98 protein-coding genes (2 of these 98 running past the window's edge) are annotated in these 115,343 nt (G+C 56.0%); 60 read left to right on the plus strand and 38 right to left on the minus strand.

The features are described from left to right. A protein-coding gene (locus HUO07_RS04435; RefSeq protein WP_101147391.1) for an META domain-containing protein crosses the window boundary here: on the plus strand, window positions 1-263 show its 3' portion. The gene continues 196 nt to the left of window position 1, outside the view; only the last 263 of its 459 coding nucleotides appear in the window; the start codon falls outside the window, past its left edge; its stop codon occupies window positions 261-263. 152 nt (window positions 264-415) lie between these two features. Here HUO07_RS04435 and HUO07_RS04440 read toward each other — a convergent pair whose 3' ends face one another. The 14 genes from HUO07_RS04440 to HUO07_RS04505 all read right to left on the minus strand — a co-directional run bounded on the left by HUO07_RS04440 (window position 416) and on the right by HUO07_RS04505 (window position 18,123). Beyond that, a complete protein-coding gene (locus tag HUO07_RS04440) occupies window positions 416-1,549 on the minus strand; it encodes an FAD-dependent oxidoreductase (protein WP_176302543.1) in 1,134 nt (377 codons plus the stop codon). Then, entirely contained in the window at window positions 1,546-3,690 is a 2,145-nt protein-coding gene (locus HUO07_RS04445) for an FAD-dependent oxidoreductase (RefSeq protein WP_176302544.1), read from the minus strand. Before HUO07_RS04445 ends, HUO07_RS04440 begins: the two co-directional genes overlap by 4 nt. A gap of 68 nt (window positions 3,691-3,758) precedes the next feature. After that, window positions 3,759-4,385, minus strand: coding sequence for a TIGR04282 family arsenosugar biosynthesis glycosyltransferase (locus HUO07_RS04450; protein ID WP_176302545.1), 627 nt, complete (start codon window positions 4,383-4,385; stop codon window positions 3,759-3,761). Beyond that, a complete protein-coding gene (locus tag HUO07_RS04455) occupies window positions 4,375-5,088 on the minus strand; it encodes a TIGR04283 family arsenosugar biosynthesis glycosyltransferase (protein ID WP_246286461.1) in 714 nt (237 codons plus the stop codon). Before HUO07_RS04455 ends, HUO07_RS04450 begins: the two co-directional genes overlap by 11 nt. Further along, the gene (locus tag HUO07_RS04460; RefSeq protein WP_176302547.1) at window positions 5,075-5,710 is read right to left on the minus strand and encodes an ATP-binding cassette domain-containing protein; all 636 of its coding nucleotides are present in this window, start codon (window positions 5,708-5,710) and stop codon (window positions 5,075-5,077) included. The genes HUO07_RS04455 and HUO07_RS04460 overlap by 14 nt, the downstream gene beginning before the upstream one ends. A gap of 12 nt (window positions 5,711-5,722) precedes the next feature. Continuing rightward, window positions 5,723-7,396, minus strand: a complete 1,674-nt coding sequence (locus HUO07_RS04465; protein ID WP_176302548.1) for an ABC transporter permease — start codon at window positions 7,394-7,396, stop codon at window positions 5,723-5,725. A 3-nt stretch (window positions 7,397-7,399) separates the two neighbouring features. After that, complete coding sequence (locus HUO07_RS04470; RefSeq protein WP_176302549.1) at window positions 7,400-8,644, minus strand: ABC transporter substrate-binding protein; 1,245 nt, start codon at window positions 8,642-8,644, stop codon at window positions 7,400-7,402. Window positions 8,645-8,686: 42 nt separating this feature from the next. Further along, window positions 8,687-9,730, minus strand: coding sequence for an aminoglycoside phosphotransferase family protein (locus HUO07_RS04475; RefSeq protein WP_176302550.1), 1,044 nt, complete (start codon window positions 9,728-9,730; stop codon window positions 8,687-8,689). A 262-nt stretch (window positions 9,731-9,992) separates the two neighbouring features. Continuing rightward, window positions 9,993-10,367, minus strand: a complete 375-nt coding sequence (locus HUO07_RS04480) for an SPW repeat domain-containing protein (RefSeq protein ID WP_176302551.1) — start codon at window positions 10,365-10,367, stop codon at window positions 9,993-9,995. A 212-nt stretch (window positions 10,368-10,579) separates the two neighbouring features. After that, the gene (locus HUO07_RS04485; RefSeq protein ID WP_176302552.1) at window positions 10,580-13,426 is read right to left on the minus strand and encodes a valine--tRNA ligase; all 2,847 of its coding nucleotides are present in this window, start codon (window positions 13,424-13,426) and stop codon (window positions 10,580-10,582) included. A 104-nt stretch (window positions 13,427-13,530) separates the two neighbouring features. Beyond that, a complete protein-coding gene (locus HUO07_RS04490; protein WP_176302553.1) occupies window positions 13,531-14,742 on the minus strand; it encodes an MFS transporter in 1,212 nt (403 codons plus the stop codon). Between the two features lie 41 nt (window positions 14,743-14,783). Next, window positions 14,784-15,215 carry a DNA polymerase III subunit chi gene (locus HUO07_RS04495; protein WP_176302554.1) on the minus strand — a complete coding sequence of 144 codons (432 nt, stop codon included), beginning with the start codon at window positions 15,213-15,215 and terminating at the stop codon, window positions 14,784-14,786. Between the two features lie 100 nt (window positions 15,216-15,315). Then, on the minus strand, window positions 15,316-16,437 hold the full coding sequence (locus HUO07_RS04500; protein WP_101147378.1) for a branched-chain amino acid aminotransferase: 1,122 nt from the start codon (window positions 16,435-16,437) through the stop codon (window positions 15,316-15,318). 165 nt (window positions 16,438-16,602) lie between these two features. Next, entirely contained in the window at window positions 16,603-18,123 is a 1,521-nt protein-coding gene (locus HUO07_RS04505; RefSeq protein ID WP_176302555.1) for a leucyl aminopeptidase, read from the minus strand. 146 nt (window positions 18,124-18,269) lie between these two features. Between HUO07_RS04505 and lptF the strand changes: the two genes are divergently transcribed. From lptF to HUO07_RS04610, 21 genes are all read left to right on the plus strand, one after another. Beyond that, the gene (gene lptF / locus HUO07_RS04510) at window positions 18,270-19,349 is read left to right on the plus strand and encodes an LPS export ABC transporter permease LptF (RefSeq protein ID WP_176302556.1); all 1,080 of its coding nucleotides are present in this window, start codon (window positions 18,270-18,272) and stop codon (window positions 19,347-19,349) included. Then, complete coding sequence (gene lptG / locus HUO07_RS04515; RefSeq protein ID WP_176302557.1) at window positions 19,349-20,413, plus strand: LPS export ABC transporter permease LptG; 1,065 nt, start codon at window positions 19,349-19,351, stop codon at window positions 20,411-20,413. The genes lptF and lptG overlap by 1 nt, the downstream gene beginning before the upstream one ends. Before the next feature lie 68 nt (window positions 20,414-20,481). Next, window positions 20,482-20,955, plus strand: coding sequence for an RDD family protein (locus HUO07_RS04520; RefSeq protein ID WP_035564688.1), 474 nt, complete (start codon window positions 20,482-20,484; stop codon window positions 20,953-20,955). A gap of 157 nt (window positions 20,956-21,112) precedes the next feature. Continuing rightward, window positions 21,113-21,319: a (2Fe-2S)-binding protein gene (locus HUO07_RS04525; RefSeq protein ID WP_008959830.1), complete on the plus strand. Its 207-nt coding sequence runs from the start codon at window positions 21,113-21,115 to the stop codon at window positions 21,317-21,319. 191 nt (window positions 21,320-21,510) lie between these two features. Then, window positions 21,511-21,993, plus strand: coding sequence for a bacterioferritin (bfr, locus tag HUO07_RS04530; protein WP_008959829.1), 483 nt, complete (start codon window positions 21,511-21,513; stop codon window positions 21,991-21,993). A 965-nt stretch (window positions 21,994-22,958) separates the two neighbouring features. Further along, entirely contained in the window at window positions 22,959-23,759 is an 801-nt protein-coding gene (locus HUO07_RS04535; RefSeq protein ID WP_176302558.1) for a prepilin-type N-terminal cleavage/methylation domain-containing protein, read from the plus strand. Between the two features lie 14 nt (window positions 23,760-23,773). Next, window positions 23,774-24,604, plus strand: coding sequence for a prepilin-type N-terminal cleavage/methylation domain-containing protein (locus HUO07_RS04540; protein WP_176302664.1), 831 nt, complete (start codon window positions 23,774-23,776; stop codon window positions 24,602-24,604). After that, window positions 24,601-25,113 (plus strand): hypothetical protein, encoded by a 513-nt coding sequence (locus HUO07_RS04545; protein ID WP_176302559.1) that lies wholly within the window; start codon window positions 24,601-24,603, stop codon window positions 25,111-25,113. Before HUO07_RS04540 ends, HUO07_RS04545 begins: the two co-directional genes overlap by 4 nt. After that, window positions 25,110-26,369, plus strand: a complete 1,260-nt coding sequence (locus tag HUO07_RS04550) for a hypothetical protein (RefSeq protein WP_176302560.1) — start codon at window positions 25,110-25,112, stop codon at window positions 26,367-26,369. Before HUO07_RS04545 ends, HUO07_RS04550 begins: the two co-directional genes overlap by 4 nt. Continuing rightward, on the plus strand, window positions 26,366-26,932 hold the full coding sequence (locus tag HUO07_RS04555; protein WP_176302561.1) for a general secretion pathway protein GspB: 567 nt from the start codon (window positions 26,366-26,368) through the stop codon (window positions 26,930-26,932). The genes HUO07_RS04550 and HUO07_RS04555 overlap by 4 nt, the downstream gene beginning before the upstream one ends. Next, a complete protein-coding gene (locus HUO07_RS04560) occupies window positions 26,932-27,618 on the plus strand; it encodes a hypothetical protein (RefSeq protein ID WP_176302562.1) in 687 nt (228 codons plus the stop codon). Before HUO07_RS04555 ends, HUO07_RS04560 begins: the two co-directional genes overlap by 1 nt. Continuing rightward, a complete protein-coding gene (locus tag HUO07_RS04565) occupies window positions 27,615-28,394 on the plus strand; it encodes a prepilin-type N-terminal cleavage/methylation domain-containing protein (protein WP_176302563.1) in 780 nt (259 codons plus the stop codon). The genes HUO07_RS04560 and HUO07_RS04565 overlap by 4 nt, the downstream gene beginning before the upstream one ends. A 51-nt stretch (window positions 28,395-28,445) precedes the next feature. Next, window positions 28,446-30,143 (plus strand): hypothetical protein, encoded by a 1,698-nt coding sequence (locus HUO07_RS04570; RefSeq protein WP_176302564.1) that lies wholly within the window; start codon window positions 28,446-28,448, stop codon window positions 30,141-30,143. Window positions 30,144-30,154: 11 nt separating this feature from the next. Continuing rightward, a complete protein-coding gene (locus tag HUO07_RS04575; RefSeq protein ID WP_176302565.1) occupies window positions 30,155-31,054 on the plus strand; it encodes a tetratricopeptide repeat protein in 900 nt (299 codons plus the stop codon). Continuing rightward, window positions 31,054-32,676, plus strand: a complete 1,623-nt coding sequence (locus tag HUO07_RS04580) for an ExeA family protein (protein ID WP_176302566.1) — start codon at window positions 31,054-31,056, stop codon at window positions 32,674-32,676. Before HUO07_RS04575 ends, HUO07_RS04580 begins: the two co-directional genes overlap by 1 nt. Then, the gene (locus HUO07_RS04585; RefSeq protein WP_176302567.1) at window positions 32,673-33,929 is read left to right on the plus strand and encodes a type II secretion system F family protein; all 1,257 of its coding nucleotides are present in this window, start codon (window positions 32,673-32,675) and stop codon (window positions 33,927-33,929) included. The genes HUO07_RS04580 and HUO07_RS04585 overlap by 4 nt, the downstream gene beginning before the upstream one ends. 12 nt (window positions 33,930-33,941) lie before the next feature. Further along, window positions 33,942-36,056: a prepilin-type N-terminal cleavage/methylation domain-containing protein gene (locus tag HUO07_RS04590; protein ID WP_176302568.1), complete on the plus strand. Its 2,115-nt coding sequence runs from the start codon at window positions 33,942-33,944 to the stop codon at window positions 36,054-36,056. Continuing rightward, window positions 36,053-37,192: a type II secretion system protein gene (locus HUO07_RS04595; RefSeq protein WP_176302569.1), complete on the plus strand. Its 1,140-nt coding sequence runs from the start codon at window positions 36,053-36,055 to the stop codon at window positions 37,190-37,192. The genes HUO07_RS04590 and HUO07_RS04595 overlap by 4 nt, the downstream gene beginning before the upstream one ends. 101 nt (window positions 37,193-37,293) lie before the next feature. Then, entirely contained in the window at window positions 37,294-38,361 is a 1,068-nt protein-coding gene (locus HUO07_RS04600; protein ID WP_176302570.1) for a hypothetical protein, read from the plus strand. 18 nt (window positions 38,362-38,379) lie between these two features. Beyond that, the gene (locus HUO07_RS04605; protein ID WP_176302571.1) at window positions 38,380-39,072 is read left to right on the plus strand and encodes a type II secretion system protein; all 693 of its coding nucleotides are present in this window, start codon (window positions 38,380-38,382) and stop codon (window positions 39,070-39,072) included. Further along, entirely contained in the window at window positions 39,072-40,766 is a 1,695-nt protein-coding gene (locus HUO07_RS04610; RefSeq protein ID WP_176302572.1) for a GspE/PulE family protein, read from the plus strand. The genes HUO07_RS04605 and HUO07_RS04610 overlap by 1 nt, the downstream gene beginning before the upstream one ends. Window positions 40,767-40,772: 6 nt before the next feature. On the opposite strand, the gene HUO07_RS04615 is transcribed toward HUO07_RS04610, so the two are convergent. From HUO07_RS04615 to sodC, 4 genes are all read right to left on the minus strand, one after another. Then, window positions 40,773-41,483, minus strand: coding sequence for a response regulator transcription factor (locus HUO07_RS04615; protein WP_176302573.1), 711 nt, complete (start codon window positions 41,481-41,483; stop codon window positions 40,773-40,775). Next, on the minus strand, window positions 41,483-43,453 hold the full coding sequence (locus HUO07_RS04620) for a sensor histidine kinase (RefSeq protein WP_176302574.1): 1,971 nt from the start codon (window positions 43,451-43,453) through the stop codon (window positions 41,483-41,485). The genes HUO07_RS04615 and HUO07_RS04620 overlap by 1 nt, the downstream gene beginning before the upstream one ends. Window positions 43,454-43,787: 334 nt before the next feature. Continuing rightward, complete coding sequence (locus HUO07_RS04625; RefSeq protein ID WP_176302575.1) at window positions 43,788-45,263, minus strand: carbon starvation CstA family protein; 1,476 nt, start codon at window positions 45,261-45,263, stop codon at window positions 43,788-43,790. Window positions 45,264-45,447: 184 nt separating this feature from the next. Then, window positions 45,448-45,984, minus strand: a complete 537-nt coding sequence (gene sodC / locus HUO07_RS04630) for a superoxide dismutase family protein (RefSeq protein ID WP_176302576.1) — start codon at window positions 45,982-45,984, stop codon at window positions 45,448-45,450. 177 nt (window positions 45,985-46,161) lie between these two features. Here sodC and HUO07_RS04635 point away from each other — a divergent pair, with 177 nt between their 5' ends. The 8 genes from HUO07_RS04635 to HUO07_RS04670 all read left to right on the plus strand — a co-directional run bounded on the left by HUO07_RS04635 (window position 46,162) and on the right by HUO07_RS04670 (window position 55,149). Continuing rightward, window positions 46,162-46,935 carry a pseudouridine synthase gene (locus HUO07_RS04635; protein WP_176302577.1) on the plus strand — a complete coding sequence of 258 codons (774 nt, stop codon included), beginning with the start codon at window positions 46,162-46,164 and terminating at the stop codon, window positions 46,933-46,935. A 10-nt stretch (window positions 46,936-46,945) separates the two neighbouring features. Next, the gene (gene tcdA, locus HUO07_RS04640) at window positions 46,946-47,827 is read left to right on the plus strand and encodes a tRNA cyclic N6-threonylcarbamoyladenosine(37) synthase TcdA (protein ID WP_176302578.1); all 882 of its coding nucleotides are present in this window, start codon (window positions 46,946-46,948) and stop codon (window positions 47,825-47,827) included. Next, window positions 47,824-48,042, plus strand: a complete 219-nt coding sequence (locus HUO07_RS04645; RefSeq protein WP_176302579.1) for a DUF1653 domain-containing protein — start codon at window positions 47,824-47,826, stop codon at window positions 48,040-48,042. Before tcdA ends, HUO07_RS04645 begins: the two co-directional genes overlap by 4 nt. 166 nt (window positions 48,043-48,208) lie before the next feature. Beyond that, a complete protein-coding gene (locus HUO07_RS04650; protein ID WP_176302580.1) occupies window positions 48,209-49,117 on the plus strand; it encodes an MBL fold metallo-hydrolase in 909 nt (302 codons plus the stop codon). Window positions 49,118-49,146: 29 nt separating this feature from the next. Next, window positions 49,147-49,575: a protein tyrosine phosphatase family protein gene (locus HUO07_RS04655; protein ID WP_176302581.1), complete on the plus strand. Its 429-nt coding sequence runs from the start codon at window positions 49,147-49,149 to the stop codon at window positions 49,573-49,575. Between the two features lie 69 nt (window positions 49,576-49,644). Beyond that, window positions 49,645-51,387, plus strand: coding sequence for a SulP family inorganic anion transporter (locus tag HUO07_RS04660; protein ID WP_176302582.1), 1,743 nt, complete (start codon window positions 49,645-49,647; stop codon window positions 51,385-51,387). Between the two features lie 81 nt (window positions 51,388-51,468). Further along, window positions 51,469-53,496 (plus strand): RecQ family ATP-dependent DNA helicase, encoded by a 2,028-nt coding sequence (locus tag HUO07_RS04665; RefSeq protein ID WP_176302583.1) that lies wholly within the window; start codon window positions 51,469-51,471, stop codon window positions 53,494-53,496. A 123-nt stretch (window positions 53,497-53,619) separates the two neighbouring features. Then, window positions 53,620-55,149, plus strand: coding sequence for a sensor domain-containing diguanylate cyclase (locus HUO07_RS04670; RefSeq protein ID WP_176302584.1), 1,530 nt, complete (start codon window positions 53,620-53,622; stop codon window positions 55,147-55,149). Between the two features lie 112 nt (window positions 55,150-55,261). Here HUO07_RS04670 and zigA read toward each other — a convergent pair whose 3' ends face one another. Beyond that, complete coding sequence (zigA, locus tag HUO07_RS04675) at window positions 55,262-56,488, minus strand: zinc metallochaperone GTPase ZigA (protein WP_176302585.1); 1,227 nt, start codon at window positions 56,486-56,488, stop codon at window positions 55,262-55,264. Window positions 56,489-56,802: 314 nt separating this feature from the next. Between zigA and HUO07_RS04680 the strand changes: the two genes are divergently transcribed. The 6 genes from HUO07_RS04680 to HUO07_RS04705 are packed head-to-tail and all read left to right on the plus strand — an operon-like array spanning window position 56,803 to window position 66,557. Continuing rightward, window positions 56,803-59,547, plus strand: coding sequence for a type I restriction-modification system subunit M (locus tag HUO07_RS04680; protein ID WP_176302586.1), 2,745 nt, complete (start codon window positions 56,803-56,805; stop codon window positions 59,545-59,547). Then, window positions 59,540-60,817: a restriction endonuclease subunit S gene (locus HUO07_RS04685; protein ID WP_176302587.1), complete on the plus strand. Its 1,278-nt coding sequence runs from the start codon at window positions 59,540-59,542 to the stop codon at window positions 60,815-60,817. Before HUO07_RS04680 ends, HUO07_RS04685 begins: the two co-directional genes overlap by 8 nt. Beyond that, a complete protein-coding gene (darT, locus tag HUO07_RS04690; protein WP_176302588.1) occupies window positions 60,810-61,460 on the plus strand; it encodes a type II toxin-antitoxin system toxin DNA ADP-ribosyl transferase DarT in 651 nt (216 codons plus the stop codon). Before HUO07_RS04685 ends, darT begins: the two co-directional genes overlap by 8 nt. 10 nt (window positions 61,461-61,470) lie before the next feature. Further along, entirely contained in the window at window positions 61,471-62,550 is a 1,080-nt protein-coding gene (gene darG, locus HUO07_RS04695; protein ID WP_176302589.1) for a type II toxin-antitoxin system antitoxin DNA ADP-ribosyl glycohydrolase DarG, read from the plus strand. Between the two features lie 18 nt (window positions 62,551-62,568). Then, the gene (locus HUO07_RS04700) at window positions 62,569-65,853 is read left to right on the plus strand and encodes a type I restriction endonuclease subunit R (protein ID WP_176302590.1); all 3,285 of its coding nucleotides are present in this window, start codon (window positions 62,569-62,571) and stop codon (window positions 65,851-65,853) included. Beyond that, window positions 65,850-66,557, plus strand: a complete 708-nt coding sequence (locus HUO07_RS04705) for a M48 family metallopeptidase (protein WP_176302591.1) — start codon at window positions 65,850-65,852, stop codon at window positions 66,555-66,557. Before HUO07_RS04700 ends, HUO07_RS04705 begins: the two co-directional genes overlap by 4 nt. Before the next feature lie 99 nt (window positions 66,558-66,656). Here HUO07_RS04705 and HUO07_RS04710 read toward each other — a convergent pair whose 3' ends face one another. The 4 genes from HUO07_RS04710 to HUO07_RS04725 all read right to left on the minus strand — a co-directional run bounded on the left by HUO07_RS04710 (window position 66,657) and on the right by HUO07_RS04725 (window position 69,712). Further along, on the minus strand, window positions 66,657-66,932 hold the full coding sequence (locus tag HUO07_RS04710) for a TIGR03643 family protein (protein ID WP_176302592.1): 276 nt from the start codon (window positions 66,930-66,932) through the stop codon (window positions 66,657-66,659). A gap of 18 nt (window positions 66,933-66,950) precedes the next feature. Then, a complete protein-coding gene (locus HUO07_RS04715; RefSeq protein ID WP_176302593.1) occupies window positions 66,951-68,327 on the minus strand; it encodes a PepSY-associated TM helix domain-containing protein in 1,377 nt (458 codons plus the stop codon). 97 nt (window positions 68,328-68,424) lie between these two features. Continuing rightward, on the minus strand, window positions 68,425-69,057 hold the full coding sequence (locus tag HUO07_RS04720) for a class I SAM-dependent methyltransferase (protein ID WP_176302594.1): 633 nt from the start codon (window positions 69,055-69,057) through the stop codon (window positions 68,425-68,427). Between the two features lie 307 nt (window positions 69,058-69,364). Further along, window positions 69,365-69,712, minus strand: a complete 348-nt coding sequence (locus tag HUO07_RS04725) for a helix-turn-helix domain-containing protein (protein ID WP_176302595.1) — start codon at window positions 69,710-69,712, stop codon at window positions 69,365-69,367. A 493-nt stretch (window positions 69,713-70,205) separates the two neighbouring features. Between HUO07_RS04725 and HUO07_RS04730 the strand changes: the two genes are divergently transcribed. The 3 genes from HUO07_RS04730 (at window position 70,206) to mdoH (ending at window position 77,008) form a co-directional block, all read left to right on the plus strand. Further along, window positions 70,206-72,551: a putative bifunctional diguanylate cyclase/phosphodiesterase gene (locus tag HUO07_RS04730; protein WP_176302596.1), complete on the plus strand. Its 2,346-nt coding sequence runs from the start codon at window positions 70,206-70,208 to the stop codon at window positions 72,549-72,551. A 358-nt stretch (window positions 72,552-72,909) separates the two neighbouring features. After that, entirely contained in the window at window positions 72,910-74,496 is a 1,587-nt protein-coding gene (locus HUO07_RS04735; RefSeq protein ID WP_176302597.1) for a glucan biosynthesis protein G, read from the plus strand. Beyond that, the gene (mdoH, locus tag HUO07_RS04740; RefSeq protein WP_176302598.1) at window positions 74,489-77,008 is read left to right on the plus strand and encodes a glucans biosynthesis glucosyltransferase MdoH; all 2,520 of its coding nucleotides are present in this window, start codon (window positions 74,489-74,491) and stop codon (window positions 77,006-77,008) included. Before HUO07_RS04735 ends, mdoH begins: the two co-directional genes overlap by 8 nt. Here the strand turns inward: mdoH and HUO07_RS04745 are convergent. Then, entirely contained in the window at window positions 76,991-77,953 is a 963-nt protein-coding gene (locus HUO07_RS04745; RefSeq protein ID WP_176302599.1) for a helix-turn-helix domain-containing protein, read from the minus strand. The two genes, mdoH and HUO07_RS04745, sit on opposite strands and share 18 nt — an antisense overlap. A gap of 209 nt (window positions 77,954-78,162) precedes the next feature. Between HUO07_RS04745 and HUO07_RS04750 the strand changes: the two genes are divergently transcribed. From HUO07_RS04750 to HUO07_RS04775, 6 genes are all read left to right on the plus strand, one after another. After that, window positions 78,163-79,578 carry an ethanolamine ammonia-lyase subunit EutB gene (locus tag HUO07_RS04750; RefSeq protein WP_176302600.1) on the plus strand — a complete coding sequence of 472 codons (1,416 nt, stop codon included), beginning with the start codon at window positions 78,163-78,165 and terminating at the stop codon, window positions 79,576-79,578. Beyond that, window positions 79,568-80,404 (plus strand): ethanolamine ammonia-lyase subunit EutC, encoded by an 837-nt coding sequence (gene eutC / locus HUO07_RS04755; RefSeq protein WP_176302601.1) that lies wholly within the window; start codon window positions 79,568-79,570, stop codon window positions 80,402-80,404. The genes HUO07_RS04750 and eutC overlap by 11 nt, the downstream gene beginning before the upstream one ends. A gap of 114 nt (window positions 80,405-80,518) precedes the next feature. Further along, window positions 80,519-81,958, plus strand: a complete 1,440-nt coding sequence (gene eat, locus HUO07_RS04760; RefSeq protein WP_176302602.1) for an ethanolamine permease — start codon at window positions 80,519-80,521, stop codon at window positions 81,956-81,958. Window positions 81,959-82,042: 84 nt separating this feature from the next. Beyond that, a complete protein-coding gene (locus tag HUO07_RS04765; protein WP_176302603.1) occupies window positions 82,043-82,537 on the plus strand; it encodes a CIA30 family protein in 495 nt (164 codons plus the stop codon). 84 nt (window positions 82,538-82,621) lie between these two features. Then, on the plus strand, window positions 82,622-84,382 hold the full coding sequence (gene aceK / locus HUO07_RS04770; protein ID WP_176302604.1) for a bifunctional isocitrate dehydrogenase kinase/phosphatase: 1,761 nt from the start codon (window positions 82,622-82,624) through the stop codon (window positions 84,380-84,382). A gap of 42 nt (window positions 84,383-84,424) precedes the next feature. Next, window positions 84,425-85,138, plus strand: a complete 714-nt coding sequence (locus HUO07_RS04775; RefSeq protein ID WP_176302605.1) for an SIR2 family NAD-dependent protein deacylase — start codon at window positions 84,425-84,427, stop codon at window positions 85,136-85,138. Between the two features lie 8 nt (window positions 85,139-85,146). On the opposite strand, the gene bioA is transcribed toward HUO07_RS04775, so the two are convergent. From bioA to bioB, 6 genes are read right to left on the minus strand one after another with little or no spacing between them, the layout of a single operon-like run. After that, on the minus strand, window positions 85,147-86,418 hold the full coding sequence (gene bioA, locus HUO07_RS04780; protein ID WP_176302606.1) for an adenosylmethionine--8-amino-7-oxononanoate transaminase: 1,272 nt from the start codon (window positions 86,416-86,418) through the stop codon (window positions 85,147-85,149). After that, complete coding sequence (bioD, locus tag HUO07_RS04785; RefSeq protein WP_176302607.1) at window positions 86,415-87,104, minus strand: dethiobiotin synthase; 690 nt, start codon at window positions 87,102-87,104, stop codon at window positions 86,415-86,417. Before bioD ends, bioA begins: the two co-directional genes overlap by 4 nt. Then, window positions 87,101-87,883: a malonyl-ACP O-methyltransferase gene (locus HUO07_RS04790; protein WP_176302608.1), complete on the minus strand. Its 783-nt coding sequence runs from the start codon at window positions 87,881-87,883 to the stop codon at window positions 87,101-87,103. Before HUO07_RS04790 ends, bioD begins: the two co-directional genes overlap by 4 nt. Beyond that, a complete protein-coding gene (locus tag HUO07_RS04795) occupies window positions 87,880-88,626 on the minus strand; it encodes an alpha/beta fold hydrolase (protein WP_176302609.1) in 747 nt (248 codons plus the stop codon). Before HUO07_RS04795 ends, HUO07_RS04790 begins: the two co-directional genes overlap by 4 nt. Further along, window positions 88,608-89,765 carry an 8-amino-7-oxononanoate synthase gene (gene bioF, locus HUO07_RS04800; RefSeq protein WP_176302610.1) on the minus strand — a complete coding sequence of 386 codons (1,158 nt, stop codon included), beginning with the start codon at window positions 89,763-89,765 and terminating at the stop codon, window positions 88,608-88,610. Before bioF ends, HUO07_RS04795 begins: the two co-directional genes overlap by 19 nt. After that, window positions 89,758-90,852, minus strand: coding sequence for a biotin synthase BioB (gene bioB / locus HUO07_RS04805; RefSeq protein ID WP_176302611.1), 1,095 nt, complete (start codon window positions 90,850-90,852; stop codon window positions 89,758-89,760). Before bioB ends, bioF begins: the two co-directional genes overlap by 8 nt. 178 nt (window positions 90,853-91,030) lie before the next feature. On the opposite strand from bioB, the gene HUO07_RS04810 reads away from it, so the two are divergent. After that, a complete protein-coding gene (locus HUO07_RS04810; protein ID WP_217908776.1) occupies window positions 91,031-91,834 on the plus strand; it encodes a tRNA-uridine aminocarboxypropyltransferase in 804 nt (267 codons plus the stop codon). Window positions 91,835-91,850: 16 nt separating this feature from the next. On the opposite strand, the gene HUO07_RS04815 is transcribed toward HUO07_RS04810, so the two are convergent. The 7 genes from HUO07_RS04815 to def form a co-directional block, all read right to left on the minus strand. Continuing rightward, window positions 91,851-93,128: a TraB/GumN family protein gene (locus HUO07_RS04815; protein WP_422822681.1), complete on the minus strand. Its 1,278-nt coding sequence runs from the start codon at window positions 93,126-93,128 to the stop codon at window positions 91,851-91,853. 54 nt (window positions 93,129-93,182) lie between these two features. Next, complete coding sequence (locus tag HUO07_RS04820) at window positions 93,183-94,631, minus strand: TrkH family potassium uptake protein (RefSeq protein WP_176302612.1); 1,449 nt, start codon at window positions 94,629-94,631, stop codon at window positions 93,183-93,185. Window positions 94,632-94,683: 52 nt separating this feature from the next. Continuing rightward, window positions 94,684-96,057 (minus strand): Trk system potassium transporter TrkA, encoded by a 1,374-nt coding sequence (trkA, locus tag HUO07_RS04825; protein WP_008959784.1) that lies wholly within the window; start codon window positions 96,055-96,057, stop codon window positions 94,684-94,686. Window positions 96,058-96,232: 175 nt separating this feature from the next. Then, on the minus strand, window positions 96,233-96,439 hold the full coding sequence (locus tag HUO07_RS04830; RefSeq protein WP_008959783.1) for a dodecin: 207 nt from the start codon (window positions 96,437-96,439) through the stop codon (window positions 96,233-96,235). Window positions 96,440-96,488: 49 nt separating this feature from the next. After that, on the minus strand, window positions 96,489-97,826 hold the full coding sequence (gene rsmB, locus HUO07_RS04835) for a 16S rRNA (cytosine(967)-C(5))-methyltransferase RsmB (protein WP_176302613.1): 1,338 nt from the start codon (window positions 97,824-97,826) through the stop codon (window positions 96,489-96,491). Then, entirely contained in the window at window positions 97,823-98,827 is a 1,005-nt protein-coding gene (fmt, locus tag HUO07_RS04840) for a methionyl-tRNA formyltransferase (RefSeq protein WP_176302614.1), read from the minus strand. The genes rsmB and fmt overlap by 4 nt, the downstream gene beginning before the upstream one ends. A 62-nt stretch (window positions 98,828-98,889) precedes the next feature. Further along, window positions 98,890-99,402: a peptide deformylase gene (gene def, locus HUO07_RS04845; protein WP_176302615.1), complete on the minus strand. Its 513-nt coding sequence runs from the start codon at window positions 99,400-99,402 to the stop codon at window positions 98,890-98,892. Between the two features lie 192 nt (window positions 99,403-99,594). On the opposite strand from def, the gene HUO07_RS04850 reads away from it, so the two are divergent. Genes HUO07_RS04850 through aroE form a run of 5 tightly spaced genes read left to right on the plus strand, consistent with a single transcriptional unit; the run spans window position 99,595 to window position 104,283 of the window. Continuing rightward, a complete protein-coding gene (locus HUO07_RS04850; protein ID WP_176302616.1) occupies window positions 99,595-100,644 on the plus strand; it encodes a LysM peptidoglycan-binding domain-containing protein in 1,050 nt (349 codons plus the stop codon). 32 nt (window positions 100,645-100,676) lie between these two features. Beyond that, window positions 100,677-101,846: a DNA-processing protein DprA gene (gene dprA, locus HUO07_RS04855; RefSeq protein ID WP_176302617.1), complete on the plus strand. Its 1,170-nt coding sequence runs from the start codon at window positions 100,677-100,679 to the stop codon at window positions 101,844-101,846. 43 nt (window positions 101,847-101,889) lie between these two features. Beyond that, entirely contained in the window at window positions 101,890-102,447 is a 558-nt protein-coding gene (tsaC, locus tag HUO07_RS04860) for an L-threonylcarbamoyladenylate synthase type 1 TsaC (protein ID WP_176302618.1), read from the plus strand. 58 nt (window positions 102,448-102,505) lie between these two features. After that, complete coding sequence (gene hemF, locus HUO07_RS04865) at window positions 102,506-103,459, plus strand: oxygen-dependent coproporphyrinogen oxidase (protein ID WP_176302619.1); 954 nt, start codon at window positions 102,506-102,508, stop codon at window positions 103,457-103,459. Beyond that, the gene (gene aroE, locus HUO07_RS04870) at window positions 103,456-104,283 is read left to right on the plus strand and encodes a shikimate dehydrogenase (protein ID WP_176302620.1); all 828 of its coding nucleotides are present in this window, start codon (window positions 103,456-103,458) and stop codon (window positions 104,281-104,283) included. Before hemF ends, aroE begins: the two co-directional genes overlap by 4 nt. 24 nt (window positions 104,284-104,307) lie before the next feature. Here aroE and HUO07_RS04875 read toward each other — a convergent pair whose 3' ends face one another. Beyond that, window positions 104,308-105,267, minus strand: a complete 960-nt coding sequence (locus tag HUO07_RS04875) for a LysR family transcriptional regulator (RefSeq protein ID WP_176302621.1) — start codon at window positions 105,265-105,267, stop codon at window positions 104,308-104,310. Window positions 105,268-105,383: 116 nt separating this feature from the next. Here HUO07_RS04875 and HUO07_RS04880 point away from each other — a divergent pair, with 116 nt between their 5' ends. The 9 genes from HUO07_RS04880 to dld form a co-directional block, all read left to right on the plus strand. Beyond that, window positions 105,384-106,517: an iron-containing alcohol dehydrogenase gene (locus tag HUO07_RS04880; protein ID WP_176302622.1), complete on the plus strand. Its 1,134-nt coding sequence runs from the start codon at window positions 105,384-105,386 to the stop codon at window positions 106,515-106,517. Window positions 106,518-106,559: 42 nt separating this feature from the next. Continuing rightward, on the plus strand, window positions 106,560-108,146 hold the full coding sequence (locus HUO07_RS04885) for an aldehyde dehydrogenase (NADP(+)) (RefSeq protein WP_176302623.1): 1,587 nt from the start codon (window positions 106,560-106,562) through the stop codon (window positions 108,144-108,146). A 56-nt stretch (window positions 108,147-108,202) separates the two neighbouring features. Next, the gene (locus HUO07_RS04890) at window positions 108,203-109,189 is read left to right on the plus strand and encodes a tripartite tricarboxylate transporter substrate binding protein (RefSeq protein ID WP_340162488.1); all 987 of its coding nucleotides are present in this window, start codon (window positions 108,203-108,205) and stop codon (window positions 109,187-109,189) included. Between the two features lie 12 nt (window positions 109,190-109,201). Next, entirely contained in the window at window positions 109,202-109,690 is a 489-nt protein-coding gene (locus HUO07_RS04895; RefSeq protein ID WP_176302624.1) for a tripartite tricarboxylate transporter TctB family protein, read from the plus strand. Between the two features lie 4 nt (window positions 109,691-109,694). Continuing rightward, window positions 109,695-111,179, plus strand: coding sequence for a tripartite tricarboxylate transporter permease (locus tag HUO07_RS04900; protein ID WP_176302625.1), 1,485 nt, complete (start codon window positions 109,695-109,697; stop codon window positions 111,177-111,179). A gap of 148 nt (window positions 111,180-111,327) precedes the next feature. Further along, on the plus strand, window positions 111,328-112,317 hold the full coding sequence (gene dctP, locus HUO07_RS04905; RefSeq protein WP_176302626.1) for a TRAP transporter substrate-binding protein DctP: 990 nt from the start codon (window positions 111,328-111,330) through the stop codon (window positions 112,315-112,317). Next, window positions 112,314-112,805, plus strand: coding sequence for a TRAP transporter small permease (locus HUO07_RS04910; RefSeq protein WP_176302627.1), 492 nt, complete (start codon window positions 112,314-112,316; stop codon window positions 112,803-112,805). Before dctP ends, HUO07_RS04910 begins: the two co-directional genes overlap by 4 nt. Further along, complete coding sequence (locus HUO07_RS04915; RefSeq protein ID WP_176302628.1) at window positions 112,802-114,079, plus strand: TRAP transporter large permease; 1,278 nt, start codon at window positions 112,802-112,804, stop codon at window positions 114,077-114,079. Before HUO07_RS04910 ends, HUO07_RS04915 begins: the two co-directional genes overlap by 4 nt. 89 nt (window positions 114,080-114,168) lie before the next feature. Then, window positions 114,169-115,343, plus strand: partial view of a D-lactate dehydrogenase gene (gene dld / locus HUO07_RS04920; protein WP_176302629.1) — the 5' portion only. The gene runs 511 nt beyond the window's last position; the window shows 1,175 of its 1,686 coding nt (coding positions 1-1,175); the start codon lies at window positions 114,169-114,171; the stop codon falls past the right edge of the window.

The raw sequence follows: 115,343 nt of genomic DNA on the forward strand, positions 1-115,343 counted from the left end.
CATTTTTCCAGATATCTCGTGATGGTAGCGTTAGTGGCCATGATGGCTGTAACCGCCTTACCGGTAAGGTGACGCTAGGGGAAAATCAGCGCATCGAGTTTAGCGAGTTGGCCACTACACGTATGGCATGCCCGCAAATGGATGATGCCAAACGCGTCACGGATATGATGGAAACCGCTTACCGTTACCTGATCGATCATGACCGCTTAGTCTTTTTTGGCCCGGATAGTCGGGTTTTAGGCGGCTGGCGCGAAGGCAATTAGATTCTACTGAAAACTATCTGCGCTCGACCATGCTGCGTTAAAAATTGACTCAAGGTACTCATTTACAACCTCGTAAATTCCGTCCTTTCGTCAATTTTTGCCTTGCCTGATCATCGCTCGATTAGTTTTTAGCTAGAATCTGATAGCAGTAATTAGTCCTCAAAAGGCGGATTGAAGCGGGCGATAAAGCGCGCATCAATCCGCTTTTTCCATTCCCATACCCACTTTCCTGATACTCCAAAGCTTCCTCGACTGGCAATCGCGTGACCGTCACCGGTGCCAATCAGGGCCAGGACGCGCTTGGGTGGCTGCCAATCAGCCAACGATTCACCGCAGCAGGCCCGGCGAAGATTGTCCGCCAAATGAGGACCCATGCGTACCGCGTATACGCCCGCATTGGGCAGCGGCGGGTCAAAAGCCGAACAATCCCCCGCGGCGAAGATAACCGGCTGGCCCACCACCTGCAGCGATTTTTCTACCTGAATAAAGCCTTGATCATTCAGCGGAAGCGCGGTCTCAGAAAGCCAGCGGTGGCCAACAGCGCCGGTGGCCCACAGCACGATATCGGCACGCATGAGTACGTTGCAGTGTGTTAATACGCCCCCGTCTACCAATGCCGCTCCACGTATCTGCTGGAACACGTTAATGCCCGCGCGTAACAAGGCGTGCCGCATTAACCAGCGTGGCAAGCGACCTGCCCCGGGCAGCAGCTCATTCGAGGCGCTAAGTAAATGTCCCTGCCAGTCAATATCGGGACGCTGGTGGCGCAACTGAGCCAATACGCTCATCAACGTTTCGCAGCTTGCGGCACCGCCACCAACGCTGACTACCCTTAAGTCGCCGCCAGGAGGAAGCGCGTTGACCGTTTCTTGCAGCGCCTGCCAGCGATAATGCAGCGAACTCAGTGGGCGCATGGCCAGCAGGTGGGGAAGCTGTTCGCCATGCTGCTCAGGGAGGGTCAGGGTAGAGCCAATATTGAACGAAGCAACGTCAAAATCGATGCACTCGCCATCTGCCAGCTCCACATAGCGTGATTGAAGGTTAATGGCTTTCGCCGGAGAGAGAATGAGACGCGCGTTGGCCCGCTGGCATAACGCCGCCACATCAATCTGCGTTTCACGTAGCGTGCATTCGCCCGCCAACCAGGCCGGTACACTGCCGGAGTAAGCCGCCAACGCACTATCGCTCACCACCGTAATCGCGATATTCGAGTCTGGCTGCTGGGCAAAGGCTTCGAGCACAAAGGCATGGGCATGGCCTGCACCGACCAATAACAGCTGCTTCATTTACCATCACCGCGCCGCCAAGTGAAATAGCGCTTCAATAGCCTCAGTACCCGTTCAGGCTTGTGAGCGTTTTTCCACACGCCTGCGGTGGCTTTGGCCGCCTCGCCAAGCGTCGGGTAGGGGTGGATGGTACCCAGCAGCTTGTTGAGCCCCAGCCCATGTTTCATGGCAATGGTGAATTCGCCCAGCCATTCGCCGGCGTTCTCGGCAACGATCGTCGCCCCCAGGATTTTATCCTTGCCGGGCACGGTGAGCACTTTGATAAAGCCTGCGGTAGCGCCTTCGGCAATGGCGCGGTCACTCTCATTCATGGCGTAGCGGGTGACTTCAAAGGCGATCCCTTTTGCTTTGGCCTCTTTCTCATTCAATCCCACCCGTGCCACTTCCGGCTGCACGTAGGTGACAGCCGGCATAAAGCGGTAATCTACGGCAAAACTCTTGAGCTCACCAAACAGCGCATTGACCGCAGCGTGCCACGCCTGATGGGCCGCCGCATGCGTCAGTTGGTAAGGCCCCGCTAAATCACCGCAGGCCCAAATATTAGGTAGGCGGGTTTGCAGACGCTCGTTAAGCTCTAACGTCCCCGCTTGGGTCGTCGTAATCCCCAACGCCTCCAGCCCCAAGCCCTCCACATTGGCTTGGCGGCCCGCACTCACCATTAAATAGTCAAAAGGAAGCAGCTTACGCTCGTCGTGATGCATGACCACCAGTTGATAGCCTGTCTCGTCGTTGAGAACCTCCAGCGCTTTGGCGTCGGTCATCACCTTGACACCTTCATCCGCCAAGGTCGTTTCGACCAGTTCGCCGACTTCCTGGTCCTCGCGGCCTAACAACTGAGGAAGTCCTTCGACCAGCGTCACTTGACTGCCCAGGCGGTTAAAACTTTGGCTTAGCTCGCAGCCAATGGCTCCACCACCGAGCACCACTAAACGTTTAGGCAGCTCCGTTAGTGACCAAAGGTTTTCAGAGGTCAAAACGGGCGCACTCTCAATTCCCGGCAGGGGCGGCACTCGAGGACGAGCGCCCGTGGCCAGAACGATATGGCGAGCGGTGAGGATTTGATCGCCCACCTGAATCTCCCATGGCGAGGTAAGCGTGGCGTGATCTTGGTACACCTCAACGCCTAGGCTGCGATAGCGCTCGACACTGTCGTGGGGTTCGATATCGCTAATCGCTTGGTGCACATGGCCCATCACCCTTGCAAAATCAACCTGGGGTTCGCCGGCAGTTACCCCGAAGCGTGAGGCGGTACGAATCTCATGAGCAGCGCGGGCAGCGCGTATTAACGCCTTGGAGGGCACGCAGCCGGTATTCAGGCAGTCGCCGCCCATCTTGTGTTTTTCCACCAGCGCTACTTTGGCTTTCACGGCGCTAGCGATGTAGCTAGTGACCAGCCCCGCCGAACCGCCGCCTATGACCACAATGTCGTAGTCAAAGCGGTCGGGCCGGGTAAAGCCTTTGTAGGCTTTGCGCTTCTGCACCAGCAGCACGATGCGCCGGGCAATCCAGGGGAAAACTGCTAGTAACGCAAAAGAGGCTAATAGCGTTGGCGAGACGATTCCCCCGAGGCTTTCCAAATCTCCCAATTGCCCGCCTGCGTTCACATAAACCGCTGTGCCTGGCAGCATCGCCAGTTGGCTCACCCAGTAGTAAGTAACGGTTTTAATCCGGGTTAGCCCCATGACTAGGTTGATCATAAAGAACGGGAACACCGGCACCAGGCGCAGCATGAACAGATAGAAAGCGCCGTCACGCTCTACGCCGCGATTAACGGCTTCAAACTGGCGCGGAAAGCGCTGCTCAATCGGGTGGCGAAACAGAAAGCGAGAGAGCAAAAAGGCCAAGGTCGCCCCTATTGCGCTGGCGAAGGAGATGATCAACAACCCCCAGCCCAGGCCAAACAGTGCGCCGCCCAGCAGTGTGAGTAGCGTGGCTCCCGGCAAAGAAAGGGCGGTCATCACGACGTAAACGGCAAAAAAGAGGCCAGCCACCTGCCACGGGTTTTGGTTAAACGCCGCTTGAAAGTCGCTTTGGTAAGCTTTTAAAGTCTCTAGCGTGAACCATTGGTGGGCGCCGCTAAGAAAAAACACGCTAATGGCAATGACCAGTAGCGCTGCAATAATCAAACGTTGTCGGGTCACGGTACGCTCCAGCGCCAGGGGGTAAACGAGTGAGTGATGTTAACTAAGTGATAAGAGTGTCAGTTTCCTTACACGGAATTAACTAACGCTTTCCAGCGTTGCCAGTCCTCGGGGCGGTCCACATCCCAGATGGTCGCTGGGTAAGCCGCATGGAGCCCCAACGCCTTTATGCGCTGCTGCGTGGTGGTTAGCACGCTTTGGGTGCCCCAGGGAATGTCTGTAAAGAGCGTTGGATAGTCTTGCTGGGTGCCAACCAAGCCGTAGCCGCCGTCTTCCGCGGGTAAAATGACCACATGGTAGCTGGCTAATTGTTGCGCGCAGGTGGTAATCAGCGCACTGGTAATACTGGGGCAGTCACTGCCCATCAGCATGGCTGGCCCCGGTGTACTGTTAAGGGCGTAGCGAACTCGCGCCCCTAAGTCGCCATCCGGCTGGGCATTTAACGTTAAGTCAAACTGCTCACGAAGCTCGATAAACAGCGGGTGTGCGTGATCAAGCGCCGTCCAAAGCGTGACTCGTTCTGCAGGTAGCGCTTGGCACGCAGTAGCGACGCAGTGGCGCAGCAGCTCGGTATGCGCCTTAGCGGCGCCCTCATTTCCCAGCAGTGGCGCTAGTCGCGTTTTGGCTTGCCCAGGCAGCGGTGCTTTTGCCAGCAGGTGCAGGTGCGGCGGCTCAGTGGGCCTCTCAGCGGGCATTGCGGTACTCCTTAGCGAGCTGGGTTGCGCTAACGCCGCGCCAGTAGCGATAGCGCAGCCGCCACATCAGGCGGATCGTTTTCCAAGCGCCGTATTGATCCCAGCGCCTGCCCGAGCTTATCACTTTCGCCGTCAGGCAGGCGGGTGGCGACACCCGTTTGAGCCGTTTGGATAGCTCAATATCCTCCATCAGCGGCTGCTCGGGAAAGCCACCGACGGCCTTGAACGTTCTTGCGCTCATAAAGATGCCCTGATCGCCGGTCGCAATGCCGGTAAGCCGTGAGCGCTTGTTCATCATCCAACTGACGACCGGGAGCCAGCCACTTCGGCCTGAGAGTTGAATATCAAAGCGCCCCCAGGCATGGGTTTTGATGGCATGGGGCTTCATAGCATGGGTGATCTGCTCAACAGCGCCCTCCGGCAACTGAGTATCCGCATGCAGAAACAGTAACGTTGAAGCGCTAGCGTGTTGCGCTCCCACGTTCATTTGCACGCCACGGCCGGGGGGGCTGCTGAGCACACGGTCAGCCAGCGGTTTGGCAACGCGAATACTGTCATCACCACTTTCGCCATCGACCACCAGTACTTCCACACCCTGGGCACGCAGCGATTGCAGTGCTGTTAAATGCTGAGCCAGTGTTAGCGCTTCATTCAGCACAGGCACCACGATGCTAAGACGCGGAGGTTTTTCAGCCGAGTTCAATAATCGGCCCTCCCGCGGCGTCGGCATCGGCGTGGTCGTGGGTGACCAGTAGTGCCGGCAGGCCAGCTTCCCGCAGTTGGCTAAACACCAGGGAGCGCATCTCTTGGCGCAGCGCTGTGTCCAGCTTGGAAAAAGGCTCGTCCAGCAGCACTGCTCGGGGCTTTGAAAGCAGCAGGCGCATTAACGCCACCCGCGCTTTTTGGCCGCCGGAAAGGGTGGCCGGATCACGCTCTGCAAAGCCTGCCAGCCCAATTTGTTCAAGCGCGTGGGTGACTTGGTGCTTATCATTGCTATGGCGAGGCAGCCCAAAACGTAAGTTGCCACCCACGCTTAGGTGCGGAAACAGCAGCGGATCTTGAAACAGTAGCCCTATGCCACGTTGCTCTGCAGGTAAGTTCAGTAAATTATGTTCGCCCAGCCATACGCCGCCACTGGCGCTAAACTCACGCTCAAGAAAACCGGCAATATACGCCAGCAGGGTCGATTTTCCCGACCCGGAAGGGCCCATTACCGTCAGCACTTCGCCAGGGGCAATCGTGGCGTCTACCGCCAATAGCTCGCGGCCTGCCAGGGCTATTTTTATCTGTTCCAGACGCAGTGTCGCGGGTGATAAAGCGGTCACAGTGGTTCTCTCTTAGCTAGCGTGTTCACGGTGTTGCGCGCCCAGCAAGCGGGGTAGCGTAAGGGCAAGCATAAAGCCAATTAATGGCAAACCCGCTTGCACGAGCGCCCACACGCCGATTAAGCGTCGGTTACTGCCCGCAGCCAGCGCAACGGCCTCCGTCGTTACCGTCGTGACACGCCCGGCCCCGAGTAGTTGAGTGGGCAAGTATTGGCCGATACTGATCGCTAAGCCCACTGCAAAGGCCGTTAACAGCGGGGCTAATAGTAGCGGTAAGCGCACGCGCCAAAATGCAGCGCTGCGTGACACGCCCAATGAACGTGCCACCTGCAGCCAGCGAGGATCCAGTTGGCGGTACGCCTCGGCTAACGAAAGATAGACATAAGGCAGTACAAACAGTAAGTGGCCCGCGATGACGAGGCCTAGCTGAGGACGAATACCAACGCTTTCAGCCGCGACAATCAGCCCAAAAAGAAAGGCAATTTGCGGTACCAGCAGCGGTAAGTAGAGCAGCCATAGAGAGCGTTTTGGCTGAAGGTGCTGGCGGTGCTCGTTCTCAAGCGTCGCGAGTACCAGCGCAGTCGCCAGCGTCGTGGAAATAAGCCCAACTAGCGCTGTCGTGAGCAGCGGTGACGCAAGCATGGAGCCACTGCGCTGCCAGTGATCGAGTGTCAGCATCTGCGGCAGTACTTCCGGAAACCGCCAAAAGCCAGCCACAGAGAACAGCCCCAAGCCGATCAGGGCAGCCAGTGCCATACTGCTTGAAATCAGTAATGCTGAGCGGCCAAACAGCCGCAGTGCGGTTTCGCCACGCTGGCGACTGCCATCGGTCAACCAGCCACGCGTAAGTGTGCGAATAAGTTGTTCCAGCAGCCACCAGCAGAGTAGCGCGGCGAGCGTAATGCCAAGTTGCAGCACCGCCGCCGCCGAAGCCATAAAACGGTGGCTAATATCGGGGTCGTTAAACCAGCCAAGAATCGACACGCTGAGCGTGGGGGGAAGCGTTGGTCCCAGAATCAGCGCCATATCGACGACCGACGTGGCATAGGCGATCACCGCATACACCGGCAGGCGAATCAGCGGATAAAGAGAGGGCAGTACGGTTTTTAGCCAAGCTATTGTAGGTGAGTAACCCAGCGACCGCGCTAGCATTAAGCGCTTCTCAGGCGCTAGCTGCGGTAGTGCTGCTAAGCTCATCAGCAGCAGAAACGGCACCTCTTTCAGCACCAGCCCGGCCATCAGAGAGAGCCCCAAAGGATCATTGACGATCAACGCATCCGGCGGACGCTCCCAGCCCGTTAGTGAGGGCGATATCAGCCGCGCCACGAGGCCTGAAGGGGCAATCAAAAAGGCAAAGCCAAACGCAATAGCGGCATGAGGGATAGCCAGCAGCGGCGAGACCAGCCGCCGAATACTACGATCTAACCAAGTGCCTCGACTGGCCGCTAAAAACAGCACTACCATCATTAGCGCGAGGGCGGTGCTCACTAACCCGCTGGCAAAGCTAATGGCTACTGATCGCTCTAGCCCCGGCTGGGCGAACAGCATTTGCCAGGGGGCTAAGCTAGCGGTATGGCCGCCTAGCGCAGGCAGGTAGCCAAATGCTGGCAGCAGAACCATCAGCAGCCCTGCGCCTACCGGTAGTACGAGCAGGGCAATGATGAGTGCCGGGGCCAGTCGCAGCATGGTCTAGTTAACGCCGTAACGCTCAAGCCATGCGTCTTGCAGGGCGGTCATCCAGCTGGGGTGCGGCTCGGGTAGCGTGTTTGAGAGCGCGTCCGCCGGAAGTTCTGAGGGGTGGCGCTCGCCCTGCTGAAACAGTGCCTGATCAGCGGCGTCCAACTGCGCGATATCCAGCACGCTGCGGTCGCCCCACATTGCCAGCGACTGCTTTTCGGCCTGGGCTTGCGGTGAAAGCAAGAAGTCGGCAAGCACCATGGCACCGGCTTTATGGGGCGAGTTGTAGGGAATGGCCACAAAGTGGACATTACCCAGCGTGCCGCCTGCCAGGACGTAGCTGCGCACGCTTTCCGGCAGTTCATACTCCATGACCGCCACGGCGGCATCGGTGGGGTAGAACGAAAAGGCCAAACTCAGCTCACCGTCGCTCATCAGTGTGCGCAGGTTGGGGCCGGAGTCGGGGAAAGTTCGCCCGCTGCGCCACAAGTGCGGGTGGAGTGCATCCAGATAAGCCCACAATGGTTCAGTCACGGCCTCAAAATCGCTCTCTGACACCGGCTGATAAAGCGCCTCATCTTGCTCAGTAAGCTCAATCAACGCCTGCTTTAAAAAAGTGCTGCCGGTGAAGTCAGGTATGCGCGGATAGCTAAACTGGCCGGGATTCTCTTCGGCCCAATCGAGTAGCGACGGCATATCCTGGGGAGGGGCTTCGGTTTGAGCGCTGTCGTAATAGAAGGTGATCTGGGCTTTACCCCATGGCGACTCATAGCCCTCGGTGGGTAGCGTAAAATCGGTGACAACCTCAGGGTTTTCGGCCGCGTTGGTGAGCGCAAAATGGGGCAGTGCCTCGGCGAAGGGGCCAAACAGCAGGTCGTTTTCGCGCATCGCGGCAAAGTTTTCGCCGTTGATCCAAATGAGGTCGATACTGCCATCGTCACTGTTACCCGCCTGTTTTTCCGCCAGCACCCTCGCCACCGCACTGCCGGTATCGTCCAGCTTTACGTGCTCAACCTCGATGCCGAACTGCGCCTGCATCTGCTCCGCTACCCACTCGATATAACGATTGGTGCGCGTGTCGCCACCCCAGGCATTCCAGTAGACGGTTTGGCCTTCGGCTTCTGCCACAACGTTTTGCCAATCACTAGGGTCAGGATTGGCCATGGCAGGCAGCGCAAGGGCTAGCATCGCGGTGGAAAGGGTAGTGGCGAGCGCTGTTGAGAACGTCCCACGCAGAGGATTAAGGTCAGTCGGCATCGCACACCTCATATTAGTAGGGAAAAACAGTAGGGCAAAACGTTATAGGGAGGCTTGCAAGCACTGAAGCTCGCTATGAACGTGGTCAATGATCGGCAGCGAGAGGTAGTGTTCAACGCGGTCGCGCACGTGGTCAATCACTGTGGGGTCGGTGAGTTCTGCCGACCAATCTTCACCGAGCTGCAGGGCATCCTTGGCGTTTAAGTGCTGGGCGCGCCATTTAGCACACCACGTCAGCGACCAAAGCCAGGTGGCCCGGCGGCAGGCGACCAGTGTGTCGGTATCTGGAGACACGTCCATGGTGGCTTGCCAGCGGCGGTAAAAATGAATCACGTCGCTTAGCGATAGCTCGGCTTGGCTGTTGATATCCCAGGTGGTCGAGGTGTAGAGCGAGGTGTGGGCCAGGTCGATCCCTGGAAGGCCGTAGCGGCACTTCTCTAAATCCACCAATACGGCGCGGCCATCATCACGGATCAAGAAGTTGCCGGGGTGCGTATCAAAGCTAATTAGCGTAGGGGTGGCATCGCTTAGGTGGGGTGGAAGGAGATCAAGCTCCTGCTTAATGCGTTGAGTCACTTTGCTCGAAAGCTGCGCATCCCCTAACCAGTTAGCCTGCTGGCGCACTTCATCGACCATCGCCTGCCACGGGTTTTCAGGGGCGAGCAGTGGCGCTCGTGCCGCGAGAGCGAGCAGTGGCTGACGGTGCAGGCTGGCAAGGGCATCTGCAATGGCGGGAAGGTCTTCCGGCAGGCTGGCCAGACGGCCGCGGATCGCCTCAACCAACAACCCGCCACGGGGCAACGATTCGTTTGGTGGCAGCGTGTCATAAAGCGTTGGCGTGTGCCCGCCAGGGCTAGAGCGGCGATAACAGGCGGCCTGGTAGGCAAGGTTCGCTTCCGGAGGCAGGTTCATCTGGCTCTGTTTCGGTAGCCGCGCCACCCAATCATCGCCATCGGTGCGATGCACCCAGACATGATCATGAGCTAGCCCAGTATCCGCCATTGGAGAAAGCTCGCGGTACGTAATCCCGGCCCGCTCAAGTTCGGTCGCCAGCGCTTCTAATTGCGCCACAGTTGGTGTCGGCATAGAGCAGTCCGTATTGTTGCTGAATCAGCGATGCCACGTCGTGGCTGTTCTTGTACCAACCTTACACGTTTCGTAAGAAAAAGTGATTAAGACTGATTAAAACAGAACAGACGGCGCTATAGATACCAGACAGGGAGCTCACATAGTGCCACATAACGCAAAGCGCCCACCTTATGATGCGGTGGGCGCGTAAGCTAAAGACCGTTATTCACTTGCCTATCCAAGGGCGATAGGGTCGCCGCTGGAAACAAAACAGCAATACTTAGCTTCGGTTCGTTGAAGCTACCACGTTTCGCGGTTGCTTTTCCGTAGTAAGACTGGCGCCAATCTCGATGATACCGAGAATCACATGCGGCAAATAGACCGTATCCGCGAAGCCAAACAGCCACGGAGAAACCAGCAACAGAACACCGCTGATCAGATCCATGGTGAGGTGGAGTGGCATGGGGATCATGTGCATAAGCCCAAGCTCATACTTGGTCATAATGGCTGACGCCAGCATGACCACACCCAAGATGATCGGCACCCACTGAGCAGCACCTCCCGTGGCGAAGCCGAGCAGGAAGGGAGCGACGATAAGCAGCAGGCCCATTAGATAATCGACCATCCCGTGTACCCGAGTTGAAATAAAGCGCATGGCTATCCTCCTTAATATGCCAAGTGGTTTAACTGCCGATTCAATGCAGCATTAACCGACATCACTATTAACATAGTAAAGGAGGTTCGGGTTTCCAGCGGTAAGCATGCTTTTTGGCAGGTAATTGCTTAATTAAAAAGGATTTATAACATTCGTTAATGGGCGGCACCGCTAAGTACCGCCCTTTTTAGCTGCAAGCTATAAAAGCGTTATTACAGCGCCTCGATCTTCGCCCGTTGTTCTTCCAACAACTGTTTGGCAGCTTGGAACTCGGCCAGCTTGCCGCGCTCTTTATCCACCACCGCAACTGGTGCTTTGGCGATAAAGCCATCGTTGCCGAGTTTTTTCTCGATGCCGCCGATCAGCTTGTCCTGCTTGTCGATCTCTTTACTAAGGCGAGCGATTTCGGCGTCTTTGTCGATGAGATCCGCCATCGGCACCAATACTTCCATATCGCCTACCAACTGCGTGGCTGAGAGCGGGGCGTCGTCTGGGTTTTCAAGCCAAGTGACGCTTTCCAACTTGGCGAGTTTGGAAAGGAAGTGGCGGTTGCTTTCCAGACGCTCGGCGTCTTCGGGCTTGCCTTTGGTCAGCAGCACGTCGAGCGGTTTGCCGGGGGCGATGTTCATTTCAGCGCGGATGTTACGCACGGCGATGATGACGCCTTTGAGCCACTCGATATCCAGGCTGGCCTGTTCGTCGATTTTACTCTCATCGGCTTCTGGCCAAGCTTGCAGCATGATCGTTGCGTCATCACCCATAAACACACCTGCCAACGGTGAGACGCGTTGCCAGATCTCTTCGGTGATATAGGGCATCATCGGATGGGCCAAGCGCAGGATAGCTTCTAGTACGCGCACCAACGTGCGGCGAGTGCCGCGTTTGGCTTCGGCCGTCGCATTTTCGTCCCACAGTACGGGTTTGGATAGTTCCAAATACCAGTCGCAGTACTCATTCCAGATGAATTCATACAGCGCTTGGGAGGCGTGGTCAAAGCGGTACTCGTCCAGCGCCTTAGTGACCTGGGCTTCGGTTTTTTGTAGCTGCGAGATGATCCAGCGATCGGCGAGGGAAAGCTCAACCTCGTCACCGTTAGTGCCGCAATCTTCGCCTTCGGCATTCATCAGCACGTAGCGTGAGGCGTTCCACAGCTTGTTGCAGAAGTTGCGGTAGCCGTCCAGGCGGTTCATATCAAACTTGATATCGCGCCCGGTAGTGGCCTGGGAGAGGAACGTAAAGCGCAGCGCATCGGTGCCGTGGGCTTCAATGCCGTCTTTAAACTCATCCTTAGTGGCTTTGGCAATCGCCTTGGCCTGTTTCGGCTGCATCATATTGCCGGTACGCTTTTCGAGCAGCGCCTCCAGGCTGATCCCGTCGATCAAGTCGATAGGATCGAGCACGTTGCCCTTGGATTTGGACATCTTCTGGCCCAGACCATCGCGTACCAAGCCGTGCACATAAACCGTCTTAAATGGCACCTCTTTGGTGAACTTCAGGGTCATCATGATCATCCGGGCTACCCAGAAAAAGATGATGTCAAAGCCAGTGACCAGCACGCTGGAGGGGTGAAAGGTCTCAAGCTCCGGCGTTTTTTCCGGCCAGCCTAAGGTACCAAACGTCCACAGGCCCGAACTAAACCAGGTGTCGAGTACGTCTTCGTCCTGTGTCAGCACGACATCGGGTTCAAGGGCGTGCTTCTCGCGCGCTTCTGCTTCGCTGCGGGCAACGTACACATTGCCTTCGGCGTCGTACCAGGCGGGAATGCGGTGGCCCCACCAAAGCTGACGGGAAATACACCAATCCTGCAGGTCACGCATCCAGGCAAAGTACATGTTTTCGTAGTTTTTAGGCACGAACTGGATGTCGCCGTTCTCCACCGCCTCGATAGCGGGCTTGGCGAGGCTTTCCACCGCCACAAACCACTGGTCGGTAAGCAACGGCTCAATGACATCGCCAGAGCGATCGCCATAGGGCAGGGTGTTGTTAACGGCTTCGACTTGCTCCAGCAGGCCAAGGGCATCCATATCGGCAACGATCTGCTTGCGCGCTTCAAAGCGGTCAAGCCCTGCGTACTTGGCGGGCAGCGTGGCGTCTTCGTCGGGCTGGGGCTGGCCTTTAAGATTAAAAATCTCAGCTTGCTCAAGGATTGTCGCATCTTTGGAGAAGACGTTGATCAGCAGATGGTTCTGACGCTTGCCGACTTCATAGTCATTAAAGTCATGAGCCGGGGTGATCTTGACGCAGCCGGAGCCTTTCTCCATATCGGCATGTTCATCAGCAACGACCGGAATACGGCGGCCTACCAGCGGCAGCTCGATAAATTTGCCGACCAGTGAGGCGTAGCGCTCGTCTTCCGGGTTGACCGCTACACCGGTATCGCCCAGCAGCGTTTCCGGGCGAGTGGTGGCGACCACGACGTAATCCTTACCGTCGGCGGTTTTAACGCCGTCCGCTAGCGGGTAGCGGAAGTGCCAGAAGCTGCCCTGCTGCTCTTTATTTTCCACTTCCAAATCAGAAATGGCGGTGTGCAGAGTAGGATCCCAGTTCACCAGGCGCTTGCCACGGTAGATCAGCTTCTCTTCATGCAGGCGTACGAAGACTTCTTGAACCGCTTTATAGAAGCCGTCGTCCATGGTGAAACGCTCGCGGCTCCAGTCCACGCTGGCGCCCATGCGGCGCAGCTGGCGAGTAATGTGGCCGCCCGACTCCTCTTTCCACTCCCACACCTTGTCGATAAACGCATCGCGACCGAGGTCGTGGCGTGTTTTACCCTCTTCGGCGGCAATTTTACGCTCCACCAGCATCTGCGTGGCGATACCGGCATGGTCGGTGCCTACCTGCCACAGGGTGTTGTTGCCCTGCATCCGCTTCCAGCGCGTCAGGGTATCCATAATGGTGTCCTGAAACGCGTGACCCATGTGCAGGCTGCCGGTCACGTTGGGCGGTGGAATCATGATCGAAAAGGGCTCGCCCTGGCCGGAAGGGGCGAAACGGTTGTCGGCCTCCCAGCGCTCGTACCAGCGGGTTTCGATCTGTTCGGGTTGGTAGGTCTTTTCCATGGAGAGTCGGCTCACGGCTGGCAAGAAATGTGAAATTGTATAGCGCGAGAGTATACAGCGTGAGTGCCGGGGGCGTCAGGTGCTACTCACGCGCGTTGTTAATGTTAACGGTTGTCGCGCACCGTCTTTGCAAGGTGCTGATGCGAAGAAAAACCGCGCATGGCGATGAGCCCCAGGATAGGACCCGGCAATAACCACCAGATCACCGCCAACGACTGGCTCGACCACAGCGCGGTAACCAGCGCAATTGAAGGAATGGTGAGCCCGAAGCCGATAGCGTTCATCATCGCCAGCGCTGCCCCCAGTCGCTCGGCTGGGGCGGTGGCCGATGCCAACGCTGAAAACTGAGCAGAATCGGCAATCACGCTAACGCCCCATACGCCGAGAAGCGCCAGCAGCAGCCAGGGCGATGCGCTGCCCAAAAGCGGATATACCAAACACAGCGCACCAGAGGTTGCTAACGCCACGCAGGCCACGCGGTCGCTGCCAATGTGACGGCTCCACTTGCCCGCAAGTACGCAGCCGGGCAAGCCCAACGCAATCACGGCAAAGCTTAGCCATGGCTGGGCGCCGCTGGCAGCGCCAAGACGTTCCAGCTCCCTAGCGACCAGAAACGGCACCAGCGCCCACAGCGCATACAGCTCCCAACAATGGCCGAAATAACCTAGCGCGGCGGCGCGAAAGCGCGGCTGTTTAAACGCGGCTAGCCCTGCCCAGGGGCGCCCGCTTTTGGCGGTGGCCGGGAGGTGCGGGCCAACACCCAGTTTGAAAATCATTAGCGCGGCGACCAGCGCCAACAATGAGGCCAGCAGCAGCGGCCACTGCCAGGGCAGGTGCAGCGTTAACCCGCGTAGCAGGTGCGGTGAGGCAATGCCCAAGGTCAGCATGCCCACCAGCCAACCCAGCGCTGCCCCGGCGTGGCGGGGGGTCCAGCTCACCACCAATTTCATGCCGAGCGGGTAGATGCCCGCCAGGCAGAGGCCGGTCGCAAAGCGCGCCACGGCTGCCAGCGTGACGCTCTCTGCGACGCCGATAAAGGCGGCGTTGATCAGCGCGCCGAGCACGGCAGAAATCGCAAACAGATGACTGGCGCGCACACGGTCGGCAATGCCGGTGGTGGCAATCAGCAGGGTGCCGGTAATAAACCCCGCCTGCACCGCAATCGTCAACAAGCCCAAATCACTTTCGCTAAGGCCCACGGCCTCCTGCAGCGCCAAGCCAACGCCGTTGACACTAAACCACAGCGAAGTACCGAACAGTTGGGCGATGACGATAACGGCCAGGGGAGTGCGGGCTAAAAAGGTGTGAAACGGCATGGGCGCTCTCGTGTGTTGAGTTATTGTTGTTAATAAATTAGTTAACCGAGCTTATGCGGCACGACCTCATGGCCCATTTCTTTATAACGCTGCCAGCAGGCGCGTTTGGCGACCAGCACTTGTTGGTGCTGATTAATGATCTCGGCGATTCGCGCATAGCGCTCTACACCTTCGGGAATATCGGGGTGCAAATTAAGCAGAGCGGTTTCTTCCGTGGGCACCGGCAACTGCTGCCAGCCTAGCGTGATCGGCACGCTGGCGGCCATTTCGCTATCTTCCAGGGCGTGGGGTAAATAAGCATCCGGGCGAAAATTCCACAGCGCGCTATCGGCCTGCTCGGCGAGGGCTCTGTCTTCGCAGTGCAGATGCAGGCGGTAGCCTTTACGCCAGATGGTTTCGGCCAGTTTGCAGGCAAACTGCAAGCGCGCCTCCAAGGTCGTATCGGGCAGAATATAGAAATCAATACGTGCCATCGGCGGCTCCAGCGATTGCAGATAAATGTACTACTTACAAACAGCGCCGCCGCAAACGTTGCGGCGGCGTTGAACGGTGAAGCGTTGGTTTTAAACCCGCTTAAACCAGCTGGGTTAGCCAGCCGTACTTATCTTCACTGCGGCCGTACTGCAGGTCGAGCAGTTTGGTACGGATGCGCATGGCGATTTCATTGTTGCCGCCCGCGGTGAGCTTGATACGCTCGTTTTCAGTGACCAGTTCACCGACCGGAGTGATGACCGCGGCGGTACCGCAGGCAAACACTTCGGTGATCTCGCCGGACGCCGCGCCTTCGCGCCACTCGTCAATGCTAATCGGGCGCTCTTCCGGCGTTAGACCTTCATCTTTGGCCAACGTGAGAACGGAGTTGCGCGTCACGCCTTCGAGAATGGTGTCGGTCAGGCGCGGGGTCACCAAACGGCCATCTTTGAAGACGAAGAACAGGTTCATGCCGCCCAGCTCTTCCACCCACTTGTTTTCAGCGGCATCAAGAAACGCGACCTGACCACACTGATGCGCTTCGGCCTCTTTCTGCGCGGCTAATGAGGCCGCGTAGTTACCGCCACATTTAGCAAAGCCGGTGCCGCCTGCGGCTGCACGCTTGTAGTTCGAGGAGAGCCAGATCGACACCGGGGCAATGCCGCCTTTGAAGTAGGCCGCCGCCGGGGAGGCGATCACATAGTAGTCGACTTCCTGTGACGGACGTACGCCCAGGAAGGCTTCCGAGGCGATCATGAACGGACGCAGGTAGAGACTACATTCATCAGAGGCGCTGGCAGGCGTAGGTACCCAAGCCTGATCCTGGGCGAGCAGGGCTTTCAGCGAGCCGATGAAATCCTCATCGGACAGTTCCGGCAGCGCTAATCGGCGGGCGCTGCGGCGGAAGCGCTCGGCATTTTTCTCGGGGCGGAACGTCCAAATCGAGCCGTCGGCATGGCGGTAGGCTTTGATGCCCTCAAAAATCTCCTGGCCGTAATGCAGCACTGAGGAGGCGGGATCGAGCGTCAATGGGCCGTAAGGGCGCACCTGATGGCCGTGCCAGTCGGCGTCCACAGTCCAACGAATATGGGCCATGTGGTCGGTAAAGTAGCGACCAAAACCTGGGTTTTTAAGGATGTTTTCACGGATCTCATCGGCCGTCGGCTGGTTGGACGGCAGTATTTCAAAACGCGATTCTGACTGGTTATCTGAAGCTGTGGGCACGGCGTGTTGTCTCCGCTAGAGCCAGACCCCGAAGGGCAAAAGTAAGCAATGTGTGTAGTACAGCGTGTGCTCAAGGACAGTGCGCACGCTCATGTGTTCAGGTTTAACGGTTGCCGCGCTGAAAGGCAACCGTTGAACGAGGGATCGTGGTGCCGAGTGGTGATATTAGCCGTCGCTGTTTTCTACTTGGGCATCGGTTTCACGGTCCAACAGGTACTGGGTTAACAGCCCAACAGGCCGGCCGGTGGCGCCTTTTTGCTTGCCTGAATGCCAAGCAGTGCCCGCGATATCCAGGTGCGCCCAGGGGAAGTGGTCGGCGAAGCGTGATAAAAAGCACGCGGCGGTAATCGTACCTGCGGGGCGGCCGCCAATGTTGGCCAGATCGGCAAAGTTGGAATCCAACTGCTCTTGGTATTCATCCCACAGCGGCAGGTGCCAGGCGCGATCCCATGCCCCTTCTCCTGCATCCAGCAGATCCAGCGCTAGATCGTCGTCGTTGGAGAGCAGGCCGGTGGCGTGATGGCCCAGGCCGACAATCACCGCGCCGGTAAGAGTGGCGATATCGACCACGCTGGCGGGAGTAAAGCGCTCGGCGTAGGTCAGTGCGTCGCACAGCACCAGGCGGCCTTCGGCGTCGGTATTGAGCACTTCGACGGTCAGCCCTTTTAGCGTTTTGATGATGTCGCCGGGCTTGGTGGCGCGGCCGTCGGGCATGTTTTCGGCGGCGGCGACGATAAACACCAGATTGAGCTTCGGCTTGATATCCAACATCGCTTTGACGGTGCCGAATACGCTGGCAGCGCCGCACATGTCGAATTTCATTTCGTCCATGCCTTCGCCGGGCTTGAGTGAAATGCCGCCTGTATCAAAGGTAATGCCTTTGCCGATCAGTACATGGGGGGCTTCATCGACGTTGTCGGCGCCTTGGTACTTCATAACGATCAGGCGTGTCGGTTCCTTACTGCCGCGCCCTACAGAAAGCAGCGAGCCTGCGCCCAGGGCTTCCAGCGCTTCTTCATCGAGAATGTCGACCTCAAGGGCGCCCTTTGAATCGCGGCCCAGCTGCTCTGCCTGCTCGGCTAAGTAGCGAGGCGTGCAGATATTAGCAGGCAGGTTGCCTAAGGTACGCGTGTAGTTGATGCCTTGGCCGATTGCGTTGCCTACTAAGGCGCCCTGCTTAACCTGCGAAACTGTGTCAGCATCGCTGATCATTAACGTCAGCTTGGCCAGGCTGAGGGCCGGGGCGGGCGATGATTTAAACTGATCAAAGCGATAAATGGCCCGCTCAGCCGCTTCCATCACCTTGCGCGCTTTCCAGGCCGGGTCGCGGTCGGCGAGTGGCACATCGCCGAATACCACGCTCGCTTCATCGATAGGCAGTTTCACCAACGCTGCCATGGCCGCATCCAGCGCCTTGATGAACGCGGCTTCCTGGCATTTTTCGCGCTCACCCAAGCCCACTAGCAAGATGCGCTCAGCACCCAGGCCCGGTGCAAAGGGCACCAACTGCACGTTGCCCAGCGTAGCGTCAAAGTCACCACGTTCCAGCAATTGGCCAATCAGGCGCTCGCTGGCGTCGTCCAGTTTGGCAACGGTGGGCAGAAGATCGCTACCTTTGAAAACCGGTACCAAAAGGCATGCTGTTTCGGTTTTGGCCGGGTTCGCAGTCTGAACGGAAAATTCCATGACGGCTCCAACAAGACAAGCAACGAGGGAATCGGGATAATGCCCCGTTGCTTTTGATTGTGAAAAGGGACTGAGAATAATTTGTTTAGTGTACCCAAGCCATTCGCTTATTGCATGGCATCCTGCACGACTAGCCGGAGAGCGCGTTGATTTTATTTCGATATCTAACTCGCGAAGTGTTACTCACCATGTCGGCGGTCGCTGGCATCCTGTTGCTGGTGATCATGGGCAGCCGCTTTATCCGCTATTTTTCGGACGCAGCGGAAGGCGATATTCCGGTCACCATGTTAGGCAGCCTCATGATGTTTCACCTGCCCGGCTTTATGGAACTGATTTTACCGCTGTCGTTTTTTCTGGGCATCCTGCTGGCCTATGGGCAGCTCTACATGAACAGCGAGATCACCGTGATGGTCGCTTGCGGGATGAGCCCTACGCGGCTGTTGAAAGTGACCCTGCTACCCGCCAGCGTGGTAGCAGTGCTGGTCGGTATTTGCAGTCTGTGGCTGACACCCTATGGCGCGCTGCAAACTGAAACCGCGCTGGAAGAGCAGCGTAGCCGCCTGGATGTTTCCGTTCTGGCGCCGGGGCGCTTTCAGGAGTTTGGGGGTGGTCGTACCGCTTACATTGGTGGCTTTTCCAGCGATGGCACGGAAATGCAGGATGTGCTGGTGCACGAGCAGAACCAGTTGGGTGATGAAGGCACCCATGACTACGTGACCCGCGCTGCATCGGGCTTTCAGGAAACGCGGCTTGAAACCGGTAGCCGCTTTCTGGTGCTGGATGACGGCGAGCGTTACGGGGTGACGCCAGGCGATAAGAGCGCCGAGCGGCTCACCTTTGAGCGCTATACGCTGCGCCTGGGGCTGAATCGTGACCGGCAGGAGCTCGATTCTCTGGAGTACGCGACCACGCCCGCGCTATGGAATAATCCAAGCCCCCGCGCCCAGGCTCAATGGCAGTGGCGTGCGGGGCTGCCTTTAATGGTCTTTGTACTGGCCTTAATGGCGCAGCCGCTTTCCCGCGTCAATCCTCGCCAGGGGCGCTTTGGCAAACTGCTGCCCGCGGTCTTTTTATATGTTGCGTATCTCAGCCTGCTGCTGGCGGTGGTCGATGCGATTGGCAGCGGTACTTGGTCCAGTATGCTGGGTGTGTGGCCGGTACACGGGCTGTTCTTGGGATTGGGCCTGCTAATGCTGTGGCGCTCGCAACGTAAGGGGATGCGCTAATGGTGCTTGACCGTCTCGATCGTTATATCGCCCGCAACGTGTTGGCGGCCATTGTCGTCGTCCAGTTCGTGCTGCTGGGCTTGGATATCACCATCGCCTATATCGATGACTTAGGTGATGTACAGGCTGGCTATACCGCTCTGGATGCGTTGGTTTACCTGCTAATGCGCACACCCTGGCGTTTTTATCAGTATGCCCCCGTGGCGGTGTTAATCGGCGCGCTGATTGGTTTGGGCAGCATGGCGTCCAGCAACGAGCTCACCGTTATGCGTGCCGCTGGGCGCTCCCTGGCGCGCATTGTGTGGGGCGTGATGAAGCCGGTGCTGGTGGTGGTCGTCGTGGTGCTGCTGGTCGCCGAGTATGTTAGCCCGCGAACTGAGCAATACGCCGAAGCGTGGCGCCTGGAAAAACTCCAGGGCGAAGGCGCCATGCTGACCAGTCGCAGTGGCTGGCAGATCGAGGGCGACAGTGTTTACCGTTTTGGGGCGATTCGTGCGGATAACGTGGTGCTTGATTTAACCCGCTATCGTTTTGATGACCGCCAGCTAGTCGAAGCCACTTACGCCCAGCGTGCACGCTGGGAAGGCGATGCGTGGCGGTTGGAAAACGTTGCTACCACGCGCATTTTCGACGATCGCACTGAGTCGGACCAATCGGCAAGCATGGGTTGGGACACTGCGTTTACCCCCGCTCAGTTGGAGCGATTGCTGCGCGATATCGAGAGCCAGGCACCCAGCGAGCTATGGGCTTATGCCCAGTTCCTTGAGGAACAGAACCTGCAGAATGACCAAGCGCTGCTGTATTTTTGGCAGAAGATGCTGATGCCACTCACCATGGGCTCACTAGTGCTGATTGCCGCCTCCTTTGTGTTTGGCCCGCTGCGTACCGTGGCCGCAGGTACGCGCGTGTTTTACGGCGTGGTCACCGGGCTGAGCTTCAAGTATGTACAGGATCTGCTGGCGCCCGCCTCGACAATTTTTGGTTTTTCCCCCGTGTGGGCCGTGCTGGTGCCAACATTGGCGTGTGCCGGGGTAGGGATCTACTTTCTACGTCGCAACGGTTAGGCGTAGTTTGCTAAGCCAAAAAATTTCATCACCGCCAAGTGGCAAGCAAGAACTAATAAGAGAGAACTATGCGAATACGACGCTTTGCTCAGTTGGACAGCGTATGGCCAGCGGGTCTTGGACGCCGCCTGGGTGCCATGCTTTATGACGGCTTTCTGGTCACCGCCATCTGGATCGCGGTGACCGTCGCGCACATGGTTTTTTTCCGCTATGTGCTTGGCCAGCAGCCAGAAGAGATTGGCACCACGGCTGGTGATATCTGGAGCCTGCGTCTCTTGCTGCTGTTTTTTGTCACGCTGTTTTTCGTTTTTTCCTGGTCGCGCGGGGGAATGACCTTGGGCATGCAGGCGTGGCGGTTGCGGGTGCAAACACTGGATGGCTATTCGCTGAATTTGAGGCAATGCCTCATTCGCTGCGCAGTGGCGTGGCTCTCACTGCTGGCCTTTGGTTTGGGCTACTTGTGGGTACTGTTCGATAAACAGCGGCGCAGTTGGCCGGATATTGCTTCCAACACGCAAACGGTGGTGCTGCCGAAAAAATAATTTCAACTGGCATCGGCAAAAAGTGCTTTTACACCAGCCCGTTATCTTGCTGTTCCTGCTTATTAAGACGAATGGATATCAAAAAGTATCCATTTCCACTTGATAAGATGTATGCGAATCATTTACATTCATCTCATGACTTTTATGAGGTGTCGCCATGTACGTTTGTGTGTGCAAGGGAGTAACCGACCATCAGATTCGCCAGCACGTTAGCGACGGAGCTCGCAGCTGGCGAGAAGTACGCGAGGCAACCGGCTGCGCAACGCAGTGTGGTAAGTGCGCGTGCTATGCCAAATCTATTACCCGCGACGCCGTACAAGAAGCGCGTCAAGAAGCCGATATGGGCCTTGCTTACGCCGTGTGACGCGAATCACTATTGTTAGGGTTATCTTTAGCAAATATATGATTTGCTTGAACTTTTAAATACCTTATCTATACTCTCAGGAAAGCTGGGAGTATAGCTATGTACGTCTATACTCTTCTTAAAACGTAACTGCTTGATCGCATTATCTAAACCAGATTAAACATCAGCATTACAGTAGAAAAGGTGACGTTATGAAAGGCGATACTAAAGTTCTTGAGCATCTCAATAAGGCACTAGGCAACGAATTGGTTGCGATCAATCAGTATTTTTTGCATGCCAAAATGTATAAAGACTGGGGCCTAAAAGCACTGGCCAAGTGGGAATACGATGAGTCCATCGAAGAGATGCAGCACGCTGACAAGATCATCGAGCGCATTCTGTTTCTAGAGGGCATCCCCAACCTGCAAGACCTTGGCAAGCTGCACATCGGCGAAAACGTCAAAGAGATGCTCGAAAGCGATCTGAAAATTGAGCACGATGGCCGCAACGATTACATCGAAGCCATCACCTACTGCGAGAGCGTTAAAGATTACGTTACCCGCGACATGCTCCGCGATCTGCTCGCCGACGAAGAGGGCCATATTGACCACATCGAAACTGAGCTGAAGCTAATCGAACAGGTTGGTATTCAGAACTACCTGCAGCGCCAAATGCAGATGGCTGGCGAAGAGTAATCTCTCTAGCCAAGTCTGTTTGGTTGGCTTTTTAGTTCAGCTAAACGTGCAGAATAGAAAACGGGCAGCCACTTGGCTGCCCGTTTTGCGTTGTGCAATAGGCATGACACTGATGCCAGCTTTGAATGACTATGGCGTGGTGCTGAGGAGAGTTTTGAGAGGTTTTAGAGACTGACAAAGCAGGGTTTTGCCATGTCAGGATCGCGTAATTAGTTTTTCCAATGATTACTCAGGCTGTTCGGCTTAAATTTCTAGTGCGCTCATGAATGAAATAAAACTTGCGTTGATAGTATTTGGCCTTAAGACAAATACTTATGCGTACATGGCAAAACGCCTAGGAGGAAATGCTGTTTTGCTACGCGGTAATCTCTGATAACCCCAATAACAGATAAGTATATGAGATGAGACCAGAACAGCAGCGTATATATCAAGCAATCCGCCAACTTTGTCGGGAGCATGTTCAGGACTGTCAATCGGCTGCGAGTCGGCATCGGCGCGCGGGCCGTTCCGAGATAGAAATTGCTCGCCACCACCGTACCATTACTAAACGGTATCTGATCAAAATGGCTGTCTATCAGCAGTACTGTGATCATGCGTTCGGCAATTGGCTGCCCGCTAAGTCACAGGACAAGGGGTTAGGTACCCACCAATACGAAGAACGCTTGTGTCGCATTTGTCTGAAGATGGAGGCTCGTCCCAATGACCTTGCCGCTAGCGCAAATGACGGCTGTTACGCCTTAAGTATTAAGAAAATGGTTGTCCGTGATTTACTCAAGCGGTCATATCGCTGGTAGATCAGCATGAAATGCGCCCCTCATAAGCATGATAATAAATGAGAGTTTTGCGAGGTTTAGAGACTGACACGCCTCCCTTTCGCTATGCCAGTATCGTGTGAATTGTTCCGATTTCGCGATTATTCAGGCTGCTTAGCTCGATATCTAAAACACTCATGAATGGAATAACACATGCGTGCATTCACACATGCCTCACCGAACCGCCAGCAGGGTTTTACCCTGGTGGAAGTCTCACTCGTCCTGGTTGTGATCGGACTAATCCTCGGGGCTGTCTCGATTGGTAAGGATGTTCAGCGAAACGCTGAATACACCAAGATTAAACAGAAGTTTGTTGACCAATGGGCCAGTGCCTATAACTCCCATTATCTGCGCGCTGGTGTTGTGATTGGCGATAGCCAAACGCAGCCGCGACTGATGGTTAATGGTGCGACCTACAATACTGCTGTTGCCGACGGCCTCATTTCTGGGCAAGACATGACCGACGCAGATGAGCCCAAAGCCATTTGTGAAGGTGGTCAAGCGCCGAACATGACGCGTGATGAAGATCTCATTCTGCACCGTGAGATGGATCGTCACGGCGTGCGTATGCCACCAGGCCGTGCTGAAGGGTTTGAAGACCGCTATGCCTATCTGGATACCAATGGCAACCCTCAAGAACTTCAGGTGTGCTTCCAGTGGAATAAACCCGGCACCGCTGCCAGTTCTGGCAACGTGATGGTGATTTCCGGGCTTACTCCGGATTTAGCGCGGGCACTGGATCAAATGATTGATGGCAAGGCTGATTCACGTGAGGGGCTCTTCCGTAAATATGATATCGAAGAAGACGGCACTGAAGGAGCGCCTGGTATTGAGTGGGCTGCCAACAACTCCCAAGCCTACGATGCAGATGAAGGCTCTGATGATGATACCAGTGTGAACTTGGATGAAGACCAAGTCATCACGGTAGTCGCCACCTATAAGATGAATCAGTGAGTCGGGGGGTGGCGATGAGGTCGGCAGGGGGAAGTTCCGTGGGGGCTCGCCAGCGCGGGTTCAGCCTGATGGAAATCGTTGTGGTGATGGCGGTTATCGGTCTTATGCTGGGTGGGGTGAGCATTGGTCGTGATGTTCTCCGTGAGGCGGAATACAACCGTATCCAGAATAAGTTTTTAATGCCGTGGAAGCAGAACTACGACCTTTACTATCAGCGTACTGGCGTTGTGCTTGGCGATAACCAAGTGGCGCCGACGTTGATGGTAAACGGCTACGAGGCGGAGTTTGACCACATGGGCAGTGGGGTGGCGGGCATTCCAGCCAACTACCGTAACACGGGCCGCCGGTTGTGCCACGGTGCTGGGTATCCCGCCAATACCGTTGGCGGCGGTGACCGGCCGTTGTCTGACCTGGATTTGCATCAGCTGTTTGATCGCGTCGGTATTCGAATGCCGCCGGGGCGGGCTGAAGGGTCGGAGGACCGCTACGCCTATACAGACACCAATGGTAATCCTGCAGAGCTGCAAATCTGCTTTCAGTGGAACCCGGAAGGGACAATCAGTGGCGCGGGCAACGTGATGGTGATCCGTGGGCTAACCCCTGATCTGGCCCGCAAGCTGGACCATATGGTGGATGGTAAGCCTGATGCCTACGAAGGCCGTTTCCGCCAGCAGAACGCAAATACCAATGTGTTAGAGCGTAGCCGCCATATTCCAGGCTATGAGTGGGAAGCCAATAACAGTTACACCAACGCAGACCCAAACCCTAGTGCCTTTGGTGAAGGGGCGTCCAGTGGAGAAGAGCGCGTCATGTTGGTTACCGCACACTGGGTCATGGATCAATGATGGTGTCACTGCTTTCTGAGGGGGGTAAGGCCGCTCGGGGTTATGTATGTATTGGGGTGCTTCTGGTGGGTAGCCTTGCATTGCCCTATTTAGTGAAAACGGCATTTAGCTATAAAGCGGCGGCAGACGTGGCACAGCGGCAGTTGGCAGATAACCAGCGTCAGGTAGACCAGGAAGCGGGCGCGCGGGCGCAGCTGGTGCGCTGGCAAGCAGTGCGCGACCAGTGGGGAACGCTGGCAGAGCGTGCCGATGGGCTTGGCTGGCGGACGTCTTTGTGGGATGTACGGTCGATTGAAGTAGACAACAAGCGTTTCTCGCGGCGTGAAGCCGACACATTGATGAGTAGCCTTGAGTCCAGCTCCGATAGCTTCATGCTGCCCAAGTCATTCTCAATAAAACTGGTAAGCGATAGCAGCGGTTCGCTGTATATCGACTCACCGGCTCAGGATCAGGCAGGCTCGATCCAGCTATCCCTCTCCGGTGATTATTACTCGCGGAGAGTGCAATGACCCATCTGCAGTGCCTGTTGGATATGTCGGGGCAGGTGTGGCAAACACACACCGATACGCTGCTAGCGCCGGAGCAGTTTGATGCGCTGCCCGGCCCAACAGTGGTCATTACCGATTACCAGGCAGCGCCGTTCGGCGTCGAGGCGTTGCCTGCCCATCATCAAAACCTGGCGCCGCTGTTGGAAAAACGACTGCGCGATGCCGGGGATATCGACAGTTTGGCGCGGGTGATTATCCATACCCGCGAGCGGCAGAGAGACCTAGCCCAGGTGTGCTACACCGCTGTGCCGGTGGCGGTAGCTATGCGTTACCGGCGCTGGGCCAAACAGCAGAGTGACCATGTACTGCTGTTCCCGCTGCTTGAAGCACTGCTTACATTGGCGCAACGGCAGGGTCTTGAGAGTGGCCTTTTGGCATTTGTCCATGACGATAGTGTGGATGTGCTGATGCTGCAGGACGGCCAGGCCATGCAGGCCTCCCGCCAGCGTCTTTATATGCGCGGAGCGGACGACTATATCCGTATCGCTGCGTATATCACCTCATTATTGGACCGTTACGCTGATGCTGGCCGACAACGCGGTTGCTTGCTGGTTGAGCGCCGCACGGACGAAAGCCAGCCGCTAATTGATGCGCTAACGGTGCGTGGTATTCCGGTCACTGAGCCGGTGTTGCCAGCCACCCAGCTGTTTGAGGGCCTGCGCTTAAAACGGGCCGATATCGATGGCATTAGCCGTTTGCACTACCTCTTTCAACAGGCATTGCCCTGGGTGGCGGTGGGCATGGTCGCGCTATGCCTGTCTAGCGCGTTCGGGGCCTTGTACTGGCGGCACGAGGCAGGCGCTCTTGAGGCTGAGCTGTACCAAGCGCAGACCCAGAGCGTTGGCAGCACCATTACCGAGATGGGGAGCGCGCTGCGCAGTGCCGATGAGCTGGTGCTTTCCCAACGTGAACGCGCCGACTTTGTACGCCTTGCTGAGCGTGTTCGCCAAACGCCTGATCCAGCCAGCCTGATTCGGCATTTACGCGAGGCGGTTCCGGCCAGTATTGAGTTGGTTGAGGCGGGCATTGTATCGGATGACACCGGCGTGCTGATCATCGTTGCGGGCCGCAGTGCCAGTGTGGCTGCGCCCTTCGCGGCAGAAGAGCAGTTCGTGATGGCGCTGAAGCGCCTTGGCTATGAAGTGGTGCGGCGTGAAATTACCAGCGGCCTCGGTAATAGCCTGTTCCGTCTAGCGTTAACCTGGAGCGCACCATGAAGAAGAAATACACCGCTGCTGGGCTGCTAGCCGTTGCCTTGGTCTCCTGCACAATGGCCTACCAGTTTGCGATGGCCGAAGAGCGGGCCGCACAGGCGTGGCGCCCTAGCCAGGATTCGCAGCTTCAGAGCCTTGATGCACGGTTGGGCGAAAAAGTGCGCGAGTTCCTGGAGTTGAACGAGCTGCTAAGCAGGCAGCTTGAGGATGTGAGGCTGCAGCAGGCAGGGCAGCAGGATACCCCCTTGCTGACGGGCAACGCTTTTGTGCCCGAGCCACTTGCACCAGAGCCTGCTATGCCAGAGCCGGTGGAGATAACGCCGGAGGTGGTTGCGCCGCCACCCCCGCCACCAGAGCCTCCTGTCAGGCAGGCACCCTGGTGGAGCCGTTATCAGCTCAGCATGGTGGTGTACTCGGATACCTCCCGCTCCGCGGTAATCAATGGGCGCTATGTGCGCCGTGGCGATGCGGTGGCATCCGGCGTGGTGGTTCGTGATATCAGGCCCAACCAGGTGACGTTGGCACGCGGTGGTGAAACAGCACGCTTAACGATTGGAGCTGAATAATGACGTTACGCCGCCTGTTGATATGGAGCATCGCGCTGCTTGGACTGTTGACTGCAGTGCTTTGGTGGGTTGGTCGGCAACCTGCGCCGGTAAGCCCAGCGGCACAAGTGCCCGCTGTGGTAATGCCGCCTTCTTCCTCGCCTGTAGAAGGTGGAGGTGCCTCTACGGATGTTGATGCCCTTTGGCGGCGCTATGAGGCGTTGAACGAAGCCGCTGCAACTGCCTCTGCACCTGTGGAAGGGGAGCAGGGTGGAATGAGTTCATCAGCTGAGCCCCGTTCACCGGAACAGGTGCTATCTGAGGCAGCGCAGCAGCGTCAGGCACTGCGCGAGGGCATCCGACAACGCAGTGAGGCGGTCCGGGCCGCGCGTGATGACGCGTTGGCGCAGATTCGGGACCTTGAACCAGACGATATCGATGGGTTGATGGATGTGATTCAAGGCTTCAACCAGCAGATGCGGGAGAACGGGGTAGAGGAGCAGATCGATATCGGTGGGATACGTCAGCAGCTAGTAAGTAGCCAGAGGCTTGCTGAGGTCAGCCAGGCGATGCTGGATGAAGCGCTGAAAGGTGAGAATGCCAACCCGAAGCGGCTTCAAGAGCTAAGTCGTGAGATGAGTGCATTACAACAAGAGGTGATTGACCTTCATTCGATGCGTTCAAGTGGCGGGCAGGAGCAGCCATGACGGTTGACGCGTACCCCCTCCGCCAGCGGGGGTTCACTCTCTTGGAGCTGGCGCTGGTCTTGGCGCTGCTGGGCGGGATGGCGCTGGTGGCGATGCACTATCGCCCTAATGCGTTGAGCCAGGATGATGCCATTGCCCAGGGTTACCACGACCAGATCGCTGCAGCTCTCTATCGTTATGCTGAGCGCCACTACCGGCTGCCCTGTGCCGATACCAACGGTGATGGTTTTGAAGGTGGCAGCGGAGGCGGCTGCGGGCAGGGGGAGATAACCCACATGGCTGGTGGGGTGCCTTTTCTTACCCTTGGCATGAGTGAGGCGCAAGGGTTAAGCAAAGCGGTTCGCGAGCGCTTTGTCTATGGTGTCTTTCGCGATGACACTGCTGATACCGACCTAGCGGCATTAGCTGAACGAACTGGTGACCCGCCCGGCAGTGCCGGGTATCTCAGCCTGGATGACCTACGTTACGCCCTGCACAGCCTGGGCCAGCAGGATTTTGATAATGAGCACATCTACGTGACCGGTGATGAACAGCAAGCAGGAACGGCTGATTGCAGCGGAAACCCTATCACCAACCTAGCATTTTTCGTTGCCTACGCAGGCACAAGAGATGCTGATAGGAATGAGCAACCCTTTGATGGCGAAAATAGCAGCCTCCGTTGGCCTTCGGGCAGCGGGCTTTGTGTATCCGGCCCGCTGACCGCACAAGGGGAGCAGTATGACGATGCCGTTATTGCGGTGGGCTTTGCCGAACTGCTTGGCTATTTAAGCCAATAACTTGCAAAACAACACATTGAGTACGGAATTAGGCGCATCAGGAGCAGCCACATGAACCTTGACCCTCAACTATCTCTTTACCCTAGACGAGGCCTCTGGATAGGTGCCTTGCTGGCTGCGTCATTAACTGGCTGTGCCGTTGGCCCCTCCAAAATGGATGCCGAAAGGGTTCAAACGGTGGATGACCGTTCGCAGGCGCTATTACAAGAGCGGCTAGTGCAAGAGTCAGAGAAGTTACGCCTTCTGCAAGATGAGCTTAGGCAGAATTTGGAGCAACAGCAGGAAGTGGTGTTGGAGCCAGTGGTTCCCCGTTATAACCCGCTTGATGCTGTGAACGTTACATTACAGGCAGACGATGTTGATGTACGTAACCTGCTCAAGGCGATTGCTGATCAGGCAGGACTGAACTTGGTGCTGCCTGCTTCGCTGTCGCGCCAGCCGCGCACGCTGTCGCTGTCGCTTAGTTCGGTGCCTGCTAGCCAAGCCTTTGAGGAGATCACCAAGGCGCTAGATCTGGCCGGGCATGTCCGCGATAACATGCTGGTGGTGGAGGAGTTTGAAGAGCGGATTTTCGATATGGATTTCCTGCTCACCATGAGTACGGCTGACTTCAACGCGGGGGGCGATGTATTCGGTGCCGGTAATACCGGTGGCGATGGCGGGTCGGCTTCGGGTGGCGGCTCAGGTAGCAGCGGGCTGCGCAGCAGCTTTTCAATCTCGGGACGCAATACCAATGATGTGAACCCTTACGAGCAGATTGACCGGATGTTGGCATCGCTGATCGGCGGGCAGGGTAATGGAGAGGGCGGTATGGAGCAGCAAGGGGTGCCGACCTATATGCTGAACCGCTCCACCGGTACGCTGTTTGTTCGTGGGCGCCCATCTCAGTTGGCGGCGGTCGGGCGTTTGGTTGAGCACTATAAGTCGGTGTTAAACCGACAGGTGCTGATCGAGGCGCAGATTCTTGATGTCGAGCTTAACGACCAGTTCAGCTATGGCGTTGATTGGAGCTTCCTACGTAACCAGGTGGCTTTGTCCTACTCGTCTAACCCGATGGCGCTGGGTGCGATCGACTCATTGGTGCCAGGGGCGGAGAATGCGGGCCGCAGCGTGTTGATTCCGTCTACTGCGCTAGGTACGTCGGGTACGCCATCGCTGGGCCTTGCTCAGTCGGGCAGTAACCACAATATCGGGCTCGACCTGATGAAAACCTTTGGCACGGTGCATATCCTATCTAACCCGTCGATTCGGGTTCGCAATACCCAGCCCGCCGTGGTGAGTGTTGGTAGCAACATGCGTTATATCGCCCAGTCCAGCTCTAATACGCAAAACGGTGGCGGCGGCTTACTGGCGACCACGTCCAATGTGGTGACGTCTAATGTATTCGACGGCGTGATGCTGGGGGTGATTCCGTTTGTGTCCGAGGATGGTGCTATCCATCTCACCATTAACCCGATGCAAACCTCTGTGCAGGCCTCCTCTATGGAGCTGGTGGAGGTAGGCAGCACGCAGAATCCGCTGAAAATCTCGCTCCCCCGGGTGGACTTCAAGGGTATGACCACATCGTTGTCTCTGAACGACGGTGACATGGTCATTATCGGTGGTCTTATCGGTGAAAGTGGTAACCGTTCAAGGGATGGGGTGCCCGGTATTACGGATGTCCCTCTGTTTGGCAGCGTGCTGGGTGGGCAGTCTGAATCGACCACGGCACGCGAGCTGGTTCTCGTGCTGCGCGTTCAGATTTTGTAAGCCGGATTCCCATGAGCTTAGTTTTCGACGCATTGCGCCAGCATGGCACTCATCCTACGCAAGCTCCCACTCAGTTGGGTAGTGTGGTCACCCCTGGCCAACGTCGATGGCGGTGGGGTTTGGTGGCGGGGTTAGTGTGTGTCGCCGTTGCGGGGCTGTTCCTATGGGAACATTTTTATGCGGCAGAGCGTATCGCGCCGCGAAATGTTTCAGCCGCGCTGCCTGTGGAGCCTTCCGCACCTACTGTGTCGTCAGCTCCACAGGAGGTTGTGGTGGTGGATATTGCTTTGCCAACGCCAACGCCAACGCCGCCGCAAGCACAGGCTCAAGCGCCTGCACCGTCGAGTGGTTCACGGCTACCGGGGGATGCCCTGGCACGGCTTGCCGCAACTGCTTCAGTAATAGAAGTAGCAGCCGTTAGCCAGCCAGAGGTGGCGGCAGTTGGCGAGATAGACACGTCAGTGCCCGCTCTTGAGTCTGAGCCCGAGCCTAGGCTTGAGCCTAAACCCGAGGCTGAGCTTTCAGTGGTAGTAGAGACTGCGCCTCCGGCTGAGGTAAATCCGGCAGAACTGTTTGCGGCCTTCAATGCGGCGCTGTCGGCTGGCCAACTGCCCCAGGCGGAAGAGGTTATTGAGCGCGCTCGGTCTGCGCTAGGTGAATCGCATCTGATCGTTGCCCGTATGCAGGGCTATTACTGTATGAGGGCAGATTGCCCGGCACAGGCACGCCAAGCGTACTCCACGATTCTTGCTCGTCTGCCAAGAGATCGCGAAGCGGGCTATAACCTGGCGGTTTTAGACTGGCAGGCTGGGCAACATGCCGAGGCGGCTAAGCGGGTGCGTGCGCTGCTGGCGCAGTACCCAGCGGACGACGCCTTACGCGCACTACAGCGGCAAATGGGAGCGCATTGATGAGTAGCGGATTTCCATTGTCGGCTTACCTGCAGCACTTAGGGTTTACGCGTAACCCGTTTCCGGTAACGCCGGATGAGCACGGCATCTTCTTTTCTTCTCGGCTGGCAGAACAGTTCACTGAGTTGTTGCACTTCATTGAGCAACGCAAGGGGTTCATGCTTGTAACCGGTGATGTTGGCGTTGGTAAAACGACGCTCTCTCGGTCGCTACTAACGCGTTTGGCCGAGCAGGGGGCGTGTACCGCGCTGGTGTTCAATACGTTTCTTCAAGGTGCCGACCTGTTAAGGGCCATCAACCGTGATTTTGGTGTGACGGCCGCTGGCGATAGCCTAGAGGCACAGCTGCAGGCACTGAATACTTGGTTGCTGCAGCAGCATGAAAAGGGTCGTAACTGTGTATTGATTCTGGATGATGCTCAGGGGTTGGATGTGCCCAGCCTTGAGCTGGTACGTCAGTTGAGCAACCTGGAGGCCAGCCAGGCCAAGCTGCTACAAATTGTGATGGTGGCCCAGCCGGAAATTCGCTTGACGCTGGATCGGCATGACATGCGGCAGCTGGCAAGCCGTATTGCACTGCGCCTTGAGCTGACCCCGCTGACGTTGAATGAGTTGGATGTCTATCTGCATCATCGGTTGCAGTGGGCAGGCTGCCCAGAGGTGTTGACCGTTGATCGCAGTGCTTTGCGGCGGTTGCATCGCTATAGCATGGGCTATATTCGCCGGGTACATATCCTGCTTGACCGCTGCCTCTACGGTTTGGTTGCCACGGGCACCACGCGCATTAGCGCTGGGTTAGTGGACACCGCCGCGAAGGAACTGAGCTTAGTGCCTGCCCCTAAGCGTCGCGCTTACCGCTCGCTGGTGATGGGAAGCGTGCTGGTGATGGGTGGCGTTGCGGGGGCTGTGGGGCTGGCGGTGATGGCCGGTTACCCGCTTGACCTGCTCTCGACTCCCTCAACGCCAATAGTGGAAGTACCGCCGCAGCAGGCGGGCATAGACCTGCAAGCGGAGCCTCAAAAAGCTGCTCCTCAGCCTCAGCCTCAGCAACAAGCAACACCTCAAGAGGCGGTGGTGCAAGCAGTGGTGTCTCAAGAGGCTTCTCAAGCAGCAACTCAAAACGTTCATCAAGAGGCTGCCTCAACTACAGAGCAGCAAGAAGCTGTTCAGGTCGTCGACTTTGCATGGCAGGCCTTTACAGCCACCTATACGCCTCTGCCCCCGGTGGAGGCTCCTCCGCAGCATTGGGCGGATGTGGTTGAGTGGCTGCCAGCACGGAGTGAGGAGCAACCCTGGGTACCGGTGCTGCTGCCGAGCGAATGGGAGCAGGGGTGTAATGACCAGCCGCTTTACCCGCTGAGTGATGGGCGGCTAGCACTGTTTCAATCAGTACTACCCGTGGCGCCCCAACCTTTTGGTGAAGAGGGAGAGCCGTTATTTGCCTTGCAGCTGGCGCTGGTCGAGCGCTTGCTGTTAGCGCCTGAGGCGGTGGATGGTGTGATGGGGCCGCGCACGGCGAATGCACTAGCTCAGTTTCAGAAGCAGAGCGGCCTGCTAGCGAGCGGCCAGCTGGATGCGGAAACCTCCTATCTGCTGAGCTGCCTGGGTGAGGGTGGTTTATGAGCGAAGCTGCCTTTCGCTACGTGTTCTATCGGGTGGTGTCGAACCAAGGCCGCGTGCGTGCTGGGTTGTCGAAACTACCGGTGACCGATTACAGCAATGCTCACCCGTTAGTAGAGCGCCGTGAACAAGCCGTGGTGCTGCAGCTCTATGTGCTACCGGCGTTAATGCTGCCGCTGCTGGACGGCTTGGCTCTTTTTATGCGCCGCAGTATCCCTATCGCGTTGCTGGCAGAGTTTCTGCATAGCCTGGGGCTGATGTTGCGCAGTGGCCTGCCGGTCGATATGGCGCTTAAAGATTTGCGTGATGATGCTAAACATCCAGCGCTCAAGGCGCTGACAGCAGACTTGCTGAGTGGCGTTAGGGCCGGTAATACGCTCTCTTCAAGGCTCTCATTTTACCCACACTTGGTACCAGCCACCGTTCGGCACCTTGTCGATATTGGTGAGCGCTCGGGCAACCTCGACCGCGTGCTAATGGATGCATCCGAACATCTAGGACGTATTACCGCCCTGCGCCGGGATGTCTCACGCGCTTTGATCTATCCATTTTTCGTCGTACTCACCATCGTGATAGCGGCACTGTTCTGGGTGTACTACGTACTGCCTGATCTGGCCAATATGTTTCGCCAGATGGGAGCCCATCTGCCCCCGTTAACCCAGAGTGTACTGAGCGCTGTGCACTGGATGCGCGAGCTGCTGGCGTCTTATGGCTACTGGGTGTTAGCAGCTGTTGTGGTGTTACCGATGCTATTGAGCCGGAGCCAGCGGGTTAGGGCAGGGTTTTACTGGCTGGCCTACCACCTCCCGATCAGTCGCACGCTGGTGCGCACGTCCGCCATGGCATTTATCAGCGAATACTTGGCGCTGCTAGTAGCGGCGGGCATCAATCTATTGGATGGACTAGCTATTTTGGAGGCGGCAACCCGGAATGAGGTGTATCGCGATGCGATTCGCCAGGCCCGACAAGGAGTAATGCGCGGTAATACGCTGGCAAGTGGTCTGGAGCGCAGCGGTGTGTTTTCACCGCTGATGATTCGTTTGATCAATGTGGGAGAGCAGAGCGGCAACCTGGATGGCCAGTTGCGTACGTTAGCCGACGAGTACCGGCGGCGGCTTAACCATCTAGTCGCCACCCTTGCCGAGGTCATCAAACCCGCCGTACTGCTTTTGGCTGGCGCGCTGTTCATCTTCGTCGTGGTGGTGTTTTTGCTGCCGGTATACGACCTCATTGCGCAAAGCACACAGCTTCGCTGAATAGGATTCGTGATGCCCCAATTTTCAATGGCTCAAACACGTCATTGCCGCGGCTTTTCGCTGCTGGAGTTACTTGCCGTACTGGCGCTGCTCACAGGGCTGGTGTCGGCACTGCTTTACAAAACCCTTGATGTCAGTGTTCAGGTAACACAGCAAAATACAGAGACAGCGCTGGCAGCAGCCGATGAACAGTTACGCCAGTTCGCCGCTTGGAATGGGCGGTTGCCCTGCCCGGATAATACTGGGAATGGGATTGAAGATTGTAGTGGGGGGGGGCAAAAAGGGAACTTACCCTACCGCACCCTAGGGCTGGCTGCAGTGGGTTATACGGTGGGGGAGCAGGGGAGCCGTGCGATGATTTACGGGGTCTACCGTAATGAGGTCGCAGACGCCGATTTGGCAGTAACTGCCGAGCGTTTCAAACCCACCAATGCCGATGCAACGGCGTATGACTTGGGCAATGAGAATACGCTCGATTTCTGTTCAGCGTTGGAAGACGCCTCAGAGTTGGCGCAGAACGATAACTATCTGCACATCAGTGACACCAACGGCACAGCGGTAGCTATGGCCTACATGCTGGCCAGCCCGGGAGCCTCTAATGCTGATGGCGATATTAATGACGATCGCTACGATGGGCTGAACAGAACGAGCAACACCGGCTTCAATGCCCCACAAACGCCGGTTTCCGCAGACTACGACGATATTACCCAAGGGCGCGGCCTCGCCGAGCTTTACGAACTGCTGCACTGTGAAATAAGCCAGCGCTCGTTAAACCTGTCGGCCAACGCCATTGCGCTGGAAGAGGAGAACATCGCTTTTGCTGAGTCTAACCAGGAGAGTGCAGACCAGGGGGTATTAATGAATGCCGTGGGTAGTGCGTTGACCGCGTGGTCCATGGGGCAGGCGGCGGCTGGGTTGAGTGGTGCTATTGAGGTTCAGACGATTTCGACCGGTTTGTTAGCAACGGCCACGGCCACCTGCGCGGTACCGCCCTTTGCTGGCTGTGCGCTGGTGCCTGTTTATACAGCGGCCGTCTCTGCCGCTGGCAGTGGTGTTACCTTGTCAGGTATTGCGGTTGGTCTTTCTGGCACTGCCTTGGGATTACAGATCGCCTCTACGGCGTTGTATGACACAGTCGCAGACAAGGCGGGCGTGCCCGACACGGTGGAAGGTGGGCTGGGTATTACTCAAGACAACGTCAATGACGCAGAAGATGCGTATCGTCAGGCTGATGTGGCCGCCATGGAGGCTGAAAGTACCTATCAAAATGAATTAGCACAGTACGAATCAGGGCCAAAGGCAGCTGCTGTTGCCAGCAATAATAAGCTAGAAGACGAGATTCTTAAGTTGTCAGGTGATAGCCAAGACAACGCATTTGATGACCTTTACGGGTTCCCGCGTCCAGAAGATCTAGACCCGGAAGATCCACCAGACGAGGCCGATGTCATTATCGGGGTTGAGCCCGCTATTGATGCTTGGCTCAGCACGGCGGCATCGGCAGAGCAAATGGGCAATGTAGATTTAGTGGATGAGGATGGCAACCCATTTACCGATGAAAATGGTAATCCCATTGACCTCGATGCCGACGCAGAGGCTGCAAGAGTGTTTGCCAGCAATCGTATTGCCGAGGTTCGCCAGGGTTTCGAAGCCACTTCCACTTGCATCGATGAGCAAGTTTGCCCCTTGGTGACAGCCTTTGATGCGCATGTCGAGGCCTACACGGCGGAGCGAGAAGCCTGGTATGCAGTAGAGGCTCTACGTGCAAAGGCCGACGCGGCGCGTACTGAGGCCGAAGGTGCTAATGACGCCTACGGTGCGCTCAACTGTGCCTTTAATTTCAATAGTGATTATGACACTAAGACCAATAGCTGTACTGCTGGTGCGCCCGGCAGCAGTGCAGGGAGCGCTGATCAAGATTTCTGTGATGCTTCAAGCGACGCTTACGATGAGGACTCCTGTGCGGCGTGGCAAGATGCTCAAAATTCCAACCCTGTATGTGAAGAAGGCGGTGAGTACTATGACGCTGACGTATGTGCCGCTGTGGGAGAAAGGGCCGAGAAGATAACGATGTTCAGCGGTATGGATAACTTGGTGCAGCAACTGGATAGCAAAGGAACCGTACGATGAGTACGCAGCGCCAGACTGGGTTCAGCCTATTGGAAATGACTCTTTCCTTTGCTGTGTTGGGGTTCTTGTTCGCCATGGCTCCTATGGCTTTAAACGTGTTGGGTAGTGCTCAAAGCGCTGCCCCTGCTCTTGACCGTGTCAAGTTGGCCGTGAATGCGACCGTGGGCTTTGTCGTACAGCATGATCGTTTGCCTTGCCCGGATTCCGACGGTAATGGCTTCGAGGATTGTGGTGTCCGCAGCGGGCATTTTCCCTATCGTACCGTTGGCCTTGGCCAGCCATTGATCAATGAAAGTGGCTTTCCGTTTCACTATGCGGCTTATCAGCACACTAACGCCAACTTGGTAGCGCTGCAGGTCAGCTATGAACCCTTATTGTTGAACGGCGCTAATTCACAGCAGAAAAACGCGTTAGATTTTTGCCAAGGGCTCAGGCTTGGTGTATCCGGTGGTTTACAGGCTACCGAACCCCATGTGCAGTCGCATACGGGTGAGCGTGGCATCAATCCAGCTTTTCTGCTTGTTGATCCTGGCCCGCTTGATGCCGACCGGGACGGGCGACCACTTGATGGCCTAAACGCGACCGGGCTGGAGTATGAGTCGGCGGGGCGCGGCCAAAGCGATGAATACGACGACCGTGTAATTGCTATGAGTTTTGCCGAACTTGCCACCCGGCTCGACTGCCCAGCCATCCTTGCACGTGTAAGCGCGGCGACTCGTGAGGCCAACGCGGCCTACGATACTTGGCGTGCTTATGAGTTCTACTTGACGTTTCGCATATTTGGTGAAGAAGTCCGCGAAACCAATCTGGAAATCGCCGAACTTAAGCGTTTGATTGCGGAATTCAACTCAGCGGGAAGCATCGCAATGGGCCTTAACGACATTGCCACAGGGTTGGCCAGTGCCACCGGGGCAAGTGGGGTGGCGGTTGCAGCCATTAATGCGGCAGCGGCGACATTTATGATAGTAGAAGAGCTAAGTAGCACGGCAGAAGAGGTTGATGAGAAAACAGAGGAATTGGCCACAGCCGTGGAACAACGAGAAGCGGCAGAGGTGGCTCGCGATGATGCCAAGGCGTACCGAGACCAGACAGCTCAACTGGCACTAGACCGAGATGCGAAGGGGTGGTTCCAATGAATGTAGGGCGCAGGCAGCAGGGTATGACTCTGATTGAGCTTTCCTTGATGCTGATAGTTTTGGGGCTCATAACTGCTGTCATGGTGTCGTTGGTGCCCTCAATGACACGTCTAGCCAGTGTGGAATCAGCCATTAATGACGTCAGCGATACACAGAATGCTATCGCTGGCTTTGCTCTTACCACCGGCCGACTGCCCTGTGCCGATGCTAATCAGGACGGTGTGGAAGATTGTCCGGCGGTAGCTGGCGGCTTCCCTTATTTGACCGTAGGGATCGGCGCCCCTCTGCGCAACGCATACGGCTACGACTACCGCTATGTTGTTTATGCTCGCCGCGATAATACGCCAATGAATGATGCTGAGCTGACGAAAGCGAGCGACCGTTGGCAGCCCACGCTGGTTTCAGGATTGCCCCCGGTTGCGGAACTGACTGCTATGGAAAGCATAACACCAACGGACCTCTGTCGCGCGCTTGGTGTGGCGCAGGCGAGTACTGTCAATGACCAATCTTTATCGCTGGAATATCTAGCTGCAAGTGAAGTGGTGGCCTATGTGCTGGTGAACCCTGGGCAGGCGGATCGTAACGGTAATGGATCACTGTTTGACGGAGTGAACACTGACGGACTTAGCGTTGAGCACCCGCTTCGCCGTAGCAGCCGTGATTATGACGATAGTGTTAGCGTGGTGCGCTTTAACCAGCTGTGGGAGCAATTAGGGTGTTCGGCACAACTGGCTACGGCAGGGCACGCGCACCCTAACGTTCAGTCCATGTTGGCGATGTTCCGACAGACCATTCGTGATTATCGCGCTCAGCTAGCGTTGGTCGAAGAGATGGCATTTGCCGATAACTTTCAAACAGGCGCTTCTATTGCTTCGGCATCAGCCTCGGTGGCCGCCGCCGCTGCCACCGCACCTACCGCGACAGCATCAGCCATTAATACTGCAGGTGCTACTGCGGCCGCAGTGGGGGCATCCGTTGGTGCGATTAGCGGCAACACTGCTTTGGTAGGTACGGCGACAGCTGCACAGCTCGTGGCTATCGATAATTTAAATAAAGTGCGCGACCAGTTGGATGAGCTGGACTTACTTATTAAGGACCTGGACGAGTTACATGACAGCGTTGATGACAATGTTGTTGCCGCCGATAACGATGCGCTTTCTGCCCGATAATGGTTGCTAGAGACTTTTATGACGAAAATCACCTTGACTCGCCAACGCGGTTTTACATTGTTGGAAATGTCCATGGCCTTGATTGTGGTGGCGCTGATCATCAGTGCCGTGACCTTGGGCAGTAACTTGCAGCGCAATACCGTCTACCAGCATATGGCGACCAGCTTTGTGCGGGGTTGGCAGTTGGCATTTCTTAGCCATGTAGACCGTGTGGGCGTTGCGCCTGGCGATAATCAAACAACACCGACCGGTAAGGTGAATGGTGCAGATGATAGCGAGTTGTGTAATCTGGATTTGCGCAATGCCATGTACGCAGCAGGTGTGACGATGCCTCAGGGGCGTTCGGAAGGCTACGAGACCCACTACGGCTATTTGGATAGTAATGGCAACCCGCAAGATGTCAGCGCTTGTTTTCTCAATACCGAGTGGAGCGTGCCGGGTAGTAGTGCGGGGAGCTATGTAGTACAACGCAAGAATGTGTTGGTATTAGAGGGTTTGACGCCAGACTTAGCGCGTATGCTCGATAACCTAGTGGACGGCAATGCCGATGCACGGTTCGGCAGCTTTCGTGAAGAGAGCCGGGCAAAGAACACTGATCCCGCAAGTGCCGCATGGAGTAAAGACAACCGAGAGGCACAGGGCGGCGCTGACAACAACCTGGATGAATCCCAGGTGGTGACACTAACGGCTTACTATTTGATGGATCGATGATGGATATGGTCGCTTCTATCTCCCAGAGAACGGATGCCCCAAAGCTAGGCGATACCCTTTTACGCCTGGGCATTCTTGAGCCTATCCAACTGGCTTACGCGCGGCAGAAGCAGGCCGTCACCGGTGAATCGCTCAATCAGATACTGGTTCGCCTGGGCCTGGTGGCCGACAGCGATTTGGCGCGTGTGCTCGCTGAGTATCACGGCTTGCCTTATATCAGCCAGGAGGAGTGGCCTACCCCAGACCCGGAAGTGCTGCAGTTATTTACCCGAGAGGCGTGCTTAGCTCACGGCGTGTTGCCGCTGCGTATTGCGGCAGGGCAGCTAGAAGCCGTGTTGGGTAATGCTGACCCTGAGCGCGCTGCGAGCTTAATTCAGCGCCGTACTGGCTTAACGCCCAACCTGAGGCAGGGCGACTTTGTCGCCGTGGCGCGGCGTATTGAGTCAGCCTATTCACTGCGGCAGCGTTCAGCGCTCTCTGCTTTCGAGCGTGAATATCGCCAGCTGCGCCAGGATACGCAGGGCTCATTTCCCATCGATGAGTTGATCAATCAACTACTGGTGTTGGCGGTAAGCGAGCGGGCAACGGATATTCATTTGCAGCCAGAGCCTCAGTCATTGCATATGGCGTTTCGTATTGATGGCGTACTGGTCCCGATCATGGCGCTTGACCGGGAGCTGATGCGGCTGGTGTCGGCGATTAAGGTTATCTCGGCAATGGATATCTCGGACAACCTAAGGCCTCAGGATGGTCGCTTCTCGGTCACCCTGGATAATCAGGCCTATGATGTCCGTGTTTCCACTAGCATCACGCCCCAGGGGGAGAGCGTTGTTTTGCGCCTGTTACCCAAGGGTGTTTCGGTAGCCGGGCTAGAAGAGTTGGGGTTTGCACCGGAGCATCTTGAGTGTCTCCAAGGCCTTTTTCAGCAGCCTCATGGTATCTTCCTGATGACCGGGCCTACTGGCTCGGGGAAAACGACCACTCTACATGCCGGGCTACGGCCGCTGGGGATGACGGGCAAAAGTATTCTGACCGTGGAAGACCCTATTGAGTATGAACTGCCAGTGGCCTCGCAAACCCAGGTGAACCGTAAAGCTAACTACACGTTTGACACAGCCATTCGCCATTTTTTAAGGCATGACCCGGATATCATGCTGGTAGGCGAGATCCGAGATGGAGAAACGGCGGAAGCGGCCATCCGTGCAGCGGAAACCGGCCACCTGGTGCTTTCTACGTTGCATGTTAATAGTGTGTCTGGGGTCGTTAGCCGTCTCATGGCGCTCGGGGTCGCCTCGCAGGCCTTGGCCGAAACACTGATCGGCTGCATTAACCAGCGCTTGGTTCGCTGTCTTTGTTCGCACTGTAAGGAGCAGGTGGCTGTTCCAACGCATTTTCCGCCCCCGCTGGAACCGCTGCTGGCGGGCGTCCAGCACTTTCGTGCCGTGGGGTGTGAACACTGTCGCCATACAGGCTTCCATGGTCGGGTACCCGTTTACGAAATGTTGGTGATGGATGCGCCTTTGGCGCGGTGGGTCGAAGACGGAGGGCGCCGTGCTCAGTTGGCAGAGCTGCTAACAGCAAACAACCATGTGCCTATCTGGGAAACGGGAGCACGCCTCGTCCGTGAGGGGCGGACAACCGTTGAGGAGCTGATGCGTGTGTTAGGTAGTCGAGAGGTGCTGGTGTCGAATTAGACGCCATCACTCTATTATAAAAGTGATGCCTTTGCCAAAAATCGAACGCAGAGGTAAGGATATGCCCTGTTGTCGGGATTTTTGTCTTAAACGACTAAGTACGACATCAATACGATGAATATCAGGATCTTCTGCATGTTCAAACAGTAGGTCGTGTAACAACCACCGGTCAAATATTTGGTTGGAGGACTCAATCAGTATGTTGAGCAGGTCAAATTCCTTCGGGGTCAACCTTATGCTGGTCTCGTCAGGCGTTACTAACTGCGATTTAGCGGGTTCCAGGTACCAAGAACCCGTCTTACGTGAATTGTTGGTGGACATGTGGCCCCCGTTGGCGTTTGTCAGAAGCCGTTGGCCGAGTTGTGTCAGAGTGTCGCTGAGCTGAACAAAATTAATAGGTTTAACCAGGAAAAGATCCGCACCCAGATCAAGGCAGCGTAACCGCTCCTGTTTACCTCCGCGGGCCGTGATGATAACTAGCCCATAGCCAGATAGTTTTCGCAGGTGCTCAACCACGCTAAAGCCATCCTCTTGTGGCAGCCCTAGATCGACAAGCACAATATCGACCGGATGAAAATGCAGCCTTTTCCAGAATGCCTCGGCGCTGGCCACCCCCCAGGCTGGGAATCCTCGGTGCTGCAGGTAGACCAGTATTTCCTCTCTGAAGTCGTCGTTATCCTCAATGATAGCGATACGTGGAACTGATGGGGTATTCATTAAATATCCTGATTATTATTTGATGTTAGAGGCAGTATAAAGGTAAACCGGCAGCCCGAGGAGGCGTTCTCGGCGAGTTCCAGTTCCCCACCGTGTGCACGGGCAATTTGACGGCTAACGTATAGCCCTAGCCCAACACCGCGTGTGGACTCGTCATCTAGGGATGCCCGGCGGTAGCGTTCAAAAATAATAGCCACGCGATCAGCGGGGATACCTGTTCCCTGGTCGCGGACACTGATCACCCAATGGTTATGTTGGCGCGATAAATCGATATGGATAATGCCGCTGGGAGAATACTTTACTGCGTTATCGATGACGTTGGAGAGGGCGATACGCATTAAGGCCGGGTCGATTTCCAGTATAGCGTCTGCTTTAGGAGGGCTATTCTCTTGAATATGCTGGTTATCTTGCGTCAGTTTCCAACTATGGTGGTCAGAGAGGGGAATCAACGATGCCGCAGAGGTAATCAACTCTACCAGCGAGTGTGGCTGTGTCTCAATGAGAAGCTGGCCTGCCGAAAGCCGGGCATCGGCGAGGCAGTTATCGGTTAATTGCACTAGACGTTCGGTAGCACGTTCGATTTTTTCGTAGCGGAGCGTTTCTTGGCGATTGAGAGATGGAAGGTAGCGTAGATTTGCCAAGCTGGCCGTAATAATAGCCAAAGGAGTGCGGAATTCGTGCGCTACGATACCCATAAACTGGCGTTGATGAGCTCTGGCTTCTTTCTCAAAATGTAACTCTTCAACCATTTTTTTCTTATTAAGTTCTTCTATACGCTGTTTATAGACCTGAAACACAGCTGTGCTAATCACTAAAAGCATATTAAGAATAAGGCCGTATTGCCATATTGTGTAAATCGAAGGGTGATAAGGTAACCAAGTTAGCATCGACATAAGGCCAGAAAGGCTAGCCAGCATGATTAACAGGGGGCTGATTCCCAAAATTAAATTGGTTAGCTGGAATTTTTCTTTCCACCAGATATAGAGACAAGAGACTAAGAAAATAATGCCAGTGAATAGGTAGATAACGGTCTGTATATAAATGGCTTCGTCATAAAGATTTAACGGCACAGAAATTAATAGCATTATGATTAATGCAGCTGTGCCAGTCATCAGCTTGTGTGCCCAGGGTAGTTTTTCCTTAAAGTGCATGACTTCAGAGGACATCCATAGCAGGGCGGCATAAGAGGTGAGCGTGAATATACTGGTTAAATAGTGCTGCAACGTCAGACCAACCCCAGGCAAAAGCCAGCCTATATAACCTTGAACACAGGCGACTAGACCATAGCCTGCGGATACAGCAGTGATGGACCAAAGTTTTTTGCTTTTCAGCAAAATGGCCAGGATTAATGCGAGTAGGCTGGAGATAGCGGCAAGGCCAAAGTAAAAAGCCCAGAAGCTGGTGGTACGTGTAGCATGTTGGAGAAATAGATGTGGTTCCCACAATTTTAGGTCTATCAGCAAAGCGCTAGTTGAGGCAGCCCGTAGAATCACCTCATACCCTTGGGCGTCTTTTGGTGGTGGGAGCCTAAACACCGGAAAGCGATAATCAACATCGCCTCTTTTGCCTTTCCAAGTGTCCCCTGTTCGCCTTTCTACCCAGCCTTGTTGGCTGCCTGCGGGCCGATAAAATAGGCGAATGTCATCAATAAAATTTGGGGCTAGTACAACCCAGCGCTCATCACCCTCAAATAAGCGCGCAGGTAGACTGAAGTGGAGCCAGTACGGTGTACGTGTATAGCCGCGTGAAAAGATCTTTGTATGTGTTTCTTCAGCGCGGCTTAGCTGGGTGTATGCTTGCTCAACCGTATGTTGTTGGGACTTATCTGCCATTGATGTATAGGGGATATCTGGCCCTAAAGCCAGTGGCGAGGCTAAAGCGCCAGTGGGTATTAGTGCAGCAATAAATGCGAGAAACAGCCACAACACTGTCCAGCCTGAAGCCAGTACTTTAGTTTGTTGTTCGGTCAATGGTTTTATCCACGGTCGCGGTTTGGCTCAGTTTACACGAAGAGTAAATAAAACGATGGGGTAGAACTACTGAAAATCGGCCGCAGAGAATGACACTTTTCATTATTAATAAATTCTTAAATTGAGACCAACGTGTATTAGGTCGTGTAGTGTCTACTTCTGGTTACATCGCTAGCCGGTAGCACCCCGTGACAGTCTATTGATTTTTTCGAATGGCTAAAGGGAAACAAGCAAGTGGGCCAGTGGCAGCCAATTAAAGCGCTTTGTCAGCAACGCAAAACGGGCAGCCACTTGGCTGCCCGTTTTCTATTGCCGGTACTCTATCTCAATCGTGCTATGAGCTGGTGGCTAGCGCATCGCCCGCCTTGCCTGTACCAAGTGCCTGTTCTGCAGGTTCATCAACGGTAAAGGTCGTGCGGCTCAAGCGACGTACACGCTTCATAAATAGCGCAATGCAGATCAGCGTACCCAGTGCCGCTACCACATAGCTCAAGTGCAGCGGTAGGCCAAAACCGATAGGAGCATAGGCCAAGTAGGTAAAGGTGGCCATGGTCATAAAGGTGGCTGGGATTGACGTGATCAAGTGAGGTTTACGCGACAAAACCAGATACATGGTACCTACCCATAGCGCGATAACGGCGGTGGTTTGGTTCGCCCATGAGAAGTAACGCCACAGTAGCGTGAAGTCCATATGGGTTAATGCATAGGACACTACAAACAGCGGTAGAGCGACCATCACACGCTTCATGATCGGCTTTTGATCGATCTTAATGTAATCAGCAATGATCATTCGTGCGCTGCGGAAAGCGGTATCGCCAGAGGTGATCGGCAATACGATAACGCCGAGTACGGCCAGGGTGCCACCAACAGCGCCGAGCATGGTGGTAGACACCTCACTCACCACTGCAGCAGGGCCACCCGCTGCCAGCACATCTGAGAGTGACTGGTCGCCGTAGAACAGGCTCATCGCCGCCGCCGCCCAAATCATCGCAATGATGCCTTCGGTGATCATCATGCCGTAAAAGATTTTACGTCCATTGGTTTCATTTTCAGTCGTGCGCGAAATAATCGGCGTTTGAGTGGCGTGGAAGCCGGAAAGCGCACCACAAGAGATGGTTAAAAACAGCAGCGGGAAAATGGGCGCGGCGTCAGGGTGCATGTTCTGGAACGAAAGCTCGGGGATGGGCGCGCCCGTCACAATCAAGCCAATACCGATACCCGCCGCGCTGAACAGTAGTAGCGCCCCAAAGTAGGGATAGATACGGCCGATGACTTTATCAATCGGCAGCAGCGTGGCAATCAGGTAGTAAATAAAGATGGCAACAATAATCAGCGTTAACGACAACGAGGTCATATTGGCCAACAGCGCCGCAGGCGAGGTCACAAAAACCGTACCCACTAATAGCAGCAGCAGAATGGCAAAGCCATTCACCACGTGCTTCATCGCTTTACCGAGGAACTTGCCTGCTAACTGTGGCAGGTGAGCGCCATGGTTGCGAATTGAGATCATCCCCGTCAGATAGTCATGGACAGCCCCGGCAAAGATGCAGCCGACCACGATCCATATAAAGGCCACGGGGCCATAAAGGGCGCCAAGAATAGGACCAAAAATAGGACCGACACCGGCAATATTGAGTAACTGGATAAGCGAGTTACGCGTAGTATTCATCGGCACGTAGTCGATGTTGTCGCGCATGGTGAACGCTGGTGTGCGCCGTTTGCGATCGGTCACAAACACGCGCTCAACGAACTTCCCATAGGTAAAGTAGCCCGCTATTAGCAGCAGGATCGATACGATAAAGGTAATCATCTAAGGTACCTAGAGCAGTGAGGGGGATAGGCGAGCATGCTAAGAGCACACAAGAAAGGGCTTCTTTAGCCACGGCGAATGTACAGATAAGCACTATAAAATCACAGTTAGACTTTAGTTGCCCGCAGGCAAAAACGGGCAGCTCAATGGCTGCCCGTTTTGTTTGTTAACAACGATGGTTAATCTACGACTCAACCACGCCGCAGGCCATGCGGGTGCCGCCACCGCCCAGATGTGGCTCATCTGTGTAGGTGTCACCGCCTTCATGAATCATCAGGCTGCGACCCGGCATATCTTCCATACTCAAGCGGGGCGCCAGTACCGGCAGGTTGGCTTCGCCATCCTCATTCACGGTCAGCACCGGTAGGTCACCTAAATGACCTTCACCATACGGGCCTTGGTGGGTGCCTGTTTCCTCGGGGTCATAGTGACCACCTGCGGACAGTGCAGCGGTCATTTCGCCACTGTCGTTTTCGGCAGGATCGCAGCTGGCGTTCTGGTGGACGTGAAAACCATAAACACCGGGCTCAAGATCGGTTAGTGAAGGGGTTAGCAGTAAGCCATGATCGGTATGCTCAAGAGATACGGTGCCGATCGAGTCTTCAACACCTTCGGCGCTGACCTTGTGCATCTCCACCTCAAGGGTTTCATTGGCTTGCGCCGCCGTGCTGGCGAGCAGCAGCGAAGCGGCAATGGCGGTAAGCGGTGTTGAATAGCGCATAGAGTTTTCTCCTTCCGAATCCATGGAAACGCTGTAGCAGCGTTGCTTATTTAAGGTAGCTGCCGAGCGGTTTCTTCGCCAATTAACCCGACGGATGACATCGGCTCGTCAAGCCGCGACAATAGCCGCCTATTTTTATACTGATATGTTAGTCACCAGCTGTTACCAGGGAGCGTTATGACGCCACTCAACATCCTCTATCAGGATGAGTATCTCGTGGCGGTGCATAAGCCGTCAGGCCTATTAGTGCACCGCTCGACGTTAGCGCGTGGCGAAACTGAATTTCTGCTCCAGCGGCTTCGCGACCAGCTCGGTAAGCGGGTGTATCCCGTTCACCGGTTGGATCGACCGACGTCAGGGGTGATCGTTTTTGCGCTCTCTCCAACGGTGGCTGGCCTGCTCAGCGAAGCCTTTAGCGAGCGTCAGGTAGAAAAGCGCTACCTAGCGGTGGTGCGAGGTAAAGCACCAGAGAGCGAACGTTTGGATTACCCACTGCGGGAGGAGGATGGCACGCGGCCCAAAGCTGAGATGCCCGCCATGCCTGCGATGACCGATATTCGTCGTCTGGATAGCGCTGAATTGCCGGTACAGGTCGACCGTTACCCTGTGGCGCGTTACTCCCTGGTAGAGGCTCGGCCATTGACTGGTCGGCGCCACCAAATTCGTCGTCATCTTTCACGGCGTGGCTATCCGATTATCGGCGATGCGAAACACGGTAAAAGTGTTCACAACCGCTTTTTTGCCGAGCAGTTGGGCGCGCCGCGCTTACTGCTGGCCGCCACCTATTTAGCCTTTGACCATCCGCTGTTGGCCAAGCGTGTACAATTGAGCTGCGCCTTGGACGAGACCATGATCGCGCTGTTTCATCACCTAGGCTGGGCAGGGCATTTGCCGCTGGATAGCGTACGAACGCCGCCTCTTGCAACACCTTCCGCTCTCCAAGCACTGTGAGTCTGTTTCTATGCCTTTGAACGAGCCATCAACCTCCCTTGCTACCGCCTCAGTTTCTAGCGCCTATTATTCTAGCGACTATGACTTCCGCTTTGGCGGTATTCGGCGCCTCTACGGTCAGCGCGCTGCGGAGGCGTTTCGCCATGCCCATGTAGTGGTGGTCGGGGTTGGCGGCGTGGGTAGCTGGACGGTCGAGGCGCTAGCCCGCTCGGGCATCGGCAAGCTGACGCTGATTGATCTGGACGACGTATGTGTCTCCAACGTCAACCGCCAGCTCCACGCGCTGGATGGCACGATTGGCCAGCCCAAAGTAGACGTGCTGGCCGAGCGCTGCCGCCTGATTGCCCCCGAGATCGAGATCATCGCGGATACCGCCTTCGTTACGCCCACCAATCTGGCCGAGCGCATTCCTGAGGATGCCGACCATGTGGTAGATGCCATCGACAGTGTGATCGCCAAAGCGGCGCTAATCGCCTGGTGCAAGCGGCGCAAAATCCCGATTACCGTCACCGGCGCGGCGGGCGGGCAAACCGACCCGACGCGCATTCAAGTGGCGGATTTGACCCGCACCGAGCACGACCCGCTGCTCTCCAAAGTGCGCTCGCGGCTGCGTCGCGATTACGGCTTCTCCCGCAACCCCAAGCGGCGTTTCTCGGTGGAGTGCGTCTACTCCGATGAGCAGTTGATCTACCCCAGTGCCGACGGCGAAGTGTGCCTGCAAAAGCCCGGCAGCAATGAGGCCACACGGCTGGACTGCGCTTCCGGCTTTGGCGCGGCGACCTTTCTGACCGGCACCTTTGGCTTCGTGGCCGCCTCCAAAGTGCTGGAGCGCCTCGCTAAAAAAGCGAATCAGCCCACCGCCACTCAAGCCATCCAAGAGGAAAGCGAATGACCATTCCCGTTCCCGGTATTTACCGCCACTACAAAGGCAACCTTTATGAAGTGATGGGCACCGCCCAGCACAGCGAAAGCGAAGAACCGCTGGTAGTCTACCGCGCGCTATATGGCGACTACGGTCTTTGGGTGCGCCCGCTGGCGATGTTCATGGAGAGCGTGACGAAAGAAGGGAACACCCAGCCGCGCTTTGCGTTGGAGAAAACGTTCTAGCCCGTATTGATTGCTCCATCGTCGCTCTTATTGTCGCCGCCCCCTGTTAGCAGGGAGGCGGCGTTTTTGTGGTTGTTATTGCTTATATTCCATAATCAGCTATCTTTATAACAATTGTTGGCGCTTTGGCGTCAGGCAACACTACTTAAGTAGCCGGGAGATAAGCATGAAGACCTTTGCCCTTTCTCAAAGCCCAGGCATAGGCGCACCTGATGTGGCGGGCTTTTTTGATCCACGCACCTTTAGCATCCAATACATCGTCAGCGACCCTGCCACCAAGCAGTGCGCGATTATTGATCCGGTGCTGGATTTCGACGAAAAGTCTGGCGCAACGGCCACCTTTTGCGCTGACGCGCTGTTGAAATATATCGAGGAAGAGGGACTGACAGTGGTGTGGATTCTGGATACGCACCCCCACGCAGACCACTTTTCAGCAGCCCAGTACCTAAAAGAGAAAACTGGCGCACCGACGGCGATTGGCCAGTACGTCACCCAAGTGCAGGCCCTGTGGAAGGAGATTTATCACTGGCCGGAGATGCCCACCGATGGCCGCCAGTGGGGCACGCTGTTTGTCGAGGGCGACACGTTTGCCATCGGTGAACTCAGCGCTCGCGTGCTGCACTCGCCTGGTCATACGCTGGCTTCTATCACCTACGTAATCGGTGATGCCGCCTTTGTGCATGACACCCTTTTTCAGCCTGATTTTGGGACGGCGCGAGCCGATTTTCCCGGTGGGGATGCCAAATCTCTATGGAACTCCATCCAGCAGATTCTCGCGCTACCGGGCAATACACGGCTGTTCACCGGCCACGACTATATGCCCGACGACCGTGAACCGCAGTGGGAGAGCAGCGTCGATGAGCAGCGAGCCAACAACCCGCACTTGGTAGGCAAAAGCGAGGAGGAGTACATCGCACTGCGCCACAAGCGGGATAGCGAGCTGCCCATGCCCAAGCTGATTTTGCACGCGCTGCAGGTGAATATCCGCGGTGGTCGTCTTCCAGAGCCTGAAGCCAACGGCAAGCGCTATCTGAAAATCCCCCTGGATGCCCTGGAAGGTGCGGCCTGGGATTGATGCTATCCAAACCAATAGGAGGTGTGGTCATGCAAACGAAGCCATTGGAGCCAGGCGTTGAGATCACCTCAGCGCTGACGGTGGATGAGTTGGAGGAGGTAAAAGCCCGTGGTTTTCACGCGGTGGTGTGTAACCGCATCGAAGGTGAGAGCGAGGACTTTCCAGACGAGGCGCGCTACCGCGAAAAAGCCGAGCAGCTTGGCCTTGCCTGGGTGCATATCCCCGTGAAGCCAGGCGAGTACAGCGAAGCTGACATCCGCGCCTTTGCTGAAGCGCTCCAACAGCTGCCGCGCCCGCTATTGGCGTTTTGCCGCTCAGGTAAGCGGGCCACGCACCTGTGGGCCTACGCCAAGCGTCAGTACGAGCAGTGCGAATTGGCGGAGCTGTTTACGGCGGCCCATGCGGCAGGGGTTGACTTGGAAGATCAGCGCCAAGGTCTTGAACGGAGCGCCCAATAAAAATCGAAGATGAGTAAAACCCTAGTACGAAGGCCCTGTATCAGCAGATACCTATTATGAGACTGCATCATGATCATTGAGCGCTGGGTGCCGCTAATCGGCTGGTTGCGAACCTATCACCGGGGCTTGCTCACGCGGGATGTACTTGCCGCGGTGATCGTCACGCTGATGCTGGTGCCGCAAGCGCTGGCCTACGCCATGCTGGCAGGGTTACCGCCGGAAATGGGGCTCTATGCCAGCATGCTGCCGCTGGTGCTGTATGCCATCTTTGGCACCAGCGCGAGTTTAGCGGTAGGGCCGGTGGCGGTGGCAGCACTTATGACGGCCTCGGCGCTGAGCAGTTTTGCCGCGCCGGGCAGCCCGGAATATATCGGTGCGGCACTGGTGCTGGCCGCGCTCTCAGGGCTCATTCTCATCGCCATGGGCGTGCTTCGGCTGGGCTTTTTAGTCAACTTTCTCAGCCATCCGGTGATCTCCGGGTTTGTGACCGCCTCGGGGATTTTGATCGCGATTAGCCAGTTGAAGCACATTTTTGGTGTTGAGGCTTCTGGTCATAACGTGGTGGACCTGCTGCAAGCGCTATTGGGCCAGTGGCAGCAGTTGAATGTGATAACGCTACTGATTGGCCTTGGCGTGTGGGTGTATCTATGGGTGTGTCGCAAGCGCCTGAATGGCTGGCTGACCAAGCTGGGAATGCCTGCCAGTTGGGCAGGGTTAATGGTGAAAGCCGCGCCTATTTCGGCCGTGGTGGTGACCACGCTGCTGGCCTGGGGCTTCCAACTGGAGCAACGCGGGGTCGATGTGGTGGGCTTTGTGCCCAGTGGCCTGCCTGCCATTACGCTGCCGAGCCTGGATCAATCGCTCTGGCTCGGCCTGTTGCCGGCGGCGCTGCTGATTAGCTTGGTGGGGTTTGTGGAGTCGGTGTCCGTGGCGCAGACCCTGGCCGCCAAGCGCCGTCAGCGTATTGACCCTAACCAAGAGCTGATTGCGCTCGGTATGGCGAATCTTGGCGCTGGCGTTAGCAGTGGCTCGCCGGTGTCGGGCGGTTTTTCGCGCTCGGTGGTCAATTTTGAAGCCGGGGCGGCGACGCCGCTGGCGGGGGCTTTTACCGCGCTTGGGATTGTGTTGGCGACGCTGCTACTCACTGACTTACTGGCCTTTTTACCCACCGCCACGCTGGCCGCCACGATTATCGTGGCAGTGGGGACGTTGATTGATTTGCCTGCGGTAAAGCGAACCTGGCAATACTCCCGCAGCGACGGGGTGGCGATGGTCGCTACTTTGCTGCTGACCCTTCTGCACAGCGTGGAAGTGGGCATTATCAGCGGGGTGGTGCTCTCGCTGGGGCTACACCTTTACCGCACCAGCCAGCCCCATAGTGCGGTGGTAGGGCGGGTGCCGGGCACCGAGCATTTTCGTAATGTGAAGCGCCATCAGGTCGAAACCGACGAGCATGTGGCCATGCTGCGCATCGATGAAAGCCTCTATTTTGCCAACACCCGCTATCTCGAAGATACCGTCATGGCGCTGGCCGCCCGCTCGCCGTCGATCAAGCACATTGTGCTCACCTGTCAGGCAGTGAATGTCATCGATGCTTCGGCCCTGGAGAGCCTGGAGGCGATCAACGGTCGGCTGAAAGACGCCGGTGCCATGCTCCACTTGGCCGAGGTGAAAGGGCCGGTGATGGATCGCCTAAAGCACACGGCTTTCTACCACGAGCTCACCGGCCAAGTGTTCTTTACCACCTACGACGCCTGGCAGGCGTTGGCGCATCCGGCCAGTGAGAGTCAGCTACCGGCCACGTTGCCCTAGCGTGCTGTTGATGATTGGAGAAAACAGCGTGAACGCGTTAGGTTAGCCGCTGATGCCTTGACGACTCTCCAAGAAATGGCCATGACCTCAGCTTCGCCGCAGCAGACGCTAAAAACAGTATTCGGTTTTGACGACTTTCGCGGCGGCCAGCAGGCAGTGGTATCGCACGTCTTGAAGGGCCACTCCACGGCAGCCATTTTTGCCACCGGGGCGGGAAAATCGCTCTGCTATCAGCTTCCTGCGCTGCATCTGCCGCACCTTACACTGGTGGTGTCGCCATTGCTTGCTCTCATGCAGGATCAGCTCGCCTTTCTGCAAGCCCGCGGCATTGCCGCCGCAAGTATCGACTCCACCCAAGAGCGCGACGCCACCCGCGATGTCATGGAGCGGGCCAAACGCGGGGAGCTAAACATCCTCATGGTCTCGGTGGAGCGGTTGAAAAACGAGCGCTTCCGGAATTTTCTTCGTCAGGTGCCGATATCACTACTGGTCGTCGATGAAGCCCACTGCCTCTCCGAGTGGGGGCATAACTTCCGACCTGATTATCTCAAGCTGCCGGATTACCAGCGTGAGTTTGCCATCCCCCAGGTATTGCTGCTCACTGCCACCGCTACTCCGGCGGTGATTGACGATATGCGCGATAAGTTTGCCATCGCCCCAGAACATATCGTAACTACCGGCTTTTATCGCCCAAACCTTGAGCTGCTGGTAGCGCCGGCCATGGAAGATCGCCAGCAGCAGCTTGTTGAGTGGCTAAGGCCGCAGATGCATCCGGGCAGCGAAGCGCCGACGATCATTTATGTGACACTCCAACAAACGGCAGAACAGGTCGCCAGCGCCCTGAAGGCTCAGGGCATCGCCGCTCAGGCGTACCACGCGGGGCTGGACTCCCAGCGGCGGGACGAGATTCAACGTCAGTTCATGAGCAGTGAGTCGCCCTGCATCGTGGCCACCATTGCCTTTGGCATGGGCATTGATAAGGGCAATATTCGCAATGTGGTGCATTTTGATCTGCCCAAATCGATCGAAAACTATAGCCAGGAGATTGGCCGGGCAGGGCGCGATGGGCTGCCTTCCACCTGCCTAACCATGGCCGGGCGTGACGGCCTGCGGGTACTGGAGAACTTTGTCTACGGTGACACGCCGGAATACAGCGGCATTGTTCGATTGCTTGAGGAGATCGCATCCGCCGCCAACACGCCAGACCGCCAGTGGGAAGTGCTGCTCAACACGCTTTCCCGCGATACCAATATCCGTCTCCTGCCGCTTAAGACGCTGCTGGTGCGGCTGGAAATGCATGGGGTGATTGCACCGCGTTTTTCGTTTCTGGCCGAGTATCGGCTGCGTTATCACATCGAGCCGGTGGCGTTGGTGAGCCGTTTCGAAGGCGAGCGGGCGGCCTTTGTGCGTCTACTGGTTGACCATATCCCCATGGCTCGCACCTGGGGCACGGTAGATTTCGAGCGCTTGCTTCGCGCGGGGCAAACACAGCAGGTCGACGCCTCCCGCAGCCGGGTGATCACCGCGCTTGAGTATTTTCAGGAAAAGGGCTGGCTGACCCTGGAAGGCAAGCGGATGACCGACGTGTATGAGATCTGCCAGTCGACTGTTCCAGTAGAGGCGTTGGCTCGCCAGCTATACGACGACTGCCTGGGCCGAGAACGCATCGAGATAGAGCGGCTACAGGCGATGTTGGCGCTCTTTGAGTCGGAGAGCTGCCTGACGCGTCGATTAGCGGAGCACTTCGGTGATCGCACGTTTGAGAGCCCATCCGACACCGAGCAGGGCCGTTGCGGGCACTGCTCGGTATGTTACGGCCAACCCGTAACGCTGCCGGATGCGCCGCCGCAGCCTGTACCGAGCAATGCGCAGTTTCAGTGCTATGCTGCTCCGTTCATTCAGCGGCACACTGAGCAGTTCGGCCAGCCTCCCAGCGCGCATCGGTTGGCGCATTTTCTATGTGGTTTAACTATGCCCGTGTTTACCCCGCTTAAAGCCCGTCGCTTTGAGGGCTTCGCCGTGTTCGAGCAGCGCGCCTATCCACAAGTGCTTGAGTGGGTGGCGAGTGGGCAAAAATCAATGGCTAACAAACCTGAATTCAAGCAATAAGTTCAGCAAAACAGGATTTTAGACTAAGCTTTGGAGTTGTCGTACCTTCCTAGCCAGGGAAGAACTATAAGTTAGGCGCCTGGGTGCTAACACTCGGAGCTATACTTTTCCAAGGGAACCGAAATGCTAGCTATTCAACCAACCGACAATAGCCAAAAGCTCAGCTTAACCTCTACCTTGCCCGACTTTATACGCGAAGGGCTTAATAACTGCTTCACTCTACCGACACTACCGTCTGCCGCGATTAAAGTGCTCGACGTTGCCCGCTCTCCAAATGCGAGTGTAAAGGCTTATGCGGAAGCCATTCAAACGGACCCAATACTAACCATACGCTTATTGGCGCTGGCCAACAGCGCTTATTACGCTCGTAGTGCACCGACCATCCATACTTGCCAAGAGGCGGTGGCGCGTGTTGGCTTAGACACTACCTTAGCCACCACGCTAAGTTTTAACTTGTTCAAACATAAAGACCAAGCTGCTTATTTGCAGCAGGTGTGGAGTCGCTCTTTAATTGCTGCTATTGCGGCGCGTTACATGGCAGAGCAATTGTGTCCTGGGGAAGCAGGGTTTGTGTTTACGGCAGCACTTCTGCAAGACATAGGGGTATTGGCGCTAAAAGCACTTTATCCTGACGATGTTGAAGCCATCTATGAGCCGCTACCAACGCACCACTCCGACCTTAGCCATTCAGAGCAACTGCTGTTTGGCTGCGATCACGCTACCGTAGGTGCTTGGCTAGCAGCAAAATGGGGTGTTCCCACTCATCTTGCCGAAGCGATTGGTACCAGTCATGCGGATTATGCTTCCGCCCCAATAGACTTATTCTGTGTGCGCCTTTCTGGGCATATCGCCGATGCTTGGCTTGCCCCTTCTCCTGCCCATTCGTTGGTCAGTGTAATGCGCAAGCTTAAAAGCCACACAAAAGCCCAGCAAATCGAACTTGCTGCACTGCTCTCCACTATTGAAAAGCAGCTTCCCTCATTAGCAGATGTCCTAGAAATTACGGCCCCAAAAAACCAGGATAGCGAAGAATTATTAGCGGAAGCACAGGATCTCTTGTTCCAACAAACATTGGCTTTGAATGCGCGCTTAGAACAGCAGCAGTCAGAGCTAGCAAACCTGCTTGAGCGTCAAAGCGAGTTAGAAGTCCGCAGCCGCATAGACCCGCTCACAGGGCTGGCTAATCGTGGATGGTTGGAAGAACAATTGGGCGAACATTTTGCCCAATGCCGGGAGGAGGGGCGAGCTCTTTCGGTGGCGTTTATTGATTTAGACCATTTTAAAACGATCAATGACCAATATGGGCACTTGGTGGGGGACGTGATACTAGAAAACTTTGGAAAGCTCATCAGGAGGCTTATAAAAGATAGCGACCTAGCCGGACGTTTCGGTGGGGAAGAATTCATGATCATAATGCCTGATGAAGACGCCGATTCCGCCCAACTGTTAGCGAAAAAAGTAGCACATCAACTGGCTGAACAGCCTATCGCCTATGTGGAAAGTCAGCCTATCCATGTCACCGTTTCTATCGGTATTGCTTGCCTCAGCGACGGTGGTTTTGCCAATAGCCGAGAGCTTATGAATGCAGCCGACCAAACCATGTATTTTGTTAAACACATTGGTCGTTGCGGCATTGCGATATATGGCCACTAACTAAAGGCGAGGACTAACGTTATAGGAAGTGTAAAGGCATAGTGAGCTTCATCATTTACTACTTTAGAGAGAGGCTGCGGCCTCTCTCTTTTGTTTTTCATCACTCCAGTGACTACTCCCAGGAAGGGAACGGGTCAGATAATCTCTCCCACGCTTCCGTACCTTCCAGCAGTTCTACCTCGCTTAACAGGCAGTCGTCCAGCGCTTCGCGCATCTGGGCTTGATCCAGGTTCTGGCCGATAAAGACTAGCTCCTGGCGCATATCGCCAAACGGCTCCTGCCATTTTTCCATAATAAATTGGCGCGTTTCTGGATCGGTTGGCCAACGCTCTTCGGGAATGGCTTTCCAAAATACGCCAGCGGGGCCGTGGTGAGCGATACCGCCTGCCTGGCTCCATTGACCAGCGGCCTGAGGGCGGGTAGCAAGCCAGAAGAAACCTTTGGAACGTAACAGGCCTTTGCCGAACCACTCCTGGTTAAGCAGATCGTGGAATTTCTGCGGATGGAACGGACGGCGGGCGTTGTAAGCGAAGCTGCCAATGCCATACTCTTCGGTTTCTGGGACGTGCTCGCCGCGCATTTCCTTTAACCAGCCCGGAGCCAGTTGGGCGCGCTCAAAGTTGAACTTGCTGGTATTGAGCACTTTATCCAACGGCACGCCACCTTGGGTGATCGGCACCAGTTCTGCATCGGGGTTCAGCGAGCGCAAAATCGCCTGCAGGGCTTCCAGTTCTTTTTCGCTGATTAGGTCTGTCTTACTAATGAGCAACACATCGCAAAACTCGATTTGATCGACCAGCAGATCGGCGACATTGCGCTCGTCCTCTTCACCTAAGCTTTCCCCCGCTTCCGCCAAACTTTGCGCTTCACGGTACTGCTCAAGAAAGTTGGCCCCATCGACTACGGTCACCATGGTATCTAACCGGGCGATATGGGATAGGCTCTGGCCGCTTTCATCTTCAAAGGTAAAGGTTTCCGCGACAGGCAGCGGTTCGGAAATCCCGGTGGACTCAATCACCAAGTAATCGAATTTTCCTTCGCGGGCCAGCTGGCTGACCTCGATCAGCAAGTCTTCGCGCAGGGTGCAGCAAATGCAGCCGTTGCTCATCTCCACCATGCGTTCTTCTGAACGGTTAAGTGCCACGTTGCCATCCAGCGTCGATTCGCCAGGGCCACCGCGCACCAGTGCACCATCAATGTTGACCTCACTCATGTCGTTAACGATCACCGCCACCCGACGACCTTCACGATTGGCCAAAATATGATTGAGTACGGTGGTTTTACCAGCACCTAAAAAACCCGAAAGCACGGTGACGGGTAGGGGAGAAAACGCAGTCATTGCTAGCACTCCTCTAAACTCATTTATGTTATGTGATAATATAACAATAAAGAGATGGATTTAAAATAGGCGATTGTTAGTTCATGCGAGGCTACTAAACAGCGAGTAAAATATTGAACAATTTTATGCAGGTTATCGTGCATACGTGATTTATTAGGAATGGAAGAGTTTTAAGTGATTTATTTATAAATAAAACAATAGCTTGAAAGATTTTGGCGAGTTTTTCCGATCTGGCTGAGAGTCCCGTATAATCGTTCCCATATAGCAGGAATGAGTGGTTTCCCATTCTGCGCACACTGAAATTGTAGGGTTCAATGAATCAAAAACTGACGCTTCCCCACCTAGAAAGCTTGCTGATGCGCGCCTGCGACGACTTGCGCGGCAGCATGGATGCCAGCGAATACAAAGAGTACATTTTTGGCATGCTGTTTCTGAAGCGTGCCAGCGACTTGTTTGACGAACGCAGAGAAGAACTGCGCCAGCAATTTACTGCTCAAGGCATGAACGAGGAAGACATTGCCACCGAGCTGGAAGACGCTGACCACTACTCAGGGAAATACTTTTACGTGCCGCAGCGAGCCCGCTGGAATGAACCTTGGCAAGAGGTAGTCATTAAAGATGGGCAAAAGCAGCTTATTCAGCGCCCTGCGCTTAAACACGCAAAAGAAAATGTTGGTTCTGCGCTGAACAAGGCCTTGGGGGCGATTGAAGAGGCCAATCCGGACGCCCTTCAGGATGTGCTGAGCGGCATCAACTTCAACCGTAAAATCGGCCAGCGCACGCTGGATGACGATACGCTTGCCGACTTTGTGCAGAATTTCGAGAAGATCCCGCTGCGCGACGAAGATTTTGAATTCCCCGATTTGCTGGGTGCTGCCTATGAATGGCTGATCAAATACTTTGCCGATTCTGCGGGTAAAAAGGCAGGCGAGTTCTACACCCCATGGGAAGTCGTGCGGCTATGTGCTGAGATTTGTGATCCAGAAGAAGGCATGAGCGTATACGACCCCACGGTGGGGTCTGGCGGCATGCTGATTCAAATGCGCGACTTCTTGCGCGAAAAAGGCGGTGATGCTCGTGAGCTGGCCCTTTACGGCCAAGAAAAGATCGGTACCACTTGGTCTATCTGTAAGATGAATATGCTGCTGCACGGTATTTCCCATGCCGATATTCGCCAGGAAGATACCATTCGTGAACCCCAGCACTTCGATGAGACTAATGAGCTTAAGCGGTTTAATCGGGTGGTTGCTAACCCCCCCTTTAGTCAGAACTATCTCAAAAAAGACCTGAAATCCCCAGGACGCTTCCCGGTAATGATGCCGGAGAAGGGCAAAAAAGCGGATCTGATGTTTGTGCAGCATATGCTGGCTGTGCTGAAGCACGATGGCCGTATGGCCACGGTGATGCCTCATGGCGTGCTATTTCGCGGCGGTGAAGAGCGCGAAGCGCGCAAGTATTTTATCGAGCAAGGGTATTTAGAAGCCATCATTGGCCTGCCAGGCAACCTGTTCTATGGCACGGGTATTCCCGCCTGTATTCTGGTGTTGAACAAGGCGGGAGCCGAACAGCGTCGTAGCGATCAAGGCAGTGTCCTATTTATCAATGCTGACCGGGAGTACCGCGAAGGTAAGGCCCAGAACCATCTGCGCCCGGAAGATATCGACAAAATCATCTACGCCTATCGTCAGGGAACAACGATCCCCGGCTATGCTCGTCCGGTACCCATTACTGAGCTGCATAGCGAAGATTACAACTGCAATATCCGTCGCTACGTGGACAACGCGCCACCACCTGAACCCCATGATGTCCGCGCTCATCTACACGGTGGCGTGCCGGTACGGGAAATCGACAGCCTGGATCACTACTGGCAGAACTACCAAAACCTGAAAGCCGCGCTATTTGTCGCACGTGACGCCAATTATATGGATTTCGCCCCGGCGCTAGCGGATAAGCGCGAGATTGCCGGATTGATTAATCAGCACCACGGTGTTCAGGTTGCCAATCAAACTGTCATGGACGTGCTGGAAACATGGTGGGATGACAACTTACCCGTGGTGGAAGCCTTGGCCCCTGATGCCGATAACCAGCAGGCTCGCCCCCGCAATGTTTACGTGATGCGTAGCCAGTTACTGCAAGGTATCGAAATCGCCCTGGCCGATAACGGCTTGCTTACCCCGTTTCAGGTGCGTGGCGCCTTTGCGACCTATATAGATAGCCTCAAAGCAGACTTTAAATCCATCGCCGCCAGCGGGTGGGGGCCGGAACTGATACCGGATGACGAAATTCTGCAAAGCCAATTCCCCGACGTGTTGGAAGAGCAGGAGCAGGCGCAGGCGCGCCTGGCCGAACTACAGGCGCTGTTTGCCGCTGCTGATGAGGAAGATTTTGAAGATAATGACGATAGCGGCGTGCTGCCCAGCGATGAGGTCAAAACCAAAAAGGACGAGCTCAAAGCGTTCAACGCCGAATGGAAAGCCCAGCTTAAAACCATCAAAAGCCTAGCCAACAACCTGTTCATCGAACTTAAAAATGCTGACCTGCTACCCGCAGGCAGTAAAAAAGCGTTTTACAGCAGCGAGGGCCTGACCACCAAAGCGCCTGAATTTAGCAATGGGCTGCGCATTGTCGAGCTGGCTGAGCAGCAAGGCTACGGCAGTGAGTGGATTATCTCACTGCGTGAAGCAGTGAGCCAAGGCCAACGGGCATGGGAAAGCGCCCAGCGAGCTGAGGCTAGCCTGAGCCGCCACAAAGCATTGGAAGATGAAGCCAAAACGCAGAAAAAAACGCTGAAGACCATCGAGCAAAAACGCGACGAACTGGTTGCTAGTGCGCGCAAGAAAATCTCAGTTAACGAGGCTCGAACGGTCATCATTGAGCGCTTGAGAACCCGCCTACTGGCTATCTACAGCGGCTACCTGCGCAGCGAGCAGCGTGCCTGCATCAAAGCTATCGAAAACCTATGGGCCAAATACGCCGTCACCGCCCGCCAGATCGAATTCGAACGAGATCAAGCATCGCAGCAGTTGCAGGAATTCCTGGTGGAGCTGGGGTATGAGTGAGTGGTTATCTAATTCTTTAGGTGAGTTAGTCACTTTTCAGAAAGGTAGAAAAGTAGCGACTAGTCCTTATCCATTAGAAAATTATGCTGCTTACCTAGGAGCGAGTAGGCTTTCCGGAGCATCAGAAGGCTATGGTTCGAAATTCCTAGCGGTAACAGCCGATGAGCATGACGTGCTTATGCTATGGGATGGAGAGCGTAGCGGTTTGTGCCGAACAGGTTTGTCGGGCGTGGTTTCATCCACCGTGGCAAAATTAACCCCGAGCGACAGTATTAATAGTTTTCTTCTTTATTACTTACTTCTCTATAATTTTCAATGGATCCAGAACCGTAGAACTGGCACTGGTGTGCCCCACGTCCCCAAAGACCTAGGTAAGATCCTGCTTCTTACCTATCCAAAAAGTAAGTACGAACAGCAAAAAATCGCCTGCATTCTGCAAGCTATCGACCAGGCCATTGAAAAAACCGAAGTTCTGATCGACAAATACCAGCAGATCAAAGCAGGATTAATGCATGACCTGTTTACTCGTGGTGTCGGCCCCGACGGAAAGCTGCGCTCGCCACGCGAGCAAGCGCCGGAGCTGTACCAGGAAACTCCAATTGGGTGGATTCCGAAAGAGTGGAAGATATCAGCTATTTCCAGTGTTTTAGAGTCGGTAGTTGATGGGCCCTTCGGCTCCAATTTAAAAACTGAGCATTATGTTGAAGACCCTGGCGTTCGGGTGGTTCGGCTGCAAAATGTTTTGAAGTACGAATATAACGACTCAGATAGAGCATACGTTTCTGACAGGCATGCAGGAACGCTGGTAAGAAATAAAGTGATTGGCGAGGATGTTTTAATTGCCGGGCTAGGGGATGATAAGTTTCCTGTGGGTAGGTCATGTATGTACCCTAATGACTTGCCTGCAGCTATCAATAAGGCCGATTGCTTTCGTGCTCGATGTATCTCGAGTATTGCGATGAATAAGTTTTTCATGCTTTTTTTAAACAGTATGTTGGCCAGGGGGCAAGTTCGTCGATACGAGCAGGGAGTAACTCGACCAAGAATCAATACAGGAAACTTGAAGCAGCTGAAGATAGCTCTTCCTTCTATCAAAGAACAAGCGGCTATTTGTAGCAAATTTAATCGTATTCAAGACCTTGTGGAGATTGAAAAGAGGAGGTTGGCTAAACTTCAAAAACAAAAAACCGGCCTAATGCATGATCTGCTTACTGGCGAAGTGCCAGTGCAAGTTGAGCCTGAAGCCAAGCCTGAGACGATCAATGCCTAATCATTACCCGAATCTTAACGCCGAAAAGGCGCTGATCTGGCGGATTACCCATCGCCAGAATCTGCCGTGGATTCTTGCGAATGGTCTTCATGCAGGGCATGGCGGCAGGCGTGCGCCGGAGTGGGTGGTGATTGGTAATGAAGAGCTAATTAGCCGCCGTGCGCATCGTGATGTGCCGCTGGCACCTGGTGGTGTACTAAACGACTATGTGCCTTTTTACTTCACGCCCTTTTCGCCAATGATGTACAACATCCACACTGGCCGTGGCGGCGTGAGGTCGGTGGCGAACAGAGACATCGTGATTCTGGTATCCAGTCTGCATAAAATTGCGGAGCTAGGTTTGCCGTTTGTTTTCACCGACCGCCATGCTTACCCGGTCACTGCCCATTACTTTAATGACCTAGACAGCCTGAGCGCTATTGATTGGCCACTTCTGCAACAGCGCAACTTTCAGCGTGACCCGGATGACCCTGAGAAAATTGAACGTTATCAGGCAGAAGCGCTGATTCACCAACACGTGCCTATCCAGGCATTGCTAGGGGCAATATGTTACACCCCTCAGGTGCAGCTAGAATTACAGCAGCAGGCCGCTGAGCTGGGCGGTACGTTGGATATTCACTGTCGGCCCAGCTGGTATTTTTAAGGAGTCAGTTATGATCACCTATACAACAGGCAATTTGCTGGATGCCGAGGTTGAGGCCCTGGTCAATACCGTTAATACGGTGGGGGTGATGGGCAAGGGAATCGCGCTGATGTTCAAAGAACGTTTCCCCGCCAATATGGCGGCCTATGCGCAAGCCTGCAAAGCTGGAGCAGTGCAAACGGGTCACATGTTTGTGACTGAAACCGATGAGTTGATGGGGCCTCGCTGGATCGTCAATTTCCCTACCAAACAGCACTGGCGAGCGAAATCCCAACTGCAGTGGATTATTGACGGCTTAGCTGACCTGCGCGGCTTTATTGAGCGCAATCAAGTGCGCTCAATTGCTATTCCACCGTTGGGGGCTGGTAATGGTGGGCTGGATTGGGCTGAGATTAAGCCCCACATTGACCAAGCACTGGGCGATTTGCAGGGTGTCGAGATTATCGTCTTTGAGCCGACGGCCAAATACCAAAATGTTGCAAAACGTCAGGGCGTAGAACAATTAACGCCTGCGCGTGCCTTGATTGCTGAATTGGTACGCCGTTACTGGGTGCTAGGCATGGAATGCAGTTTGTTGGAAATTCAAAAGTTGGCTTGGTTTCTTGAAAGAGCGATTGAAGCAGAAGGCATCGATAATCCGCTGGATCTTCGGTTCGAGGCCAACAGCTACGGCCCCTATGCCGATCGGCTGCGACATTTGCTCAATGGGCTGGACGGTAGCTATCTCAAAAGCGATAAACGCATCAATGATAGCGATCCGCTGGATACTATCTGGTTCAACGATGCCAAGCGGGAGAAAGTGGCCCTATATCTCAAAACCGAGGCGAAAGCTTATCTGCCAGCGCTGGAGAAAACAACCAAATTGATTGATGGCTTTGAGTCGCCTTTTGGTATGGAGCTACTAGCCACGGTGGATTGGTTGTTGTCCCAATCACGAGCAGCGCCAGACCCTGTATCGTTAATGGAAGGTGTGAGCCACTGGCCGGGGGGGCATCACTCGGCACAGCGTAAACTCAAATTGTTTGATCGCTCCAACGTCGAATTAGCGCTCAATAGACTCACTGCCGTACCTTTGCAAGCGGCCAGTTAATAGCCAGGGAGACGGCAGTTGAGTGAATACACTGAAGTTGAACAACCGTTTCTGCAACAGTTGCTGGCGTTGGGTTGGGACGTTATTGACCAAGGCCAGGAAATCCCGTCCGATCCGGCTCGAAGCCATCGCGTCAATTTTCGTCAGTGGCTGCTGCCAGAGGTGTTCAACCGGGCAGTAGCGGCGCTAAATGTTGGTATCGAAAAGGGCACTTGGCTGACTGATAAGCAGCTAGTGGATTTGCACGAGCAGCTGTTGCGCCAACCGAATCGCACGCTGCTAGAAGCCAATGAGGACGTGCACAAGTTGTTGTTAAAAGCTCAGGTGGACGCCAACGAAGAGACCGGTGAACAAGATCCCGTCGTTCGTCTGTTTGACTTTGATTCCCCTGAGAACAATCACTTTCTTGCCATTAATCAATTTCGTATTGATACCCCCGGCTGCGTCAAACAGTTCATCATTCCTGATGTCGTGCTGTTCGTGAACGGTCTTCCGTTGGCTGTGGTGGAGTGCAAAAAGGGTGGCCCCACTTGTGCTAACCCCATGGCTGAAGCTTATAGCCAACTTCAACGCTATATGAACCGGCGTGAAGATACCGCTCGGCAGGGACTGAAAGAGGGTGAGCCCCGGCTTTTTCATAGCAATCTATTGCTAATTCGCAGCAGCGGCGTGGAAGCTGACTATGGAACGATCACCTCCGGCGAAGAGCACTTCTACCCATGGAAAGTAGGTGATTTAAAAAAGAACAGATTTAGTGAGGATGCCGCAGCCGAGAGCATGAATCAGCAACAGCAACTGATTAGCGGCATGCTTAATAAAGCCAACCTACTGCGGATTTTACGGACCTCGTCGGTGTTTATGGATACCGACGAAGGTCCGAGAATTAAAGTAGTGTGCCGCTATCAGCAGTTCCGTGCGGCGAATAAGATTATCGAACGACTGCGCAATGGCCAAACTGTAGAGGATAGGAGTGGGGTGGTTTGGCATACCCAGGGCTCTGGTAAAAGCCTGACGATGGTGTTTGTGGCGCGGATGATTCGTGCCTCGACAGATTTGTACGATTACAAGTTGGTGCTTATTAATGATCGCACTGATCTAGAAGAGCAGCTGGCAGAAACCGCAACCCTGATTGGTGGGCGGGTGAATGTGATTGAGAACCGGCAAGCGTTACGCTCTGACCTGGCCACTGACCAGTCCGACGTTAATATGGTAATGGCGCATAAGTTTCAGGTTGCCGACCAGAGCTTGCCACTATCGGTAGCCGAAGCCTTGGGCACGTATCAAGCGATTCCGAGCAAGAGTACGTTCGGTGTGGTCAATTTATCGAGCCGCATATTGCTGATGATTGACGAGGCCCACCGTACCCAGAGTTCGGAGTTGGGCGAGAACATTTTCGAGGCCTTCCCGAATGCCGCACGCATTGCCTTTACCGGTACGCCGTTGATCACCGAGCGTCATGGCGAGAAACGCACGGTTAAACGCTTCGGTGATTATATTGATAAATACAGGTTGATGGATGCAGTAGAGGATGGCACAACGCTACAGATTCTTTATGAGGGGCGTACTTCGGATGCCGCGCTGAACGAAAAGCATGCTTTCGAAACGAAGTTCGAGAATCTATTTAAGGATCGCTCCGAAGAAGAGCTGCTGGCCATTAAGAAAAAGTACGGCGCTACGGGGGATATATTAGAGGCCGAGCAGCGAATTGAGGCGATAGCGAAAGATATGGTCGCGCATTACCTAGCGCATATTTTTCCGAATGGCTTTAAAGCACAAGTGGTGTGCCACTCCAAACTGGCGGCAGTGCGTTACCAGAAAGCTATTCAACGGGCGCTTGCTGAGGCGGTGGCAAAGCTGCGTGCTGAACCTGTACCCGATGAGGAACGAATTCGCCGCATCCAATTCATCAAAGCGGCCGTCGTAATTTCTAGCGATGGTACTAACGAGGCCGCCTACATTACGGAGTCTCGCAAGCAGGCTAGAGCCTGGAACGCGGTAGAAAATTTCTGTAGACCTTTTGCTTTCGACGACCCGGATAAGCCCTATAGCGGTATCGCCTTTTTGATCGTGTGCGACATGCTGCTGACGGGCTTTGACGCGCCCATCGAACAGGTCATGTATCTGGATAAGAAAATTCGTGAACACACGCTGTTGCAAGCTATCGCCCGAACCAATCGGGTGAAAAAAGGTAAGCAACGCGGCTATGTGGTGGACTATGTAGGGCTAACCCACAGGCTTACCGAAGCATTAACGCTGTATGCTGCCACGGATGAACAGCAGGAACTCGCCAGTAGCTTGAAGAATATCACGTCTGAAATGCCTGTATTGCAAGAGCGCTATCAGCGTCTTTTGCAGATGTTTGCTACTCATCATGTGGTCGGTGTACAGGCTTTCGTAGAGGGCAAGTTGCCGGATGTTGAAGACGATGCCTCAGTCGTACATGCAGCGGTCACACTGCTTAAGGATGAGAAGCTTAGAGCGGATTTCGATGTCTACCTGAAAAAATTCTTGAGCAGCCTGGATATTATTTTGCCTCATCGTGCTGGTCAGGCGTATCGCGTACCTGCCAAACGACTAGGCTATATTCAAAGCGTGGCCAAAGAGCGATACAAGGACGACTCACTGAGTCTGGGGGATGCGGGGCAGAAGGTACGCGATTTAATCAATGAGCACCTTATCAGCCTGGGTATTAATCCTAAGGTGCCTCCGGTGGAGCTGCTGTCTGAAGATTTTCTAGATCAGTTAAACGCACACTCAGGCGATAATACCGAAGCTAAAGCCAGTGAGATGGAACATGCTATTCGCAAGCATTGCACTGTGCATCACGATGAAGATCCAGCGTTTTATAAAAGTCTCGCGGAGAAAGTAGAGCAACTGATCGATCGCCACCAGGGAGAGTGGGATAAGCTTGCTGAAGAACTGGTGAAACTGCGTAAAGTTGCGTCACAAGGCCGTCAAGCTGGCGATGCGGGGATGAGTAAAGAGGCGACCACTTTTTACGAGCACGTTGCTTTAGAGGCTTTTGACGGAGGCAAAATACCTGCCAGTGCACAGCCAAAGATTAAGGCACTCATGGAGGCGATTGTAGAAACCTTACAGCAGAGTATTGGCAGCATCGATTTTTGGCACAATGCCGACAAGCAGAAACGCACTAGAAGCGAGATTAAAACGGCGCTTACGCTCACTGGGATTGACGAGTTGAAAACCAGCCGAGAACGCCTCGCGGTTGAAATTATGAAATTGGCCAAAAACCGGCACGAGGCATTACTCAGTGGCGCTAAGAGCGAAGGGAATCAGCGATGATCGCGAGAAAAGTAAGAGACATTGAGTATCACCTGCTTCCCAGTAGCACCCGAAAGACTACCGATATTGTGATTGAACGAAACGGGCAGGTGGTGGTGCGTCCTCCGGTTAACTACTCGCTGGAGCAGGTAGACGCATTAGTCGTCAGCAAGCGTTTGTGGATTTACCGCAATCTAGCAGAGTGGAAGGATTTAAATGCCACCGCTGTTACTCGGGAGTGGGTCAACGGAGAAACATTTCTCTATTTGGGCGGCGCTTATCGGCTGGCGTTGATATCCCATCAGGATAAGCCGTTAAAGCTCAAAGAGGGCCGCTTTTGTCTGAGCCGTGAACTCATCGAAACGGGTGGCACGGCCGCCGCAAGAGCCGCTTTTGAAAATTTCTATAGCGAAAAAGGCCAGCAGCGCTTCGCTGACAGGGTGGCTTTTTTCGCCCCCAAAGTGGGTGTAGAGAATCCTGCTATTAAAGTGAAGGATATGGGCTACCGCTGGGCCAGTTGCGGCCGCAGTGGCACGCTGAATTTTCATTGGAAATGCATGATGGCCCCGCCAAGAATCATTGACTACATTACCGTCCACGAGCTTTGCCACTTTCACCACCGCAATCATTCAGACGCTTTCTGGAATGAGGTCGATAAAGTCCTACCCGACTGGCGTGGGCGTAAAGAGTGGCTTCGCAAGCGCGGGGCTGGTTTAGATATATGATCGTTGATGTGCTTTAGATATCGAAACCAACCAATTTTCCTCTATTCGGGATGATGGTTAAACTGTGTATTTTCTGAATAGCAGCAAATTTATTAAAGATTAGCGCTTATATTGCGTGGGACAGTAGCCGCGTAGAACATTCGGTGGACGCAGAGCTTGGTGCTTAGTGGTGCGGCCAGTGACGCGTTTACGCCATAGACGAAACGAAGCGGGTTTGAGTTGGTGGCGCATCACCTCAATCACATCCGGTTCGCTCATGCCAAACAGCGTTTCAATTGCTTCAAACGGCGTTCGGTCTTCCCAGGCCATCTCGATAACGCGTGACTGCTCGTCATCGGATAAGCGGCGAAAACGCTTAACGGGGGCTTTGGGCATCGTTCACCTCGATGTATGTCAGTGGTGGGCATTAAGACTACTGGCAGTGTACCGCTTTTTAATAGCCCAGCGCAGCGCATCAATCACGATGAAACAAGCCAAGCTTACACCCAGTACAGGCAGCACCACGCCTAGCGCGATAGCAACTAACAGCACGCTGAGCTTGGCTTTGATCGGGAGCAGTAACCATGGCTCTGAAACCGTGGGAAAACGCTGACCACTCGCCTTGCGCAGCCGCCGCCATGCCATGGCGTACCCCCAGCCCATTAGCGTCACAAGCCCTGCAGCGATCAATGCCAGCATTACTTGATTGACCAAGCCAAAGAGAACCCCCATATGCAGGTCAATCCCCCAGCGGGTGAGCTTGGCGGCTAAGGGGAACGTCTCAAAGTCGGTTTGATCGGTGACCGCCATGCTGTGCGGATGCAGCGCGACCTGGTCTACCTGGGTGGGCCAGCGCCGATCAATTTCTGCTACGCGCCAGGCCTGATTTTCACTGGCCGGAGGGGATAGCTGGAGGCGGCTAGCCGTTAAACCTGCTGCTTGTGCTGCACTCAACGCGCGATCAAAATCTTCTAAAGTGATGGTCGAGGAAACCATTGCCATATGACGGTGATGCTCGGCATGTTCGTCGGGGGCTTGGTCGTCAGTGTCGATTAGCGCCGTTGAGGCGCTAGGTGTGTTCCAACCCCAGACATTGCGCAGCTCGGCAATATTGCCGCCTGCCCATTGGGACCAAGTGAGCCCCGTCGCCGAGAAGAACAGTAGTCCGAGCGACAGTGCTAGCCCCAGCGTAGCGTGGCGCCGACGGGTTGTATGGGCTGCAGAAAGCGTTTTCAGCGCATGGCGTTGCCGCATCCACAATAATATGACGCCACCCAGAGCAGAAAGCCAAAGCCAAGACGCGGCTAATTCGCTGTAAAGGCGCCCTACATCGCCCATCAGCAGTTGGCGGTGAAAGTGATCAATCGATGTGCGTAGCGGCAAGATACCGCTGGTGCCGTAGACCGTTGTGTCGCCGGTTACTTTCAGGGTAATGGGATCGATAAACAGCGCCCGATGTTCAGAAGGCCCCAGTCCTGACTCGCTAAACATCAGTCGGGTGGTGTCGCCTAAAGCCGGTGCAGGGCGCACCGCGCTGGGCAAGGTTGGGGCGCCCAGGTGCCGCTGGGCAGCAGCGATCTGTTCAGCAAGTGACTGAGGCTCACCCTGCGTAACGCCATACAGGGTGTCATGATAGAGCCACTCTTCAAGTGGTGGGCTGAGTAAGTAAGCGATACCAGACAGTGCCGCGATAAGAATAAAAGGGCCGACGAAGAGGCCAATATACAGGTGTAAGCGGCTAAACAGGGCAAAAAGCAGCTTACTGGTTAGGTGAGAGGGGTGGGCTGTCATTGGCTTGAATCCGAGTGGTATCGGTAAATTAGCCAGACAGCTTAGATAGTTTAATTAGCAACCGCTAGCCTGTGCATAGCGGTAAATAGTCACATGTTTAGCGGCTAGAAGGAGCGGGCTTGACGGCCAGGACCGCACGGAACAGACCATTCATTAGCACCGGTTCGTCGTGGCGAATCTGAAACCCAGCTTCGCTGAGCAGTGGCTGTGCTTGGCGCGTAATATCGGTGGCAAGCGCTGAGGTTAGATGGTTCAACAGACGTCGGCCCGTCCCAGCAGGCTGTTCATCCGGCTGGAACTTATCCATCACACACAGCTGGCCGCCGGGTTTAAGCACACGGTGCGCCTCTGCAAGCCCTCGCTTTGGGTTGGGCATGACCGCAATAATAAGATGCATGATGACGGCGTCAAAGTGCTCGTCGGGGTAGTTGAGCGCCTCGGCATCCATCACCCGACACTCCACATCGCGGCGTAGCGTTTCAGCCCGTTTAGCCGTGCGTTTAACCATGGCTGGGGCTAAGTCGGTGGCGTGTAATTCGATATCCTGCGGCAGAAAAGGCAGGTCTAGCCCTGTACCGGCGCCGATCAATAACACCCGCATACCTGGCTCCCAATCCACCTGGTCTAGCGCAATACGCCTTGGCCTGCGGAAAGCACGAGCAGCAACCACATCATAAAAAGGGGCGTAAGCGGTATAGCGCAGGCGGTTCCAAGCAGTCGTGTTGAACATAACGCCTCTTTGCAGCGCAACGCTGCGATGGCTGAATAGCAAAACCTGACTATTTACATCAGGCTTTTCTATAGCATAAAAATGGTTGTGCAACCAATAGGACGCATCAGTGTTTTAAAATTGTTTTATGAAAGAATCCTGGAATAGAAGTGTAATACATTAAACACCAATAAAGTGCATTCAATTTGTTTAATTTGTTGTTGAGATAATGGGAAAAGTCATAATTACCTTTATAGGTTTGTATAGCGATTGCCACGATATAATTTATATTAAGATGACAAGAATATATGCTTGCCATCTTATACAGTTACCCTTGCTGTAGGCGCGCAGTTAAATTCTCCACTATATCCATCACAAGTTGTCGGTCATTTTGGTTTAAAGGTGCTAGAAGCTGCTTCATCCTGCTTGACTGGTCATCAATATGAAAGCTTGCTTGACCGAGTAATTCGGCAGCTTCGCAATTAAAAACCTCCGCAAGTTCTATTAGACGCACAATATTGGGTATCACCCGCCCGCGCTCAATGCGAGAAACGGCTTCATTGCCAACGCCTAAGCTCTCAGCGACTTCTTCTTGAGTCATTTGACAGCGAACCCTCTGTTTGGCAATGGCTCTGCCAATACTGCCTGCGAGCCGATCCTGTTCTGTTTTATTCACAACGTCCTCCATTAGACCTAAATGGTTGAGGAACGACCTATTGACATGAAGGGCTGTTTGGGTTGAATATCAACTTCTAAGGTTGGTTTGGATGATAAAGGTAACTTTTTGTTTCATATGGTTTCTGCTTGAGGTGTTAGTGTTGGTAGAAATAAGTTTAATTGTGCGTTTGAAAAAGAAAAAAACCTAAATGCACAGGGTTAAACCTGGAAGTTTGAAGCGGATAGGTTTATGCCGCAAAGAAACAAAAATTTTATGACAACGTTTAATCATAAAGTATGAGTTAATTTTGGCAGTGCTGAGCTTCTAGCTGGAAGGTTTTAAAAGTGAATAGATGTCAGAGATCTGATTTTTTCATTAACGCTTTTGAAGACTAAGTAGATGCTGGAATATTTTATATGGCGTGTATGAGTGAGGTTTTCAAAAATGCTGTTCAGAAAGAGCTGGCAAGTAGCTTGATTTTGGCACGACTAATCCGAAGGCGTTTAATAACATGTCCCCTACCTCGGCACCAGAAATTTTTCGACAGTTAGCGGATAAGCTGTCTTACGTCAGCGAAGAGGGTTTTTTTCACCACCTTGTGAGGTCCTTAGCGGATATTCTCAAGGTGGACCATGCCGTTGTAGAGCATATCGATAGCCACCATGAAATGGCGACCACGCTGGCCATATGGTCACAGGAAGCGTTCAGCGAGGGGGGGACTTATGCTTTGGAAGCCACGCCATGCCAACAAGTAGCTGATCTCTCAACTTATTTTATTTCCTCTCGAGTTTGCCAGCACTTCCCGAATGATAAGCGGCTAAATTTACTCAACGTTGAAGGTTATTGGGGCATCGCTATCACAGCGCCTGATGGCAGCTTTTTAGGCGTTATTGCGCTAATGCACTCCTCTCCTTTGGTACTACCTATATATGCCGATGACGTATTACGTATTGCTTCTGCGCTGGCAGGGGCTGAGCTGGCACGTCAGTTAGCGGAAAGCCATACCCAAGAGCGGCTACTGTATAAGAAGCGGGCATTGCAGCGTATTGGTCGGCACAATGAAACACTGGTTAATATCATTAATGAACAGCAACGCTTTCAGCAAGCGGTTGTTAGCGTTGCAACAGCGGTCTCAGCAACAAGTGGCGAAGCGTTTTTGCACCAACTAACCGCCCATATGGCGGAGGCGCTGTCTGCCGACGTGGGGTTTATCGCGTTATTAGATGAGCAGGATTCGGATTTTGCGCATACCTTAACGCTATATGTAAATGGTGAACTGCAGGATAATTTTGCCTACTATCTGCCTGGGGTTCCCTGCCATAAGGTGATGGTTGAGCAGGAGTGTATCGTTCATGAGGGTGCCGCCATCATGCTGCCTAAGGAGAGCAACGGGGCGCTAAATTGGGTGAACGGCTATGTAGGGCGTCGGCTTGATAACAGCCACGGTCAACCAGTGGGCCTTATGGGCGTCATGTTTAAAAAGCCGCTAGACGATGTGGATATCGTGCGTAATGTGTTGCAGATATTTGCGGCGCGTGCAGCTTCAGAGCTTGAACGTCAGCGAGACGAAGTACGAATACGCCAATTAGCTTTTTGTGATCCTGGCACTCAATTGCCTAATCGGGCCGCTTTTATGCGCCACTTAGAGCGAGTCTTCGCCGATACGCAGAGCCCTGAACTGGCGCTATTGCTGCTGGATCTGAATCATTTTAAAGAGATCAATGATACTGCAGGGCATGATTTGGGCGATTTAGTCCTAAAGGCCGTTGCTAGTAACTTTGCTGCGTCGCTAACGAAGGATGAGTTTTTGGCCCGATTAGGGGGCGATGAGTTTGTCGTCGTTTGCCCTGGCGTAGGAGCGATTGGTGCGTTAGCTGCCGCTCAGCGGCTGTGCGATAGCATTGCATACCCGATGCTGGTTGAGGAGCACTCCTTTGAACTCTCAATGGGCATCGGTATTTCGCTTTATCCCCAGCATGCGGCAACGCCCTTGGAGCTTTTGAAGCATGCTGACATCGCCATGTACCAGGCTAAACGACAAAAGCTTTCCACCTGTATATTTGAACCCTGGATGGGGCGCGTCGTCGCTGAGCAGTTGAATATCGCCAAGCGTTTAGCGTCCGCTATTGCAGAAAAACAGTTAAGCTTGCACTTTCAACCCCAGGTTGATTTAAACAGTGGCCAATTAATTGGCGCCGAAGCGCTGTGCCGGTGGCACGATGAAGAGCTTGGCGACGTATCGCCGGGTAAATTCATTCCCATCGCCGAGGAGCGTGGGATGATTGTAGCGCTTGGTTATTGGGTGATTGAAGAAGCTTGCCGACAGCTGGCTGAGTGGCGGGCGTTGGGCCATTCAATGCCGGGGCAGCTAGCGATCAATATAGCCGCACAGCAGTTCGAGGAAGAAAGCCTGGTCGCTAACCTGCTTGATAGCTGTGCTAGTTTCAGCATCGAGCCCTCGCAACTTAGCTTGGAAATTACCGAAAGCGGCATCATGGAAAATCCTGAAAAAGCGATCGCCATGACCGAAGTATTAAAGGGAAAGGGGTTGGGGCTATCTATCGATGATTTTGGCACCGGCTACTCATCGCTTGCCTACCTGAAGCGCTTTGCCGCCGATAAAATAAAAATCGATATCTCCTTCGTCCGCGATATGCTCACTAGTGACAATGACCGTGTCATCGTGGCGACGATTATTGCCATGGCGAACACGTTAGGGCTTGAAACCATTGCCGAAGGTATTGAAAGCCAAGATCAAATCGCCGCCTTGCTTTCACTTGGCTGCAACCAAGGTCAAGGTTACTACTTTGACCGGCCACTGGCCGCCGAGCAGTTTGTTCAGCGCTGGCTCTGCTAATCTAACCGGTAGATGTTGGCTAAGTATTGGCGCAGGGTTTTCGCAAAACTACGGCTTGTAATAGACCACCCGCTTAATGTAGCGCCTCTCCACGCGGTTCAACATATTGAGTAAGTTCTAATTTTTTTGCCTCAGTCCTTTCAAAAAGCTCGGCCAATCAGGGTGCCAAGTAGTCTAGACTCATGCTATACCTAAAATGTAATCTAATCGTTACATACGCGCATGGCGTGTGTTTTGGCGATGGCGAGCAATAGCAGAAGGACGCAATTAGCTGATCGAATGGTCTCTCACGTATGTCGATTCGGCAAATAAGCGTATTTGATTTCAGGCAAAGGATTGTACAGGAGGATTACGCTAAATGAGTGGATCGACCCCGCTAAGCAAATTTTCACGCCGCAACGATTTTTTTTCTCTAGCTGTTCTAGGCGGGCTGCTGGTTGGAAGCTTCCCTCTTGAGGCTTTTGCGTTTGGCTTTGAAGATGTCGCTAGAAAAGCAGAAGAGCTAGCCCAGCAGGGCTATCGTGCTCCAGAAACGTCGTTGCCCAATGAGCTGCGAGAACTCAGTTTTGCGGAATATGCGCAAATACAGTACAAGCGAGATCGCGACGTGTGGAGCGGTAGAGGCGCACCTTTCACCCTGAGCTTTATCCATGAAGGGATGCATTACGACAGCGCAATCCAGTTAAACAGTATTGATCAGGAAGGCGAGGTTCATGGCTTTGCTTACAACCCTGATGACTTCACTTACGGTGATTTAGGCATCTCCGACGAAGTGAAGAACAGCGATAGCATTGGTATTGCCGGTGTTAAGATCAACCATGCGCTCAATGAAGGTGGCCGCAATGAGGAGATAATGGTCTTTCTGGGGGCAAGCTATTTCCGCGCTATTGGCAGAGGGCAGGTTTATGGTCTTTCAGGGCGCGGACTGGCTGTTGATACAGGGTTGCCTTCAGGCGAGGAGTTTCCTCGTTTTACAGAAATGTGGATCATCGAACCTAGCCCAGAAAGCCAGTACTTGACGATTTTCGCCCTGCTTGATTCGCCTAGCGTTACTGGCGCCTACCGCTTCGTGCTGCGTCCTGGAGAAGACACCTTAGTCGACGTGCAGTCGCGGCTATATGTGCGCCGGGCGGTCGAGAAATTGGGGATAGCACCGCTCACCAGCATGTACCTTTACGGCCCAGAGCAGCCCTCTTCGACACAACACTATATCCCGGCAATCCATGACTCTAATGGCCTATTAATCAATGATGCGCAAAATGGTTGGACATGGCGCCCGCTAGCCAATCCAGCCAGATTGATGATGAATCGACAGGCAACGCCTCAGTTACGCGGTTATGGCCTGATGCAACGTGGCCACAATTTTAGCGATTATCAGGATATTGCCGCACGCTATGACCTACGCCCAAGCGCCTGGGTTGAGCCACAAAATGAATGGGGGGCAGGCAGTGTTGAGCTGATTCAGATTCCGACAGACAACGAGACCAACGACAACATCGTTTCGATGTGGCTGGCTGATGAAGCACATGACCCTGAAACCCCGCTGGCGTTCGATTACCGTATTACGTTCACAACCGATGAAAGCCGTCACCTTGATCCTCAGCTTGCGTGGGTTGAAGAAACACGTCGCTCACGGGGAGAGGTGATTCGCGATAACCTGGTGCGCGAGCCCGACGGTACGCTCGCTTTCGTTCTCGATTTTATCGGGCCCTCGCTTTCCGGTATCGGCCGCGATGCAAATATGACCGTTGAGGCAAGTGTTGGCGATAATGGCGAATTAGCCAATAGTCGCGTTGTTCATAACCCGGCGACCAACGGCTGGCGTGTATTTGTCAACGTGAAGCGCAGTAATGGCAGTCAGCCTTTGGATATCAGGGCCAAGCTAATGCTCGATGGCAAACAAATGTCCGAAACGTGGTACTACAGGCTGCCCGCTAATGGCTGAAACAATGTCTTCCTCCCAGGCAGCGCCAACGGATCTGTATTTAGAGCGGTTGGCGTTGGAAACCCAGGATCGTAAGGAGCGCTACACGCTATTAGCCGGTGACCTTGATAAACTTGATATGGCTTCACTGCATGCTGCGTTGGGTGGAGATAGCGAGAGCGAAGGTGATTGGCAGAATAAAAATAATGATGACCCAGCGGCATTATCAGTGGGTCGACGCTTAGCGCTTGCCTATGCAGAGCCGCCATTAGCACCACCAGAGGTACTGTCAACGGACACGTCTGGCATTACGCGCCTGCGAACGTCGCCGCCGATGAAACGAACGCCATTGGCGCCCCAGAAGTGGTCGACCAATCCTTTCGTCAATATTGGGCGCCGTTTCAAGCGCTGGGCTAACGGTGATTTTCGAAAGCGCAGAAGAGAGTCACCCTCCGCGTCCTGGAAGTGGGTCGCCAGAAGGCGTCGTTGGATTTTGCTGGTGCTGATTTTCGGTCAAAGTATCATCGCTGCCAATCAGATGCGTACCGTACTCCCCGGCCAGGGCCTGCAGTGGCTTGAAGTCACTATTCTGTCGCTGTTTGTGCTGCTATTCGCCTGGGTGTCCGCGGGATTTTGGACCGCTTTGATGGGGTTTTTCCAACTATTACGAAGCCATGATCGCTACGCCATTGACAGCGAAGTGGGCGACGAGCCGATTGATGATGAGGCGCGCACAGCACTGCTGGTGCCGATCTGTAATGAGGATGTTGCCAGGGTGTTCGCTGGCGTGCGCGCCACCCTGGAGTCCCTGCGCAGCACGGGCAATGACCGTCATTTCGATATCTTCATCCTGAGCGATACATCCGATCCTGATATTGCCATTCAAGAAACCTATGCCTGGCTGGTGTTGTGCCGTGACCTGGATGCTTTCGGCCAAGTTTACTATCGCCGTCGACAGCGCCGTGTCAAACGCAAGAGCGGTAATCTGGACGATTTTTGCCGCCGGTGGGGAGCACTCTATCGTTACATGGTGGTGCTGGATGCCGATAGTGTCATGAGCGGCAAATGCCTGACCCGGCTGGTACAAATGATGGAGGTGCACTCCAGGGTCGGCATTATCCAAACAGCGCCACGCGCTTCGGGGCGCCTCAACCTGTACGCTCGCATGCAGCAGTTTGCGACGCGGGTTTATGGGCCGTTGTTTACCGCCGGGCTCCATTTTTGGCAGCTGGGCGAGTCGCACTACTGGGGCCATAACGCGATCATTCGTCTAGCCCCGTTTATGCAGCACTGCATACTGGCGCCGCTGCCCGGTAAGGGCTCCATGTCCGGTGAGATATTATCCCATGACTTTGTCGAAGCAGCGCTGATGCGGCGCGCGGGTTGGGGGGTATGGATTGCTTACAAGCTGGAAGGCAGCTATGAAGAAATGCCGCCTAACCTGCTTGATGAGCTCAATCGCGACAGGCGCTGGTGCCACGGGAATTTGATGAACTTCCGGCTTTTTTTCTCGCAAGGTATTCATCCCGTTCACCGCGCCGTCTTCCTGACCGGTTTAATGTCTTATCTGTCAGCGCCGCTATGGTGTCTTTTTTTAATTCTTTCCACCGCACTTCTGGCAGTGCATAGCTTTAGCACGCCTGACTACTTTCCTGAGCCGGGGATGTTGTTTCCTGTTTGGCCGCAGTGGAATCCCACCTTGGCGGTGGGCTTGTTCGGCGTGACGGCATTACTGCTGTTTTTACCTAAGTTGCTCAGCGTACTGCTGGTGTGGATAAAGGGCAGCCGTCAATTTGGCGGGCCGTTCAAGGTGCTGGCGAGCATGGTTCTCGAGTCGCTATTTTCGATGCTATTAGCGCCGGTAAGAATGCTGTTTCACACCCGCTTTGTACTGACGTCAGTGATGGGTTGGGCAGTCCAGTGGCGCTCACCGTCCCGGGAAAATAGCGACACGACGTGGGGTGATGCCATCCGCGCGCATTGGACACAGACGCTCATTGGGGCTGTGTGGGCAGCGGGTGTTTACATGATGGAACCCACCTTCCTCTGGTGGCTCTCGCCCATTGTGGTTGCTTTGATGCTATCCATCCCGGTATCGGCATTGTCGAGCCGTGTTTCGCTAGGGCAGCTCAGCTTTCAAAAGCGGCTCTTCCGAATTCCTGAAGAAACCCAGCCACCACGGGTATTGCGGCGCATGGTGAGCTTGCTTGCCCAGATGAACACCGGGATGTCGGCGCCCTCTTTCGCCCGAGTGGTGGTAGAGCCCGTGCCTAATGCGTTGGCGACGGCTTTAGGCACATCACGGCACACCGATGTCTCGCCCATACGCCAGCGCCGAGCCGAGCGGGTTTCTCGCGCCGTATTGATGGGGCCAGCGGGAATGAGTCGATTGGAGCGGCTGGATTTTCTAGATGATCCAGTGATGATGTCTCAATTGCACTATCACCTATGGGTCGATAGCAAGGCGCATCACGGTTGGTTTGAACTGGGTCTGCCAGGGCGTGAATCCACGCATCTACCGACCTTTAGCTAAGCTGACTTTTGCGTTAAGCGTCTGTGACGGACACTCACCAAACTGCTGCTTATAGTCGTGGGCGAATTGCCCCAGATGCCAGAAGCCCCAGTAAGTGGCTATTTCCGTTACCGACTGCTCGGGTGATGCGGCTCGCAGCGCCCGACGCACACGATTGAGCCGCGTTAAACGTAAATACTGCAGTGGGCTAATGCCCAAAATAGCCGTAAAGCTGTACTGCAGCGTGCGCCGACTAACATGGGTCAGCTGGCAAAGTTCATCCATGGTTATCGGGCCATCCATGTGCTCATCCACGTAGCGCTTTACCCGGTCAACCACTTCTTTACGATGCGCGTAGCTGGGCGGCAGCTCTGCACTAGGCTGTTCGGCTTGCAGGAGTTCCAGCAGCGCCATCAGCAGAATGTCTTGATGGATATGGCTAGCAATAGCCATCGTTTGGCTAGTCAGCAGGCGCTCAATAAGAAACGCGACGGCATTGAGCGTTTCGCTTGCTGCTTGTCGACGGGGCATGACGTCCCAGCCTGTATCCAAGCTCATCCCCTGTCGCTTAGCGGCCTCTGCTAACGCTGGTAATTGAATCACTAGCCCATAGATATCGAATCCTTCCGGCGTCACCAATTCAAAATCCCGCCCACCGGGACGGCACATTACGTCGCCCTCTCTAAGCGCTTGGCCATTGATCCGCGTGCCATGTCGAGTCGTGGGGATGCCGATCCATAGCGAGTTTGGCCATACCCGACACTGCTGACGTAGCGCTTGCCCAGTGTGCTCCTTGAACACCTGCATCGTTTCTAACGCCACTTCATCCAGGCGACCATAGAAGCTGCCAGGGCTGAGCTGGTCGTACTCCTGCTGCCAGCGAGTCAGGTTTTGCGCATGCTCATCGGCATCGAACGCTTCCTGGACGCATCTTTTTGGTGCAAATGCGCTTTCGAGCGTGGTCATGGGGCTCTCCTCGGGGCGTTATATGAGCCCAATATTGCAGGGTTAACGCCTTAACTTTCTGTATTTATTTAAATTTATTAAATATTAACGGGTTTGCCAAAACTCGATACTCCCTCTCTAGTGATAGCGCTATGGTGGAAACAAGCAAGTTTTATACCTCTACGCGCAGTCAGCGCGATAAAAAAGCAGTCGTTAAAAAGGAAAGCTCCATGGCGCAGACCTATCACACCACGGTGGGGAGTCGCAGCTATCGCTTTGCAAGCCTGGCAGAGCTAATGGCTAAAGCCACACCGCCCCGTTCCGGCGACCGTTTGGCCGGGGTAATGGCGGAGAGCGCCGAAGAGCGCGTGGTCGCTCAGATGGTATTGGCTGAACTCCCGCTCACCACCTTTTTAAATGAGGCCCTGATTCCTTACGAGGAGGATGAGATCACCCGGCTGATTATGGATGATCATGACGCCGACGCCTTCGCCCCCATTCGTCATCTCACCGTGGGCGATTTTCGTAACTGGCTACTCTCCGATCACGCGACTAGCGATGTATTAACGGAAGTGAAAGCGGGGATTACCCCGGAAATGGCCGCTGCCGTCAGCAAGCTGATGCGTAACCAGGATTTAATTCTGGTCGCTAAAAAGTGTCGGGTCACCACCGCCTTTCGCAACACGATTGGCCTGCCGGGCCGCCTCTCTACTCGACTCCAGCCTAATCACCCGACGGACGATGTGACCGGTATTGCTGCCAGTATCCTGGATGGCCTGCTTTATGGCAGTGGCGATGCGGTGATTGGTATCAACCCCGCGACTGATAACGTCGCCCAGAGCGTCAAGCTGATGCGCCTGATGGACGAGGTGATTCAGAAGTATCAAATCCCCACCCAGTCCTGCGTGTTGACCCACGTAACGAACACCTTGGAGGCGATCGAGCAAGGCGCCCCGGTCGACTTGGTCTTCCAATCGATTGGCGGCACCGAGGCCACTAACCGCAGTTTTGGCTTTGACTTGAGCACCCTCGCCGAAGCCGAAGCAGCCGCGCAGTCGCTCAACCGCGGCACAGTGGGCCGCAACGTGATGTATTTTGAAACCGGCCAGGGCAGCTCGCTCTCCGCCGACGCCCATCACGGGCTTGATCAGCAAACCTGCGAATCGCGCGCCTATGCGGTGGCGCGCAAGTTCAACCCCTTGCTGGTGAACACCGTGGTGGGTTTTATCGGCCCGGAGTATCTCTTTGACGGCAAAGAGATCACCCGTGCAGGGCTTGAGGATCACTTCTGCGGAAAATTGCTGGGTGTGCCTATGGGCTGCGATGTCTGCTACACCAATCACGCCGAAGCCGATCAAAACGACATGGATAACCTGCTTACGCTGCTCGGCGTGGCGGGCTGCAACTTCATCATGGGCATTCCTGGCTCCGACGACATCATGCTCAATTACCAGACGACTTCGTTTCACGATGCGCTCTATGCACGGAGGGTGCTGGGACTGAAGGCCGCGCCGGAATTTGAGCGCTGGCTCGAAGAGATGCAGATTTTCCAGGATGTCAGCACCCACCGGCTCAATGACCAGCTTCCGGCCGCCTTTGCCAATAGCCTGCGCCATCTGCCCAAGGAGCCGCGCCATGGCACATGATCCGTCATCTCCCATCGTGGTGGAGAACCCCTGGGAGAGGCTGAATGCCTTTACCGACGCGCGCATTGGCCTGGGGCGCGCTGGGGTTAGCCTGCCGACCAGCAAGCTCCTGGCATTTCAGTTGGCTCATGCCCAAGCCCAGGATGCGGTTCACTGCCCGCTGGATGTGGAAGCGCTCTCCACCGAGCTGACCCAAGCCCTGGATTTGTCTGAGGCGACGCTTCGCCTGCACAGCCATGCCCAGGATCGTGCCATGTACCTGCAGCGGCCCGACTATGGCCGACGCCTTAACGACGAGAGCCGTGAGCACCTGCAGCAAGCCGCCGCGTCCCAGCAGCGCTATGACCTTGCTGTGGTGGTGGTCGATGGACTTTCTGCGCTGGCCGTGCAGCAGAACAGCGCGCCGTTTCTTGGCTCGCTTTATCAGATGCTGAGCAGCGACACCGCTGATTGGCAGCTAGCGCCGTTAACGATTGTCGAGCAGGGGCGAGTAGCGATTGGCGATGAGATTGGTGGGCTGCTCAACGCGGACGCCGTGCTGGTGATGATCGGTGAACGGCCGGGGCTGAGCTCACCGGATAGCCTGGGATTGTATATGACATGGGCGCCAGAACCGGGGCTCAAGGATGACCGACGCAACTGCATTTCCAATGTGCGCCCGGCGGGTTTGCAAATAGAGGAGGCCGCCCGGCGTTTCTTTCTGCTGTTAAAAGAGGCCCGTCAGCTCAAATTGTCTGGCGTTAAGTTGAAAGATCGCAGCGAGGACGATGTGTTGGAAGGGGACTCAGCATCAGGCTCGACGCGTAACTTCCTGGTGGCGGATTAACGTCACCCAAAAGCGATATCCCATAACAACGATCACATAACAAAACGGAACAACGTTGGTAAACAACAGCACGCCGCTGATGACGATTTCGTTCCACACTGAAAGGGCAAAACGATGACACAACCATCGATTGATCAGGCGTATCTGGCAAAACGCCAACTACGTAAAGGCACTGCTGGCTGGATGCTGTTGGCGGGGCTTGGGGTTTCCTACGTCATTTCCGGTGACTTCGCCGGGTGGAACTTTGGTATCGCCGAAGCGGGCTGGGGTGGCTTTGCGATAGCGGCCTGTTTGATGGCGCTGATGTATCTGGCGCTGGTGCTGTCCCTCGCGGAAATGTCCGCGGCGATTCCCGCAGCGGGCGGTGGCTATAGCTTTGCCCGCCAGGCAATGGGGCCTGCCGGTGGTTATTTAACGGGGCTTGCAGTATTGATCGAGTACGCCTTGGCCCCAGCGGCGATTGTGATCTTTATCGGTGCCGCGGTAGAGGCTTTAATCGGCATTAACGGCCCGCTGGTTTACCTGATTTTCTACGCCGTTTTCATTGGTATCCACTTGGCAGGCGTAGGGGAAGCGCTCAAGGTCATGATGGTGATTAGCGGCCTGGCGGTGTTCGCTATTCTGGCAACTGCTGTCGCGCTAATTGGCAGTTTCGACGCTGCCAACCTGTTTGATATTGCCCCCACCGATTCGGCGGGCGCCAGCACCTTTATGCCGTTTGGCTGGTACGGCGTTTGGGCGGCGCTGCCGTTTGGTATGTGGCTGTTCCTGGCGGTGGAAGGTGTACCGCTGGCCGCGGAAGAAGCCAAAGATCCCGCTCGGGATATGCCCAAAGGGATTATCGCGGCGATGCTGTTTCTGCTCTTCACGGCGCTATTAGTCGTGGTGTTACTGGCCGGTGCGGCAGGCGCTGAGATGATCGGTCAAAGCGGCGTACCGTTGGTGGATGCACTGAACGCGGCGGGCAGCCCGACCCTGGCTACGCTGGTGAATGTGCTGGGCCTGGCGGGTCTGATCGCTTCCTTCTTCTCGATTATTTATGGCTACAGCCGGTTAGTGTTTGCGCTCTCACGGGCGGGGTATTTGCCGAAGCCGCTATCGCTGACCAGCGGCCGTAAAGTGCCTTATTTGGCACTGATCGTGCCCGGCGTGTTTGGTTTTCTGGTGTCGTTGAGCGGGGAAGGCGATTTGATGCTGGGAATGGCCGTGGTCGGTGCGACGATCTCTTATGCGCTCATGGCACTCAGCCATATTCTGCTGCGGGTAAAACAACCCGACCTGCCGCGTCCGTATAAAACGCCTGGCGGTGTCGTCACCTCAGGGGTTGCACTGGTGCTGTCGCTGGTCGCGCTCACCGGGGTATACGCCTTCGACCCACGCGCCTTTAACTACACCATCGTGCTGTTCATTGTTGGCGCAGCCTACTTCTTCCTCTATAGCAAGAATCACCTCGTAGCGAAAACCGCCGAGGAGGAGTTTGCACTGGTGGTCGCGTCACCTGAAGAACTGGATGATAGTGATTCAGATCCAGCGGTCACGACAGCGAAGCTGTAACTTACAAGGCTAATCGCCTAGGCTGAACAAGCCTCTTTGCCCTGCGGCAAAGAGGCTTTTTTTGGCTGATGAGAAGGAGTCGTTATGGCGTTAACATTTGATAGTCCCAATGAACAACAGCGCTGGTATGCCGTGGATGATGGCGTGATGGGGGGCGTTTCAAAAAGTGGTTTTTGCGTTAGCGATGGCGTAGGTCGCTTCCAGGGCGATGTGTCGCTGGAAAACGGCGGTGGTTTTGCCTCCGTTCGCCGCGAGCCCAACGGGTTCGAGCCAACGCTAGCGGATGCCCAGGGGATAGCGTTGACGGTGCGGGGGGATGGACGTACCTATCAACTGCGCCTGAAAACTACCTCTCTTGGCAATGCTTCAGCGTACCGAGTGAAATTTACGCCTTCTCAAGATGCCTGGGAGACACTGCACTTTTCATGGGATGCTTTTGAAGCGGTGCGACGGGGAACGCTATTGAGTGATGCCCCTGCCGTAACCCCAAGCGAGATTCATCAACTTGGCTTTTTAATCGCGGACCGCACCGCGGGGCCTTTCTGCCTTCAGATCAACCTAATCGAGCCCCTGCGCTAAGTTGGCGTTGGCTACCCACCAAGGTCGTCTCGCATGTAGCTTCCAGTTACGCGAAGCTGGTAAAAATGATCAGGAGCACGGCCCTTGAAACACGCACCTGCGTACCGCTTAGCCACGACGATTTTGCACGGTTTTGATGAGTACCGTGCGCGCTTTAAAGAGATCACTGCCGATGCCAGCCGTCGTTTCCGTGATGCGGCGTGGCGTGACACCCAACAGGCGTCGGCGGAGCGCATTAATCTTTATCAGGAAAAGATCGACGTTACGCTTGGGCGCTTAAAGCGCACTTTCGATCCTGACGTGGTGTCCCACTGCGAGAGCTGGCGCGAGGCGCGCAACCACTATGCTGAACTGATCAGCCACCGGCTCGATTACGAACTCGCTGAGACCTTCTTTAACTCGCTGTTCTGCGCCATTTTCCATCATCGCCATATCCGCAATGAGTGGATGTTTGTGTATAGCTCCCGGGAGGATGCTGCCCATCGCTCGGGAATTGATCTCTGCCGTCGCAAACAGGTGAATGGCGACTGGCAGGCTGCCCTCAAATGGGCGCTTATTGATGCGCCTTTCGAAAACCGTTTTGCGGAAATAGACCAGGATACCCATCTCGGCGCCACTTTCTTACAGCAGCACTTACCCTCGGCGATTTTGAACACCGGCGATGCGGAAATCGAATTGCTGAATAGCGTTTTCTACCGCAATAAAGGGGCTTATCTGGTCGGGCGTATTCGTGGCGGTGGAGAGCAAGTACCGCTGGTGCTGCCGGTACTCCACGGCGAGGGATTTGGCGAGCAGCAGGGGGGCGACCCTTGCCTACACCTGGATACGGTGCTGATTGAAACCGATGAAGTGTCGATTATTTTCTCCTTTACCCGCGCTTATTTTCAGGTGGAGGTCGCGGTACCCAGGGAGTTTGTCGATTACCTGCAGCAGCTGATGCCGCACAAACCGGAAGGCGAGCTTTACGCTGCCATCGGGTTCTTCAAACATGGCAAAACCGAGTTTTTCCGAGCCCTGAACCGTCAGGTCGCCAAGCGCGAAGATCAGTTTATTATCGCCCCTGGCGTGCGCGGCATGGTGATGGCAGTGTTTGTGTTACCCAGCTTTCGCACCGTGTTTAAGATCATTAAAGATAAATTCGACCCGGCTAAAGACGTGACCCACGCCGTGGTGCGCGAAAAGTACCGGCTAGTAAAACGCCATGACCGGGTAGGGCGCATGGCCGATACTCAAGAGTTCTCCAATTTTATTGTCCGCCAGGATCATTTTGCGCCGGAGTGCCTGGAGCACTTACTGGAAGTGGCGCCCTCTACCGTTGTGTTGAAAGACGATAAGGTCATTATCAAACACTGCTACACCGAGCGCATGATGACGCCGCTGAATATCTATCTGGAGCAGTGCAGCGAACAAGAGAAGGAGATGGTGCTTAAGGATTACGGCAATGCCATCAAGCAGATGGCTGCGGCGAATATCTTTCCCGGCGATATGCTGCTGAAAAACTTTGGCGTGACGCGCCATGGAAGGGTGATCTTCTACGACTACGATGAGGTCTGCTATCTCACTGAATGCCGTTTCAGACAACTTCCGAAATCCTATGGCAATGACTTCCAGGGGGGCGATACGTTATCCATCGGCCCTAACGATATTTTCCCGGAGGAGTTTGGCCCTTTCATGTTTGCCAACCCTCAATTGCGCCGCCTGTTTATGGAGCAGCATCCAGAGTTATTCGACCCGGATTACTGGCTGGAACTGCAGCAGGCAATTATCGATGGCCGGGTCATCGACGTATACCCCTATCGAAATAAGCAGCGTTTCGTGGGTACGATAGGCCAACTGGTATATTAGGCTTCTATTTTAGGCCCATGAAACACAAGCGACGAGGTAAGCATGGCAGCAAGCCCGCATTTGGTGGTGTTTACCGGCTCTGGGATTAGTGCCGAGAGTGGCATCAAGACCTTCCGTGCCAGCGACGGACTATGGGAGAACCATCCGGTTGAAGATGTCGCCACCCCTCAGGCGTGGCGGCGCAATCCGCAGCAAGTGCTGGATTTTTATAACCAGCGTCGTGAACAGATACGTCGTGCCAAGCCCAACGCGGCCCATAAGGCGCTGGCTGCCCTGGAGCAAGAGGGGTTTAACGTCAGCATTATTACCCAGAATATTGATGACCTTCATGAGCGTGCAGGCTCTCGCCATGTATTACATTTGCATGGCGAGATTTTAAAAGCCCGTTCGTCAATCGATGAACGCATGCGCTACCCGCTGCCGAAAGGGGGCATCGAGCTGGGCAATGTGTGCGACAAGGGCAGCCAACTGCGGCCCGACGTGGTCTGGTTTGGCGAATCGGTGCCGCTGTTTGCGGAGGCCTGCGACCTTGTTAGCCAGGCTGACTTTCTGCTGGTCGTTGGCACGTCGCTGGCCGTCATGCCCGCCGCTTCGCTGCTCTCGTACATTGACTACGACACGCCCTGCGCCCTGGTCGACCCGGAGGCGGATATGCTCAGCCCGCCGGGCGTGCTGGCAATCAATACCACGGCTGGAGAAGGCGTTCCAGCGTTGGTAAACCGCTGGAAGCAGCAGGGTAATCTTGTATTGTCATAGCCCTCGCTTTAGCTGCGGCTAAACCACGCCTTCATTACATCGGTAATCTGGGAGATTTCCGCTTCAGAAGTAATGTAGGCGGGCATGGTATAGAGCCAGCGACCAATGGGACGCAGCCATACGCCGCGCTCGCGGGCGAAGTCACCTACGCCCTTTAACGCTTCAGCGGAGTGCGCTTCGATCACTGCGGTGGCGCCGAGCACGCGAACGTCAGCCACGGCCGGATGTGCATTCAGTGCCTGATCTTCGAGTAGTTCACGCTGCAGTTGCTGACTGAGCTTGGCAATCTTGTCCAGGTAATTCTCTTCCTCGAAGACGCGCAGACTCTCCAACGCCACGCGGCAGGCCAGCGGGTTGCCCATAAAGGTAGGCCCGTGCATAAAAGCGTGCTGGGAAGTGTCGCCGATAAAGGCGTCATGGACACGATCCGTGGCGAGCGTAGCGGCGTGACCCAAATAGCCGCCGGTCAAGCCTTTGGAGAGCACCATGATATCCGGCGTGATGCCCGCGTGGTCGGCGGCAAACAGTTTGCCGGTGCGGCCAAAGCCGGTGGCGACTTCATCAAAAATTAGCAGCACCCCAAACTCATCGCACAGTTCCCTGGCGCCAGTGACATAGTCCGGCGAGGTCATGTTGAGCCCGCCTGCTGCTTGTAAAAGCGGTTCCATCAATAGGGCGGCGATTTCATCATGGTGGCGCTCAAATACGCGACGCAGGGCGCTAAGGTCGTGCTCGACCTGTTCAGCGGTGGCATCAAAAGGGGCCGTGGGCGCCGGGGCGAAATGGTGTTGTGGCAGTAGGCTGGCGAACAGGCTATGCATGCCTTCCTCCGGGTCGCATACCGCCATGCAGCCGGTAGTGTCGCCGTGGTATGCCTTCATCAACGAGAGCATCTTTTGCTTGCCGGGGTTGCCGGTGAGTACCTGGTACTGGAGGGCCATTTTCATCGCCACTTCCATGCCCACCGAGCCGCTATCCGAATAGAACACATGATTCAGCCCGGCGGGGGTAATGCGCACCAGCTCACGCGCTAATTGATCGGCGGGGTCGTGGGTTAAGCCGCCGAGCATCACATGGCACAGCTCGCCTGCCTGCTCGCGAATGGCCGATACAAGGCGCGGGTGGCCATAGCCGTGAATCATGCACCACCAGGAGCAGGTGGCATCCAGCAGACGCTCGCCGCTTTCGAGCACAAAGTGGGCACCGTCACCGCCAACCACCTTGGGCGCGGGCGTTTGGGTTTTTAAGTGGGCATAAGGATGCCAAACCGGCGTGTTCATAACGGCTCCAGGGAGAGGTAGGGGGCGGCAGTTGCGGCGTCGGGGTCATCTAGATGAGGAACAATGCCTAAACAGGGGGCTGCCAGCTTAGCGTTCAAATGGGCAATATTGGCCTCAAAACGGGCTGTATTAGCCGCAAAAGCGGGGTCAACTACGCTGCCCGCCCACCCTGCTAATACCAAGCCGTCTGCGCGAATAGCTTCCGCCGTTAAGCGAGCATGATTCAAGCAGCCCAGCTTTAGGCCAACCACCAGAATCACCGGCAGCTCAAGCGCCATCGCCAGGTCGGCAAAATCTTCCTGCGCGTTTAACGGCACGCGCCAGCCACCGGCGCCTTCAATCAGGGTGAAGTCTCTGGGTGTTTGGCTAAGCGTTTCACGCAGCAAGTGAGTAATAGCGCTCACCTCAAGCAGCTGGCCCGCCTCTAACGCGGCAAGATGAGGCGCAATGGCGGGGGCAAAGGCGATGGGGTTCACCGTGGCGTAGTGGATCGGCGGCACGCTTTGATGCTGAAGGGCGAGGGCATCACTATTCCGCAAGCCTTCAGGCGTGGCTTGGCTGCCCGAGGCGATAGGTTTTAAGCCCAGCGTACTCAACTGCTGTTGGCGGGCGGCATATAACAATCCGCTGGTGACCAATGTTTTACCCGCATCGGTATCGGTGCCAGTCACAAACCAAACGTTCATAGCGATTTTTCCAATTGCAGCGTTAAGCAGTGGTAGCTCACGGGTAGGCCTTCCGGCTGGCGGCGTTGTTCAAAGCGCGCTTGTGCGGCGGTTACATCAGAACGGGTAAGAGCTGCTTGCGACCCGGGAAGCTGCGCGCCCACGCCTTTGATAGACGCCATCACCGCCTTCAAGTCAGTGTAATAGAAGCGTTCAACGGTGATCGTCTGCCGAGTGATGGTTAAGCCGTGATCAAGAATGGCTCTCTCGACGCTGGCGCGATCAGGTGTTTGCAGCAGCGCCTCGGGGCGCTGCCAGGCAAAGGCGATCTCCTCCAGGGTGCCGGGCAGCAGCGTCGTCATATGCGCCTGCCCACCGGGTGTGAGAACCCGGTAAAGCTCAGCCATCACCGCGCCAATGTCAGGGCACCATTGCACCGCCAAGTTGGAAAACACTAGGTCAAATGAATGCTCATCAAATGGCTGGGCAGCAGCATCACCCGGTTGCCAGTGGATACTTTCACCGTGGCGCTGGCGGGCCTGTTCCAGCATGCCAGGGGCTAAATCTAACCCCGTTATACGAGCATTCGGGTAACGTTCAGCCAACCGCTGTGTCCAGACACCGGTGCCGCACCCCATATCCAACACGTTATAAGCGTGTGGAGGTAACGTCCCCCAAAGCATCTCACCTATATGGCGTTGTGCAGTGGCTAGCGTATCGTAGCGGGGAGCAGCTCGTGAGAAAGCGTGGGCGACCCGTGCCTGCCAGTTTGCCTCAGTCTTCAGCGTTAGATCGTTCATAAAGCCGCCGTGCTAATGTTAGTCATCTGATTAGCATGACGGACAATCTCGGCGGCGAGCACCTGGGGCTGCGAGAGCATCGGGCAGTGGCCGACATTGCTTAAGGGTTTGCTGATGCGGCGCTGGGCGGGGCTGATAAATGGATCATGGTCGCCAATAAGACGTACCACCGGGCAAGGGGGCGCCGCTAGACATGGGCGATTATCAATCGATGCCAGCCAGTGCAGTCCGGTAGCCAGGGTGGTGCTGTCGGCGGGGGGCGTATCACCCAGCAAATCATGCAGTTGCCGGTAAGCCTGCCGAGGGCTGGGCTCCCCTTGGGTTTGCCAGCGCAAAAAGTGTTGCCACGTCGCGGTGGGAGCGCGTTGAAAGGCGCGCTGAAAGGCGCTCAGTTCGGCGCTAGTGACGCCACCTTTAGCCTTCACATCGTCTTTGACACAGAATGCATCCCCCGCACCGAGCAGAATCAGGCCCCGAGGTGGTGGGATATATGCCAGTAGCGCCGTCGCCAGTAGCCCACCCAATGACCAGCCGACCCAGACCGCATCGCTGTCTAACGGCTCGGCCATCGCGTCTGCCAGCTCTTGCAGCGTCGCGTTGGCCGTAAGCGGAGGCTTATCGCCGTAGCCGGGCCACTCTATTGCCTGGGCAGCTAGGTCGCTTGGCCAGTGCGCCTCGAGCGGCTGCCAAATGCGCTGGTCGATTCCCCAGCCGGAGAGCAGAATTAAACGCAGGGGCTGCATAACGCCTCTTGTTGCTGGCAGTGGTGGAGCGCGGCTAACAGTTGATCAATGTCGTCGTGCTGATGGTGCGCACTTAAAGTCACACGTAGACGGGACTCACCCTTGGGCACCGTTGGCGGCCTAATCGCCCCCACCTGTATGCTCTTTTGCTGTAGCTGCAACGTCCAGCTTAAGGTACGCGTTTCATCGCCCAGGATCAGTGGCTGAATGGGGGTGGCCGACTCGCTGAGCGGTAGCCCCAGTTGCAGCGCCTCATGGCGAAAGTAAGCGATATTGGCGTTTAGTTGGTCACGACGTTCCGGCTCACTCTGAACGATCTCCAGCGCTTTTAACGTCGCGGCGGCGATGGCCGGGGGCTGGGCGGTGGTATAGATATAGCTACGTGAAAACTGAATCAAGTGCTCGATTAGCTCGGCATCCCCGGCTACAAAAGCCCCAGCGGTGCCCAACGCTTTGCCCAGGGTGCCGACCAAAATCGGTACGTCGGTGCTGTTCCAGGTGCTGCCCACGCAGCCGCTGCCATTGTCGCCTAGCACCCCTACGCCGTGGGCATCATCGATCATCAGCCAGGCGTTGTGCTGACGACTGACTTCAGCCAGCGTGGCAATGTCGGCGATATCGCCATCCATACTGAAAACGCCATCGCTGACCACGAGCTTATGCGCGCACTCACTGCGCGCCAGCAGGCTTTCCAGATCAATAGCATCGCGGTGATGAAAGCGACGCGAGCGGGCTCCGCTTAACGCGGCGCCATCGATTAGCGATGCGTGGTTGAGGCGATCCTGGAAAAGTGCGGTATGGCGATCTGCCAACGCTTGCAGTACGCCGAGATTGGCCATATAGCCGGTAGAAAACAGCAGCGCACGTTCGCGGCCTGTCCAGTGCGCTAACGCTTCTTCCAAGGCGTCGTGAACCTCCAGATGACCGCTGACCAAATGCGAAGCGCCTGCACCTGCACCGTAACGGTGAGCGCCCGCCGCCTGAGCCTCGCTTACGCGGGGGTCTTGAGCGAGGCCTAGGTAGTCGTTACCCGCAAAGTCGAGGGTATTGCTTTTGGCTACCTGCCGAGTTCGCCAACGCTCCGTCTGTTGACGATGAGCGCGGGCGTCGGCCAGACGCTGTTGCCACGCTTCAGACACTGGCGTCTACCGCCAGCTCGGCAACGCGTTCGGCGTGCACCTGCTGCTGTGCCTGTTGGGCAAGGCGTGCCGCTTGGATATCCTCGCTTTCGCAGGTCTCGCGCTTCTCAGGGTGCAGGCCCAGCTTGGCAAACAGCGCACGGTCACGATCTACTTGGGGGTTGCCGGTGGTCAGCAGTTTGTCGCCATAGAAGATCGAGTTGGCGCCTGCCAAAAACGCCAGCGCCTGGGTCGATTCGTTCATCTGCTCGCGGCCAGCAGAGAGCCGCACATGGCTTTGCGGCATCATAATGCGGGCGACCGCAATGGCGCGGATGAACTCGACCGGGTCTAAATCCTCGACGTTTTCCAGCGGTGTGCCGGGCACTTTCACCAGCATATTGATCGGCACGGATTCGGGGTGCGGGGAGAGCTTGGCCAGCTGTTGCAGCAGGGCGCTACGATCTTTGGCATCTTCGCCCATGCCGAGAATGCCGCCGGAGCACACTTTCATGCCTGCATCACGCACGTTCGAAAGCGTTTCCAGCCGGTCGCTGTAGGTGCGGGTGGTGATGATTTCGCCGTAAAACTCCGGCGAAGTATCCAGATTGTGGTTGTAGTAATCGAGCCCCGCCGTGGCCAGTCGGCTGGCCTGTTCGCCGTCGACCATCCCCAGCGTCATGCAGGTCTCCAGGCCCACGGCTTTCACCTGACGAACCATCTCTTCGACCAGCAGTAGATCCTTATCCCGCGGGCTGCGCCAGGCGGCGCCCATGCAAAACCGGCTGGCACCTGCCTCTTTCGCTGCCTTGGCTTGTTCGACGACCTTTTCAATTTCCAGCAGCTTCTCTTTTTCCAGCTGGGTGTTGTAGTGGCCGGATTGAGGGCAGTATTTGCAATCCTCCGGGCAGGCGCCGGTCTTGATCGAGAGCAGGGTAGAGACCTGCACGGCGTTAGCATCGAAGTGGGCACGGTGAACCTGCTGGGCTTGAAACAGTAGATCATTGAACGGCAGCGCGAAAAGCGCGTTGATCTCTTCTAGCGTCCAGTCGTGGCGTTGTTCATGAAGGAGCTGTTCATGAAGTAACTGTTCGTGTTGCACGGTCATATGTAAACCTTTTTATCTATATTAGTTGACGAGACTTTAGCGGCGTTGCGCTTTGGGTGTCAACGTTGAGGTTTTTTTAGGTTTACAGTGGTGGTGGAAACATTCGTCAAAATACGGCGCGCTCATTTATACTCTGCGCCCCTTTTCACTCTTAGTTCCCCTACTTTTTGGAGCGCGGATGTCTGCTTTTGAAAGCTCTGTTGATGAGAGTGCTTTGAACGATCACTCTATTGATCATGACACCGTAAATCATGATTCAGCTGCTGAGCATCCGCGCCCGCCCAGGCGTGAATTTAAAGCGCGCGGCAGTTTTGTCACGCGCTGTGAAGGGTGCAATTTACCGACGCTTAATTGTTTGTGCCCCTATCAAGTGAAGGCGGAAAGCGTTGCTCAGGTATGGCTGTTAACGCATTCGATTGAGCACTACAAACCGACGAATACCGGTCGCTTGATTGGTGATGTGCTTAGCGAGACGCGAATCTTTACCTGGTACCGTACGGCGCCGGATGCACAGTTGGCAGCGCTGTTGAAAGATCCTCGCTACGCCCCCTTTGTGGTTTTCCCCGATGACCAGCCCGACTACGCGGATCGGTTGGTGGGTATCGAAGCGGTGCATGCGGCGAAAGCGCAGACGCGCATTCCGGTATTTATCATTCTGGATGGCACCTGGCGTCAGGCGCGGCGCATGTTCCGTAAAAGCGCCTATCTGGATGCATTGCCTGTGCTGCCATTGAGAACCGAGCGGGAGACGCGTTATCGGCTGCGCAAACCGGCGTCAAAATCGCACCTCTGTACTGCGGAAGTGGCGATTGAGCTGCTGCGTCAGGGCGGAGATACGGTCGCTGCGGATGTGTTGGATGATTACTTTGAGGTGTTTAACGATAGCTATGCGGCGAGCCGACTGCATCACAAAATCGACTCACCGACCGCGGCGATGCGGCGCCTGTTAGCCAAACAAGAAGCAGCGCCCATAGAGGAATGAGCGCTGTGAGGGCGTTTTACGCGCTGCCAAACAGGGCGCCGGCGATTCTGAACCCGGCTACCCAGGTGCCCACCGCAGAGCCTAGTGTGGCGAGAATAAACACCAGCAGGGTGCGCGACACGCGGTTTTGCCACCAGCCTTTTAATTGCGTCACATCGTGGCGCAGCGATGAGAAATCGCGCACTTTGGGCTTGCGCATATACAGCTCAACCCCGGCAGCCACAAAGCCCGCGCCGATGGTGGGGTTCAGCGAGGTGAGCGGGGCGGCAAAGAAAGTGGCAATCACGGTAACGGGGTGTGCCAGGGCGATAATCGTTGCACCACCAGAGAGAATGCCATTAATCAAGAACCACTCAAGCACCAACTGCCAGCCAAGGCCGGTATTGCGCGAAAAGCCAATCGCAAAGCCGGTGAGCACTAACGCGGTAATCAGCCAGGGCAGCGCTTTCCAAATTTTGGACGGCGGGGGGGTGGCTTCCAATGATTCGCGCTCTACTTTCGGGTCGGCGGGCAGCGGTGCTTCCAAATGTTCGCCGGTGCCTTTTAAGTGGCCTGCACCAATCACCACCAGCACGTGCTGGTAGCGCCCTGGCGGCGCCTCTTCGGCTAACCGTAGCGCCATGTAGCGGTCGCGCTCGCGAATCAGCGGCGTATAAAGCGCTTCGGATTCGGCGGCAAACTCGCTGAAGGTCGCTTCCAGCATATCGCCCTCTTTGAGTTTTTCGATGTCCTCTTTAGAGACATCCTGACGCGAGAGCACGCTGCCGATAAGCCCTGAAAATAGCGAAAAGCGCTGCCACCAGGGCACGTTGCGGTAGATGCGTTTCAGCGTCACGCCTACATCGCGGTCGACCAGCAGCAGTGGCAGCTTGAGACGACTGGCTTCTTCAACGGCAGCGCGCATTTCGGCCCCAGGCTGAATGCCGGATTGGTCAGCAATACGCTGTTGAAAAGCGCCAAGCGCTAAGCTCGCCGCGACCATGCCCGCTTTGCCTTCCCTGAATACTTGAAACAGGTCCTGCTCGCCCATGGCGTCTGGGTTTGACATGCTGTGGTGACGAGCATCGCAGAGTTCGATGGCCACCGCATCAAAGGCGCCACTATCTATCAGTTTGCGCACATCGTCGGCACTTTCTGCCGACACATGGGCCGTACCCAACAGTGTGTAGCGGGTTTCACCGATAGTGAACGTTGTTAACGGCCCACTGGTGGCCGGGAGTGCGGCCGGCATTTCCGCCTGCGGCCCAGTCTTTTGGTGAGGCGTGTCTTGATGGGACGTTTCTTCGTGGGACATTAATGGCTCTCAAGATCAATAAGGGGTCTGAAGTGCATGTCTGATATGCAGGACTTAGCGCCGCCAAAAAGCGGGGGTAAACAGCACTAGAACCGTAAAAATTTCCAGCCGCCCGAGCAGCATGGCGAGTACCAGAATCCATTTCGCTAGCATCGGCATCTCACCATAGTGGGTGCTTGCTTCCCCCAGCGCTGGGCCTAGGTTATTGAGCGCTGACCCCACAGTGGACCAAGCCGTTACCTGGTCAACCCCAGTCGCCATCACCCCGACCAACATTATAAAGAACAGCAACATGTAAACCGAAAAGAACCCCCATACCGCTTGGGCAATGCTGTCGGGCACGCTGACTTTGCCCACTTTGACCGCAATCACCGCATTGGGGTGGATCAGCCGCATAATCTCGCGCATGCCCTGTTTAAGGATCAAGATAATCCGAATGACCTTCATGCCGCCACCGGTAGAACCGGAGCAGCCACCGACGAACGCCGCGACAAACAGCAGAAAGGGTAGGGCGCCAGGCCACATGGAGAAGTCGGCGACACTATAACCCGCCGTGGTGGCGACCGAGACGACTTGGAAAACCCCATGGCGCAGCCCGCGCAGTGTGTCATAGGTATTGGTTAACCACAGCGATAATACGGTGATCACAGACAAGGCGAGCAGAAACAGCATCAAAAAACGTGCTTCGGGGTCATGAAAATAGTGCATCAGGCTCTTTTCACGCCAAGCGATGAAATGCAGGCTAAAACTGAACGCAGAAATAAGCATGAAGGCGATGCAGATCATTTCAATCGTGGCGCTATCAAAATAGCCGATACTGGCGTCATAGGTAGAAAACCCGCCGTTGGCGACGGTCGAAAAGCTATGACTTAACGCATCGAACCAGCTCATGCCTGCGAGCATATAGGCGATCATGCAGGCGAGGGTGAGCGTGGCGTAGATATACCACAGTGCCTTGGCGGTTTCGGTAATACGTGGGGTGAGCTTGGAGTCTTTCAGCGGCCCCGGTATTTCGGTGCGATAAAGGGCCATGCCACCAACCCCTAGAGTGGGCAAAATGGCGACGGCTAACACGACGATTCCCATGCCGCCCAGCCACTGGAGCTGCTGGCGGTAGTAGAGAATCGATTCGGGTAAAAAGTCGATGCCGGTAATCACGGTAGCGCCGGTAGTGGTTAAACCGGAGAACGATTCAAATACCGCATCGGTAATATTCAGCGAGCCTTCGCCGAATAGCATTAGCGGCAGCGAGCCAAATAGCGCCAGCACCGTCCAGAACATCGCGGCGATAATAAAGCCGTCGCGGATACGCAGCTCTTTTTGCGCGCGGCGGTTAGGCAGGTAAAGCAGCAGTCCGGTCACCACCGAAATTGCAATGCCGCTAATAAAGGCACTCCATACGCCGTCGCGAAACCAGAGTGAAATCAGCGTTGGAGGAAGCATGGTCAGGCTGAATAGCATCAGCAACAGCCCTAAAATGCGTAAAATAACCCGCAGACTCATGGTTGTCGCATGCTCCTGTTATTGGCTGCCAGCGGCAGTGGTTCGGGGGTTATCAAAAGAACGTGAGACCGACTTGGAACAAGCGCTCTACGTCTCGGATGCGGCGCTTGTCGATCACAAACAGAATCACGTGGTCGCCGCTCTCAACCATCACATCGCCGTGGGCAATGATGACCTCTTTACCGCGCACAATCGCGCCGATGGTGGTGCCCTCGGGCAGACCGATCTCGCGGATGGTGCGGCCGACCACTTTGGAGGACTGCTTGTCACCGTGGGCAATCGCTTCGATGGCCTCGGCGGCGCCCCGGCGCAGCGAATGCACATTAACGATATCGCCGCGGCGTACGTGGGTCAGCAGGCTGCCAATAGTCGCTTGCTGGGGCGAGATAGCGATATCGATTTCGCCACCCTGCACCAGGTCTACATAAGCGGCGTTGTTAATCAGCGTCAGCACCTTCTTGGCGCCTAAACGCTTGGCGAGCAGCGACGACATGATATTGACCTCGTCGTCGTTGGTCAGCGCGCAGAAGATATCGCACTCTTCGATATTCTCTTCTTCGAGCAGGCGCTTGCTGGTGGCGCTGCCGTGGAGTACCACGGTGCGATCCAACCGCTCTGAAAGCGTGGTACAGCGCTCCAGGTTGTGCTCGATGATCTTGACCTGGTGGCTATGCTCTAAATGCTCCGCCAGCCGTTCACCGATGTTGCCGCCCCCAGCAATGACGACGCGGCGGAAATCACGCTCGACCCGGCGCAGTTCGCTCATGACCGCGCGAATATCGCGGCGAGCGGCCAGGAAGAAAACCTCATCGTCGGCTTCGATGACCGTATCGCCGCGGGGAATAATCGGTCGGCTACGGCGATAGATGGCGGCCACGCGGGTATCCACGTTGGGCATATGGCGGCGCAGAAAGGCTAAATCCTGTCCCACCAGCGGGCCACCGTAGAATGCCTTTACCGCCACCAGCTGCACCAGGCCACCGGCAAACTCCAATACCTGTAACGCACCGGGGTGTTCGATCAGGCGGCGCACGTGGTCGGTGACTACTTGCTCGGGGCTGATCAGTACGTCGATGGGAATCGCTTCGTGGGCAAAAAGGCCTTTACGGGTTAAATACGCCGTAGCACGCACCCGGGCGATCTTGGTCGGAGTGCGAAACAGCGTATGGGCGACCTGGCAGGCGATCATATTGATCTCGTCGCTGTTGGTGACGGCGATCAGCATATCGGCGTCTTCGCAGCCTGCCTGGCGCAGCACAATAGGGTAAGAGCCCGCGCCGGTCACGGTGCGGATATCGAGTTTGGTGTGTAGGTCGCGCAGTTTTTTGGCGTCGGTATCAACGACAGTGATGTCGTTCTCCTCGCGAGCGAGGTGTTCTGCCAGGGTGCCGCCGACTTGGCCGGCGCCGAGAATGATGATTTTCATTGCTGAGCATCGGTTCCATTAAAAGCGCCAGCGCGATGTCGCTAAGACCAGGAGGCAGTCTTAAGACCCAGTCCTGACGTTCAAGACGTAAACTTTCATTCAGGAGCGTTTATCATGCGCTGCAATAAAGACGGCGGCCAGTGTAAACCAGCCGCCGCTGAAAAGCAGGTGAGGATTATTCTAGCGTAAAGCCGACTTTGACCGTGACCTGCCAGTGAGCCACTTGGCCATCTTCAATGTGGCCACGGGTGTCGACCACTTCTAGCCAACGCATGTGCTTAATCGTTTCTGATGCTTTGGCCAATGCATTCTGTACCGCTTCTTCAATACCTTTCTCGGAAGATCCGGTCAGTTCTACATGCTTGTAGGTGTGATGACTCATAATGTCTCCTTCCTTGTCTGAAATTCACTGCCCTGGCATCAGTTAGCGCCTAGGCAGACCGCTTCTCTAGTCTGGCATAAAAAAAGCCATCGTGACTGCTCTGCACCGGAAACAATTGGCGCCCCGCTCCGCTGGGAATGCCCCAGGCAACGTCGTTAGGTGTAGTAACATGAGCGTCAGGCGTGCGGGCAAGAAACGCTTCGATCTGCTCACTGTTCTCTTCCGGCAGTACCGAGCAGGTGGCGTAGAGTAGGGTGCCGCCTTCGCGCAGCATTGGCCACAAATTATCCAACAACTGGCGCTGAAGCTTGGCCAGTGGGCGAATATCGTCTTTACGGCGCAGCTTTTTGATATCCGGGTGGCGTCGAATGACCCCAGTACCCGAGCAAGGGGCATCGAGCAGAATGGCATCAAACGGTGTGCCGTTCCACCAGTCGCGCTCGGTGGCATCGGCATGCTGAAGAACGGCCTCTACGCCTAGTCGGCTGAGGGTGTCTTCCACCCGTGCCAGGCGCTGATTATCGCTATCGATCGCGGTCAGGTTGATGTCGAACAGCTCGAGCAAATGGGCTGTTTTGCCGCCGGGGGCGCAACAAGCATCCAACACGTGGGCACCGGGGCGTGGCGCGAGCACCGGGCCTAGCAACACCGCCGATAGCTGAGCGGCCTCGTCCTGAACGCTGACGTGGCCTTCTTCAAAGCCAGGCAGCGACATCACATCGCAGGGCGTTTCCAGCGTGATGGCGTCCGGGGCGTGAGGGCACAGGTGACCACTTAGCCCTTGCTCGGTGAGCAGCGACAGGTAGGCTTCACGGTCGTTGTGGTGCTGGTTCACCCTTAAAGTCATCGGGCCAGCGTGGTTGTTGGCTTCAATAATCGCGCGCCACTGCTCCGGCCACGCCTGACGCAAGGCGTTAAGTAGCCACGGCGGATGCTCTAGCGCGACGCTCTCATCCCGGTCTACCTGGGCCTGAAGTGCCTCGGATTCGCGCTGCAGGCGACGCAGGCAGCCGTTGAGCACGCGGGTGGCCCACTCTTTGTTCAGTAAGCGCGCAGCGCCCGCGGTTTCGCCTACCGCCGCGTGGGCGGGGATGCGCATGTAGAGCAGTTGATAGATACCTATCAGCAGCAGCGCCTGAACATCGCTGTCGCGCTTCTTAAACGGTTGCTTAAGCAGCACGCCCGCTAACGCTTCAAGACGCGGTAAGCGACGGCAGGTGCCAAAACAGAGTTCTTTGAGCAGCCCGCGGTCGCGAGCGACCACGCTGTGCTCGTCCAACCCCGCCAGTGAGCCTTGGTCGCTGAGTACCGGGGCCAGCGCGCGGGCCGCAGCAGCGCGAACTTCTTGGCCACTGCCACCGCTTTGAGGGGAGCGCTTTTGGCTCATGGTGTTTCTCCTTCGCTGGCCTGAGCCGCAGAACTTTCAAAATGAGCACCAAGACGAGTGCCGGTGGCAAGGCGCGCGTGGCGTGCATTAAGTAGCTCTCGCACGGCCATGGCTTTACCGCCGGGTAGCTGCGCGCTGGTGATACACAATACTTCGCGTCCGTCGGTGCCGCAGGCAATGCGTAAATGATCGTCGCCATGCTCAAGCAGCGTGCCTGGGACGCTTGGTGGCTGCTCGCCTTCCTCTACGTTCGCCATTAGCAGGCGCAAACGATCATCCCCTAGTGCGCACCAAGCCACCGGCCAGGGGTTGAAAGCGCGAATTTTGCAGGCGAGTTGCTGCGCGGGCTGAGTGAAATCGAGCTCGGCTTCTGCTTTGCTGAGTTTGGCAGCGTAGGTCACGCCTTCATCCGGCTGAGGCGTGGCGTGAGCGGTGCCGGTGGCCAGGGCATCCAGCGTGTTGATCAACGCATTGGCGCCTTGAATCGCGAGGCGGTCGTGCAAATCGCCGCCGGTGGTGCGTGGCGTAATCGGTGTGCGTACTTCTGAAAGCATTGCGCCGGTATCCAGGCCGGCGTCCATCTGCATGATGGTCACGCCCGATACACTATCGCCCGCTTCGATTGCCCGCTGGATGGGGGCAGCGCCGCGCCAGCGGGGTAGTAGCGAGGCGTGCACGTTCACGCAGCCTAAGCGCGGTATATCCAACACGGCCTGGGGAAGCAGCAGCCCGTAGGCGACAACGACCATGATGTCCGCATTAAGCGCGGCCAGCTCGGCCTGGGTATCGGGCTCTTTTAGCGACTGGGGCTGATAAACGGGCAGACCGTGCTCCAGCGCCAGCTGTTTGACTGGACTGGGCGTGAGTTTGCGCCCGCGCCCAGCAGGGCGGTCGGGCTGGGTATACACCGCGACCACCTCATGCTGGCTTTCCAGCAGCGTTGCAAGACTAGAGGCGGCGAATTCAGGCGTGCCGGCAAAAACAACGCGCAATCGTGACATAAGTTGAGGGCTACCTGGCGTATCTGGAATGTAAGTAGGAAAAGAGATCGGTAGAAAAGGGCTTAGGCGTCCTGGATCTGCTTATGGCGTTTCTGCATTTTCTTGCGGATGCGGTCACGCTTGAGCGGCGACAGGTAGTCAACAAACAGCACGCCTTCAAGGTGGTCGTACTCATGCTGAATACAGTGCGCCAGCAGGCCTTCGGCCTCTAGTTCATAGGCATCGCCGTTGCGATCAAGCGCATTGAGCTGCACTTTGAGATAGCGGGGCACTTCAGCGTAGTAGTCAGGAATCGACAGGCAGCCTTCTGACAAAGGCTCTTTTTCATCGCCAATCGGGGTATAGCGCGGGTTGATGAGCACCAGCGGCTGGGAGTTATCGTCGCTGACATCCATGACGACCACACGCCGATGGACATCGATCTGCGTCGCGGCGAGACCGATACCACGGGCGTCATACATGGTCTCCAGCATATCGTCGACGAGTTTACGCACTTCATCATCGACGGTTTCCACCGCAGCAGCCTTGGTGCGCAGGCGCTCATCGGGGAATTCAAGAATAGGAAGTTTGGCCATGGCGTTACAATCACCGTTATGCTGAGTCTAAATTAAGTCAAGCTAGGCAGTGACGAGCGTCTTCTCACCTAGGTACTTTATGATGGGTCACTATATCATGCTGTCAACGTTTCTGGGCATGGGTGGCTAAGGCGAAGGGCGTGTTATCAATAATAGAACATTCATAATGACACACTCACAGGGGAGGGTAGGATGGCGGCGAAACGACACGCCTATGGCGGGGCTTTAAGTGGTTTGCTGCTAAGTGCAGTGATGCTGGTAAGTTTCGATGCTGCCGCTTGGGAGCGTCTGCGCAGCGATGCGCCTGAGCGCTATCAAGTGCTGTCAGGTGACACGCTTTGGGATATCGCCGGGCGTTTTCTGCACACCCCCTGGCAGTGGCCCCAGTTGTGGCAGCACAACCCCCAGATCGCTAACCCGCACTTGATCTACCCAGGTGATGTACTGGTGCTTAACGATTGCCAGGGTTCCCCCTGTTTAGCGCTAGAGCGTGGTCAAAATGTGGTGAAGCTTTCGCCGCAGGTGCGTACCTTGCCTCATCGTGAAGCGATTGCGCCGATTCCCATGGAGGTGGCGCGGGCTTTTTTACGCGAACATCGCGTCGTGGATGATGCTGCTGAGTTGCAGGAGCTGGCTTATGTGGTCGCCGGTAATGATCGCCGCTTGATCAGCGGTGCCGGTGATCGTATCTATGTGCGAGGGGAGGTGCCGCGCCATGGTGAGGTGGGTATCTACCGGCAATCGGAACCCTATCAGGCGATGGATGGCACACCGCTTGGACTGGAGCTGATCAATGTAGGCGTCGCCCGACATATCAGCAGTGAGGGCGATATTGTCCAGCTTGAAGTCATTAGCTCCCATCAGGAAGTGCGCGTTAACGATATTGTCTTGCCACTGGAAGAGCGCGAGCTAAGCAGTGAGTTTATGCCCCGCGCACCGTTAAACCCGGTTGAAGGGCATATTATTGCCGTACCCGGTGGCGTGCGTTTTATTGGCCGCTACCAAATTGTCGCGTTGGATCTGGGCACCCTGGATGGCTTGCAGGCGGGCCATGTGCTGCGGGTTAATCAGCAAGGGGAGTTAATCAATGACCCCCGGACCCAGGAACTGGTGCGACTACCTAGCACCGAGGCAGGCATTGTGATGGTGTTTAAACCCTATGATCACGTTAGCTACGCATTAGTGATGCAGGCATCCCGCGTATTGGAAGTAGGTGATCAAGTAGCGTCACCGGCTAACTAGCGGGCGGCAAACGTGTTGATTAAGGAGGTGGTATGGATGCTCAGGCATGGCTGGCGGTCAATGCATTACCCGGTATGGGCGCGCTGCGTATTGCACAATTAGTAGCTCGCCAGCCGCAGTGGCCAGAAGGGTGGTTGGCAGCATTACCTAGTCGTGCGGCCAGCGAGCTGCGCCTGTGGTTAGAACACCCGGCCCGTAGCCCACTGCAAAAGGTCGTTGATGAGACCCTGGCGTGGCAGCAAAGCGGCCCAAACCGGCACCTGCTGCATCGTGACCACCCCGCTTGGCCTGCACTACTGAATGAGTTGCCTGACCCACCCGTAGTGCTCTGGGCTCAGGGGGATCTTGGCGCGCTGGAAGGCCCCAAACTGGCCATGGTCGGCACCCGCCGCCCGACCGGCGAAGGTACCCACAACGCCCAAACCTTTGCCCGCGACCTGGTCCGACGCGGCTGGTGCGTGGTGAGTGGCATGGCGCTAGGGGTGGACGGCGTTGCCCAGCGTGCGGCCTTAGCCGCCGGTGGCAGCACTGTGGCGGTACTCGGCTGCGGTGTGGATGTGATCTATCCCGCCTCCCATCGTGACCTGCATGAACAGCTCAGTCGTCTGCCCGGTGGGCTGTTGTTGTCAGAGCACCCTCCTGGCACTGTGGCCCGCCCAGCGTTTTTTCCGCGCCGCAATAGAATTGTTACCGGTCTCTCGCTCGGCACACTAGTGGTCGAAGCTACCGAAAAAAGCGGTTCGTTGGTCAGCGCACGGCTCACCTTAGAGCAAAATCGCGAGCTGTTCGTGCTGCCCGGTTCGCTGCACAACGTGCAGGCCCGCGGTTGTTTGGCACTACTGCGTCAAGGGGCGGCTCATCTGGCCTGCAGTGTCGACGATATCATCGCCGATCTTGGCCACTGGGCGGAGGCGTTTATCCAGCCTGCGGCCGAAGACAAGCCATCGGAGCAAGCACCTCTTCCTGATAGCTTGTCCAATGAAAGCTTGCCTGCCGAAAGCTTGCCTGCCGAAAGCTTGTCAGACGATAGCTTGCCCGATTCCTTGTTAACGTCATTGTCGGCCACCCCAACGCCGATTGATCTCTTGGTGCACACCACCGGCGTGACGGTCAGCGACTGCCAGCAACGCCTGCTGATGCTTGAATTAGACGGCTGGGTAAGCCAGCAGGCGGGAGGCTGGGTGCGGTTGCCGAGGCCATGATAGGATAACCCCATTAAAGGCATGTTAGCCGTGAGGAGAGACCATGAGTTTGGCGACTGATCTAGCCCCAGCGATTAGCGCGCTGCGTGCCGGGGGAGTGATTGCCTGCCCCACTGAAGCAGTTTGGGGGCTTAGCTGTGATCCCGAAAACGACGAAGCCTTGGCGCACCTGATGCGCATGAAAGAGCGTGACCCGGCTAAAGGGGTCATTCTCGTTGCCGCCAGTATCGAGCAGTTCCAACCCTGGTTGAGTCAACTTCCTCTAGCGCTGCATGCACCTCTCGCGGCAAGCTGGCCGGGCCCGAACACCTGGCTGGTACCTGATAATGGCCGCAGCCATGGGCTGGTGCGCGGCGCCCACGAACGCGTGGCGCTGCGTGTCACCGACCACCCGCTGATGAAAGCCCTATGTGAAGCCTTCGGCGGCCCGTTGGTATCGACGTCGGCTAATCGTGCCGGGGAGCCGCCCGCCATGAGTGCCGCTGAAATCACTTCAATCTTTGGCGATGAAGTGGCTTGTGTGGTGAAAGGCGAGCTAGGCGGCAATGCCAAACCGAGCACGATTAGGGATTTAGCCACTGGCAAAATCATGCGCCCCTAAGCAGTACTTCATTTCGATTTACGCATCACTACTTACCCTTTATCCCTCAGGAGTTACCGTGGCACACGAGCACCTTGATGACGTTAAACGCTACCTTCTTGATCTGCAGGAAAGGCTCTGCGCTGGATTAGCCGAAGCCGACGGGGCTGCCCAGTTCCAAGAAGATAGTTGGGAGCGTGAAGAGGGGGGCGGTGGTCGCTCGCGTGTGATGACTAATGGCGGCGTATTTGAAAAGGGCGGCGTCAACTTTTCACATGTTTATGGCACTCAGCTGCCGCCATCGGCTACCGCCGCGCGCCCTGAGCTTACCGGGCGTAGCTTCCACGCGGTGGGTGTTTCCTGGGTGCTGCACCCTGAAAACCCCCATGTTCCTACCAGCCATGGCAACGTGCGCTTCTTTATTGCTGAGAAAGTAGGCGAGCCACCGGTGTGGTGGTTTGGCGGCGGTTTTGACTTAACGCCGTTTTATCCCGTGATGGAAGATGTCGTGCACTGGCACCGGGTGGCAAAAGCCGCCTGTGACCCCTTTGGCGATGACGTTTACGCCCGCTATAAATCCTGGTGCGACGAGTACTTTTATCTCAAGCATCGCGACGAAACCCGCGGCGTGGGCGGGCTGTTTTTCGATGATTTAAATGAAGGCGAGTTTGCCGACTGTTTTGCCATGCAGCGGGCGGTGGGCGACAGCTTCCTAGAGGCTTATTTGCCCATCGTGGAGCGTCGCAGGAACGATGCCTGGAGCGAGCGCGAGCGCGAGTTCCAGCTTTATCGCCGTGGCCGCTACGTGGAGTTCAACCTGGTGTGGGACCGCGGTACGCTGTTTGGCCTTCAGAGTGGCGGGCGCACGGAGTCCATTTTAATGTCGATGCCCCCCTTGGCGCGCTGGGAGTACGCTTTTGAGCCACAGCCCGGCAGCGCCGAAGCGCGCTTGCAAGACTTCTTACACCCCCGCGACTGGCTCGGTGAATCCGCTGCGGATGCAGGTAAAAGAAAAAGCGGAGAGCTCTCATGACCGATCGTTACTGCGTATTTGGCAACCCCATCAAGCACTCCAAGTCGCCGTTGATCCACGCTGAGTTTGCCCATCAAACCCAGCAAGCGCTTGAGTACACCGCTGAAGAAGCACCGTTGGATGGCTTTGCAGGCGCGTGGCGCGCCTTTATTGATGCGGGTGGTCGCGGCGCCAATGTCACCGTCCCGTTCAAAGAGGATGCTTTCGTGCTGTGCGATACGTTGAGCCACCGAGCACGGCGGGCGGGCGCGGTCAATACGCTGATTCTTGGCGGCAATGGCCGCACCTACGGCGATACCACCGACGGCATTGGCCTAGTGCGTGATTTGACCTATCACCGCGTTGCATTAGCAGGAAAACGTATCCTAGTGGTAGGTGCTGGTGGCGCCGTGCGTGGCATTCTGGAACCCTTGCTTGCCGAGCAGCCCAGCGAAGTCATCGTGGTTAATCGCACTGCCACCAAGGCCGCGCAACTGGCCAGCGATTTTGCTGATCTGGGAACTATTCATGGCGGTGGTTTTGACACCGTCAGTGGTGTCTTTGACGTGGTGATTAATGGCACCAGCGCCAGCCTCACGGGGGAGCTGCCAACGTTACCTGATACCTTGTTTGCCCCACACGCCTGGGCCTACGACATGATGTATGGGGCCGAGCCGACGGTATTTTTACAGTGGGCGGGGCCACGGGGCGCAAAACTGCTCGACGGATTGGGCATGTTGGTCGAACAGGCCGCCGAGTCGTTTTTCCTGTGGCGCAATGTGCGTCCAGAGACGGCATCGGTACGCGAAATGCTACGTCAGTCGCTGGAGTTTGACGCCTTTTAATGATGAAAGACGATAGAGAGGCGCTCAAAGGGACGCAATATATGCCTCCACATCTGCATGTAGATTGCCAACTAAAGCGACTTCTCTCATGAATAGCTGAGTGGCTGGCGATAAGCTAGCCCCTTTTCGGGTGACTAATTCGTAGGGTTCGCTACGCGATTGCAGTTGGATAGGCAGCCGAGACACCATGCCTGCATCAACAAAAGGTTTCGAGGCATCCACGGACATGAGTGCGACTGCTTCGCGGTCATGGCCAAGCATCGAGATGCTCGTGAAAGCGGATGCCGTTTCGATAGGGTAGAGCGGAAACGGAATCTTGGCCTCGTGAAACTCGCGTTCCAGCAGCAGCCGCATCGGCATGTTGGCGGGATACACGATCCACGAGGTATCAGATAAATCGGCGAGTGTCAGCGCTGAATGGCGAGTGAGCGGATTGTCAGGATGGCAAATGACCGCCAGCTCCTCCTCGTGGATGTCCAGACTGGTGTACAGATGCGGCCGTTGGTTCACTCGCGACCGGCAAATGGCGGCATCGAGTCGACCACGGTCAAGTAAGTTGAGCAGGCGCGCGCTGGTGTCTTCGACCACCTCTATGGAGATCGCCGGCTGCAGGCTGCGAACCCGCGACAACGCCGCCGAAATCAGTGGCACAGCCCCCATAATCAATCCTACCGCCAGTCGGCCACCACGGCCTTGCTGCATGCTTTCCAACTCTTCATGGAAGTGGGCCAGATCCGTGTTGATCAGACGTGCATAGCGCACCGCACAGAGCCCCATGTCCGTCGTTTCCAGTCCCTTATGCGTACGCTGAAACAGCTGTACGCCCAGCATGGCTTCGATTTCATTGAGTGCCTTGGTGGCCCCTGGCTGGGTTAGCGCCACGGACTCGGCCGCTTTTTGCACCGTGCCATGTTCATGCAAGGCAATCAGCAGGCGCAAGTGGCGCATGCGCAGGCGGGAGATGATCGACGTTAGTGTAGACATGAATTTTCGTTATGCCGCTATCAGAGGTTGTCATTATCCAGCGTTGGTTCACGTGAATATAGTCAATGCAGAAAGTCACTCTATTTCCGAATAATTAACAAAGACGAAAACACGCTATGGCACTCATCAACTACGTGACCCAAATACAGTTTGGCGACGGCAGCGTCGATCTACTGCAAGACGAATGCACCCGACTGGGTATCCATCGCCCGCTGATTGTAACAGATGAAGGGATTCAACAGGCGGGACTACTGGAGCGAATACAGCGTGTCCTGGATCACCCCGCTGCTGTCTTTACCCGTACGCCGCCCAACCCGAATGAGGGCGCGGTACGCGAGGCGGTGGCGTTTTATCAGTCCCAGCAGTGCGATGGTGTAATCGCGCTGGGCGGTGGCTCGCCCATTGACCTCGCCAAGGGCGTGGCGGTGAGCGTGGCGCACCCTGGTCCGCTGCGCCAGTTCGCCGTCATCGAAGGCGGCATGTCACGGATTACCTCAGCGACCGCCCCGGTGATTGCCATCCCGACAACGGCGGGTACCGGCAGCGAAGTTGGCCGTGGGGCCATCTTGATTCTCGACGATGGCCGCAAGGTAGGCGTGCTGTCGCCCCATGTCGTCCCCAAGCTGGCGATCTGTGATCCCGAGCTGACGCTTGGCTTGCCCGCCCGCATGACTGCTGCGACGGGCATCGATGCCATCGCGCACTGTATGGAAACCTTCATGGCGCCCTCGTTCAATCCTCCGGCAGATGGCATTGCCCTGGATGGCTTGCGGCGCGCCTGGGCGCATATCGAAACCGCGGTCAACGAGCCGGGCAACCGTGAGGCACGCACGAATATGATGAGTGCCTCCATGCAGGGCGCGCTGGCCTTTCAAAAAGGGCTTGGCTGCGTGCACAGCTTGAGTCACTCGCTGGGTGGGCTCAATCCGTCGCTGCACCACGGCACCCTAAACGCCATTCTGCTGCCCGCGGTCATCCGCTTCAACGCCCAGGCCGACACGATGGTCAAGGACGACAAACTGGCGCGGATGGCCCAAGCGATGAACCTGCCGGCGGGCCAGGATGTGGCAGACGCCATGCAGGCAATGACGAAACGCCTGAATCTTCCCACGGGCTTAGGCGAGCTCGGTATTACCTCGGCCATGTTCGACGACATCATCAAGGGGGCGCTGGCGGATCACAGCCACAAGACCAACCCTATCGATGCCAGCGCCGACGACTACCGCCAACTTCTCGAATGTTCGCTGTAAGTCCTGGCGAGCGTTTCCTCTGAACCATCGGGAGAGCAAAGTATGAGTACCACGTTGACCGGCCAGCAGTTCATCGGCGGCGAGCGCAGCGGCCAGGGCCAGGCGTCGCTGCCCAGCGTCGCCGCCGCGGATGGCAGTCACCATGATCTGGCCTACTTTCAGGCGACGGTGGAAGAGGTCGAGCAGGCGGTAGCGGCCGCCTCTGCGGCTTACCCGCCCTTTCGTCAGCTCGCGCCAGAAGCGCGTGCACAGTTTCTGGAGGCGATTGCCGACGAGCTCGACGCACTGGGCGATGACTTTATCAATGACGTCGTGCGTGAGACGGCGCTACCCGCCGCCCGCATCAATGGTGAGCGGGGGCGTACCAGCGGGCAGTTACGGCTGTTTGCCGAGGTGCTGCGCCGAGGTGACTTTTTAGGGGCACGCATAGATCTGGCCCTGCCCGAGCGCTCCCCTCTGCCGCGCCCTGATCTACGCCAGGTCAAGATGGGCCTTGGGCCGGTGGCGGTCTTCGGGGCCAGCAACTTTCCGCTGGCGTTTTCCGTGGCGGGGGGCGATACCGCCTCGGCGCTGGCCGCTGGCTGCCCGGTCGTGGTCAAAGCCCACTCCAGCCACGTGATGACCGCCGAATGGGTCGCACAGGCCATCGAGCGAGCGGCGCGCAGCACCGCCATGCCTGCGGGCGTGTTCAACATGATCTATGGCAGTGGGGTAGGTAAAGACCTGGTACAGGCGCCGGGAATCAAAGCGGTGGGCTTTACCGGCTCGCTGTCGGGCGGGCGGGCGCTTTGCGATCTGGCAGCCAAACGCCCGGAGCCTATTCCGGTATTTGCCGAGATGTCGAGCATCAACCCCGTTTGGCTGATGCCAGCGGCGCTGCGAGTGAGAGGCGAGCGCATCGCTACCGATCTAGCGGCGTCGGTCACCCTGGGGTGCGGCCAGTTCTGCACCAACCCGGGGCTGGTGTTGGCGGTGGACTCCCCGGAAACGGAGCAGTTCATTACCGCGTTGGGCGATGCCCTGGCGAGTGCCGATGAACAGGTGATGCTCAACCGCCAGACCCTGGAGCACTACCAACAAGGCGTTGCGCGGCTCGCTGAACTGCCCGAGGTCACCCAGCTAACCGGGGGCAGCGCTGAACCGGGCAAAGCGCGAGCGCACCTGTTCCGCGCGACGCCCGACTGTCTCTTCAGGTCGGATCGCCCGCTGGAGGACGAGGTCTTTGGGCCGACCACCATCGTCGTGACGGTGCCGGATAGCGAGACACTGGCGCGCTATTTCGACGTTATGCAGGGGCAGTTGACCGTCACCCTGCACGCCGAACCGGAAGACCTCTCCGCCCACGCGGAGATGATGACGCAGTTGGAGCATCGCGCCGGGCGGCTGCTGCTCAATAGCTACCCCACGGGCGTGGAAGTGTGCGATGCGATGGTTCACGGCGGGCCGTATCCAGCGACCTCCGATGCCCGCGGAACCTCGGTCGGCACGCTGGCGATCGACCGCTATCTTCGCCCTGTATGCTTTCAGAACTACCCCGATGCCTTCCTACCGAGGGCCCTCCAAAACGCTAACCCGTTAGGGCTGATGCGCTTGGTCAACGGGCAACTCAACCGGGACGCACTCGGCTAGCACGCCGGTTCACGCGCAACACATCACCACAATAAAACAACACAGGTCTCATAAAAATGATGTTCAAAACGCCGACTCTAAAACGTATCACGCTGAGTGCCTTGATTTTACCGTTGAGCTTATCGGCTCTACAGGCGCATGCCGACTATCCTGAACGTCCGATTCAGATGATCGTCCCCTGGGCTGCCGGGGGAGGCACTGACTCGATTGCTCGAACGATTGCGGTGGCACTCGAGCAGGAGCTCGGGCAGCCGGTCAATGTGGTCAACCGTGCCGGTGGCGGCAGCGTCGTCGGTCATACCGTCCTGGCCAATGCGGCCCCGGATGGCTACACCATCGGCATGATGACCGGTGAGATCAGCATGATGCACTGGCAGGGCCTGACAGCGCTCGATTATGAAGACTTTACCCCCATCGCCCAGGTCAATTATGACTATGCGGGGGTTCAGGTCAGCGCGGACTCGCCCTACGATAACCTGGGGGAATTGATCGACGCTATTCGCTCCCAGCCAGAAGGCACCTTCAAAGCCTCTGGCGTTGGTCAAGGCGGTATCTGGCACGTGGCGTTTGGGGGAATGCTGGTCGACCAGGATATCGATCCGCGCTCCGTGCGCTGGATTCCCAGTGAAGGGGCCGCGCCTGCGATGGTCGATCTGGTGGCTGGTGGTATCGATATCGCGCCTACGTCGGTACCCGAAGCACGCGCCATGATCGATGCCGGGCGTGTCAAATCACTCGCCATCATGGCCCCTGAGCGTAATCCCGTTTTCCCAGACGTTCCCACGCTGAAAGAGGAGATCGATTCCAATTACACCCTTGGCGAGTGGCGCGGCATTGGCGGGCCTGCGGGCATGGACGAGGAGGTCGTTGCGACGCTGGAAGCCGCCCTGCAAAAGGCCTTTGTTAGCGATATCTATCAAGACTTTATGAGGCAGCAGGGGTTCGGCGCGGTATGGCGCAATTCAGCCGACTTCACGGACTTCATGCAAGAGACCGATGCCTTGATGGGCAATGTCGTCGATAACCTTGGACTCAAACGCTAGGGTATCGTCGCCATGCTCAATCGCTCTTCGCAAACGTTCGGTGAGTGTTGCGCAGGGGGAGTGGTAGCGGCGTTGGGCCTCCTCATTGTCATGGAGGCTCAAGGCTTTCCCACCTTGCCCGGCCAGCGCTACGGCGCCGCGCTGTTCCCGCTCATCATCGGCTTTGCCATGATCGTGGGTGGCATTTGGCTGGCGTTGACCAACCTACGCCCTGTCATGCAGCGCTTCACCACTCCGCGCCCAGTGAAGCTCAAAGCGGCAGCTTTAAGCTTCCACCGCCTGTTCTTACCCGTCTGGCTGGTCATTGGCTATCTGTTATTGGCCGACACGCTGGGAGCGCTTCTTACACTGGCGCTTCTAGTCGCTGTGCTCATGCTATTGAGCGGCGTACGGCCCTGGTTGGCGCTGGTGATGGCACTGCTGACGGCGGCAGCGATCTGGGGCGCTTTCGTTTACATGCTCAGGGTGCCTTTACCCCTGGGTACGGTCTTTAACGGGTAATCTTATGGACGCCATTCTCAGTGGTGCCGGGCTGGTCTTCAATCTGCAAACGCTGGTCGTGATTCTGGCAGCGGCGGCCTTTGGTATGTTCGTCGGGGCCATTCCCGGGCTAACGGCGACCATGGCCGTGGCGCTGCTGGTGCCGGTCACGTACTTCATGGAGCCCATCCCGGCCATCGCGGCGATGGTCACCACCGCTGCGGTGACTATCTTTGCCGGCGATATTCCCGGTGCTTATCTGCGCATTCCCGGCACGCCCTCTTCCGCAGCCTATGTGGATGAAGCCTATGCGTTCTCACAAAGAGGCAAGGCCAGTGAGTGCCTGGGTATCGCCCTGGTGTGTTCGGTCATAGGCGGTATCATCGGCACCCTGGTGTTGATCTTCGTGGCGCCCTATCTCGCTGAGTTCGCGCTCAATTTCAGTGCGTTCGAGTACTTCTGGTTAGCGCTGCTGGGCCTGAGCTGTGCGGTGTTCATATCACCGGGTTCGCACTTGAAAGCGGTGCTATCGCTCTGCATAGGACTCTCTCTGGCAACGGTGGGGCTGGATTCGACCACAGGGTCGCCGCGCTTTACGTTCGGCGTGACGGATCTGATGGGCGGGGTCAATTTCATCCCGGTGATGATCGGCCTCTTTGCGATTGCCGAAGTCATGAGGTTCACCTCCAAGCCTGCCGATGAGCTGGCGGTTACGGTAAAAGACACGGGGAGAGTGTTTGGTGAAGTAACGCCTGCGCTACGCCAACACTGGAAGTCCGTGCTGCGTGGTAGCGGCACAGGTAGCTTGATCGGCGTGCTGCCTGGCGCTGGCTCCGACATTGCGGCTTGGGTCTCCTATGCCGTCAGTCGTAAGTTTTCGCCCACGCCAGACAGGTTCGGATCGGGTCACGCAGAAGGTATCGTCGAAACCAGCTCGTCCAATAATGCGGCGGTCAGTGGCTCCTGGGTTCCGGCGCTAGTATTCGGTATTCCCGGCGATACGATCACCGCTGTCGTGATTGGGGTGTTGTACATGAAGGGCATGAACCCCGGGCCGGCCATCTTCATGGAGGGTGGCAGTATGGTATATGCACTGTTCATGGTATTTATCATCGCTAATTTAGTGATGCTACCCGTGGGCTATATCGCTATTCGCATGGGCAAGGGATTCGTCGCCACCCCCACTCGAATCGTCATGCCGATCGTGCTGGCCTTTTGCATCGTCGGCGCTTACTCCATCAACAACTCGACGGTCGATGTCATGCTCATGCTGATGGCCGGGGTCGCGGCCTATGGGTTGGGGCGAGCAGGTTTTCCGGCAGCGCCCATCATTCTTGGCCTAGTACTGGGGGGCTTGCTGGAGAAGAGCTTCATGAGCGCGATGATACGAAGCGATGGTGATTTGCTCGCCTTCTTCTCCAGGCCTATCAGTGCCAGCCTGGGCGCGCTGGTGATCCTGATCTGGTTGTTGCCGTTATTGATACGTGTGGTGCGACGTGTAGCGGCTTAAAAACAGCAAGTCAATGCGTAAAGGGCTCTTTCGAGGAGGTGTCAAGGCAGAAAAGTCATAAAAACAAGTTTCAAACCGCCAGTAAACAAGTGTCTCAATGATGTTCGATGTCACGATCATCAATTCTAATAATTAAGGAGTTAGAGATATGAACCACTTCCAATACGCTAAACTGGGTGCGCTGACAAGCGCCTTGGCGCTTTCGATGAGCTGGGGGGTATCAACGGCATTGGGTCAGACCGTTTTGACCGTTACCCACTCTTCTCCCGCCGACAGCCATTTTGGCGAGGCGGCCATCGCGTTCAAGCAGAGTCTCGAAGCGCAAACCGATGGCGCTATCGACGTCGTCATTCAGCGTTTGGACAATGAGCGCGAGGCGCTGGAGAGCGTCCAGTTCGGAACGCAAGAGTGCGCCATCGTATCGGCGGGCCCGCTAGGCAACTTCGTGCCCGAAACCCGTGTGCTGGACGTACCCTTTCTGTTCGATGGTTACGAGCATGCGCGCGGAGTGCTGGACGGTGAGACCGGCCAGGAACTGCTGGCGCTGTTTCCCCGCTATGGTCTCGAAGGGGTGGCCTGGATGGAGAATGGCTTTCGCAACCTGACCACGGGTTCCAAAAGCATCGCGTCGCCGGACGATCTGGTGGGGATGAAGATCCGCACCATGGAGAACCCTATCCATATCGCGGCTTGGCAGGCGGCCGGTGTGTTGCCTACCCCGATGGCGTTCTCTGAGCTTCCGCCCGCCCTGCAGCAGGGCACGGTGGATGGCCAGGAGAATCCGATTCCGGTCATTCTGGCAAACAACCTCGATATGATGCAGCAGCATCTCTATCTGACGCGCCATGTTTACTCCCCCGGCATTTTTGCCTGTAACCCCGATTTCGTTGCGGGGCTGGACGAGCAGCAACAAGCTGCCCTCAAAACGTCCGGAGCGTTTGCGGCGGCCGCGAACCGTAAACGGGTGGAAAAGGATGAGCTAGTCGGCATCGAGACGCTACGTGACCGCGGTATCGATATCGTGGAGATCGATGACATCCAGGCGTATCGCGATGCCATGGCCAGTGCCTACGCCGATTTCGAAGCCGAGTTCGGCGCCGAGAGACTGCAAGCCATCCGAGACTGGAGCGCCGAATGAGCAGAGGCATCGCCACGATCCAGCGCATCGATCGAGGCATTGCAATGGGGGTGGCGTTAGCCGCCTCCTGCGCCTTGGCGATTGCGGTAGGCGCCAGCTTCTGGCAGGTGCTGGGCCGATTCGTCTTCCAAGCCCCGTCGGTCTGGTCGGAAGCGCTGACCCGTCTGGCGCTGGTCTGGATGGTACTGCTGGGATGTTCGGTGGCGCTGCGGCGGGGGGCATTCGTAGCCATCGATTTAGCCAAGGTGCTGACCTCGGGCCGAGTGCGACGGTCGATCGAGCTGGTCACGCTGCTGTCCTGCCTGACGCTGTTTGCAACGCTGTTCTGGTTTGGCTGGGAGGTGGCGTCCCGCGTGCGTTTTCAGCAGATGGCGGGATTGAATATCTCGATGAGCTGGGGATACGCCGCCCTCCCGGTGGGGGCGGTGTTCGCCATGCTGGGCAGCATTGTTCACTTTATCCAGGCAGGTAAAGGAGAGCCGTCATGACCAGTGCGCTGATCACCTCCATGCTGATCCTGTTTGCGATATCGGTGCCTGTCGCCATTGCCATCGGTTTGGCCTCGATGGTTGGCTTGGTGGGCTTTACCAGCCTGCCGCTGCTCGTGGTGCCGCAGCAGATATTTATCGCGCTGGATAAATTCCCGCTGGCCGCCATTCCGTTCTTTATTCTTGCCGGCAACTTGATGGAAGTCGGCGGGCTGTCGCGCAGGCTGGTCGAGTTTGCGCGCGCCTTTACCGGCCAACTGCAGGGGGGGCTGGCCATCACCTGTGTGCTGACCTGCATGATGTTCTCGGCCATTTCAGGGTCGAGTGTCGCCACCACCTTTGCCGTGGGGGCGATACTCATCCCCGCCATGCGCGATTACGGCTATCCCATTGGCTTCGCTGCCGCCCTCATGGCCGTATCGGCGGAGCTTGGCGTGATTCTCCCACCTTCGATCCCCATGATTCTGTACGGTGTCGCCACACAGACCTCCATTCCGGATCTGTTCCTCGCGGGGGTGCTACCCGGCGTGTTGATTGCCGGTAGCCTGATGGCCACCATCTTTATCTGGTGTCGGATCAAGGGGTGGGGCAAGCGCGATGGCGACGGCAGGCTCTCTCGCCTCGACGCGACCCGGCGAGCGGTCTGGTCGCTGGTGATGCCCGTGCTGATCATGGGCGGCATTTATGGCGGTGTGACCACTCCCACCGAGGCCAGTGTCATTGCCGTGGTCTATGCGCTGGTGGTTGGGCTTTTCCTGCACCGTGAAATGAGCCTCAAAGACCTTGCGCTGGCGTTTCGTAAATCGGTGGTCACCTCCGCGGTGATCATGTTCATTATCGGTGCGGCCAGTTTGATGGGTTACTTGCTGAACCGTCAGGGGGTGCCCGATGCAGCGGCGCTCTGGTTGACCAGCACCTTCGATGGCCCAACCTCCTTGATGCTAGCCATCAACTTTATGCTGTTCGTGGTGGGTATGTTTATTGAGACAGGCGCCAGTATTGTGGTGCTCGCACCGATCCTTCAGGACGCGGCACTGCGCGTGGGCATCGAGCCGGTGCACTTTGGCACCGTCATGGTGGTGAACCTTGCGCTGGGAATGATTACCCCTCCGCTGGGCGTCAACCTGTTTGCTGCGGCGCAAATTGCAGGCTGCTCGATAACAGCCATGTTAAGGCCTTTGCTGGTGTTTCTAGCCGTCATCATCGTCTGTCTGATGATCATTACCTTTGTTCCTCAGCTCTCGCTGTTCCTGCCGGGCACGATGGCGCGTTAACACACCAGTCAAAGCGTGCGGAGGGCGCTCTCCCGACATAGGGGTAGCAGCGCCTTCTGCTCACCATGAACATTGATGGGTATTTATAGATGGTCAGTTCGCTGATTGCTCAGCTCCAAAGCGTCACGGGCAAGCGCTATGTACATGTCGGCACCCGCGCCACCCACCGCTTTCGTAAAGGCTACCGTTACGGCGACGGCGAGGTGATGGCCGCGGTCGAGCCAGGTACGCTTTGGGAGCAGTGGCAGGTATTACAAGCCTGTGTGGACGCCGATATTGCGATCATCATGCAGGCCGCCAATACCGGGCTGACCGGCGGCTCTACCCCTTTCGGAACGGGCTATGACCGGCCCATCGTGATCGTCAATACCTTGCGCATCGATCGGGTCGATTTAATCGACGAGGGGCGTCAGGCTATTTGCCTTCCCGGGGCCACGCTGGATCGGCTGGAGCGTGCGCTGCGACCCATGGGCCGTGAACCCCACTCGGTGATTGGGTCGAGCTGCATTGGCGCCTCGGTGACCGGCGGTATTTGCAACAACTCGGGCGGCTCGCTGGTACAGCGTGGGCCAGCGTATACGCAGCTATCTCTCTTCGCTCAGGTGACCTCGGAGCGCAAGCTGGTGCTGGTGAATCACCTGGGGATTGAGCTGGGTAACTCGCCGGAAGAGGTACTGACCCGCTTGGATAGAGGCCACTACTCACCAAGCGATATCCAGATGAGCGAGACCGCCTGGGCATCCGATCGAGAGTACAAAACGCATGTGCGCGATATCTCGGCTTCGACGCCAGCGCGCTTCAACGCCGACCCACGCCGCCATTATGAAGTATCCGGCTCTGCGGGGAAGCTGGCCGTGTTTGCGGTACGAATGGACACGTTTCCCGCTGCGTCCAACGAGCGCGTCTTCTATATTGGCAGCAACGATCCCGCCCAGTTGCAGCAGATCAGAAGAGACCTGCTCGGCCAGTGCCAGCACCTGCCCATCGCGGGCGAATATATGCATAAAGATGCCTTTGATATGGCGCACGTCTACGGCAAGGATCTTTTCCTGTTCATCCGCCGGTTCGGCACCCTGAACGTACCGAAAGCCTTTGCCGCGAAAAGCTGGTTCGATGGTGTCACCGAGTCGCTGCGCCTGGGCCGCCATCTGTCTGACCGGCTGCTTCAGGCTGCGTCCCGGCTGTTCCCCGAACATCTGCCACGACGCTTGCTCGATTACCGTGACCGCTACACACACCATCTGATGCTGCGCACAGGGGGAGA

The sequence above is a fragment of the Vreelandella maris genome, assembly GCF_013371085.1.
Lineage (GTDB): Bacteria > Pseudomonadota > Gammaproteobacteria > Pseudomonadales > Halomonadaceae > Vreelandella > Vreelandella maris.

What these genes read in the sequence shown, in the direction of transcription:
- HUO07_RS04440 (WP_176302543.1), bottom strand. Translation starts at nt 1,549, where the DNA reads ATGAAGCAGCTGTTATTGGTCGGTGCAGGCCATGCCCATGCCTTTGTG.
- HUO07_RS04450 (WP_176302545.1), bottom strand. Translation starts at nt 4,385, where the DNA reads ATGCCCGCTGAGAGGCCCACTGAGCCGCCGCACCTGCACCTGCTGGCA.
- HUO07_RS04465 (WP_176302548.1), bottom strand. Translation starts at nt 7,396, where the DNA reads ATGCTGCGACTGGCCCCGGCACTCATCATTGCCCTGCTCGTACTACCG.
- HUO07_RS04470 (WP_176302549.1), bottom strand. Translation starts at nt 8,644, where the DNA reads ATGCCGACTGACCTTAATCCTCTGCGTGGGACGTTCTCAACAGCGCTC.
- HUO07_RS04475 (WP_176302550.1), bottom strand. Translation starts at nt 9,730, where the DNA reads ATGCCGACACCAACTGTGGCGCAATTAGAAGCGCTGGCGACCGAACTT.
- HUO07_RS04480 (WP_176302551.1), bottom strand. Translation starts at nt 10,367, where the DNA reads ATGCGCTTTATTTCAACTCGGGTACACGGGATGGTCGATTATCTAATG.
- HUO07_RS04485 (WP_176302552.1), bottom strand. Translation starts at nt 13,426, where the DNA reads ATGGAAAAGACCTACCAACCCGAACAGATCGAAACCCGCTGGTACGAG.
- HUO07_RS04490 (WP_176302553.1), bottom strand. Translation starts at nt 14,742, where the DNA reads ATGCCGTTTCACACCTTTTTAGCCCGCACTCCCCTGGCCGTTATCGTC.
- HUO07_RS04495 (WP_176302554.1), bottom strand. Translation starts at nt 15,215, where the DNA reads ATGGCACGTATTGATTTCTATATTCTGCCCGATACGACCTTGGAGGCG.
- HUO07_RS04505 (WP_176302555.1), bottom strand. Translation starts at nt 18,123, where the DNA reads ATGGAATTTTCCGTTCAGACTGCGAACCCGGCCAAAACCGAAACAGCA.
- lptG (WP_176302557.1), top strand. Translation starts at nt 19,349, where the DNA reads ATGGTGCTTGACCGTCTCGATCGTTATATCGCCCGCAACGTGTTGGCG.
- HUO07_RS04520 (WP_035564688.1), top strand. Translation starts at nt 20,482, where the DNA reads ATGCGAATACGACGCTTTGCTCAGTTGGACAGCGTATGGCCAGCGGGT.
- HUO07_RS04525 (WP_008959830.1), top strand. Translation starts at nt 21,113, where the DNA reads ATGTACGTTTGTGTGTGCAAGGGAGTAACCGACCATCAGATTCGCCAG.
- bfr (WP_008959829.1), top strand. Translation starts at nt 21,511, where the DNA reads ATGAAAGGCGATACTAAAGTTCTTGAGCATCTCAATAAGGCACTAGGC.
- HUO07_RS04535 (WP_176302558.1), top strand. Translation starts at nt 22,959, where the DNA reads ATGCGTGCATTCACACATGCCTCACCGAACCGCCAGCAGGGTTTTACC.
- HUO07_RS04540 (WP_176302664.1), top strand. Translation starts at nt 23,774, where the DNA reads ATGAGGTCGGCAGGGGGAAGTTCCGTGGGGGCTCGCCAGCGCGGGTTC.
- HUO07_RS04545 (WP_176302559.1), top strand. Translation starts at nt 24,601, where the DNA reads ATGATGGTGTCACTGCTTTCTGAGGGGGGTAAGGCCGCTCGGGGTTAT.
- HUO07_RS04550 (WP_176302560.1), top strand. Translation starts at nt 25,110, where the DNA reads ATGACCCATCTGCAGTGCCTGTTGGATATGTCGGGGCAGGTGTGGCAA.
- HUO07_RS04555 (WP_176302561.1), top strand. Translation starts at nt 26,366, where the DNA reads ATGAAGAAGAAATACACCGCTGCTGGGCTGCTAGCCGTTGCCTTGGTC.
- HUO07_RS04560 (WP_176302562.1), top strand. Translation starts at nt 26,932, where the DNA reads ATGACGTTACGCCGCCTGTTGATATGGAGCATCGCGCTGCTTGGACTG.
- HUO07_RS04565 (WP_176302563.1), top strand. Translation starts at nt 27,615, where the DNA reads ATGACGGTTGACGCGTACCCCCTCCGCCAGCGGGGGTTCACTCTCTTG.
- HUO07_RS04570 (WP_176302564.1), top strand. Translation starts at nt 28,446, where the DNA reads ATGAACCTTGACCCTCAACTATCTCTTTACCCTAGACGAGGCCTCTGG.
- HUO07_RS04575 (WP_176302565.1), top strand. Translation starts at nt 30,155, where the DNA reads ATGAGCTTAGTTTTCGACGCATTGCGCCAGCATGGCACTCATCCTACG.
- HUO07_RS04580 (WP_176302566.1), top strand. Translation starts at nt 31,054, where the DNA reads ATGAGTAGCGGATTTCCATTGTCGGCTTACCTGCAGCACTTAGGGTTT.
- HUO07_RS04585 (WP_176302567.1), top strand. Translation starts at nt 32,673, where the DNA reads ATGAGCGAAGCTGCCTTTCGCTACGTGTTCTATCGGGTGGTGTCGAAC.
- HUO07_RS04590 (WP_176302568.1), top strand. Translation starts at nt 33,942, where the DNA reads ATGCCCCAATTTTCAATGGCTCAAACACGTCATTGCCGCGGCTTTTCG.
- HUO07_RS04595 (WP_176302569.1), top strand. Translation starts at nt 36,053, where the DNA reads ATGAGTACGCAGCGCCAGACTGGGTTCAGCCTATTGGAAATGACTCTT.
- HUO07_RS04600 (WP_176302570.1), top strand. Translation starts at nt 37,294, where the DNA reads ATGACACGTCTAGCCAGTGTGGAATCAGCCATTAATGACGTCAGCGAT.
- HUO07_RS04605 (WP_176302571.1), top strand. Translation starts at nt 38,380, where the DNA reads ATGACGAAAATCACCTTGACTCGCCAACGCGGTTTTACATTGTTGGAA.
- HUO07_RS04610 (WP_176302572.1), top strand. Translation starts at nt 39,072, where the DNA reads ATGGATATGGTCGCTTCTATCTCCCAGAGAACGGATGCCCCAAAGCTA.
- HUO07_RS04615 (WP_176302573.1), bottom strand. Translation starts at nt 41,483, where the DNA reads ATGAATACCCCATCAGTTCCACGTATCGCTATCATTGAGGATAACGAC.
- HUO07_RS04625 (WP_176302575.1), bottom strand. Translation starts at nt 45,263, where the DNA reads ATGATTACCTTTATCGTATCGATCCTGCTGCTAATAGCGGGCTACTTT.
- sodC (WP_176302576.1), bottom strand. Translation starts at nt 45,984, where the DNA reads ATGCGCTATTCAACACCGCTTACCGCCATTGCCGCTTCGCTGCTGCTC.
- HUO07_RS04635 (WP_176302577.1), top strand. Translation starts at nt 46,162, where the DNA reads ATGACGCCACTCAACATCCTCTATCAGGATGAGTATCTCGTGGCGGTG.
- tcdA (WP_176302578.1), top strand. Translation starts at nt 46,946, where the DNA reads ATGCCTTTGAACGAGCCATCAACCTCCCTTGCTACCGCCTCAGTTTCT.
- HUO07_RS04645 (WP_176302579.1), top strand. Translation starts at nt 47,824, where the DNA reads ATGACCATTCCCGTTCCCGGTATTTACCGCCACTACAAAGGCAACCTT.
- HUO07_RS04650 (WP_176302580.1), top strand. Translation starts at nt 48,209, where the DNA reads ATGAAGACCTTTGCCCTTTCTCAAAGCCCAGGCATAGGCGCACCTGAT.
- HUO07_RS04655 (WP_176302581.1), top strand. Translation starts at nt 49,147, where the DNA reads ATGCAAACGAAGCCATTGGAGCCAGGCGTTGAGATCACCTCAGCGCTG.
- HUO07_RS04660 (WP_176302582.1), top strand. Translation starts at nt 49,645, where the DNA reads ATGATCATTGAGCGCTGGGTGCCGCTAATCGGCTGGTTGCGAACCTAT.
- HUO07_RS04665 (WP_176302583.1), top strand. Translation starts at nt 51,469, where the DNA reads ATGACCTCAGCTTCGCCGCAGCAGACGCTAAAAACAGTATTCGGTTTT.
- HUO07_RS04670 (WP_176302584.1), top strand. Translation starts at nt 53,620, where the DNA reads ATGCTAGCTATTCAACCAACCGACAATAGCCAAAAGCTCAGCTTAACC.
- zigA (WP_176302585.1), bottom strand. Translation starts at nt 56,488, where the DNA reads ATGACTGCGTTTTCTCCCCTACCCGTCACCGTGCTTTCGGGTTTTTTA.
- HUO07_RS04680 (WP_176302586.1), top strand. Translation starts at nt 56,803, where the DNA reads ATGAATCAAAAACTGACGCTTCCCCACCTAGAAAGCTTGCTGATGCGC.
- HUO07_RS04685 (WP_176302587.1), top strand. Translation starts at nt 59,540, where the DNA reads ATGAGTGAGTGGTTATCTAATTCTTTAGGTGAGTTAGTCACTTTTCAG.
- darT (WP_176302588.1), top strand. Translation starts at nt 60,810, where the DNA reads ATGCCTAATCATTACCCGAATCTTAACGCCGAAAAGGCGCTGATCTGG.
- darG (WP_176302589.1), top strand. Translation starts at nt 61,471, where the DNA reads ATGATCACCTATACAACAGGCAATTTGCTGGATGCCGAGGTTGAGGCC.
- HUO07_RS04705 (WP_176302591.1), top strand. Translation starts at nt 65,850, where the DNA reads ATGATCGCGAGAAAAGTAAGAGACATTGAGTATCACCTGCTTCCCAGT.
- HUO07_RS04710 (WP_176302592.1), bottom strand. Translation starts at nt 66,932, where the DNA reads ATGCCCAAAGCCCCCGTTAAGCGTTTTCGCCGCTTATCCGATGACGAG.
- HUO07_RS04715 (WP_176302593.1), bottom strand. Translation starts at nt 68,327, where the DNA reads ATGACAGCCCACCCCTCTCACCTAACCAGTAAGCTGCTTTTTGCCCTG.
- HUO07_RS04720 (WP_176302594.1), bottom strand. Translation starts at nt 69,057, where the DNA reads ATGTTCAACACGACTGCTTGGAACCGCCTGCGCTATACCGCTTACGCC.
- HUO07_RS04730 (WP_176302596.1), top strand. Translation starts at nt 70,206, where the DNA reads ATGTCCCCTACCTCGGCACCAGAAATTTTTCGACAGTTAGCGGATAAG.
- HUO07_RS04735 (WP_176302597.1), top strand. Translation starts at nt 72,910, where the DNA reads ATGAGTGGATCGACCCCGCTAAGCAAATTTTCACGCCGCAACGATTTT.
- mdoH (WP_176302598.1), top strand. Translation starts at nt 74,489, where the DNA reads ATGGCTGAAACAATGTCTTCCTCCCAGGCAGCGCCAACGGATCTGTAT.
- HUO07_RS04745 (WP_176302599.1), bottom strand. Translation starts at nt 77,953, where the DNA reads ATGACCACGCTCGAAAGCGCATTTGCACCAAAAAGATGCGTCCAGGAA.
- HUO07_RS04750 (WP_176302600.1), top strand. Translation starts at nt 78,163, where the DNA reads ATGGCGCAGACCTATCACACCACGGTGGGGAGTCGCAGCTATCGCTTT.
- eutC (WP_176302601.1), top strand. Translation starts at nt 79,568, where the DNA reads ATGGCACATGATCCGTCATCTCCCATCGTGGTGGAGAACCCCTGGGAG.
- eat (WP_176302602.1), top strand. Translation starts at nt 80,519, where the DNA reads ATGACACAACCATCGATTGATCAGGCGTATCTGGCAAAACGCCAACTA.
- HUO07_RS04765 (WP_176302603.1), top strand. Translation starts at nt 82,043, where the DNA reads ATGGCGTTAACATTTGATAGTCCCAATGAACAACAGCGCTGGTATGCC.
- HUO07_RS04775 (WP_176302605.1), top strand. Translation starts at nt 84,425, where the DNA reads ATGGCAGCAAGCCCGCATTTGGTGGTGTTTACCGGCTCTGGGATTAGT.
- bioA (WP_176302606.1), bottom strand. Translation starts at nt 86,418, where the DNA reads ATGAACACGCCGGTTTGGCATCCTTATGCCCACTTAAAAACCCAAACG.
- bioD (WP_176302607.1), bottom strand. Translation starts at nt 87,104, where the DNA reads ATGAACGTTTGGTTTGTGACTGGCACCGATACCGATGCGGGTAAAACA.
- HUO07_RS04790 (WP_176302608.1), bottom strand. Translation starts at nt 87,883, where the DNA reads ATGAACGATCTAACGCTGAAGACTGAGGCAAACTGGCAGGCACGGGTC.
- HUO07_RS04795 (WP_176302609.1), bottom strand. Translation starts at nt 88,626, where the DNA reads ATGCAGCCCCTGCGTTTAATTCTGCTCTCCGGCTGGGGAATCGACCAG.
- bioB (WP_176302611.1), bottom strand. Translation starts at nt 90,852, where the DNA reads ATGACCGTGCAACACGAACAGTTACTTCATGAACAGCTCCTTCATGAA.
- HUO07_RS04810 (WP_217908776.1), top strand. Translation starts at nt 91,031, where the DNA reads ATGTCTGCTTTTGAAAGCTCTGTTGATGAGAGTGCTTTGAACGATCAC.
- HUO07_RS04815 (WP_422822681.1), bottom strand. Translation starts at nt 93,128, where the DNA reads ATGTCCCACGAAGAAACGTCCCATCAAGACACGCCTCACCAAAAGACT.
- HUO07_RS04820 (WP_176302612.1), bottom strand. Translation starts at nt 94,631, where the DNA reads ATGAGTCTGCGGGTTATTTTACGCATTTTAGGGCTGTTGCTGATGCTA.
- trkA (WP_008959784.1), bottom strand. Translation starts at nt 96,057, where the DNA reads ATGAAAATCATCATTCTCGGCGCCGGCCAAGTCGGCGGCACCCTGGCA.
- HUO07_RS04830 (WP_008959783.1), bottom strand. Translation starts at nt 96,439, where the DNA reads ATGAGTCATCACACCTACAAGCATGTAGAACTGACCGGATCTTCCGAG.
- rsmB (WP_176302613.1), bottom strand. Translation starts at nt 97,826, where the DNA reads ATGAGCCAAAAGCGCTCCCCTCAAAGCGGTGGCAGTGGCCAAGAAGTT.
- fmt (WP_176302614.1), bottom strand. Translation starts at nt 98,827, where the DNA reads ATGTCACGATTGCGCGTTGTTTTTGCCGGCACGCCTGAATTCGCCGCC.
- def (WP_176302615.1), bottom strand. Translation starts at nt 99,402, where the DNA reads ATGGCCAAACTTCCTATTCTTGAATTCCCCGATGAGCGCCTGCGCACC.
- HUO07_RS04850 (WP_176302616.1), top strand. Translation starts at nt 99,595, where the DNA reads ATGGCGGCGAAACGACACGCCTATGGCGGGGCTTTAAGTGGTTTGCTG.
- dprA (WP_176302617.1), top strand. Translation starts at nt 100,677, where the DNA reads ATGGATGCTCAGGCATGGCTGGCGGTCAATGCATTACCCGGTATGGGC.
- tsaC (WP_176302618.1), top strand. Translation starts at nt 101,890, where the DNA reads ATGAGTTTGGCGACTGATCTAGCCCCAGCGATTAGCGCGCTGCGTGCC.
- aroE (WP_176302620.1), top strand. Translation starts at nt 103,456, where the DNA reads ATGACCGATCGTTACTGCGTATTTGGCAACCCCATCAAGCACTCCAAG.
- HUO07_RS04875 (WP_176302621.1), bottom strand. Translation starts at nt 105,267, where the DNA reads ATGTCTACACTAACGTCGATCATCTCCCGCCTGCGCATGCGCCACTTG.
- HUO07_RS04880 (WP_176302622.1), top strand. Translation starts at nt 105,384, where the DNA reads ATGGCACTCATCAACTACGTGACCCAAATACAGTTTGGCGACGGCAGC.
- HUO07_RS04885 (WP_176302623.1), top strand. Translation starts at nt 106,560, where the DNA reads ATGAGTACCACGTTGACCGGCCAGCAGTTCATCGGCGGCGAGCGCAGC.
- HUO07_RS04890 (WP_340162488.1), top strand. Translation starts at nt 108,203, where the DNA reads ATGATGTTCAAAACGCCGACTCTAAAACGTATCACGCTGAGTGCCTTG.
- HUO07_RS04895 (WP_176302624.1), top strand. Translation starts at nt 109,202, where the DNA reads ATGCTCAATCGCTCTTCGCAAACGTTCGGTGAGTGTTGCGCAGGGGGA.
- HUO07_RS04900 (WP_176302625.1), top strand. Translation starts at nt 109,695, where the DNA reads ATGGACGCCATTCTCAGTGGTGCCGGGCTGGTCTTCAATCTGCAAACG.
- dctP (WP_176302626.1), top strand. Translation starts at nt 111,328, where the DNA reads ATGAACCACTTCCAATACGCTAAACTGGGTGCGCTGACAAGCGCCTTG.
- HUO07_RS04910 (WP_176302627.1), top strand. Translation starts at nt 112,314, where the DNA reads ATGAGCAGAGGCATCGCCACGATCCAGCGCATCGATCGAGGCATTGCA.
- HUO07_RS04915 (WP_176302628.1), top strand. Translation starts at nt 112,802, where the DNA reads ATGACCAGTGCGCTGATCACCTCCATGCTGATCCTGTTTGCGATATCG.